Source organism: Variovorax sp. LARHSF232 (assembly GCF_052871435.1).
The window spans coordinates 168677-278735 of sequence record NZ_JBIXJS010000007.1 but is presented as its reverse complement, the minus strand read 5'-3'; the positions used below and the strand labels follow the sequence as shown (position 1 = coordinate 278735).

Annotated in this window: 111 protein-coding genes and 2 tRNA genes (2 of these 113 cut by a window edge); 44 read left to right on the top strand and 69 right to left on the bottom strand. The window is 66.9% G+C overall.

Features of this window, described 5'->3' with window-relative positions; all coding sequences use genetic code 11:
- Together ACIPRI_RS19025 and ACIPRI_RS19020 are read right to left on the bottom strand one after the other, a co-directional pair.
- Positions 1–179, bottom strand: the 5' portion of a protein-coding gene (locus tag ACIPRI_RS19025) for a hypothetical protein (protein WP_446623027.1). 55 nt of this gene lie to the left of the window's left edge; the window shows 179 of its 234 coding nt (coding positions 1–179); it begins with the start codon at positions 177–179; the stop codon falls past the left edge of the window.
- A 174-nt stretch (positions 180–353) separates the two neighbouring features.
- Entirely contained in the window at positions 354–2066 is a 1713-nt protein-coding gene (locus ACIPRI_RS19020; protein WP_446623026.1) for a hydrogenase maturation protein, read from the bottom strand.
- 354 nt (positions 2067–2420) lie between these two features.
- Here ACIPRI_RS19020 and ACIPRI_RS19015 point away from each other — a divergent pair, with 354 nt between their 5' ends.
- Complete coding sequence (locus tag ACIPRI_RS19015) at positions 2421–4349, top strand: 3'-5' exonuclease (protein ID WP_446623025.1); 1929 nt, start codon at positions 2421–2423, stop codon at positions 4347–4349.
- A gap of 171 nt (positions 4350–4520) precedes the next feature.
- Here ACIPRI_RS19015 and ACIPRI_RS19010 read toward each other — a convergent pair.
- A tRNA-Ser gene (locus tag ACIPRI_RS19010) sits at positions 4521–4611 on the bottom strand.
- Between the two features lie 58 nt (positions 4612–4669).
- Positions 4670–6001 carry a serine--tRNA ligase gene (serS, locus tag ACIPRI_RS19005; protein WP_446623024.1) on the bottom strand — a complete coding sequence of 444 codons (1332 nt, stop codon included), beginning with the start codon at positions 5999–6001 and terminating at the stop codon, positions 4670–4672.
- 79 nt (positions 6002–6080) lie between these two features.
- Here serS and ACIPRI_RS19000 point away from each other — a divergent pair, with 79 nt between their 5' ends.
- Positions 6081–6482, top strand: coding sequence for a VOC family protein (locus ACIPRI_RS19000; RefSeq protein WP_446623023.1), 402 nt, complete (start codon positions 6081–6083; stop codon positions 6480–6482).
- A gap of 108 nt (positions 6483–6590) precedes the next feature.
- Here ACIPRI_RS19000 and ACIPRI_RS18995 read toward each other — a convergent pair whose 3' ends face one another.
- From ACIPRI_RS18995 to ACIPRI_RS18985, 3 genes are read right to left on the bottom strand one after another with little or no spacing between them, the layout of a single operon-like run.
- Positions 6591–7547, bottom strand: coding sequence for a threonine/serine dehydratase (locus ACIPRI_RS18995; RefSeq protein ID WP_446623064.1), 957 nt, complete (start codon positions 7545–7547; stop codon positions 6591–6593).
- Entirely contained in the window at positions 7547–8515 is a 969-nt protein-coding gene (gene ispH, locus ACIPRI_RS18990; protein WP_446623022.1) for a 4-hydroxy-3-methylbut-2-enyl diphosphate reductase, read from the bottom strand. Before ispH ends, ACIPRI_RS18995 begins: the two co-directional genes overlap by 1 nt.
- Positions 8512–8970, bottom strand: coding sequence for an FKBP-type peptidyl-prolyl cis-trans isomerase (locus ACIPRI_RS18985; protein WP_446623021.1), 459 nt, complete (start codon positions 8968–8970; stop codon positions 8512–8514). Before ACIPRI_RS18985 ends, ispH begins: the two co-directional genes overlap by 4 nt.
- 66 nt (positions 8971–9036) lie before the next feature.
- Here ACIPRI_RS18985 and radC point away from each other — a divergent pair, with 66 nt between their 5' ends.
- Together radC and ACIPRI_RS18975 are read left to right on the top strand one after the other, a co-directional pair.
- Complete coding sequence (gene radC, locus ACIPRI_RS18980) at positions 9037–9714, top strand: RadC family protein (RefSeq protein WP_446623020.1); 678 nt, start codon at positions 9037–9039, stop codon at positions 9712–9714.
- A 32-nt stretch (positions 9715–9746) separates the two neighbouring features.
- The gene (locus ACIPRI_RS18975) at positions 9747–10430 is read left to right on the top strand and encodes a Smr/MutS family protein (RefSeq protein ID WP_446623019.1); all 684 of its coding nucleotides are present in this window, start codon (positions 9747–9749) and stop codon (positions 10428–10430) included.
- Here the strand turns inward: ACIPRI_RS18975 and ACIPRI_RS18970 are convergent.
- Entirely contained in the window at positions 10411–11637 is a 1227-nt protein-coding gene (locus tag ACIPRI_RS18970; protein WP_446623018.1) for an NAD(P)/FAD-dependent oxidoreductase, read from the bottom strand. The genes ACIPRI_RS18975 and ACIPRI_RS18970 overlap by 20 nt on opposite strands.
- A gap of 127 nt (positions 11638–11764) precedes the next feature.
- Positions 11765–12178, bottom strand: a complete 414-nt coding sequence (locus tag ACIPRI_RS18965; protein ID WP_446623017.1) for a group II truncated hemoglobin — start codon at positions 12176–12178, stop codon at positions 11765–11767.
- A gap of 151 nt (positions 12179–12329) precedes the next feature.
- Between ACIPRI_RS18965 and ACIPRI_RS18960 the strand changes: the two genes are divergently transcribed.
- The gene (locus tag ACIPRI_RS18960) at positions 12330–12761 is read left to right on the top strand and encodes a hypothetical protein (protein ID WP_446623016.1); all 432 of its coding nucleotides are present in this window, start codon (positions 12330–12332) and stop codon (positions 12759–12761) included.
- A gap of 99 nt (positions 12762–12860) precedes the next feature.
- Positions 12861–13730 carry a phosphate/phosphite/phosphonate ABC transporter substrate-binding protein gene (locus ACIPRI_RS18955; protein ID WP_446623015.1) on the top strand — a complete coding sequence of 290 codons (870 nt, stop codon included), beginning with the start codon at positions 12861–12863 and terminating at the stop codon, positions 13728–13730.
- An 18-nt stretch (positions 13731–13748) separates the two neighbouring features.
- On the opposite strand, the gene ACIPRI_RS18950 is transcribed toward ACIPRI_RS18955, so the two are convergent.
- Positions 13749–16274, bottom strand: a complete 2526-nt coding sequence (locus tag ACIPRI_RS18950; RefSeq protein WP_446623063.1) for an ABC transporter permease — start codon at positions 16272–16274, stop codon at positions 13749–13751.
- 61 nt (positions 16275–16335) lie between these two features.
- Here ACIPRI_RS18950 and ACIPRI_RS18945 point away from each other — a divergent pair, with 61 nt between their 5' ends.
- Positions 16336–17298: a crotonase/enoyl-CoA hydratase family protein gene (locus tag ACIPRI_RS18945; protein ID WP_446623062.1), complete on the top strand. Its 963-nt coding sequence runs from the start codon at positions 16336–16338 to the stop codon at positions 17296–17298.
- Positions 17299–17301: 3 nt separating this feature from the next.
- Here the strand turns inward: ACIPRI_RS18945 and ACIPRI_RS18940 are convergent, their stop codons facing one another.
- The 17 genes from ACIPRI_RS18940 to ACIPRI_RS18860 form a co-directional block, all read right to left on the bottom strand.
- A complete protein-coding gene (locus ACIPRI_RS18940; RefSeq protein WP_446623014.1) occupies positions 17302–18189 on the bottom strand; it encodes a formate dehydrogenase accessory sulfurtransferase FdhD in 888 nt (295 codons plus the stop codon).
- Positions 18186–18584: a hypothetical protein gene (locus ACIPRI_RS18935; protein ID WP_446623061.1), complete on the bottom strand. Its 399-nt coding sequence runs from the start codon at positions 18582–18584 to the stop codon at positions 18186–18188. The genes ACIPRI_RS18940 and ACIPRI_RS18935 overlap by 4 nt, the downstream gene beginning before the upstream one ends.
- Positions 18585–18586: 2 nt before the next feature.
- Positions 18587–19822: a formate dehydrogenase subunit gamma gene (locus ACIPRI_RS18930; RefSeq protein ID WP_446623013.1), complete on the bottom strand. Its 1236-nt coding sequence runs from the start codon at positions 19820–19822 to the stop codon at positions 18587–18589.
- A 15-nt stretch (positions 19823–19837) separates the two neighbouring features.
- Positions 19838–20098: a hypothetical protein gene (locus tag ACIPRI_RS18925; RefSeq protein ID WP_446623012.1), complete on the bottom strand. Its 261-nt coding sequence runs from the start codon at positions 20096–20098 to the stop codon at positions 19838–19840.
- Positions 20095–20715, bottom strand: coding sequence for a formate dehydrogenase FDH3 subunit beta (fdh3B, locus tag ACIPRI_RS18920; protein ID WP_446623011.1), 621 nt, complete (start codon positions 20713–20715; stop codon positions 20095–20097). The genes ACIPRI_RS18925 and fdh3B overlap by 4 nt, the downstream gene beginning before the upstream one ends.
- A gap of 9 nt (positions 20716–20724) precedes the next feature.
- A complete protein-coding gene (locus ACIPRI_RS18915; protein ID WP_446623010.1) occupies positions 20725–23712 on the bottom strand; it encodes a formate dehydrogenase subunit alpha in 2988 nt (995 codons plus the stop codon).
- Positions 23713–23726: 14 nt separating this feature from the next.
- The gene (locus ACIPRI_RS18910) at positions 23727–23933 is read right to left on the bottom strand and encodes a formate dehydrogenase (RefSeq protein ID WP_446623009.1); all 207 of its coding nucleotides are present in this window, start codon (positions 23931–23933) and stop codon (positions 23727–23729) included.
- Between the two features lie 150 nt (positions 23934–24083).
- Positions 24084–24701, bottom strand: coding sequence for a TorD/DmsD family molecular chaperone (locus ACIPRI_RS18905; RefSeq protein ID WP_446623008.1), 618 nt, complete (start codon positions 24699–24701; stop codon positions 24084–24086).
- Positions 24698–26824 (bottom strand): 4Fe-4S binding protein, encoded by a 2127-nt coding sequence (locus tag ACIPRI_RS18900; RefSeq protein WP_446623007.1) that lies wholly within the window; start codon positions 26822–26824, stop codon positions 24698–24700. The genes ACIPRI_RS18905 and ACIPRI_RS18900 overlap by 4 nt, the downstream gene beginning before the upstream one ends.
- A complete protein-coding gene (locus tag ACIPRI_RS18895; RefSeq protein WP_446623006.1) occupies positions 26748–27422 on the bottom strand; it encodes a DUF3306 domain-containing protein in 675 nt (224 codons plus the stop codon). Before ACIPRI_RS18895 ends, ACIPRI_RS18900 begins: the two co-directional genes overlap by 77 nt.
- The gene (locus ACIPRI_RS18890; RefSeq protein WP_446623005.1) at positions 27415–28011 is read right to left on the bottom strand and encodes a DUF3305 domain-containing protein; all 597 of its coding nucleotides are present in this window, start codon (positions 28009–28011) and stop codon (positions 27415–27417) included. Before ACIPRI_RS18890 ends, ACIPRI_RS18895 begins: the two co-directional genes overlap by 8 nt.
- Positions 28012–28283: 272 nt before the next feature.
- Entirely contained in the window at positions 28284–31169 is a 2886-nt protein-coding gene (gene fdhF / locus ACIPRI_RS18885) for a formate dehydrogenase subunit alpha (RefSeq protein WP_446623004.1), read from the bottom strand.
- Positions 31170–31185: 16 nt separating this feature from the next.
- Positions 31186–33006 carry an NADH-ubiquinone oxidoreductase-F iron-sulfur binding region domain-containing protein gene (locus tag ACIPRI_RS18880; protein ID WP_446623003.1) on the bottom strand — a complete coding sequence of 607 codons (1821 nt, stop codon included), beginning with the start codon at positions 33004–33006 and terminating at the stop codon, positions 31186–31188.
- 222 nt (positions 33007–33228) lie between these two features.
- Positions 33229–34320: an iron-sulfur cluster carrier protein ApbC gene (apbC, locus tag ACIPRI_RS18875; protein ID WP_446623002.1), complete on the bottom strand. Its 1092-nt coding sequence runs from the start codon at positions 34318–34320 to the stop codon at positions 33229–33231.
- Between the two features lie 95 nt (positions 34321–34415).
- Positions 34416–35579: a M48 family metallopeptidase gene (locus tag ACIPRI_RS18870; RefSeq protein WP_446623001.1), complete on the bottom strand. Its 1164-nt coding sequence runs from the start codon at positions 35577–35579 to the stop codon at positions 34416–34418.
- A gap of 27 nt (positions 35580–35606) precedes the next feature.
- Positions 35607–36908 (bottom strand): YjgN family protein, encoded by a 1302-nt coding sequence (locus tag ACIPRI_RS18865; RefSeq protein WP_446623000.1) that lies wholly within the window; start codon positions 36906–36908, stop codon positions 35607–35609.
- An 80-nt stretch (positions 36909–36988) separates the two neighbouring features.
- Positions 36989–37465: a GNAT family N-acetyltransferase gene (locus tag ACIPRI_RS18860; RefSeq protein WP_446622999.1), complete on the bottom strand. Its 477-nt coding sequence runs from the start codon at positions 37463–37465 to the stop codon at positions 36989–36991.
- 118 nt (positions 37466–37583) lie between these two features.
- On the opposite strand from ACIPRI_RS18860, the gene metG reads away from it, so the two are divergent.
- The 5 genes from metG (at position 37584) to ACIPRI_RS18835 (ending at position 42942) form a co-directional block, all read left to right on the top strand.
- On the top strand, positions 37584–39695 hold the full coding sequence (gene metG / locus ACIPRI_RS18855) for a methionine--tRNA ligase (RefSeq protein ID WP_446622998.1): 2112 nt from the start codon (positions 37584–37586) through the stop codon (positions 39693–39695).
- A gap of 6 nt (positions 39696–39701) precedes the next feature.
- Complete coding sequence (locus ACIPRI_RS18850) at positions 39702–39953, top strand: hypothetical protein (protein ID WP_446622997.1); 252 nt, start codon at positions 39702–39704, stop codon at positions 39951–39953.
- Between the two features lie 194 nt (positions 39954–40147).
- Positions 40148–41839, top strand: coding sequence for a SulP family inorganic anion transporter (locus tag ACIPRI_RS18845; protein WP_446622996.1), 1692 nt, complete (start codon positions 40148–40150; stop codon positions 41837–41839).
- A 31-nt stretch (positions 41840–41870) separates the two neighbouring features.
- Positions 41871–42080: a DUF3460 family protein gene (locus ACIPRI_RS18840; protein ID WP_446622995.1), complete on the top strand. Its 210-nt coding sequence runs from the start codon at positions 41871–41873 to the stop codon at positions 42078–42080.
- 64 nt (positions 42081–42144) lie between these two features.
- Positions 42145–42942, top strand: coding sequence for a segregation and condensation protein A (locus ACIPRI_RS18835; RefSeq protein ID WP_446622994.1), 798 nt, complete (start codon positions 42145–42147; stop codon positions 42940–42942).
- 12 nt (positions 42943–42954) lie between these two features.
- On the opposite strand, the gene ACIPRI_RS18830 is transcribed toward ACIPRI_RS18835, so the two are convergent.
- The 5 genes from ACIPRI_RS18830 to ACIPRI_RS18810 form a co-directional block, all read right to left on the bottom strand.
- Positions 42955–43635 (bottom strand): hypothetical protein, encoded by a 681-nt coding sequence (locus tag ACIPRI_RS18830; RefSeq protein WP_446622993.1) that lies wholly within the window; start codon positions 43633–43635, stop codon positions 42955–42957.
- 97 nt (positions 43636–43732) lie between these two features.
- Entirely contained in the window at positions 43733–44734 is a 1002-nt protein-coding gene (locus tag ACIPRI_RS18825) for an NAD(P)H-dependent glycerol-3-phosphate dehydrogenase (RefSeq protein WP_446622992.1), read from the bottom strand.
- A 39-nt stretch (positions 44735–44773) separates the two neighbouring features.
- Positions 44774–45232 (bottom strand): protein-export chaperone SecB, encoded by a 459-nt coding sequence (gene secB, locus ACIPRI_RS18820; protein WP_446622991.1) that lies wholly within the window; start codon positions 45230–45232, stop codon positions 44774–44776.
- Between the two features lie 104 nt (positions 45233–45336).
- Positions 45337–45597 carry a glutaredoxin 3 gene (gene grxC / locus ACIPRI_RS18815; protein WP_446623060.1) on the bottom strand — a complete coding sequence of 87 codons (261 nt, stop codon included), beginning with the start codon at positions 45595–45597 and terminating at the stop codon, positions 45337–45339.
- 21 nt (positions 45598–45618) lie between these two features.
- Positions 45619–46002 (bottom strand): rhodanese-like domain-containing protein, encoded by a 384-nt coding sequence (locus ACIPRI_RS18810; protein ID WP_446623059.1) that lies wholly within the window; start codon positions 46000–46002, stop codon positions 45619–45621.
- Positions 46003–46120: 118 nt separating this feature from the next.
- Here ACIPRI_RS18810 and gpmA point away from each other — a divergent pair, with 118 nt between their 5' ends.
- From gpmA to ACIPRI_RS18790, 4 genes are all read left to right on the top strand, one after another.
- A complete protein-coding gene (gene gpmA, locus ACIPRI_RS18805) occupies positions 46121–46864 on the top strand; it encodes a 2,3-diphosphoglycerate-dependent phosphoglycerate mutase (RefSeq protein ID WP_446622990.1) in 744 nt (247 codons plus the stop codon).
- A gap of 84 nt (positions 46865–46948) precedes the next feature.
- Positions 46949–48385, top strand: a complete 1437-nt coding sequence (locus ACIPRI_RS18800) for a S41 family peptidase (protein ID WP_446622989.1) — start codon at positions 46949–46951, stop codon at positions 48383–48385.
- Positions 48386–48444: 59 nt separating this feature from the next.
- Positions 48445–49218, top strand: coding sequence for a HesA/MoeB/ThiF family protein (locus tag ACIPRI_RS18795; RefSeq protein WP_446622988.1), 774 nt, complete (start codon positions 48445–48447; stop codon positions 49216–49218).
- Between the two features lie 164 nt (positions 49219–49382).
- The gene (locus tag ACIPRI_RS18790; protein WP_446623058.1) at positions 49383–49784 is read left to right on the top strand and encodes a response regulator; all 402 of its coding nucleotides are present in this window, start codon (positions 49383–49385) and stop codon (positions 49782–49784) included.
- Between the two features lie 17 nt (positions 49785–49801).
- Here ACIPRI_RS18790 and ACIPRI_RS18785 read toward each other — a convergent pair whose 3' ends face one another.
- Complete coding sequence (locus tag ACIPRI_RS18785) at positions 49802–50434, bottom strand: response regulator (protein WP_446622987.1); 633 nt, start codon at positions 50432–50434, stop codon at positions 49802–49804.
- Positions 50435–50565: 131 nt separating this feature from the next.
- On the opposite strand from ACIPRI_RS18785, the gene ACIPRI_RS18780 reads away from it, so the two are divergent.
- From ACIPRI_RS18780 to ACIPRI_RS18760, 5 genes are all read left to right on the top strand, one after another.
- A complete protein-coding gene (locus ACIPRI_RS18780) occupies positions 50566–51963 on the top strand; it encodes a CHASE3 domain-containing protein (protein ID WP_446622986.1) in 1398 nt (465 codons plus the stop codon).
- Positions 51964–52134: 171 nt separating this feature from the next.
- Positions 52135–52509: a hypothetical protein gene (locus ACIPRI_RS18775; RefSeq protein WP_446622985.1), complete on the top strand. Its 375-nt coding sequence runs from the start codon at positions 52135–52137 to the stop codon at positions 52507–52509.
- A gap of 99 nt (positions 52510–52608) precedes the next feature.
- Positions 52609–52989 (top strand): phage holin family protein, encoded by a 381-nt coding sequence (locus ACIPRI_RS18770; RefSeq protein ID WP_446622984.1) that lies wholly within the window; start codon positions 52609–52611, stop codon positions 52987–52989.
- Positions 52979–53404, top strand: a complete 426-nt coding sequence (locus ACIPRI_RS18765; protein ID WP_446622983.1) for a hypothetical protein — start codon at positions 52979–52981, stop codon at positions 53402–53404. The genes ACIPRI_RS18770 and ACIPRI_RS18765 overlap by 11 nt, the downstream gene beginning before the upstream one ends.
- Entirely contained in the window at positions 53401–53952 is a 552-nt protein-coding gene (locus ACIPRI_RS18760; RefSeq protein ID WP_446622982.1) for a ferritin-like domain-containing protein, read from the top strand. Before ACIPRI_RS18765 ends, ACIPRI_RS18760 begins: the two co-directional genes overlap by 4 nt.
- Before the next feature lie 84 nt (positions 53953–54036).
- Here ACIPRI_RS18760 and ACIPRI_RS18755 read toward each other — a convergent pair whose 3' ends face one another.
- From ACIPRI_RS18755 to serA, 18 genes are all read right to left on the bottom strand, one after another.
- Positions 54037–54537 carry a BON domain-containing protein gene (locus tag ACIPRI_RS18755; RefSeq protein ID WP_446622981.1) on the bottom strand — a complete coding sequence of 167 codons (501 nt, stop codon included), beginning with the start codon at positions 54535–54537 and terminating at the stop codon, positions 54037–54039.
- Positions 54538–54634: 97 nt separating this feature from the next.
- Positions 54635–55468: a DUF429 domain-containing protein gene (locus ACIPRI_RS18750; protein ID WP_446622980.1), complete on the bottom strand. Its 834-nt coding sequence runs from the start codon at positions 55466–55468 to the stop codon at positions 54635–54637.
- Positions 55469–55481: 13 nt separating this feature from the next.
- A complete protein-coding gene (locus ACIPRI_RS18745; RefSeq protein WP_446622979.1) occupies positions 55482–55904 on the bottom strand; it encodes a BLUF domain-containing protein in 423 nt (140 codons plus the stop codon).
- Positions 55905–55991: 87 nt separating this feature from the next.
- Positions 55992–56726 carry a GTP cyclohydrolase I gene (folE, locus tag ACIPRI_RS18740; protein WP_446622978.1) on the bottom strand — a complete coding sequence of 245 codons (735 nt, stop codon included), beginning with the start codon at positions 56724–56726 and terminating at the stop codon, positions 55992–55994.
- Positions 56727–56799: 73 nt separating this feature from the next.
- Positions 56800–57552: an endonuclease/exonuclease/phosphatase family protein gene (locus ACIPRI_RS18735; RefSeq protein ID WP_446622977.1), complete on the bottom strand. Its 753-nt coding sequence runs from the start codon at positions 57550–57552 to the stop codon at positions 56800–56802.
- Positions 57549–58019 carry a dihydroneopterin triphosphate diphosphatase gene (gene nudB, locus ACIPRI_RS18730; protein WP_446622976.1) on the bottom strand — a complete coding sequence of 157 codons (471 nt, stop codon included), beginning with the start codon at positions 58017–58019 and terminating at the stop codon, positions 57549–57551. The genes ACIPRI_RS18735 and nudB overlap by 4 nt, the downstream gene beginning before the upstream one ends.
- 59 nt (positions 58020–58078) lie before the next feature.
- Complete coding sequence (gene aspS, locus ACIPRI_RS18725; protein WP_446622975.1) at positions 58079–59890, bottom strand: aspartate--tRNA ligase; 1812 nt, start codon at positions 59888–59890, stop codon at positions 58079–58081.
- Positions 59891–59946: 56 nt separating this feature from the next.
- Positions 59947–60564 carry a DUF502 domain-containing protein gene (locus tag ACIPRI_RS18720; protein WP_446623057.1) on the bottom strand — a complete coding sequence of 206 codons (618 nt, stop codon included), beginning with the start codon at positions 60562–60564 and terminating at the stop codon, positions 59947–59949.
- A 19-nt stretch (positions 60565–60583) separates the two neighbouring features.
- On the bottom strand, positions 60584–60916 hold the full coding sequence (locus ACIPRI_RS18715) for an FmdB family zinc ribbon protein (protein WP_446622974.1): 333 nt from the start codon (positions 60914–60916) through the stop codon (positions 60584–60586).
- A gap of 98 nt (positions 60917–61014) precedes the next feature.
- Positions 61015–62457, bottom strand: a complete 1443-nt coding sequence (locus tag ACIPRI_RS18710) for a sodium:solute symporter family protein (RefSeq protein WP_446622973.1) — start codon at positions 62455–62457, stop codon at positions 61015–61017.
- A gap of 27 nt (positions 62458–62484) precedes the next feature.
- Entirely contained in the window at positions 62485–64050 is a 1566-nt protein-coding gene (gene ubiB, locus ACIPRI_RS18705; protein WP_446622972.1) for a ubiquinone biosynthesis regulatory protein kinase UbiB, read from the bottom strand.
- Positions 64047–64601 (bottom strand): SCP2 sterol-binding domain-containing protein, encoded by a 555-nt coding sequence (locus tag ACIPRI_RS18700; RefSeq protein WP_446622971.1) that lies wholly within the window; start codon positions 64599–64601, stop codon positions 64047–64049. Before ACIPRI_RS18700 ends, ubiB begins: the two co-directional genes overlap by 4 nt.
- An 87-nt stretch (positions 64602–64688) precedes the next feature.
- Positions 64689–65723, bottom strand: a complete 1035-nt coding sequence (locus tag ACIPRI_RS18695) for a TIM44-like domain-containing protein (RefSeq protein ID WP_446622970.1) — start codon at positions 65721–65723, stop codon at positions 64689–64691.
- A 32-nt stretch (positions 65724–65755) separates the two neighbouring features.
- Positions 65756–66487 carry a bifunctional demethylmenaquinone methyltransferase/2-methoxy-6-polyprenyl-1,4-benzoquinol methylase UbiE gene (gene ubiE / locus ACIPRI_RS18690; protein ID WP_446622969.1) on the bottom strand — a complete coding sequence of 244 codons (732 nt, stop codon included), beginning with the start codon at positions 66485–66487 and terminating at the stop codon, positions 65756–65758.
- A 161-nt stretch (positions 66488–66648) separates the two neighbouring features.
- Positions 66649–67065 (bottom strand): gamma-butyrobetaine hydroxylase-like domain-containing protein, encoded by a 417-nt coding sequence (locus ACIPRI_RS18685; RefSeq protein ID WP_446622968.1) that lies wholly within the window; start codon positions 67063–67065, stop codon positions 66649–66651.
- 2 nt (positions 67066–67067) lie between these two features.
- A complete protein-coding gene (locus ACIPRI_RS18680; RefSeq protein WP_446622967.1) occupies positions 67068–67517 on the bottom strand; it encodes an HIT family protein in 450 nt (149 codons plus the stop codon).
- Positions 67514–71404 carry a DUF3683 domain-containing protein gene (locus ACIPRI_RS18675; protein ID WP_446622966.1) on the bottom strand — a complete coding sequence of 1297 codons (3891 nt, stop codon included), beginning with the start codon at positions 71402–71404 and terminating at the stop codon, positions 67514–67516. The genes ACIPRI_RS18680 and ACIPRI_RS18675 overlap by 4 nt, the downstream gene beginning before the upstream one ends.
- Before the next feature lie 86 nt (positions 71405–71490).
- Positions 71491–72729 carry a phosphoglycerate dehydrogenase gene (gene serA, locus ACIPRI_RS18670; RefSeq protein ID WP_446622965.1) on the bottom strand — a complete coding sequence of 413 codons (1239 nt, stop codon included), beginning with the start codon at positions 72727–72729 and terminating at the stop codon, positions 71491–71493.
- Positions 72730–72877: 148 nt separating this feature from the next.
- On the opposite strand from serA, the gene ugpB reads away from it, so the two are divergent.
- The 6 genes from ugpB (at position 72878) to ACIPRI_RS18640 (ending at position 80381) form a co-directional block, all read left to right on the top strand.
- Positions 72878–74188 (top strand): sn-glycerol-3-phosphate ABC transporter substrate-binding protein UgpB, encoded by a 1311-nt coding sequence (ugpB, locus tag ACIPRI_RS18665; protein WP_446622964.1) that lies wholly within the window; start codon positions 72878–72880, stop codon positions 74186–74188.
- A 151-nt stretch (positions 74189–74339) separates the two neighbouring features.
- Complete coding sequence (ugpA, locus tag ACIPRI_RS18660) at positions 74340–75221, top strand: sn-glycerol-3-phosphate ABC transporter permease UgpA (protein ID WP_446622963.1); 882 nt, start codon at positions 74340–74342, stop codon at positions 75219–75221.
- A 10-nt stretch (positions 75222–75231) separates the two neighbouring features.
- Positions 75232–76080, top strand: coding sequence for a sn-glycerol-3-phosphate ABC transporter permease UgpE (gene ugpE / locus ACIPRI_RS18655; protein WP_446622962.1), 849 nt, complete (start codon positions 75232–75234; stop codon positions 76078–76080).
- Between the two features lie 5 nt (positions 76081–76085).
- Positions 76086–77099, top strand: coding sequence for a sn-glycerol-3-phosphate ABC transporter ATP-binding protein UgpC (gene ugpC, locus ACIPRI_RS18650; RefSeq protein ID WP_446622961.1), 1014 nt, complete (start codon positions 76086–76088; stop codon positions 77097–77099).
- A gap of 80 nt (positions 77100–77179) precedes the next feature.
- Positions 77180–77935, top strand: coding sequence for a glycerophosphodiester phosphodiesterase (gene ugpQ / locus ACIPRI_RS18645; protein ID WP_446622960.1), 756 nt, complete (start codon positions 77180–77182; stop codon positions 77933–77935).
- Between the two features lie 43 nt (positions 77936–77978).
- Complete coding sequence (locus tag ACIPRI_RS18640; protein WP_446622959.1) at positions 77979–80381, top strand: DUF3772 domain-containing protein; 2403 nt, start codon at positions 77979–77981, stop codon at positions 80379–80381.
- Here ACIPRI_RS18640 and ACIPRI_RS18635 read toward each other — a convergent pair.
- Complete coding sequence (locus tag ACIPRI_RS18635) at positions 80371–80646, bottom strand: hypothetical protein (RefSeq protein WP_446622958.1); 276 nt, start codon at positions 80644–80646, stop codon at positions 80371–80373. The genes ACIPRI_RS18640 and ACIPRI_RS18635 overlap by 11 nt on opposite strands.
- 72 nt (positions 80647–80718) lie before the next feature.
- Between ACIPRI_RS18635 and hemA the strand changes: the two genes are divergently transcribed.
- The 7 genes from hemA to ACIPRI_RS18600 all read left to right on the top strand — a co-directional run bounded on the left by hemA (position 80719) and on the right by ACIPRI_RS18600 (position 87425).
- On the top strand, positions 80719–81990 hold the full coding sequence (hemA, locus tag ACIPRI_RS18630) for a glutamyl-tRNA reductase (RefSeq protein WP_446622957.1): 1272 nt from the start codon (positions 80719–80721) through the stop codon (positions 81988–81990).
- Positions 81991–82106: 116 nt separating this feature from the next.
- Complete coding sequence (gene prfA, locus ACIPRI_RS18625) at positions 82107–83192, top strand: peptide chain release factor 1 (protein WP_446622956.1); 1086 nt, start codon at positions 82107–82109, stop codon at positions 83190–83192.
- Positions 83189–84031: a peptide chain release factor N(5)-glutamine methyltransferase gene (prmC, locus tag ACIPRI_RS18620; protein ID WP_446622955.1), complete on the top strand. Its 843-nt coding sequence runs from the start codon at positions 83189–83191 to the stop codon at positions 84029–84031. The genes prfA and prmC overlap by 4 nt, the downstream gene beginning before the upstream one ends.
- A gap of 32 nt (positions 84032–84063) precedes the next feature.
- Positions 84064–84393, top strand: coding sequence for a Grx4 family monothiol glutaredoxin (grxD, locus tag ACIPRI_RS18615; RefSeq protein WP_446622954.1), 330 nt, complete (start codon positions 84064–84066; stop codon positions 84391–84393).
- Between the two features lie 13 nt (positions 84394–84406).
- On the top strand, positions 84407–84889 hold the full coding sequence (locus ACIPRI_RS18610) for a cupin domain-containing protein (protein WP_446622953.1): 483 nt from the start codon (positions 84407–84409) through the stop codon (positions 84887–84889).
- Positions 84890–85065: 176 nt separating this feature from the next.
- A complete protein-coding gene (locus ACIPRI_RS18605) occupies positions 85066–86064 on the top strand; it encodes an AAA family ATPase (RefSeq protein WP_446622952.1) in 999 nt (332 codons plus the stop codon).
- Positions 86065–86105: 41 nt separating this feature from the next.
- Positions 86106–87425 carry a hemolysin family protein gene (locus ACIPRI_RS18600; protein ID WP_446622951.1) on the top strand — a complete coding sequence of 440 codons (1320 nt, stop codon included), beginning with the start codon at positions 86106–86108 and terminating at the stop codon, positions 87423–87425.
- Between the two features lie 7 nt (positions 87426–87432).
- Here ACIPRI_RS18600 and ACIPRI_RS18595 read toward each other — a convergent pair whose 3' ends face one another.
- From ACIPRI_RS18595 to ACIPRI_RS18585, 3 genes are all read right to left on the bottom strand, one after another.
- Positions 87433–88626, bottom strand: a complete 1194-nt coding sequence (locus tag ACIPRI_RS18595; RefSeq protein WP_446622950.1) for an MFS transporter — start codon at positions 88624–88626, stop codon at positions 87433–87435.
- A gap of 153 nt (positions 88627–88779) precedes the next feature.
- Complete coding sequence (locus ACIPRI_RS18590) at positions 88780–89418, bottom strand: lytic transglycosylase domain-containing protein (RefSeq protein WP_446622949.1); 639 nt, start codon at positions 89416–89418, stop codon at positions 88780–88782.
- Between the two features lie 82 nt (positions 89419–89500).
- Positions 89501–91246 carry a proline--tRNA ligase gene (locus ACIPRI_RS18585; RefSeq protein ID WP_446622948.1) on the bottom strand — a complete coding sequence of 582 codons (1746 nt, stop codon included), beginning with the start codon at positions 91244–91246 and terminating at the stop codon, positions 89501–89503.
- A 126-nt stretch (positions 91247–91372) separates the two neighbouring features.
- Here ACIPRI_RS18585 and ACIPRI_RS18580 point away from each other — a divergent pair, with 126 nt between their 5' ends.
- Both ACIPRI_RS18580 and ACIPRI_RS18575 read left to right on the top strand, forming a co-directional pair.
- Positions 91373–92035, top strand: a complete 663-nt coding sequence (locus ACIPRI_RS18580; protein WP_446622947.1) for an RNA pyrophosphohydrolase — start codon at positions 91373–91375, stop codon at positions 92033–92035.
- Positions 91992–92528 carry a CNP1-like family protein gene (locus ACIPRI_RS18575; RefSeq protein WP_446622946.1) on the top strand — a complete coding sequence of 179 codons (537 nt, stop codon included), beginning with the start codon at positions 91992–91994 and terminating at the stop codon, positions 92526–92528. The genes ACIPRI_RS18580 and ACIPRI_RS18575 overlap by 44 nt, the downstream gene beginning before the upstream one ends.
- Before the next feature lie 10 nt (positions 92529–92538).
- On the opposite strand, the gene proB is transcribed toward ACIPRI_RS18575, so the two are convergent.
- The 4 genes from proB to rplU form a co-directional block, all read right to left on the bottom strand.
- Positions 92539–93687, bottom strand: a complete 1149-nt coding sequence (proB, locus tag ACIPRI_RS18570) for a glutamate 5-kinase (protein WP_446622945.1) — start codon at positions 93685–93687, stop codon at positions 92539–92541.
- Between the two features lie 43 nt (positions 93688–93730).
- Positions 93731–94795 carry an Obg family GTPase CgtA gene (cgtA, locus tag ACIPRI_RS18565; protein ID WP_446622944.1) on the bottom strand — a complete coding sequence of 355 codons (1065 nt, stop codon included), beginning with the start codon at positions 94793–94795 and terminating at the stop codon, positions 93731–93733.
- Between the two features lie 71 nt (positions 94796–94866).
- Positions 94867–95127: a 50S ribosomal protein L27 gene (gene rpmA / locus ACIPRI_RS18560; RefSeq protein ID WP_446622943.1), complete on the bottom strand. Its 261-nt coding sequence runs from the start codon at positions 95125–95127 to the stop codon at positions 94867–94869.
- A 12-nt stretch (positions 95128–95139) separates the two neighbouring features.
- Positions 95140–95451: a 50S ribosomal protein L21 gene (gene rplU, locus ACIPRI_RS18555; protein WP_130368584.1), complete on the bottom strand. Its 312-nt coding sequence runs from the start codon at positions 95449–95451 to the stop codon at positions 95140–95142.
- Positions 95452–95698: 247 nt separating this feature from the next.
- On the opposite strand from rplU, the gene ACIPRI_RS18550 reads away from it, so the two are divergent.
- Together ACIPRI_RS18550 and ACIPRI_RS18545 are read left to right on the top strand one after the other, a co-directional pair.
- Entirely contained in the window at positions 95699–96685 is a 987-nt protein-coding gene (locus tag ACIPRI_RS18550; RefSeq protein ID WP_446623056.1) for a polyprenyl synthetase family protein, read from the top strand.
- A gap of 39 nt (positions 96686–96724) precedes the next feature.
- Positions 96725–96801: transfer RNA gene (locus ACIPRI_RS18545), tRNA-Pro, on the top strand.
- 92 nt (positions 96802–96893) lie between these two features.
- On the opposite strand, the gene ACIPRI_RS18540 is transcribed toward ACIPRI_RS18545, so the two are convergent.
- Together ACIPRI_RS18540 and orn are read right to left on the bottom strand one after the other, a co-directional pair.
- Positions 96894–98690 (bottom strand): DEAD/DEAH box helicase, encoded by a 1797-nt coding sequence (locus ACIPRI_RS18540; RefSeq protein ID WP_446622942.1) that lies wholly within the window; start codon positions 98688–98690, stop codon positions 96894–96896.
- Between the two features lie 242 nt (positions 98691–98932).
- Positions 98933–99541 carry an oligoribonuclease gene (gene orn, locus ACIPRI_RS18535; RefSeq protein WP_446622941.1) on the bottom strand — a complete coding sequence of 203 codons (609 nt, stop codon included), beginning with the start codon at positions 99539–99541 and terminating at the stop codon, positions 98933–98935.
- A gap of 37 nt (positions 99542–99578) precedes the next feature.
- On the opposite strand from orn, the gene ACIPRI_RS18530 reads away from it, so the two are divergent.
- Genes ACIPRI_RS18530 through ACIPRI_RS18515 form a run of 4 tightly spaced genes read left to right on the top strand, consistent with a single transcriptional unit; the run spans position 99579 to position 103313 of the window.
- Complete coding sequence (locus ACIPRI_RS18530) at positions 99579–100838, top strand: M48 family metallopeptidase (protein WP_446622940.1); 1260 nt, start codon at positions 99579–99581, stop codon at positions 100836–100838.
- A gap of 23 nt (positions 100839–100861) precedes the next feature.
- Positions 100862–101203 (top strand): 4a-hydroxytetrahydrobiopterin dehydratase, encoded by a 342-nt coding sequence (locus tag ACIPRI_RS18525; protein ID WP_446622939.1) that lies wholly within the window; start codon positions 100862–100864, stop codon positions 101201–101203.
- 38 nt (positions 101204–101241) lie between these two features.
- Entirely contained in the window at positions 101242–102189 is a 948-nt protein-coding gene (gene rsgA / locus ACIPRI_RS18520; protein ID WP_446622938.1) for a ribosome small subunit-dependent GTPase A, read from the top strand.
- Entirely contained in the window at positions 102186–103313 is a 1128-nt protein-coding gene (locus tag ACIPRI_RS18515; protein WP_446622937.1) for a glycosyltransferase family 4 protein, read from the top strand. Before rsgA ends, ACIPRI_RS18515 begins: the two co-directional genes overlap by 4 nt.
- 11 nt (positions 103314–103324) lie before the next feature.
- Here ACIPRI_RS18515 and hisC read toward each other — a convergent pair whose 3' ends face one another.
- From hisC to rpsP, 7 genes are all read right to left on the bottom strand, one after another.
- Positions 103325–104413, bottom strand: a complete 1089-nt coding sequence (hisC, locus tag ACIPRI_RS18510; protein ID WP_446622936.1) for a histidinol-phosphate transaminase — start codon at positions 104411–104413, stop codon at positions 103325–103327.
- Positions 104413–105414, bottom strand: coding sequence for a CobD/CbiB family protein (locus tag ACIPRI_RS18505; RefSeq protein ID WP_446622935.1), 1002 nt, complete (start codon positions 105412–105414; stop codon positions 104413–104415). The genes hisC and ACIPRI_RS18505 overlap by 1 nt, the downstream gene beginning before the upstream one ends.
- A gap of 43 nt (positions 105415–105457) precedes the next feature.
- The gene (locus ACIPRI_RS18500) at positions 105458–106186 is read right to left on the bottom strand and encodes a CoA pyrophosphatase (RefSeq protein WP_446622934.1); all 729 of its coding nucleotides are present in this window, start codon (positions 106184–106186) and stop codon (positions 105458–105460) included.
- A gap of 104 nt (positions 106187–106290) precedes the next feature.
- Positions 106291–106668 (bottom strand): 50S ribosomal protein L19, encoded by a 378-nt coding sequence (gene rplS, locus ACIPRI_RS18495; protein WP_446622933.1) that lies wholly within the window; start codon positions 106666–106668, stop codon positions 106291–106293.
- Positions 106669–106760: 92 nt separating this feature from the next.
- Positions 106761–107510: a tRNA (guanosine(37)-N1)-methyltransferase TrmD gene (gene trmD, locus ACIPRI_RS18490; protein ID WP_446622932.1), complete on the bottom strand. Its 750-nt coding sequence runs from the start codon at positions 107508–107510 to the stop codon at positions 106761–106763.
- An 8-nt stretch (positions 107511–107518) separates the two neighbouring features.
- Positions 107519–108088, bottom strand: a complete 570-nt coding sequence (gene rimM, locus ACIPRI_RS18485; protein ID WP_446622931.1) for a ribosome maturation factor RimM — start codon at positions 108086–108088, stop codon at positions 107519–107521.
- A 15-nt stretch (positions 108089–108103) separates the two neighbouring features.
- Entirely contained in the window at positions 108104–108367 is a 264-nt protein-coding gene (gene rpsP, locus ACIPRI_RS18480) for a 30S ribosomal protein S16 (protein WP_446622930.1), read from the bottom strand.
- 134 nt (positions 108368–108501) lie between these two features.
- On the opposite strand from rpsP, the gene ACIPRI_RS18475 reads away from it, so the two are divergent.
- Both ACIPRI_RS18475 and ACIPRI_RS18470 read left to right on the top strand, forming a co-directional pair.
- Complete coding sequence (locus ACIPRI_RS18475; protein ID WP_446622929.1) at positions 108502–109029, top strand: N-acetyltransferase family protein; 528 nt, start codon at positions 108502–108504, stop codon at positions 109027–109029.
- Positions 109026–109472: a hypothetical protein gene (locus tag ACIPRI_RS18470; RefSeq protein WP_446622928.1), complete on the top strand. Its 447-nt coding sequence runs from the start codon at positions 109026–109028 to the stop codon at positions 109470–109472. The genes ACIPRI_RS18475 and ACIPRI_RS18470 overlap by 4 nt, the downstream gene beginning before the upstream one ends.
- Before the next feature lie 18 nt (positions 109473–109490).
- On the opposite strand, the gene ACIPRI_RS18465 is transcribed toward ACIPRI_RS18470, so the two are convergent.
- Positions 109491–110059 carry the 3' portion of an anion permease gene (locus ACIPRI_RS18465; protein ID WP_446622927.1) on the bottom strand. Its footprint extends 442 nt past the window's final position, so 569 of the gene's 1011 nt are visible here — the last part of the coding sequence; its start codon lies off the right edge, out of view; its stop codon occupies positions 109491–109493.

Below are 110059 nucleotides of genomic sequence, written 5' to 3'. Positions count from 1 at the left end.
CACATCACCTGGGCTGCCTTATGGACCTGTGCGCCACCTTCCAGGGTTTCGACGGGAGGAATCAATGCTGCGACCAGGTCCGCAGCGCGCAGCACGCGCAAGCGGTCGATGTCCGCCGGCGCATACAAGGCCAGGGGCAATTCTTTGTCGGCCAACTGCCGTAAAAGCTCCATCGGCATGTCCCAAATCTCCTTTCGCAAATTGAGCGAAGGCAGCCATGTTGGCGCGCCAGCCAGGCTCGGCGCAAGCTTTTCCCCTGATTCGAAGAGTTGATTTGCGAGTAAGAGAAGACAACAACAAGCAACAGGCGCAACAGACGCAACAGGATGCCGCCGCAAGCGCCTCTCGGCGGCTCAGTGGCGCGGGCTCAGCTGCGCGACGTGCTCGGGCGTGGCGAGCGCCTTTTCCTTGCGCACGAAGGCCGAGCGCAGGCCCGCATGCGGCTCGCTCGCATCGAAGAAATTGCGGCGCATGTGCGCCAGTTCCTCGTCACGGTATTGCTGCAGGGGCTTGATCGACTCGTCCCGCTTGCGCGCCGCCTGCTTGCGCGCGATGCGCGCTTGCAGCTTCGGTGCAGCGCCCAGCTGTGCGGCCAGGCGCGCCACTTCGTCGCCGAGTTCTCCCGGCGAGACCTGCAACACACGCTCCGCCATCCCGAGTTCGACCGCGCGCTTCGCGCTCACGGGCAGCGCCGACTGCATGAGCCGTTTCGCCTCGTGCTCGCCCACGCGCTTGGGCAGGATGTAGCTCCAGTACTCGGAGCCGTGCAGGCCCATCAGCTTGTAATGGGGGTTGAGGATGACGCCGTCGCGGCACCACACCTCGTCCGCCGCCAGCGCCAGCATCACGCCGCCGGCCGCGGCGTTGCCACCCAGCGCCGATACGGTCAGCCGGTCGGTGGTGCTGAGAACCGCCTCGACCAGATCGTTCATCGCATGGATGTTGGCCCACGATTCCTCGGAAGGATCGTCCGCGGCCTCGATCACGTTGAGATGGATGCCGTTGGAAAAGAAGTCGCGCATGCCGCCCAGGACCAGCACCTTGGTCGGCCGCGTGCAGGCGAAGCGATAGGCTTCGAGCAGGCGCCGGCATTGGGCGGCGCTCATGGCACCGCCGGGAAAGGAAAAGTTCAGCACGCCAACCTCGCCGCTTTCGCTGTAGCGGATGTCGGTCCAGGTCTGGCGGCCGGCAGGCAGTTGCAGCGGCGCCGGCAATTCGGGCAGCCCGGGCGGCAGCCGTTCGCCCAGCGCCTGTGCCGCAGGCAGCTTGTAGCTGGGCAATGCCGAACCGGGTTCGCGCCAAGGCCGCAGCTGCGCGATCCAGACGGCGCCATCGATGGTGGCGCGGCAGATGGCGCCGGCGCGGGTGGCGAGCAGTTCGCCGGGCTGGCCACGCAACTCGTCTTCCGGGTGACCGCCGTGCAGATACCAGGCGGCGCCCAGCAGATCGTCGAGCACCCCGGGCTGGGAATCGGCCGCACGCAGGGTGCGCAGCACCGAATCGGTCGATTGCGTGGCCCAGTCGATACGCCTTTGGGCCTGCTTCATGAAGGGGCGCCAGCCGGCGGCCAGCGCGGCGGGTTCCTGCCGCTGCGGCCGGTAGGTGCCGCTCGCGAAGCGCTCCACCGCGAGCAGTACCGCGTCGACGGCGGCATCGGCCACCTCGCCGCGGTAAAGGTCGCTCTTGCCAACCAGGGGCGGCACCGCCAGCGGCGACCAGGCCCAGACATCGCCGGCGTCCATCTCCGCGACCGCTTGCAGCACGGTCACCCCCCAGCTTCGCGCGCCGCCCTGCAGCGCCCAGTCGAGCGAGGACGGGCCTCGGTCGCCGGGCGGGCCGGGATGGACGATCAGGCAGGTGTGCTCGGTCCAGACATCTTCGGGGATGGCGCTGGTGAGCATCGGCGCGACGATCAGCTGCGGTGCATGCCGGGCCACCGCGTCACGCAGCGCCTCGTCGTCACCCAGGGCCAGCGTCACTCCGACGCTGTGGCCGCGGTCCTGCAATTCGGTAAGAACACGTTGAGTCAGGCTGTTGAAGGCACTTGCAATCAGCAAAATCTGCACAGGGCACTCCCTCGTTCATGTGTAGAAATTCACAAATGTTTTAGATTTCTGACCAATGTAACCAGCCTTTTGCATTGCACAAGATAGGCCAAAGGTAGTGGAGATGCCGCGCGCCGTGTTGAACGCAGAAAAGAAAAATGGGCCGCGAGGGCCCATTTGGCGAGGCCGAGGGGCCTCAAGCATTGGAGAGAATCATGGGATCAATGAGCATGTGGCACTGGCTGGCGGCCATCTCTTGGATCGCAGTCTTCACTCACAAGCGGCTGATTTCTGCCGGAATGGACAGCGCTCCTGACGCCGTAGCCTTCGGTAACCCGGTCTCTCGTGGATCTAGTAGACAAGGAGGTAGATTTCATGACTTCAAGCCGCGAGCGTTTGAAATGGACGGACGAACAGAAGGACATCCGCGCTTGTGAAAGCGACCGGGTCATCGTTGAGGCCAATGCGGGCGCCGCGAAGACGACAACCGCGGCGTTTACGATTTCGGGCCTCATTGAACGAGGCGCCAATCCCAAGAAGATTCTTTCCTTGAGCTTCACCGAGCCAGGTGTGAAGGCGTTTGAAGCGGCGTTTGCGCGCGTTGATCTGCCCAGGGACGTTGTTCGACAGTTGCGCGTAGGCACGGTCGAAGACTTCTGCGCTGCAAGGCTTGAGCGACTCGAAGGAACCAGGGTCCGACGTGACAAGAGGCCCGAGGGCGTTAGAAATGCGGTCATTGACGCAATCGCGATTGCCAGAGAACTGGCTGAGGCGCGATACCCGGGAGAATTCTCCTTGTACGGCACGGGAGAACTGGCAGTCGAAGGGCTTCTCGAGGAGTTCAGTCAGATCAAGGGATCCATGGCTATCCAGCGCGCCGACGAGTACTTTTCCTTAACGCCTCAGAACGCATGCGACCTGGGATTCAGTTTCACTACCCTTGCTGTATTCAGGGAATACGAGCGCGAGCGAACAACTTTTCTGGACGGAGAAGGCGAGCAGGCAAGATTCCGATATAGGGGCGATGCCACCTATGACCTGGCTCGGCTGCTGATCTCGGACGATCCACCGTTTTCGTGGGAGAACCACCCGCTGTGGGTTGGCGCGGAGGCAGTGGTGCTTGACGAAATGCACGACTGCAACTGGGCCATCTTCACGGTTCTGAAGAAGCTGCTAGAGGTCAACGATGGCTGCGCGTTCCTTGGCGTAGGTGACCGTGATCAGGTAATCCATGCAAGGGACGGCGCCGATTCTTACTTCATGAAGGACGGATTCGACATCGAGATCGGTGAGCCCAAGCGCTTGCCGCTCACGATGACTCACCGCTTTGGCGAGTCGTTGGCGCGGCCGCTCGGCAGTTTCGCGAACAAGGCCTATGCCGCGAACAAGGATCGGGAGTCGGCGGTGGAGGTCAAGGTCGCCAACACGGCAGAAGAGGTGCTCCACGTTGTCGAGGAGGCCGCAAGGAGTCGGCGAGGGCTCGATGAGGATTCTGACCTCCAGGATCTTGCGGTCTTGCTCCGACACCCAGGAAGCGCTGTTGAATTGGAGCACTTCTTGATTGTCAAGAACCTGCCCTACGAAACGGTAGGCTTCAAAAGCTTCCTTGAACGTCCGGAAGTTCTCTTCGTCCGGATGCTGCTCGCCGTCGCGGTCGACCTGCAAGCCAAGTTTGGCACCGAGATGCTGCTGGCTGCAAAGCGCGCGACGTGGCAGTTCGTAGGGGGGACGCTGCCAGGCGCCGGGGACGCAGGTGAGACCGAACGAGTCGTCGACAGCGCAAGCGAGGAGAACTTCCGATCGTTTGTCCTGCAAGGATTGCTTCGCGAGACGGGACGCAGCGTGGCGGAGCGAATCCTTGGAGCAATGGCGTTGGCTAGCAACAACTCTATTGCTGATTTGCCCAGGGTCGTTACAGCTCTTGGGGTGAACGACCTGGCTCGGAAAATTTTTGTGCGAAGTTCAGACGTCGAGGAGGTCGAGTCCTCTATTACTGGTCTTCTCAATGTCGCAAAAGAGTATGCCTCCATCGATTCACTGCTCGACGCTTTGCTTCAGTATGACTACGCTGCAAAGGCAAGAAGCCAGAAAGAGAACCGGATCATTCTCTCCACCATCGAGGCTTCCAAGGGACTTGAGTTCGATCACGCCATTGTTCCGGGTGTAAACGCGGGCAGTTTTGATGGAAACAGCCCAGACGAAAGAAATCTCTTCTACGTTGCCACGTCGAGGGCGCGCAACCTGTTGACTTTCACCCATACAACTGGGCGTGCCAGCAGCTTTCTTGCCAGCTTTCGGCGGTAGGCCCCTCAGATCCCGCCCAGGACCGCGGCCGAGTCCCTGCCAAGGTGCGACGCAAATGGCCAAAAGCCGCCCGCGCAAGGTGCAATAGCGGCAAAAAACCGCAAACTGAATTCAAAAAAAATGGGCCCGTGGGGGCCCATTTGCTCGGAACCCGCATGAATGCTGGGTTCCTGGAGGAGAGGGAGGGATTCGAACCCTCGGTGGGCTATGAACCCACGCCTGATTTCGAGTCAGGTACATTAGACCACTCTGCCACCTCTCCGGTGTGTGTCTGTCGAGCCTACGATTCTAGCAGAGCTTTTGCGGGCTCTTTTTCTTCCTCAGGCCTTCAGCGCGTCCAAGCCACCCAGGTAGGGACGCAGCGCCGCCGGCACGCGGATCGAACCGTCGGCTTGCTGGTGGTTTTCCAGCACCGCCACCAGGGTGCGGCCCACCGCCAGGCCGGAACCGTTGAGGGTGTGCACCAACTCGTTCTTGCCCTGGGCATTCTTGAAGCGCGCCTGCAGGCGCCGCGCCTGGAAGGCTTCGCAGTTGGACACCGAGCTGATCTCGCGGTAGGTGTCCTGCGCCGGCAGCCACACTTCCAGGTCGTAGGTCTTCGATGACCCGAAGCCCATGTCGCCGCTGCACAGCAGCACCACCCGGTAAGGCAGCTCGAGCGCGCGCAGCACCGCCTCGGCGTGGCGGGTCATGTCTTCCAGCGCTTCGTAGCTCTTCTCGGGATGCGTGATCTGCACCATCTCGACCTTGTCGAACTGGTGCTGGCGGATCATGCCGCGCGTGTCGCGGCCGGCGCTGCCCGCTTCGGATCGGAAGCAGGGGCTGTGCGCCGTGAGCTTGATCGGGAGCTGCGCTTCGGGCAGCACCTCGTCGCGCACGAAATTGGTCAGCGGCACTTCGGCCGTGGGGATCAGATAAAGCGCCGAATGGTCGGGCTGGGCCTCGCCCTCCTGCCCCCCCTTCCTGGCGGCGAACAGGTCGCCTTCGAACTTGGGCAACTGGCCGGTGCCGCGCAGCGTGTCGCCGTTGACGATGTAGGGCACGTAGCATTCGGTGTAGCCGTGCTGCTGCGTCTGCACATCGAGCATGAACTGGGCGAGCGCGCGGTGCAGCCGGGCGATCTGGCCCTTCATCACGGTGAAACGCGAGCCGGCCAGCTTGACGCCGGTTTCGAAGTCCAGTCCCAGCGGGCCACCCAGTTCCACATGGTCCTTGGGCGCAAAGGCCAGCGGCGTGGCACCAGCGCCCTCGCCGCCTTGCGGGCTCCAGCGGCGCACTTCGACATTGGCGGTCTCGTCATCGCCCAGCGGCACGCTCGCATGCGGCAGGTTCGGCACGGCGAGCAGCAAGGCCTGCAGCTCGGGCTGGATCTGCTCCAACCGCGCGGCGGAAGATTCCTGTTCGCTCTTGAGCGCATTGACCTCGGCCATCAGGGCGTCGACCGGCTCGCCCTTGGCCTTCAGCGGGCCGATCTGCTTGTTCAGCGCATTGCGCTTGGCCTGGATTTCCTCGGTGCGGGTCTGCAGGCGCTTGCGCTCGGCTTCGAGCGCGCCGAAGGCGGCCACGTCCAGGTAGGGCTGGGGGTTCTTGCGCTTTTCAAGGCCCGCCACGGCGCTGGCGAGGTCTTTGCGTAACAGAGTGATATCGAGCATGCGTCCGATTTTAGGTGGCGGCGTCCGGCGCTAGGATTCGCGACTCGCCATTCACCACCACCCACAAGGAGAGCGCGCAATGGAAGCCTATCTGAGCTTTGACGGCAACGCAGCCGAGGCCCTGGCCTTTTATGCCAAGTGCCTGGACGGCAAGATCCTGTTTTCGATGACCTTTGCCGAAAGCCCCATGGCCGCCGACACCCCGGCCAGCCACAAGAACAAGATCATGCATGCCACGCTGGAGGCGCAGGGCCGCCAGATCATGGCCTCCGACCTGCCGCCCGGCATGGCCTTCGAGGGCTACAAGGGCTTCTCGCTGTCGGTGCAGGGCAAGAACGTCGAGGAAGGCAAGAAGCTGTTCGACGCGCTGTCGGCCGGCGGCAAGATCACCATGCCTTACGGCGAGACCTTCTGGGCCAAGGGCTTCGGGATGCTGCAGGACAAATTCGGCGTGCCCTGGATGGTCAACGTCGAGAAGTGAAGCCCCCCGGCTTTTCACGCCGCTGCGCGGCGTGTAATTCGCCACCCCCCGAGGGGGAGACCCCACCAGCGGACTGGCGAAGCCAGATCCGCGGTGCGTGGCTTGTAGCTAGTTCAGGCTGGCGGGGTCTACGTTGGCGCCGCAGATGATGAGGCAGAGCTTTTCGCCACTGCGCGGCACATAGGCGCCGCTTTGCAGGGCGGCCAGGGGCAGTGCGGCAGCCGGCTCGACGGCAAGTTTGAGTTCGCTCCAGAGCCAGCGCTGCGCGCTGCGGATGGCATCGTCGGAGAGCACCAGCGAATCGCGCACGTGGGCCTGCGTCAGGTCCCAGCCGAAGTGGCCGATGCGGCGTGCGCCGAGCGAATCTGCGGCGATGCCGGAGACGTCGACGTCCACCGGCTCGCCGGCTTCGCGGGCGCGAAACAGCGTGGGTGCCCGTTCAGGCTCGAGCGCCACGACGCGGCTGCGGGACTCGAACCAGGCGGCCAGCCCGCCAATGAGGCCACCGCCGCCCACGCTCACCAGCACGGAGTCGGGCAGGCCGCCCTGGGCCTCGATCTCGCGGCCCAGGGTGCCGGCGCCGGCCACCACTTCTTCCTGGTCGTAGGCATGCGTCAGCAGCGCGCCGCTCTCGCGCTGCCGCGCCAGGCAGGCAGCCAGCGCGTCGGCGTAGGCGGCGCCCTGCACCACCACGCGGGCGTCCAGGGCGCGCAGGCGCGCGCGCTTGGCCTCGGTCGACACTTCCGGCAGGAAGACTTCGCAAGGCACGCCCAGCGCCTTCGCCGCCGCGGCCGTGGCGATGCCGGCGTTGCCGCCCGAAGCCACGATGGCGCCGCTTGGAGGAATGGGGTTGGACAGCAGTCGGTTCATCATGCCGCGCGCCTTGAAGCTGCCGCTGGCCTGCAGGTGCTCCAGCTTGAGCCAGATCTCGGCGCCGGGCTCCCCGATGCCGAACAGCGATGCCGGCAACTTCCACAGCGGCGTCTCGCGCACGAAACCGCGGCCTTGTTCGCGCAGGCGCTGCGCGGCCGCCTCGACGGCGACGCGCCAGTCTTCTCGGCGCATCACGAGATGTGCCCCGGCGTGGCGGCCTGATCGTCCAGCTTCAAGCCCTTGGGCAGCGGAAACTTGATGGTCTCTTCGATGCCGTTCATCTTGCGCACCGACACCGCGCCCAGGGCGCGGATGCGCTCGATCACCTGCGTCACCAGTACCTCGGGCGCCGAGGCGCCGGCAGTCAGGCCCACGCAGGTCTTGCCGTCGAACCACTCGGGCTTCAGTTCATCGGCCGAATCGACCATGTAGCTCTCGGTGCCCAGTCGCTGCGCCAGCTCGCGCAGGCGGTTGCTATTGGAACTGGTCGGGCTGCCCACCACGATCACCAAGTCGACCTGCGGACTGAGGATCTTCACCGCGTCCTGGCGGTTCTGCGTGGCATAGCAGATGTCCTGCTGCTTGGGCTCGCGCACCTTGGGAAAGCGCGCGCGCACGGCGGCGGCGATGTCGGCGGCGTCGTCCACCGACAAGGTGGTCTGCGTCACCACCGCCAGTTTCTCGGTCTGCGACGGCTGCACCCGGGCCACGTCGGCCACGTCTTCCACCAGGTGGATGCCGCTCGACAGCTGGCCCATGGTGCCTTCGACCTCGGGATGCCCCTTGTGGCCGATCATGATGAATTCGAAGCCTTCCTTGGCCAGCTTGGCCACTTCCACGTGCACCTTGGTCACCAGCGGACAGGTGGCATCGAAGATGGAAAAGCCGCGCGCGCGCGCCTCGGCCTGCACTGCCTTGCTCACGCCATGCGCGCTGAACACCAGCGTGGCACCGGCCGGCACTTCGTCCAGCTCCTCGATGAAGATGGCGCCCTTGGCCTTGAGCTCGTTCACCACATAGGTGTTGTGCACGATCTCGTGGCGCACATAGATGGGCGCGCCGAACTTGGCGATGGCGCGCTCCACGATCTCGATGGCGCGGTCGACGCCGGCACAAAAGCCGCGCGGCTCGGCCAGGACGATTTCTTCGACCGTGCTCATAGCACTCCGATCAATCGGACCTCGAAGGTCACGGCCTGCCCGGCCAGCGGATGGTTGAAGTCGAAGCGCACGGCAGTCTCGTTCAGTTCGATCACGGCGCCGGCATAGCTGCCCTGGCCATCCGGCGTGGGGAACTGGACCACGTCGCCGACGGCGTACTTTTCAAGAGGGTCGCCCATCTGCGCCAGCAGCTTGCGCGCCACCCATTGCTGCATCTCGGCGTTGCGTTCGCCAAAGGCCTCGCCCGGCGCCAGCTCGAAGGTGGCGTGGGCGCCTTCGGCCAGGCCCAGCAGGCGCTGCTCGACGGCCGGCGACAGCTCGCCCGTGCCCAGCGACAGGGTGGCCGGCTTGTCGTTGAAGGTGTTGATGACGTCGCCCGCCGGACCGGCCAGGCGGTAGTGCAGCGTGAGAAATGAGCCGGGAATGACGACGGCAGCGGATGTAGACGCGGACAAGGTGGGGAGTCCCTCTTAAACTGAACTGCGTATTTTAGGGAGGGGGGTCAAAGGCCCCGAATGACCATGTCTTTCAAGGATCTGCCCTTGGACGCGCGCCCGCGCGAAAAGCTCATGGCGCGCGGCCCCGCCGCCCTGGGCGATGCCGAGCTGCTGGCGCTGCTGCTGCGCACCGGCCTGGCCGGCAAGAACGTGCTGCAGCTCGCGCAAGAGCTGCTGGACCAGTTCGGCGGCTTGGCCGGCCTGCTGCACGCCAGCCTGGCGGACCTGGGCCGGATCAAGGGCCTGGGCGGCAGCGCCAAGCGGGCCGAACTGGCCGCCGTGCTCGAACTGGCGCGCCGCGCCCTGGCCGAGCGCCTGAAGGAGCGCCCCGCCTTCGATTCGCCCGATGCCGTCAAGAACTATCTGCGCCTGGCCATCGGCGCCCGGGCGCACGAGGTTTTTGCGGTGTTGTTCCTGGACGCCCAGCACCGGCTGATCGCCCTGGAGGAGATGTTTCGCGGCACCCTGACGCAAACCAGCGTCTATCCGCGCGAAGTGGTGGCGCGTGCCCTGCACCTGCATGCCGCGGCGGTGGTGCTGGCCCACAACCATCCCAGCGGCTGCGCGGAGCCCTCCCGCGCGGACGAGCTGCTCACCCAGAACCTGAAGGCTGCCCTGGCGCTGGTCGACGTGCGGGTGCTCGACCACGTGATCGTCGGCCAGGGCGTGTCTCTCTCGATGGCGGAGCGTGGGCTGATCTGAAAAGGGCATCCGCGTCCCGTACGATTCGAAGCATGGCTGCCAAAGGACCCCCTCTCAAGAATCTCGCCGACCTGAAGCGCATCGCCGGCCAGCTGGCCGCGCAGCGCGAACGGGAAGCAGCCGAGGCCGCGGCGCGGGCCGCCGCGCAGAAGAAGCAGCAGGCCGAGCAGAGCCTCTTCGCCCGCGCCATCGGCGCCACCCAGCCGCTGGCCAAGCGCAAGGCCGCGGTGGCGCTGGCGCCCGAGCCGCCGGCGCCGATCCCGGTGCAGCATCAGCTGGACGAGCAGCGCGTGCTGCGTGAATCGCTCTCGGACGAATTCGACGTCAGCACCCTGCTGGATGCCGACGACGCCATGAGCTTTCGCCGGCCCGGCATCGGCACCGACGTCACGCGCAAGCTGCGCGCCGGCGAATGGACGCTGCAGCGCGAGGTTGACCTGCACGGCATGCGCAGCGACGAGGCGCGCGAAGCCCTGTCGCAGTTCATTCGCGGCGCCCACAGGCAGGGCCTGCGCTGCGTGCGCGTGGTACACGGCAAGGGCCTGGGCTCGCCCGGCAAGCAGCCGGTGCTCAAGACCAAGACGCAGCGCTGGCTGATCCAGAAAAGCGAGGTGCTGGCCTTCGTGCAGGCGAAGCCGGCCGAGGGTGGCGCCGGTGCACTCGTGGTGCTGCTAGCCCCAGCTTCGCGCCGAGGTCTCAGGCCAGCAGGCTCTTGAGCGGCACGGCGGCGTCCGCCGCCACCTCGGGCGCCGGGTTGCGGCCGGCTTCCAGCAGTTTGCGGCTCATCATGTGGTCGACCGGGGCGTTGACCGATTCCACGCAGACCAACTGGTCGCCCACGTAGTGCAGCAGCGAGAAGGCCGTGTCGTTCGGCCCCGGCCGGCGCACGGTCTTGTGGCCCGGCGTGCTCTCGGCCGGTACCAGCCCGGCCATCTGCAGGCGCAGGCTGCCCTGGTCCGACCAGAACCATGGCACGGCATCGTGCGCACGCGGCGCGCCGGTGAGGGTCGCCACCGCGGTGCGCGCCTGGTCATTGGCGTTCTGCACCGACTCCAGGCGCAGCGGGCGGCCGGCGCGGCGGTCCGGGAAGCGCGTGCAGTCGCCCACCGCCAGCACGGCCGGGTCGCTGGTCTGCATGTGGGCGTCGACCACGATGCCGTCGGCGCATTCCAGGCCGGCGGCCTGAGCCAGCGCAGTCTCGGGCACGGCGCCGATGCCCAGCAGCAGCAGATCGACCGGCTGGCGCGTGCCGTCGACCTCGACGGACGCCAGGCGCGAACCCTCGACCTGGAAGCCACCGGCGCTCGCACTCAGCACGATCTCCATGCCGGCGGCGCGGTGCGTGGCCAGCACGTGGGCCGACAGCTCGGGCGAGACGGCGCGGCCCAGCAGGCGCGGCGCGCTTTCGATCACCCGCACCTTCTTGCCCAGGGCCAGGGCGGTACAAGCCACTTCCAGCCCAATGAATCCGCCGCCCAGCACCGTCACCTGCTCGGCTTGTGCCAGCCGGTCACGCAGGCGCTGCGCCTCGTCGGCGGCGCGCAGGCTGATCACGTTGTCGAGCGACGCCTCGCCCAGCGCAGGCAGGCGGCGCGCCCGGCTGCCAGTGGCCAGCACCAGCCGCTCCCAGGGCAGCACGGCGCCGGAGCGCAGCCGCACCGTGTGCGCGGCGCGGTCGACGGCCACCACCGGATCGCCCAGATGCAGGTGGATGCCCGCCTCCTGGAACCAGTTGGGCGGCCGATGTGGCTGGGTGGCCTGGTCCGCGCTCTTCAGGAAAGTCTTGGACAGCGGTGGCCGGTGATAGGGCTCGCAAGCCTCTTCGCAGACCAGGTGCACGCGTGCCGCCTGGCCGGCTTCCGCCAGCCCGGCACACAGTTGAGCGGCAGCGTGGCCGCCTCCGATGATGACGATTGGGTTCATGGGTATTGGTTTTCAGGGTTTGTGCCAGCCCCACACCGCGGAACCGGCTTCGCCGGGCCGCAGGTGAGGTCCCCTCCCCGGGAGGTGGCGAATGACACGCAGCGAAGCGAAGTGCAAAGCCGGGAGGTCACCGGTTACGCATCCAGTCGGCAGTCTGGAAAAAACTGTTGCGCAGGCGCTCGCGCAGGGCTTGCGGCACACCGGTCTCGCCCATCGCCTGGTCCATGCAGGCCAGCCATTCGTCGCGCTCCTGGATGCCGATGCTGTGGCCGCCGATGCTTTGCGGCAAGTGGCGCGCCCGCAACATGGGATGGCCGAATCGGTCGGTGTAGTGCTGCGGGCCACCCAGCCAGCCGCACAGGAACCAGAACAGCCGCTGCCGGGCATTGTCCAGCGATGCGCCGTGCACGGCCCGCAGCCGCGCATAGGCGGGCTCGAGGTCCATCAGGTCGTAGAAACGGTCGACCAGTGCCTGCACCTTGGACTCGCCGCCGATCCACTCGAAGGGCGTGTCAAAGGGCGCTTTCTCTTCAATCTGCATGGGCTCGAGTATGGCGTGCGCCGCAAAGCCTCCAGGCGCGCAACGGTGTTTCGTGCATTTGTTGGCAAGTTGCGCCACTTGGCGTGTGGGGCCAAGTGACGTTTAATAAAGCATCCATTAACAATTAGTAAAACTTTGGGGCAGCTACGCCATGGATGCATCGCAACTGTTCGGAACCATCATCAGAATCCTGAACCAGCCGGTCTTTCCGCCGCGCGGCCATGCAGCCCATGCCCCAGTGCGCCAAGCCCACACCCGCGCTCGACCGGCGGCAGCCCTGACGAACCTGGCACCGCTCACGGTGACGCCCATGCCGGCGCCCGCTCGCGCTCCCACCCCGACAAACACGCTGGCCATGCGCACCCTGGAAGAGGTCCGGACCGACCTGGCGCGCCTGCGCGAACAGGCCAAGCAGCGGCAAGCGGCCAGTGCCCAAGCCCGGCGCGACCAGGCGTTTGCGCCCACCGATTTCATGGATTTCGGCGGCGCCAGGCCGGCGGGTGGCCGTCCGGCAACCCCCGCGGCCGGCTCCGGCTTCGCACCCACCGATTTTCAGGAGATGGGCACCGCCAAACCGTCCTGAACCGCCGCTTTCGTACCCTTTGCAAGAATCGCGGCCGGCAATGCCCGGCCCACGGCAACTGCCAGCTGATTCACAGAACACAATAAATCCGGAGACAAGATGCAAGACAGCCACGGGGGCGCGCTTCGCCCATTCATTTCCCGCAAGACGCGCCTGGCCGCCGCCGGCGCGCCGGTGCTTGCCGCCCTGCTGCTGGGCAGTGCCGCCAGCTCGGCCCAGGCCCTGGTGATCGGCGTGACCGAAGGCGTGACCTACCGCGCCACCGACAACGAGATCGAAGCCAAGTTCGCGCCCATTGCCGAAGCACTGAGCAAGTCGCTCAAGCAGCCGGTCACCATCAAGGTGCTGAGCACTTACAGCGGCTCGCGCGCCGCCATGCAGCAGCAGCAGGTCGACCTGGTTTTCGTGCACCCGGCCCACCTGGCTTTCGAGTCGACCAAGAGCGGCCGCTACCAAACCGTCGCCTGGACGGCCGGCTATACCGAATACAAGGTGTCCTTCCTGTGCAAGGATGCGCAGCCGATCTCCAACTGGAAGGAAGTGGCGGGCAAGAGCCTGGTGACGCCCGACCCCGATTCGATCACCGCCGTCATCACCCGCGCCATGTTGCGCGAACAGGGCCTGCAGGACGGCAGCGTGAAGCTGTCCACCACGCGCTACCAGGATGCAGTGCCCTTCTACGTGCAGAACGGCTTCACCGCCTATGGCGCCACCGCCTCCTCGGGCGTGATCAAGGCCTGGAAGGGCGGCGGCGGCAAGACCTGCGCCGAGTCGCGCCCGGTGCCAATCAAGCAATGGCTGACCTCCACCAAGCTGGACGCTGCCACCACCAGCGCCGTGCGCGAAGCCTTGCTCGACCTGTCCAACAGCGACGCCGGCAAGCGCGCGCTGACGGTGTCGGGCTACTCGGCCTTCATCGCCTCCTCGGCCGAACTGGAAAAGTCGCTGACCACCTGGCTCGGGATCTGACCCACCCCCGAATCTCGCTCACTCCGCGGCGCGCCGCAGGGTGTCCACCACCGGCCGGCGCAGCACCTCGCGCAGCCCCCACCAGCCGGCGCCGAGCGCCAGCAGCGCGCCGGCCAGCGCCCCGCCCAGCGGCACCAGCGGCGAGGCGGTCCAGGTGAACTCGAAGACATAGCGGGCCAACGCCCAGCCGATCACCGAGGCCACGATGCTGGCCAGCAGGCCCGCCAGCAGGCCCACGCCGATCAGCTCGGCGCGCTGCACCTGGCGCAGCAGGCTGGCGCGCGCACCCACCGCCCGCATGATGGCGAATTCGCGGGCCCGCTCCTCGCGCGTGGCGCTCACGGCCGCGAACAACACCACCAGGCCGGCTGCCAGCGTGAAGCCGAACAGGAACTCCACCGCGCGGATCACCTGGTCCAGCACCCGCTGCACCTGGCCGATGGTGGCGCTCATGTCGACATTGGTGATGTTGGGGAAGGCGCGCACCAGGGCGTTGTCGAAGCCGCTCTTTTCGGGCGCCCGGAAGGCCCCCATGTAGGTCAGCGGCACGCCGGGCAAGGACCCCACCGTGTACATCACGAAGAAGTTGGCGTGCAGCGAGCCCCAGTCCACCTTGCGCAGCGACGTGATGCGCGAATCGTTCTGCTGGCCGCCGATGTCGAAGCGCAGCGTGTCGCCCAGCTTCAGGCCCAGCGTGTCGGCCAGGCCCTCTTCCACGCTCATCTCGCCTGGCGCGTCGGGTGTCCAGCGGCCGGCGATCACGCTGTTGTGCGGCGGTGCTTCCTGGCTGTTGCTGAGGTTGAACTCGCGGTCCACCAGGCGGCGCGCGCGGTCGTCGGCGTAGTCGTCGGGCGAGACCGGCTTGTCGTTGATGGCCACCAGCCGGCCGCGGATCATGGGATACCAGTCGTACTTGCGCACGCCGGCGACCTGGAGGGCCTTCTGGAATGCCTCGCTCTGCTCGGGCATGACGTTGATGACGAAGCGGTTCGGCGCGTCCGGCGGCGTGGCGCGGCGCCAGCTGGCCACCAGGTCGGTGCGCAGCAGCACCAGCAGGATCAGCGCCAGCAGGCCCACGGCCAGTGCGCTGACCTGCACGACCGCGTACACCGGCCGCGCCGAGATCTGCCGCGTGGCCAGCACCAGCCAGCGCGGTGCCGTCGTCTCCTTGACGCTGCGGCGCAGCAGCTTCACGGCCAGCCAGCTGAGCAGCGCGAACACCGCCACCGCACCCATGAAGCCGCCAACGGCGATCAGGCCCAGCTTCAGGTCGCTGCTGGCAGCCAGCAGCAGGGTGGCGAAGCCGGCCACGCCCACCGCCAGCACGGCCAGCGAGGCCGGCTTCAGATTGCCGACGTCGCGCCGGATCACGCGCAGCGGCGGCACCTGGGCCAACTGCAGCACCGGCGGCAGGCCGAAGGCGAACAGCAGGGTCAGGCCCATGCCCAGTCCGAAGGCCACTGGCCACAGGGTGGGCGCGGGCAAGGCGCTTTCCACCAGCCCGGCCAGGAGCAGCACGAAGACGTAGTGCACCACGAAGCCCACCAGCACGCCCAGGGCACTGGCCGCGAGGCCGATCAGCGCGAACTCGACGGCATAGGCGCCCGCGATGGTGCGCTGGCTCTGGCCCAGCACCCGCAGCATGGCGCAATCGTCCAGGTGGTTGGTGGCAAAGCCGCGCGCGGCCAGGGCCACCGCCACGGCGGACAACAAGGCCGCCAGCAGGGCGACCAGGTTGAGGAATTTCTCGGCACGGTCCAGCGTCTGTCGCATTTCGGGCCGGCCGCTCTCGACGGACTCCAGCCGCGCGCCGCGCAACTCGCCCTTCTTCAGGAGCGCGTCGGCCCAGTCGTTGAAGCTGCGCACCGCGCGCTCGTCGCCGGCAATGGCGAAGCGGTAGCGCACCCGGCTGGCCGGCTGCACCAGGCCGGTGGCAGCCACGTCGGCCTGGTTCAGCATCACCCGCGGCGCAAAGCTCATGAAGCCGGCGCCACGGTCGGGTTCCAGCACGATGATGCGGGCGATGCGCAGCGCGGCGTCGCCCAGCAGCAGCGGGTCACCCAGCTTCAGCCCCAAGGACTCGAGCAGCGGCGCGTCGACCCAGACATCGCCCGGCGCCGGTACGTCCTGCGTGGCCTCGCCCGGCTCACCCGCCTGGGTCGTGGTCTGCAGCTTGCCGCGCAGGGGGTAGCCGGCCGCCACTGCCTTGAGCGCGACCAGCTTGCTGGCGCCGCCCTGTGCGTCGTCGGCGCGGGCCATGGTCGGAAAGCCGTAGTTGATGGTGCTCTGCAGGCCCAAGGCCTTGGCGCGCGCAATGAAGATGTCCGGCGTCGGGTTGTCGCTGGCGAGCACGGAGTCGCCGCCCAGCAGCTGGCGCGCATCGCGCTGCAGGCCACCCTTGAGCCGGTCGGCGAAGAAGCCCACCGCGGTGAGCGCCGCCACGGCCAGCAGCACCGCCACGATCAGAAGCCGCAGCTCGCCCGCGCGCAGGTCGCGCCAGAGGGTGCGCCAGCCCAGGCGCCATGCAGAGGAAGTCGGGGTCATCATGGGCGGGCACGTTAACCCAAATGCGGCGGGCCGGCCGCCCCTCTAGAATTTTTCGTGGATAGCCCTACGAACATCCAGGAGACAACAAGCCATGCCCGAGTTCAATACCCTGCGCATCAGCCAGGACAGCGGCAACCCGCGCATTGCGCGTCTGTTGCTCAACCGGCCGGAACGCCTCAACGCCATCAACGAGGACATGCCGCGCGAGATCCGTGCCGCGGTGGACTGGGCCAACGGCGTGGACGAGGTGCACGTGATCGTGGTGGAAGGCGCGGGCAAGGGCTTTTGCGGCGGCTACGACCTTTCCATGTTCGGCGAAGGCCGCATCGACCACCCCTGCCAGCAGGAACAGAACCCCTGGGACCCAATGCTCGACTACGCCTACATGAAGCGCAACACCGAGGACTTCATGAGCTTGTGGAAGAGCCCCAAACCGACCATCGCCAAGGTGCATGGCTACGCCGCTGCCGGCGGCAGCGACATCGCGCTGTGCTGCGATCTGCTGGTGATGGCCGAAGACGCGCGCATCGGCTACATGCCGACCCGCGTGTGGGGCTGCCCCACCACCGCCATGTGGACCTACCGCCTGGGGCCGACGCGGGCCAAGCAACTCATGTTCACCGGCGACACCATCGATGGCCGCACCGCCGCCGAATGGGGCCTGGCCAACGAGGCGGTACCTCTGGATCGCTTGGAGGAAGCGACCTTGCGCCTGGCCGGCCGCATTGCCGGCGTGCCGCGCAGCCACCTGGCCATGCACAAGATGGTGGTGAATCAGGTCATGCTCAACATGGGACTGGAGCAATCGCAGAGCCTGGCGACGATCTTCGACGGCATCACCCGCCACAACCCCGAGGGCCTGTGGTTCCGCCGCCATGCGCAAGCCGAGGGCTTCAAGTCGGCGGTGCAATGGCGCGACAGCGGGCGGCCGATCCCGGAGGGCGACGAGGCGCGCGCCCTGATCGCGCAGATGGAAGCGCAGGAAGCAGCGCGCCGGCGCGGCACGCCCGGCGACGTGTGAAGCTCAGGCGACGCGAGAGTGCGCGTCCGCCAACTCGGGCTGGAGGATCAAGCGATCGGCGCCCGCGTAGCAGATGAAGCGCCGGTTGGTCGCCCGCCCAATCGCACACAGGCCCACGCGCTGGGCCACGTCGTAGCCCATCTGCGTCATGCCGCTGCGCGAGACCACGATGGGCACGCCCATCTGCGCCGACTTGATCACCATCTCGCTGGTCAGCCGGCCCGTCGTGTAGAAGACCCGCGCCGGGCCCAGCGCGCCAGCGCCGTCGGCGGGCTGCATGGCCATCCAGCCGGCGATGGTGTCGATGGCGTTGTGGCGGCCCACGTCCTCCACGAAGATCTTCATCTGCGCCTCGCTGCCGCCTTGCGCGTCCAGCGTGAACAGCGCGCAGCCATGCACCGAGCCAGCCGACTTGTAGGTGCTCTCCTGGAGGCGGATGGCGTTGACCAGCGCGTAGAGCTGCGCCTGGGTCATGCGGGTGTCCGGCAGCTTCACCTTGTCGATGTCGCTCATCAGCTCGCCGAACACGCTGCCCTGGCCGCAGCCGGTGGTCACCACCTTCTTGGCGGTGCGCTCCTCGATGCGATCGATGCCGGCGTGCGTCTTGACGGCCGCGGAGGCCACCTCCCAATCGACCGTGATCGACTCGATGTCGAAAGCGCTGTTGACCAGCCGCTGGTTCAGCAGATAGCCCAGCACCAGCAGCTCGGGCTGGGCGCCCAGGGTCATGAGGGTGACGAGCTCGCGCCGGTCGACGTAGATCGTCAGGTCGCGTTCGGCGGGAATGGACACGCGCTCGCGCGCGCCGTGTTCATCGACGACTTCGACTTCTCGCGTGAGCGGCGCGCGTGCGCAGGTGAGGCGAGGCAGTGCCTGGCTGGGCCGTGTCACTGCTGCTTGGGTGCCGCCGCCGCTGGCTGTGCGGAATTGGGCGGCGAGCTCGCGGTCGGGCTGGGCGAATGCGCACCAGCCGCTTCCAGGGGCTTGGCGGCTTCCGGCGGCACATAGGCAAAGGGACCGGGGTCGGCGCAGGCCGGCGTGGCAATGGCGGCAGGCGCCTGCTTGCCCGCGGCTGAAGCACTGGCGCGGTACTTCCCGACCACCTTGTCCTGGGCCAGGCACAGCTTGTAGGCATCGACCTTGCCGGTCCACGCGGTCTTGGCAGTCGCTTCGGCCGCCTTGGCCTTGGCTTCGGGCGTCGGGTTGGGCGGCGGCAGCTTGGCAGACGCCAGCAGCGGCGCGCCGGCCAGCAGCACCAGGGTCAGGATCGATGCGGGGGTCTTCATCATCATGTGGAGCTTCCTTCTGCCGCCATGCCGCTCGCCGCTTTCGGGGCGCCCTGGCCGCTGCGCTGCACCGGGATCTTGCCGGCTTCGACGTCCTGGTACCAGTACTCGTGGTGTTCGCGCGCCCAGGTCTCGTCGACATAGCCTTCGCGCATGGCCTTGAACGCGCCCTTCATGCCCAGCGTGCCGATGTAGATGTGGCCCATGATCAGCGCGATCATGAGCAGCGTCGCCACCGCGTGGACCATGTGGGCAACCTGCATTTCGCCGCGGGTGTAGACGAAGCCCGGCAGCAGCTTGTCGAGGAACAGGCCCGAGCCGATCACGATGCTGCCCAGGAACAGCACGCCGCCCCAGAACACCAGCTTCTCGCCCGCATTGAACCGGTTCGATGGCGGCTCGCTCTTGCCGCCGAACAGGCCGCCGCCCTTGGCCAGCCAATGGAGGTCGCCCTTTTGCGGGAAATTGTCGCGGATGAAGGTGATGATCATCAGGATGATGGTCACCACGAACAGCGGTCCGACAAAGTTGTGGATGGTCTTGAGCGCGTAGGTCAGCCAGCCGAACAGCGCGCCGCCGATGATCGGCAGCAGGAAGAACTGGCCGAAGGCCATCACCAGGCCGCTGATGGCCAGCGTGACGAAGGCGGTCGCGTTCGACCAGTGAGTGGCGCGCTCGAAGGGCGTGAAGCGCTCGATCTTGCGGCCGGTTTCCTGCCCGTGCAGACCGATGGTGCCGCGCGTGAAGTAGTAGATGGCCAGCGCCAGCAGCACCACGAAGAGCAGCGCGGCGCCGTAGGGAATGATCCAGTTGTTGCGCACCTGGCGCCAGGCCTCGCCGGCATTGGTGACGCGCGAGCCCGGGTACTGGACCATGGGCTGGATCAGGTTGCCGGCCTCCGGCGCCTCATGCGCGGGCAGGCTGCTGTAGCCCGTCACGCCATTGCCCACCTGCCGCCACATCGGCGCGTTGTTGCCCGGCTGCACCTTCATGCGCTCGCCATTGCTCTGCTCCATGTAGCCTGGCTGGGCACTGGCCTCGGGCTTCACCTCGAAGATGTTCTGGCTGCGGATGCCACCCGCACTGCCCGCGGCGCCGGGCGCCGGCACGGCGGCCGGTGCTGGCGTGACGGTGCCCGACACCGACGGCGGCTGCGACTGCTGCGCGTAGGCACTGCCCACCAACGCGGCGCCCAAGGTTGCGGCGGCCAGGACGAAGCCGCTCAGCGTTCTATTCATGCCGGGGCCTCCCAGTCATTGGGTGCGGGTGTACTCGTTCTGCCCGTTCTGGGCGCGGGTCTTGAGCTCCTGCTCCCAGGACGCCTTGTCGCCTACCTTCCAGCCGGGCGCGGTGAAGACGGTGCCGCCGCCTTCATGCTTGATGCCGCTGGAAGTGCCAGTCCAGGGCGCGGCGTCATGCTTGACGCCGGCGGTATTGGTCTGCGGCTTCTCGCCGCAGGCTGCCAGCACAACTGCCGCGACGGCAGCCGCGAGCGCCAGGCGTGCCGGCTTCATTGCTTGACTCCGTTGTTCGGCTTGCCGGCCTGCTGCGAACCGTAGGCGGTGCCCCAGCCCCAGACCTCGGCACCCTTGCCGCGATGCAGCACGCGGGTACGGAAGATGTCGGCCACCACGTCGCCGTCGCCGGCCAGAAGGGCCTTGGTCGAGCACATCTCGGCGCAGGCCGGAAGCTTGCCTTCGGCCAGGCGGTTGCGGCCGTACTTCTCGAACTCGGCCTGCGAGCCGTGCTCTTCCGGGCCGCCGGCGCAGAAGGTGCACTTGTCCATCTTGCCGCGCGCACCGAAAGTGCCCTGGGCCGGAAACTGCGGCGCGCCGAAGGGGCAGGCGTAGGAGCAGTAGCCGCAGCCGATGCAGACGTCCTTGTCGTGCAGCACCACGCCCTCTTCGGTGCGGTAGAAGCATTGCACCGGGCACACCGCCATGCAGGGCGCGTCCGAGCAGTGCATGCAGGCCACCGAGATCGACTTCTCGCCCGGCACCCCGTCATTGAGCGTGACGACGCGCCGGCGGTTCACGCCCCACGGCACCTCGTTCTCGTTCTTGCAGGCCGTGACGCAGCCGTTGCACTCGATGCAGCGTTCCGCGTCGCAGACAAATTTCATTCGTGCCATTGCGCTTCCTTATGCTTTCTCGACGTTGCAGATGGTGGACTTCGTTTCCTGCATCATGGTCACGCTGTCGTAGCCGTAGGTGGTGGCGGTGTTGATGGCCTCGCCGCGCACCACGGGGTGCGCGCCAGCCGGGTAGTAAGGCAGCATGTCCATGCCCTGCCAACGGCCGGAGAAGTGGAAAGGCATGAACACCGTGTCGGGCGCCACGCGCTCGGTCACCAGTGCCTGCACGTTGAGCTTGGCGCCGGTGGGCGTGTGGACCCAGGCGCGTTCACCATTGCGGATGTTCTTCTCGGCCGCCACCTTGGGGTTGATCTCGATGAACATCTCCTGCTGCAGCTCGGCCAGCCAGGGGTTGGAACGGGTCTCTTCGCCGCCGCCTTCGTATTCCGTGAGGCGCCCGGAGGTGAGGATCAGCGGGAACTTCTCCGCCACCTTGTCCGCCACGTTCTTGTCCTGCACGCTCTTGTAGAGAGTGGGCAGGCGCCAGAAGGTAGCGATGTCCTTGTGCGTGGGGTACTTGGCCACCAGGTCCGGCCGGTTGCCATACAGCGGCTCGCGGTGCACAGGCACCGGATCGGGGAAGTTCCACACCAGCGCGCGCGCCTTGGCATTGCCGAAGGGGTGGCAGCCGTGGTTTTTCATGAACACGCGGATCATGCCGCCCGAGGAATCGGTCTTCCAGTTCTTGCCCTCGGCCTTGGCCTTCTCGGCGTCGCTGAGCTCGTTCCACCAGCCCAGCTTCTTGAGCAGCACGTGGTCGAGCTCGGGGTAGCCGGTGGTGATGTCGGCGCCCAGCGAATACGAGCCGTCTTCGGCCAGCAGGTTCTGGCCGTCGCGCTCCACGCCGAAGTTGGCGCGGAAGTTGCCGCCGCCATCCATCACGTGCTTGGAGGTGTCGTACAGGTTGGCGCTGCCCGGGTGCTTGAATTCCGGCGTGCCGTAGCAAGGCCAGGGCAGGCCGAAGTAGTCGCCGGCGATGTCGTAGCCGTTGACCTTGTCCTTGAGCGAGCCCTTGGCCTTCAGCGTGGTGACGTCGAAGGCGCCCATGTTGCGCATGTGGGCCTGCAACCGCTCAGGGCTCTGGCCGGTGTAGCCGATGGTCCAGACGCTCTTGTTGATCTCGCGCAGGATGTCGTCCGGCAGGGGCTCGTCCATGCCCTTGATCTTCTGCATCTTGTAGTTCTTGGACAGCTCCTTGCCAAAGCCCAGGCGGTCCGCGAACTGCTGCATGATCATGTGGTCGCTGCGGCTTTCCCACAGCGGATCGATCACCTTCTCGCGCCACTGCAGCGAGCGGTTCGATGCCGTGACGGAACCGCTGGTCTCGAACTGCGTGCAGGCCGGCAGCAGGTACACGGCGCGGTTCGGGTTCTGGTCTTCGGGACGGCCCGGCATGGCGGCCATGGCAGCTGTGGCCGAAGGGTACGGGTCGACCACCACCAGCAAGTCGAGTTTATCCATGGCCCGCTTCATCTCCAGGCCGCGGGTCTGCGAGTTGGGTGCGTGGCCCCAGAAGAAGACGCCGCGCAGGTTCGAGTCCTGGTCGATCAGCTCGTTCTTCTCGAGCACGCCGTCGATCCAGCGCGACACCGTCATGCCCGGCTTGGTCATCATGGCCGGCGAGGCGTATCGGCTCTTGATCCATTCGAAGTCCACGCCCCAGGCGGCGGCGAAGTGCTTCCAGGAGCCTTCGACGATGCCGTAGTAGCCGGGCAGCGAATCGGGGTTGGGGCCCACGTCGGTGGCGCCCTGCACGTTGTCGTGGCCGCGGAAGATGTTGGTGCCGCCGCCCGACACGCCCACATTGCCCAGCGCCAGCTGCAGGATGCACGAGGCGCGCACGATGGCGTTGCCAATGGTGTGCTGGGTCTGGCCCATGCACCAGACGACGGTGCTGGGGCGGTTCTGCGACATCCAGGTGGCCACCTTGAGCACCTGCGCCTCGGGCACGCCGCATACCTCTTCGACCTTGTCGGGCGTCCACTTGGTCATCACCTCTTCGCGCACCTTGTCCATGCCGAAGACGCGGTCGTTGATGTACTTCTTGTCTTCCCAGCCGTTCTTGAAGATGTGGTGGAGCATTCCAAACAGGAAGGCGATGTCCGAGCCCGAGCGGATGCGCACGTACTCGTCGGCCTTGGCCGCGGTGCGGGTGAAGCGCGGATCCACCACGATGACCTTGCAGCCGTTCTCCTTGGCATGCAGCAGGTGCAGCATGCTCACCGGATGCGCCTCGGCCGCATTGGAGCCGATGTACATCGCCACCTTGGCGTTGCGCATGTCGTTGTAGGAGTTGGTCATGGCGCCGTAGCCCCATGTGTTGGCCACGCCGGCCACCGTGGTCGAGTGGCAGATGCGCGCCTGGTGGTCGCAGTTGTTGGTGCCCCAGAAACTGACGAACTTGCGCAGCAGGTAGGACTGCTCGTTGCTGTGCTTGGACGAGCCGATCCAGTAGACCGAATCGGGCCCGCTGGCCTTGCGCAGATCCTGCAGCCGCGCCGTGATCTCGGTCAGCGCCGCATCCCAGCTGATGCGTTCGTACTTGCCGTTGACCAGCTTCATCGGATAGCGCAGCCGGTATTCGCCGTGGCCGTGCTCGCGCAACGCGGCGCCCTTGGCGCAATGCGCGCCCAGGTTGAGGGGCGAATCGAAGACCGGCTCCTGGCGCACCCAGACGCCGTTCTCGACCACCGCGTCGGAGGCGCAGCCCACCGAGCAGTGCGAGCACACGGTGCGCTTGATCTCGACCTTGCCGGCGCCAATGGCCGGGCCATGGCCCTCGGCCGCCTGCGCCTTGCGCACCAGGCTCAGCTGGCCGGCCGCCAGACCAACACCCACGCCCAGGCCCGAGCGCCGCAGGAAGGCGCGCCGGTCCATGGTCGGCAGGGCATTGGCCAAGCCGCGCCGCAGGCTGTGGACGAAGGGGGAGTTGTTGTTGGCGGAAGTGGAAGCTTGGATGGCGGAGGCGCCATTCGATTTGCGGGTGAGCAGCATCGTCGGTCCCGTCCTCAGGCAGAAGTGGTTCTGTAGTAGTGCTTCACGTGCTCGGAAAGCTGGTAGCCGCCGCCTTTTTCCGGCGCCGGCCTGGCAGCCGGCTGGGGGGCTGCGCTCACGGCGTCGACCTTGGGCAAGACCGCCACTGCGGCGGCTGCGGCGGTGACGCCGGCTGCGCCGGCAAAGAAGCTGCGGCGCGACGATTTCTGCTTTTCATTCATGTGGCTGTCCTGCATGTCAACTCCAGGATTGGCTCAAATCGAAAGAAGATATGAACGCATTTACATAGGTTTGCATAGTAGACAAGACCCTAGCCCAAACAGCAACCAATGCCCCACTGCTTTGGTCAGGCCGCCAGACCAATCCGCCCATCACGCCAGGATGTCAAAAGCCTGTGCCTCGACCTGCAGGAAGGCCTGGGTGAAGCGCGCCAGTGCGGCATAGAAGCGCGCCTTGGGGTGTGTCGCCACCGCCTCGCACATCTCGGGCATCCAGGGCTGAATCTGCGCGGCAAAAAACGTCTGCTGCTGTGTCAAGTTTGCAACTTCCACGTCCTCGCCGGCGATCAGGTAGCGCATCACTTCGAACAGGCAGGCCACGTGGTCTTCGGTCTCGGACACCGTCTCGTCGCGCGCCAGGCCCAGGCGGGCCAGTTCGGTGCGCAGCTTGGCCAGCGGCTTGTCGTTCAGGAAGCCGCTCAGGTAGTGAGAACCAAAGAGGTAAACCTCCGGCTTGCCAATGCCGCCGAACAGCGCGTCGTACTCGCGGTGTGCCTGCGCTTCGCTGGTCTCGCGCGCCGCGCCGACCAGTTGGCGCCAGGGCTCTTCCAGGAAGGCGCCGGCGGCAGGCGCCTCGGTGGTCGCCACCTGAAACGCGGACAGCAGTTCGGCGTCCGGCGCCGCATACCAGAGCCGCGCCAACAGGCCGTACAGCTCGGCGCGGGCGATTTCCTCGTCGAGGGCGGTGGATGAAGCGACGGGCATGTTCATAGCTCGGTGATCTTCAGTTCGTTCGGCGCGGTGTACAGGTCGATGACGCGGCAGTCGCTGCACATCTTCAGGCGCTCCAGCGCCTCGCCCTGGAACATGGCGTGGCCGGCCAGCTTGCCCAGCATGGCTTCGATGGCCTTCTGCGTGCCGAAGGGCTTGCCGCAGCGCACGCACGACCAGGGCTTGGCCTCGTTCAGCACCACCGGCTGCGCCCGCTCGGGCGAGGTCAGCAGGCGCGGCACCAGCGAGATGGCGTCTTCCGGGCAGGTGGTGGCGCACAGGCCGCACTGCACGCAGTTCTTTTCGATGAAGCGCAGCTGCGGCGCATTGGGGTTGTCCTGCAGGGCGCTGGCCGGGCAGGCGCTGACGCAAGCCAGGCACAGGGTGCACTTGTCCTTGTCCACCGTGATGGCGCCCAAGGGCGAACCGGCCGGCAGCGGAATCGGCGCCGCAGGGGCCGGCTGCTTCAAGGCAGGCGCACTTTCGACCAGATGGTCCAGCGCCATTTCCAGCGTGCTGCGCTTTTCGGACGCGACGGCGTAGCGTGCGGCGCTGGCCGGCAGCTGCTGGCGCGTTGCGCGCAGGGTGGCCAGGGCGGCATCCAGTTCGGCCGGCGTGCCCGCGTCGATGGCGACGAAATGCGTGCCGGCATAGCCCAGTCCGGAGAGCAGCGCCTGGGCAATCTCCATCTGCTTTTGAAGCGCGGCGCGGTAGGGTGGCGCCTCTTCGCCGGTGAACAGCAACGCGACCTGGCTGGCACCAAAGGCCACGGCCGACAGCCACAGGTCGATGCCGGTGCTGGCGCTGTGAAAGAGCCCCACCGGAATCACCTGCGCCGGCACGCCGTGCGCCTTGCCCAGCTGGGCCTGCCGCCCCAGTTGCTCGACCAAGGCGCGGCCGCCCTCCTCGCTGTGCAGCAGCAGCGCCGCATCGCGTCCGCCGGCCTGTGCGTAGGTCGCCAGCAGGGTGCGCAGCTTGCGCCCCTGCTCCGGCGCGCGCGGATAGCTGTAGGCCAGCGCGCCGGTCGGGCAGACCGTGGTGCAGGCACCGCAACCCACGCAAAGGTTGGGGTTGACGACGATGCGTTGGCGCGCCTTGTCGCTGCTGATGGCGTGGGCCGAGCAGACCTCGACGCAGGCATTGCAGCCCACCACTTCGTTGCGGCTGTGAGCGCACAGCTTCTGCTTGTAGTCGAAGAACTTCGGCTTCTCGAACTCGCCCACCATCTCACGCAGGCGCAGCACGGTGGCCAGCGCCTCGGGCCGGCCAGCCAGGCCGCCGGCCTCGTGGAAGTAGCCCTGCGGCGGCGCGTGCCAATCGATCAGCGGGGCTGCGCCCAGGTCCAGCACCAGGTCGAAGTCGGCGCTCATGGATCGGGCTTCGCGCTGCAAGTCGATGGCGCCGGCCACGCCGCAGGCTTTCACGCACTCGCCGTGAGAGGTGCAGCGCGCCGCATCGATCTGGTAGTCGAAGCCGATGGCCTGTTCCGGGCAGACGGCGATGCAGGCATTGCAGCGGGTGCACAGGTCCAGGTCGATGCCGTTGTCCTGCGTCCAGGCCAGCTTGAAGGCACCGAGCCAGCCGGCCAGCGATGCGATGCGCCCGGCCATCACCGGAAAGCGACGCTCCTGCGCCCCGCCCTGCTCGCCCGGGCCGGTGGAAAAGATGCTGATGTCCAGGTTGTCGGCCAGCAGCGCCGCAGCCTGCTCGGCCTGGTCCAGCGGTCCGATGACCAGCAGGCGCCCCTGGCTCTTGTAGCTGACCGTGGGCACAGGCTCCGGTTCCGGCAGGCTGGCGGCCGCCAGCAGCGCGGCGATCTTCGGCATGGCTTGGCGCGCATCGCGGCTCCAGCCACCGGTCTCGCGGATGTTGACGAAGCGGATCGGCGAGGTGGCGTTTGGCGTCTGCTCGGCCAGTTCGGTGAACAGCCGCTTTTCCTGGGTACAGGCCACCACCACCTCGTCGCCCCCACTGCCGGTGATGGCACGCTGGAAGGCCGGGGCCTCGCGCCGGCACAGGGTGGTGTGGAGGGGAAGCTCTTTGTTGTCAGCCAGCGCCGCGCCGAGGGTCGTCGGCGTCAGGGGCATCGTCTTGTTGCAATCGCAGATCAGCGTGGTCGTCATCGGTCTCTTGGCTGGCCGGCCGCGCTTGGGCTTCGTGCTGCTGCGCGGTCGGCGGGCTGGGAATATCCCCGCGGGAATGCTGCGACTTTGCCACGTCCTGGACGGATGACATGGGAGGGGTTTCTTGGAGCGCCTTCTTCTTTCGCGCTTCTTCTTCGTCGTCGTCCACCAGCTTCAGGAAGACGGCGCTGGCCATCTTGCGCAGGCTGGACGCGGGCAGCGGCGCCGGGTTGGAGTAGTCGTCGATGTAGACGTCCATCCGGTCCATCACATTGAAGTGCGGGTCGGCAAAGAGCTTCTTCATCGCCGCGTTGCGCACCTCCGGCGCAACGTTGCGGGCGACGAAGGGCTTGAAGTCGGATTCGGGCGTGAGCGACTCGGCGTCGGCAAGGGTGGGCGGCGCGGCTTCGGCTTCCGGCTTTTCTCCTCCCCCCTCCGGGGGAAGGTCGGGATGGGGGCCAGCAGCGCCCGCTGCAGGCGCCGTCGCGCCCCCACCCCTGCCCTCCCCCGGAGGGGGAGGGAGTTTGACTTCCTCCGCAGGCGCAGCTTCGCCTTGCTGCTTGCGGCGCGACCAGCGCTCGAAGAAATTCTCAGACATCGCCGGCCCCCCGCTTCTTTTCGGTCGTCACGCTGGCGGCGTTGCCGAATCGGTCCACCAAGGGCTTGAAGCTCTCCGGCCGCTTGCGGCGCTTGGGCTCGGCGGCGTAGTGCGTATCGACGAACTCGCGCAGCCACTGCACCACCTCCGGCTGGGCCGGCACCTGCTCCACCATCTCCTGCGCGTCCAGCCAGCGGCCGGCGTCGTGATAGCTCAGGGTGACGATCACCGGCCGCGCGATGGGCTCGGGGGCGACGCTCGCCTCGTCTTCCATCCGCCACAGCACGAACCAGCAGGGCGCCGCCGTGCTGGTGTTGAGGTAGTAGCCCTCGGCGTCGTCGTTGAACAGCTCGACCTGAAAGCCCGGATGCAACCAGCGCTGCTCGCCTTCGGCGCTTTCATGCAAAAGATGCGGCGCGGCACCGAAGCCGGGCGCATCGGGCAGCACGCTGTCGAGCACCCAGCGCCACGTCTGCCAGCGCGCTGCCGGGCCCTGCACGCGCTCGCGGCGCATCACCACCGCGGCGTCGAGGGTGGGACGGGATTCCTTGTCCTGGCTGGGATCGTTGCGCGCCGTTTCGTCGGGCATGGATTTAGGGCCTGTTCACACTATTTACGGGGATCGCGTTGGCTCGCATTGGGGCTGGATGCAAGGCGCCCGCGCGCAGCAATGCTGAAGCATTGCAAGCGCGGGCAACGCCGCAGACGGCCCCAATGCGGGCCAACCCGAAGGGAAGGCATGCCAAAGCGGCCAACTCCGCGTTGCTCTCCTTGCGTGTGCCAATGCACACGCGGCGTCGTGCGCCTTGATCTGTCCGCTTTGGCATGCCTTCGCGACCCCGCAAATAGTATGAACAGGCCCTAGGTGGTGATTTCTTGCACCTCCCGAGAATAGCCCGCAACGGCGGCCGGCGTGCCGCCGCGTGTCAATCGCACCGCGCAGTACTTGAATTCAGGGATTTTCCCGAAGGGGTCCAGCGCCGCGTTGGTCATCAGGTTGGCCGCCGCCTCGTAGTAGGCGAATGGCACGAACACCGCGCCTTGCGGCGTACCGTCGTCGCGCCGCACGTGGATCGCCACCTCGCCGCGGCGCGACTGGATGGTGAGGACATCGCCCGGCGCCAGGCCCAGCTTGTCCAGGTCGGCCTGGTTCATGGAGGCGGTCGCGATCGGTTCCAGCGCATCCAGCACGGTGGCGCGGCGCGTCATGCTGCCGGTGTGCCAGTGCTCGAGCTGGCGGCCGGTGATGAGCACAAAGGGATACTCGACATCGGGCCGCTCGGCCGCCGGAATGATGTCGGCCGGCACCAGCTTGACGCGGCCGTCCGTGGTCGGGAAGTCCTCCACGAAGACAATGGGCTGGCCCGGGTCGTCTGCGCTCAGGCAGGGGTAGGTCACGCTGGACTCGCGCTGCAGCCGGTCCCAGGTGATGCCGCTGATGGCCGCATGCATGGCCTGGCGCATCTCGTCATACACCTCGGCCACGCCGCACTCTTCGCCCTGGTAGTTCCATGCGAGGCCCAGGCGCTGGGCCAGCTGCTGGATGATCCACAGGTCGGGCTTGGCATCGCCGGGGGGTTGAAGCGCGCGCTTGCCCAGCTGCACCATGCGGTCGGTGTTGCTCACCGTGCCGGTCTTCTCCGGCCAGGCGCTGGCAGGCAGCACCACGTCGGCCAGCCAGGCAGTCTCGGTCATGAAGATGTCCTGCACCACCAGGTGCTCCAGCGCGCCGAGCGCATGGCGGGCATGGTTCAGATCCGGGTCGCTCATGGCGGGGTTCTCGCCCATCACGTACATGCCGCGGATCTTGTGCGGGTCGCTGTCCTCGGCCAGCGCCTTGTGCATGATCTCCACCACCGTGTAGCCGGGCGTGGCATCCAGCGGCTGGCCCCAGAACTTCTCGAACCAGGCGTGGGCGCCCGGGTTGTCCACCCGCTGGTAGTTGGGGAACATCATCGGGATCAGGCCCGCATCGCTGGCGCCCTGCACGTTGTTCTGGCCACGCAGCGGATGCAGGCCGGAGCCGGGCTTGCCGATCTGGCCGGTGACCGAGACCAGCGCGATCAGGCAGCGCGAGTTGTCGGTGCCGTGCACGTGCTGGCTGATGCCCATGCCCCACAGGATCATCGCGCCCTTGGCGGTGGCGAAAGCGCGCGCCACTTCGCGCAAGGTCTGCGCCGGAATGCCGCAGATCGGCGCCATGGCCTCGGGGCTGTAGCCCTTCACGTTCTCCTTCAGCGCCTCGAAGTTGCTGGCGCGCTCGCGGATGAAGGCTTCGTCGACCAGGCCCTCGTCGATCACCGCATGGATCAGCGCATTGAGCATGGCCACGTCGGTGTCGGCCTTGAACTGCAGGGTGCGCCAGGCGTGCTTGCTGATGTCGGTGCGGCGCGGGTCGGCCAGCACGATCTTGGCGCCGCGCTTGGCGGCGTTCTTCATCCAGGTGGCGGCCACCGGATGGTTGGCCGTGGGGTTGGAGCCGATGATGAAAATCAGGTCGGCGTTCTCCACGTCGTTCACCTGGTTGCTCACCGCGCCCGAACCCACGCCCTCCAGCAGCGCCGCCACGCTGGAGGCATGGCACAGGCGCGTGCAGTGGTCGACGTTGTTGCTCTTGAAGCCGGTGCGCACCAGCTTCTGGAACAGGTAAGCCTCCTCGTTGCTGCCCTTGGCCGAGCCGAAGCCGGCCAGGCTCTTGGCGCCATGGGTATCACGCAGCTGCGCCAGCTTGCCGCCGGCCAGTTCCAGCGCCTCTTCCCACGTCGCTTCGCGGAACACGTCGCTCCAGTTGAGCGGCTGGCCGTCGTCGATGGTCTTGGGGACGCCGGGCTTGCGGATCAGGGGCTTGGTCAGGCGCTGCGGGTGGTGCGCGTAGTCGAAGCCGAAGCGCCCCTTGACGCACAGGCGCCCATGGTTGGCCGGGCCGTCGCGGCCATCGACGCTGACGATCTTCTCGTCCTTGACGTTGTAGGTGATCAGGCAGCCGACGCCGCAGAAGGGGCAGACCGAATCGACCTTGCGGTCGACCACCTGCGTGCCGATCTGCGTCTTGGGCATGAGGGCGCCAGTGGGGCAGGCCTGCACGCATTCGCCGCAGGCCACGCAGGTGCTGTCGCCCATCGGGTCGTCCAGGTCGAACACGATCTTGGAATCGGCCCCGCGCATGGCATAGCCGATCACGTCGTTGACCTGCTCCTCGCGGCACGCACGCACGCAGCGGTTGCACTGGATGCAGGCGTCGAGATTGACGGCCATCGCGGGATGCGAGATGTCGGCCTTCGGCTGCTCGCGGCGCAGGGCCTTGAGCTCGGGGCGCACCACCAGGCCCAGCTTGTCGGCCCAGGCGCTCAATTCACCATGCTGGCCGGCCTCGGATTGCGCCTTGCCCGCTTCATCGGCGTCGTTCCACTTGTAGCCCTGCTCCGGCATATCAGACAGCAGCATCTCGACCACCATCTTCTGGCTCTTCACCGCGCGGTCGCTGCAGGCCTGCACTTCCATGCCGGGCGTGGCGGCGCGGCAGCAGCTGGGGGCCAGCACCCGCTCGCCCTTGACCTCGACCACGCAGGCGCGGCAGTTGCCGTCGGGCCGCAGGCCTTCCTTGTAGCAAAGGTGCGGGATGTCGACGCCGGCGCGCTTGGCTGCCGTCAGGATGGATTCGCCTTCGAAGGCCTCGACGGTGCGGCCGTCGAGCTGGAACTCGATGGTCTGCGGCATCAGTTCGTTGAGCTTGGTGGGGGCGTTCATTTTTCTTCTCGTCCTCTCAAGCGATTTCCTGCGGGAAGTACTTCTGGATGCTGCGGATCGGGTTGGGCGCAGCCTGCCCCAGCCCGCAGATGGACGCATCGCCCATCACCTGGGCCAGGTCCTCGAGCGTGGTGTTGTCCCAGACCCTGGCCTGCATCAGCGCCGCCGCCTTGCCGGTGCCGACCCGGCACGGCGTGCACTGGCCGCAGCTTTCATGCTCGAAGAAGCGCATCACGTTGAGCGCCGCGTCGCGCGCCCGGTCGTGGTTGCTGAGCACCATCACCGCGGCGGAGCCGATGAAGCAGCCGTAGGGCTGCAGGGTGTCGAAGTCCAGCGGGATATCACCCAGGCTGGCCGGCAGGATGCCGCCCGAGGCGCCGCCCGGCAGGTAGGCGTAAAGCGCGTGGCCGTCCAGCATGCCGCCGCAGTATTCGTCGATGAGTTCCTTCACCGTGATGCCGGCCGGCGCCAGCTTGACGCCGGGCAGCTTCACCCGTCCGCTCACGCTGAAGCTGCGCAGCCCCTTGCGGCCGTTGCGGCCGAAGCTGCTGAACCACTGCGGCCCCTTTTGCACGATGTCGCGCACCCAGTAGAGAGTCTCGAAGTTGTGCTCCAGCGTGGGCCGGCCGAACAGGCCGACCTGCGCGATGTAGGGCGGGCGCATGCGCGGCTCGCCACGCTTGCCTTCGATGCTCTCGATCATCGCGGACTCTTCGCCGCAGATGTAGGCACCGGCGCCGCGCCGCAGCTCGATCTTCGGCAGCGGGCATGGCGGGTCGGCCTGCAGCTTGGCGAGCTCCGCTTCCAGCAGCGCACGGCAGTCGTGATATTCGTCGCGCAGGTAGACGTAGCAAGCGTCGATGCCCACGCATTGGGCGGCAATCACCAGGCCTTCGAGGAAGCGGTGCGGATCGCGTTCCAGGTAGGTGCGGTCCTTGAAAGTGCCGGGCTCGCCCTCGTCGATGTTCACCGCCATCAGCTTGGGGGCCGGCTGCTCGCGCACGATGCGCCACTTGCGCCCGGCTGGAAAGCCGGCGCCGCCCAGGCCGCGCAGGCCGGAGTCTTCCATCGCCTTGATGACCGACTCGACATCCTGCTCGCCCTGCACCAGCGCTGCGGCCAGCGCGTAGCCGCCGTGGGCGCGGTAGGTGGCGTAGTCGGTATGGGCGGGAATCGCCTCGGCCGCATCGGAGGGCAAGGTGACGCTCTGCTCGGCCAAGTCGGCCGGCGTGAAATTGGCCGTGCGGCGCGGTGCTGCGGGCCGCGCCTGCAGCGCCTCGAAGATCTTGTTGTCGTCGGCCAGCGCAATGGCACGCTGGTCCAGCGCCACCGCGGGCGCCTGCTCGCAGCGGCCGATGCAGGGCGCGGCGATCACGCGCACGTCATCGCGGCCGGCCAGGCCCAGCAGCTTGGGCAGCCGCGCCAGCAGGTCCCGCGCGCCGGCCAACTCGCAAGCCAGGCCGTCGCATACGCGCACCGTGACGCCGGGCGCGGCCTCGTCGCCGCGCAGGATTTCGAAGTGGTGATAGAAGGTCGCGACCTCGTAGACCTCCGCCATCGGGATGTTCATGAGGGCGGCCAGGGCCACCAAGTGCCGATCGTGCAGGCCGCGGTGTGCATCGTTGACCTTGTGCAGGTATTCGATCAGCAGGTCGCGCCGAAAGCCGCCTTCGGGCTTCTCGCCGATGAGCTCGCCCACCTGCGCCATCGCATCGCCCTCGGGCTGGCGGCCCTTGAGCTTGCTCTTCTTGCGGATGCGCTCGCGCATGTCGTCGACAGTGCCGAGCGGGATCGTCTGAACGCTGTCTTTTCCTGCCGTGCCTGGGTGGTTTTGCATCTGCCTTGGCCTTCGGCGCCGACCCGCGTGGGACCGATCGGCGCTTGTCTCGATTACCGGATCATCGTCTTTGCCAAGGCCCTTGTCCCTGTGGTGAAAAGGGACCTGTGCAAATCAATTCCAGTGTCGGCGCAGCTGCAGCGGAGCGTCAAATTGAATCGGCGAACCGATTGATTAGAGAAATGAATGGAAAAGGCGGACGCGTTCGCGCCGCCTCCTTCTTCATGTGGTCTTGCTGACCGTGATGGTCGGGAACTTGGCCGAGAAGTCCTTGGCCTTTTCGGCGATCCCAACGGCCACCTGGCGTGCCACCGCCTTGTACAGGCCGGCCACTTCGCCGTCCGGGTCGGCGACCACGGTGGGCTTGCCGCTGTCGGCTTGCAGGCGAATGTTGATGTCCAGCGGCAGCGCGCCCAGGTAGGGCATCTGGTATTGCTCGGCCATCTTCTTGCCGCCTTCGGCGCCGAAGATGTGCTCGACATGGCCGCAGTTGGAGCACACGTGCACCGCCATGTTTTCCACGATGCCCAGGATCGGCACGCCGACCTTCTCGAACATCTTGATGCCCTTGCGCGCATCCAGAAGGGCGATGTCCTGCGGCGTCGTGACGATCACCGCGCCGGTCATGGGCACGCGCTGGCTCAGGGTGAGCTGGATGTCGCCGGTGCCGGGCGGCATGTCGACGATGAGGTAGTCGAGGTCTTTCCAGTTGGTCTGGCGCAACAGTTGCTCCAGCGCCTGGGTCGCCATCGGGCCGCGCCAGATCATGGCTTCGTCCTGGTCGACCAGAAAGCCGATGGACATCACCTGCACGCCGTGGTTTTCCAGCGGCTCCATGGTCTTGCCGTCTTCGCTTTCGGGACGGCGGCTGATGCCCAGCATCATGGGCTGGCTGGGCCCGTAGATGTCGGCGTCCAAGAGGCCGACGGCAGCGCCTTCGGCCGCCAGCGCCAGTGCCAGGTTGGCGGCGGTGGTGCTCTTGCCCACCCCGCCCTTGCCCGAGGCCACGGCGATGATGTTCTTCACGTTGGGCATCAGTTGCACGCCGCGCTGCACCGCGTGGCTGATGACCCGGGTTGTGATGTTGACCGAGACGTTCTCCACCCCCGGCACCGTCTTGGCCGCGGCCACCAGCGCCTTGCGCATGGCCGGCACCTGGCTCTTGGCCGGATAGCCCAGCTCGATGTCGAAGGACACGTCGCCCTCGTGGATCTGCACGTTTTTCAGCGCCTTGGCGCTGACGAAATCCTTGCCGGTGTTGGGATCGAGGACGGACTTGAGCGCTTGGGCCAGCGCTTCTTGGGTAGCTGCCATGGTGGGTAATAACTCCTAGTGCGGCTAGTCTAGGGCTTGTTGCTCCGTGAATTCGGCGCCGTGGGGTGCAAGCCGCACTGGGCAGGGGTCATTCCCTAGCGGTCGGTGTCACAGCCCAGGCCCATCTTCATCCGCCGGGCGCGCTCCGGCGTGCCGGGGTGGCTGTCGAGCAGGCTGGACCAGGCGAAGGACGCGTCTTCCCCCTCCTTGTTTCCCATGTTCTGCGAACCGTCTTTCTCCTTGGCGCCGTCGTCGATGCGCAGCAGCAGCTCGGCCATCGGCGCCAGCGGCCGGCCGGCCTGCTGCATCAAGGCGACGGCAAAGCAATCGGCGTCGGCCTCGTGGCCACGCTGGTAGGCCAGGCCGGTGAGCAGCGCGCTGCCGGTCGAGATCAGGCTCGACACATCGCCCATCGCCAGGCCCAGCCCGATGTTGAGCACACCCTGCTCCACCACCATGCGCGTGCCGTGGCGGTACAGCACGTGGCCCATTTCGTGGGCCAGCACGCCCATCAGCGCGTCATCGTCCAACTGGGCGCGGCTGGCGGCTTCGACCAGGGCATCGGTCATGACCACCGTGCCGCCCGGCAGCGCCAGGGCGTTGGGACCCAGGCCCGATCGAAATTCGAGCCGGAAGCGCGGCTTGTAGTTCGGGTACGGCAGTCGCCGCGCATCGACCTGCGCCGCCAGCGCGTCGAAGGCTGCGCGCAATTGCGCCTGGCGCTCGGGCGCCAGCTTGCTGGGCTTGAGCCACTGGCCGTCGAGCTGCGCAAGCGCACGGGTGCTCACGCTCGTCTCCCAGTCGAGCGGCACGTGGCGCGTGAGCTGCACCGCGGCCCAGGGCGTGCCATAGCGGTAGAAGGCCCACAGGCCGACTGCCGCCACCAGCAGCACGACGATGAAGACACGCCAACGGGTCTGCATGCGTTGCGCCAGGCTGGGCCTGCCGCCTGCGGCCGCCAGTGCCGCGTGCCAGCGCGCGCCGTCGTCGATCTGCAGGCTGCCGGCATCGCGCAGGTCCACCGCCACGGTCTTTTGCGCGCGCTGCGCGCTCCACACTTCGGGCCACTCGACTTCATGCGGCGCGAACACGCGCGGCGGCGCCGCGGCAGCCTCCGCCGACGCCAGCGGATGCAGGTGCAGCGAAGGCCCCTTGGCACCGGGCTGCAGGCTCACCAGCACGGGCTTGGGCTGGCTGCTGCGGCCGTCGAACCAGCGCGCGCGCAGGAGCGCAGCGTCGGTGGCGCGAGAGGAGTCCATGACTGAAAAAACGCAGGAAACTGGACGCTAGCCGACCAGATCCAGGCCAAGCGCATCGGCCACCGCATCGCCGAAGCCGCCCTGCTCCTGCCGGCGCGTGAGCTGGCTAACCAGCGGCTCGACCCCGCCCTTGAGATAGAGCATGGTCGACTCGGCCTTCATGCGGTATTCGTTCACCCGCGCGAAGGGCCGGTAGAAGCCGAGTGTGATCACCGTCAGCAGCACGTTCTTGATGCGCAGCCAGACAAAGGCCGAGGTGCCCAGGCTGGTACGAAAACGGGCGATGCGGCTCACGCCGACGCCGTTCCACAAGAGCTGGAACATGCGCGCCTCGCGATAAGCCAGGGCCGGCGAGATGGAAAGGAAAAAGCCCGCCAGGCCGATCACCGTGCCGATCAGGATGGCCTTGATCACCATGGCCGCGCGCGAGCCGCCGGTGCCCCCCATCAGGACCTGCACGCCGCCGAACAGGGCGCCCAGCAGCATCATCGCCAGTGTCACGAGCACGGCCGACAGCAGGAACACGCCCAGCGACGCCAACGCGATGCGCAGGAAGGCCCCGAAGCCCGGATGCCAGCGCCCCGCCTGGTCGCCGATGAGCGTGCGCCGAACCAGCAGCACCTTGTAGTTGTAGTCCAGCCGGGTCAGCAGCACGAAGCTGGTCGCGAGGCCCAGGAAGAGGAGGATGCCCATGGGCGCCGTGATCTCGGGCGTCGGAACCTTGCCCTCGGCAGCCCCGGTCGCGGCGCCGCCCGCCAGGTCCGCCACCTCGGGTGCCAGCAGAGCCAGCAGGAAGCCCAGCACCACCCACAGCCCCACCAGCGCAAACACCGGCCAGCTGGCCCGATAGACCTCGGCCCAACTGGCGCCGAACTGCAGCCGAAGCCCGCGCCAGCGCGTATTGCCAAGGCGAAAGCGCATCGCCTTGCCCCACAGCCAGGGCGCAAGCGCTACGCCGCCCAGCATCGCCAGCCCCACGACGACGTCGTGCCCGGTTTCGGAAGCGACGTTGATCGCCGCGTAGATGACCGCCAGCAGCAGGAAGCCAACCACCATGCTGCGCGTCTTGGCGGTGAACTCCAGCGGCCCGTCAGCCACCTCGGTGTGGCTATAGAAGTACTTGACGGTGCGCCGCCGCGCCCACGGCGTGTAGATCCCCAAGGTGACGATGCTGAGCAGCACGTTCACGATCCAGACCCGGAAGTACTCGCCGCCGTCGCCGGTGAAGTTGATCGGGTGGTGCCCGATGGTGTCGGTGGTGCTCTCGACCTGGCCGGACAATGGGGCCGCGCGATCCGGCGCACTGCTGCTGCTGATGCTGTCATCCATGGAAGTCGCTTCTCCTCTTGTTGTGATGAGTCGCGGCCAGTCTAGCAGTGGCGCTGCTGGCGCCGGTGGCAGCGCGCGCCTCAGCCGGCGTCGGAAGGCGACAGCCGCTTGACCATGCGCACCGCATCCTCCACGCCTTCGTAGTAGCCGACCGACACGCCGACTTCCTCGAAGCCATGGTGGCGGTAGAAGGCCAGCCCCGCCAGGTTGGTGATGCGCACTTCGAGCCGGATGGCCGTGAGGCCCGCCGCGCGCACCGTGGCTTCCAGCCAGGCCAGCAGGGCCGAGCCCAGGCCGCTGCGGCGCCGGACGGCGCGCACCGCGAGCAGGGCGATGTGCGCCTCTTCCTCGCCGTACTGCATGATGGCAAAGGCCGGCACGCCGGTGCTGCCGCTGCGGATCACTACCACGTTGGTATCGACGTCGTGGATGCAGCGCATCACGCGGCGCGCGGTCCAGCGCCAGCTGAGGCCGTACTCGATGGCATCGCGCGACAGTTCGGCAATGGACAGCGCGTCGGTGGTGCGCGCAAGGGAGATTTCGTGTTCGGAGATCACGAGTTGGCCCGCATGGACGTTGACTATAGCCCGCCAACTAAAATACCGGTCCCCTGCTGGCGCCGCACCATGGCCGTCCAGCGGCCCTCCCCCAAGCTCCACCAGAAGCGCCCGCTCGATGAACCAGCGCAAACTCTTCGTCACCACCGCCCTGCCCTACGCCAATGGCAAGTTCCATATCGGCCACATCATGGAGTACATCCAGGCCGACATCTGGGTGCGCTTCCAGCGCATGCAGGGGCACATGGTGCATTTCGTGGGGGCGGATGACGCGCACGGCGCGCCGATCATGATCGCGGCCGAAAAGGCCGGCAAGACACCGCAGGCGTTCGTCGGCGAGATCGCGGCCGGCCGCAAGGAATACCTGGACGGCTTCCACATCCGCTTCGACAACTGGCATTCGACCGACAGCCCGGAGAACACCGAGCTGGCGCAGGGCATCTACAAGCGCCTGCGCGCGGACGGCATGATCGCCAACCGCACCATCGAGCAGTTCTACGACCCGGTCAAGGGCATGTTCCTGCCCGACCGCTACATCAAGGGCGAATGCCCCGTCTGCCACACCAAGGACCAATACGGCGATTCGTGCGAGGTGTGCAGCAGCGTCTATTCGCCCACCGAGCTGATCAGCCCCTACTCCACCCTGACCGGCGCCACGCCCGAGCTGCGCAGCTCGGAGCACTTCTTCTTCAAGCTGTCCGACCCCAAGGTGGTCGACTTCCTGAAGGGCTGGACACAGGACAAGAATGCCGACGGCACTGGCGTGCCGAGGCTGCAGGCGGAGATGGCCAAGAAGGCCAGCGAATGGTTCGAAGCCGGCATGGCCGACTGGGACATCTCGCGCGAGGCACCCTACTTCGGCATCGAGATCCCGGATGCGCCGGGCAAGTACTTCTACGTCTGGCTCGATGCCCCGGTGGGCTACCTGGCCAGCCTGAAGAACCACTTTGACAAGGGGCAGGCCAAGGACCACTGGCACCCGGCTTCGCGCACCGCGCAAAGCTTCGACGCGTTCGTGGCCGACCCGGCCGTGGAGCAGGTGCACTTCATCGGCAAGGACATCGTCTACTTCCACACCCTGTTCTGGCCCGCCATGCTGCAGTTCAGCGGCCGCAAGACGCCCAGCCAGGTGAACGTGCACGGCTTCATCACCGTCTCGGGCGAGAAGATGAGCAAGAGCCGCGGCACCGGCATCGATCCGCTCAAGTACCTCGGCATCGGCATGAACCCCGAATGGCTGCGCTACTACATCGCCGCCAAGCTCAACGCCAAGGTGGAAGACGTCGACTTCAATCCCGACGACTTCATGGCACGCGTCAACGCCGACCTGGTGGGCAAATACATCAACATCGCCAGCCGCGCCGCCGGCTTCATCGCCAAGCGCTTTGGCGGCAAGCTGGGCGAGGTCACGTCCGACGGCGCTGCCTTGCTCAAGACCTTGCAGTCGGAGTCGCCATCGATCGAAGGGCTCTACGACAGCCGCGACTTTGCCCGCGTGCTGCGCGAGATCATGGGCCTGGCCGACAAGGTCAACGAGTACGTCGACCAGAACAAGCCCTGGGAGCTGGCCAAGAAGGAAGGCCAGGAAGCGCGCCTGCACGACGTGTGCACCGCCTGCATCGAGGCCTTCCGTCTGCTCACGATCTACCTCAAGCCGGTGCTGCCCACCCTGGCCGAACAGGTGGAAGCCTTCCTTGGCTGCGCACCGCTGGAATCGCAGGACGCCCGGCGCCTGCTGGGCAAGGGCCATGCGATCAACGACTACAAGCACCTGATGCAGCGCGTCGATGCCAAACAGCTCGACGCCCTGTTCGAAGCGCCGGCGCCCGCGCCGGCCGCCTCCGAGGACGATGCCGGCGACTTGCTGCCCGGCGGCGAGGGCATCGCGCCCACCATCAGCATCGACGACTTCGCCAAGATCGACCTGCGCATTGCAAGAATCGTGGCCTGCCAGAAGGTGGAAGGCTCGACCAAGCTCTTGCACCTGACCCTGGACGTGGGCGAAGGCAAGACGCGCAACGTCTTCTCCGGCATCGCGTCCTGCTATGAGCCCGAACAGCTGGTGGGCAAGCTCACCGTGATGGTGGCCAACCTGGCGCCGCGCAAGATGAAGTTCGGCGTGTCCGAGGGCATGGTGTTGGCCGCCAGCCATGCCAACGAAAAGGCCAACCCCGGCATCCACGTGCTGGAACCCTGGCCTGGCGCCACGCCGGGCATGCGGGTACGCTGAGGGCCCATGTCCCTTCTTCGCACCACCTTCCTGCTGTCGGGCCTCGCCTTGGCGGCCGCCGTGCTCCCGGGCTGCGCCGTCGTCAGCGTGGCGAGCGCCACCGTCAGCGTGGCCAGCACCGCCGTGAGCGTGGGCGCGGGCGCCGTCGGCCTGGCCGCCGATGCCGCCATCGGCACGGCCAAGATCACCGGCAAGGCGGTGGGCGCCGCGGCCGACGCCGTGTTGCCGGATTCGAACAGCGGCGCTGTCGAAAAGTAGCCGTCGCACGGCGCGATCGGCACGCGGGCGCGCGCCGGGCGCATACTCGGCGCATGGCCATCCAGCCCGCCCCGCACCTGTCGCGCCGACGGCGCTTCATCATGCGGCTGCGCCATTGCGGGCCGCCACCGAATCTGAACTGAACCACGCCTTGCCGCTGCGCTTGCGGCCGTTCGTTCACTTCGGGAGGCTTCGTGTCATTCCAATTTCAGTTCCGGCCCCGGCTGCTGGATGCCCTGCACGGCTATGACCGTGCGCGCTTTCTCAAGGACCTGGGCGCCGGCGCCACCGTCGGCATCGTGGCGCTGCCGCTGGCCATGGCCTTTGCCATCGCCTCGGGCCTGAAGCCCGAGGCGGGCATCTGGACGGCCATCATCGCCGGCTTCCTGATCTCGCTGCTGGGCGGCTCGGCCGTGCAGATCGGCGGGCCGGCGGGCGCCTTCATCGTGATCGTCTACGGCATCGTGGAGCGCTATGGCCTGGCCAACCTGCTGATCTCCACCGCCTGCGCCGGGCTGATCCTCATGCTGCTGGGCATGTTCCGGCTGGGCACGCTGGTGCGCTACGTGCCGGTATCGATCGTGGTGGGCTTCACCAACGGCATCGCGGTGCTGATCCTCTTGTCGCAGCTGCGCGACTGGCTCGGCCTGTCGATCGACAAGATGCCGGCCGACATGTTCTCGCAGCTGCACACGCTGGCGCTGCACATCGGCAGCTTCAACCCCTACGCCTTCGGGCTCGGCACGATCTGCATCGCGGGGCTCTTTGCCTGGCCGCTGCTGCTGCACGACAAGTCGCGCTTTGGCTACGCGGTGCACCTGATGTTCGCGCGCGTGACCGAGCTGCGGGCGGTGCAGATGGCCTCGCGTGTGCCGGGACCGATCGTTGCCCTGGTCAGCCTGACGGCACTGGCCTGGGCGCTCGAGCTGCCGGTGGAGACCATCGGCACCCGCTTCGGCGGCATTCCGCAGGGGCTGCCGGCCTTCGCCCTGCCCGAGTTCAGCTGGGAGACGGTCAAGCAGCTGGTGACGCCCACCCTCACCATCGCCCTCCTGGGCGCGATCGAATCGCTCTTGTGCGCCCGCGTGGCGGACCAGGTCAGCGGGCTGCCCCGCCACGATCCCAACCAGGAGCTGATGGCGCAAGGCGTCGCCAACCTGGTGGTGCCCTTCTTCGGCGGCATGCCGGCCACCGGCACCATCGCCCGCACCGTCACCAACGTGCGCGCCGGCGCCAGCTCGCCCATCGCCGGCATCGTCCACGCCCTCACGCTGCTGGTGGTCGTGCTGCTGGCAGCGCCGCTGGCCCGGCTGGTGCCGCTGTCGGTGCTGGCCGGCATTCTGGTCTTTGTGGCCTGGAACATGGGCGAATGGCGCGAGTTGGCGCCCTACATGCTGCGCCGCTTTTCGCACCACTATCGCCTGCTGATGCTGGGCACCTTCTTCCTGACGGTGGTGTTCGACCTCACGGTGGCGGTGGAGGCCGGCATCGTGCTGGCCTGCGCGCTCTTCATCCGGCGCATGAACACCCTGTTCCGGGTCGAGCTGGTGTCGCTGCAGCCGCCCGTGCTCACCTACCGGCTGTACGGCGCCTTCTTCTTCGGCGCGGCCAACAAGCTCGATCCGGCCATCCAGGCGGTGGAACGCGCGCCGCGCGGCATGACGGTGGTGCTGGACGCCATGCACATGATCCAGCTGGACACCACCGGCCTGGATGCGCTGCGCCAGCTGCACAAGGCGGTGCTGGCGCGGGGCGGCCTGCTGCGGCTCGAGTCCCTGCAGCCGCAGCCGCGCGACCTGATCGAGCGCTCCGGCTTCGCGGACGATCTGGCGGCGGCTTCCGCCAGCGCCGACGCCAGCCCCGACGCCGGCGGCGCGCACCGGTAAAATCGGCGAAGCAGTCAAAGGTCCCCTACCCATGTTTTCCCTCTTCCGTCGCCCCCACTACAGCTCCGAAATCACCAATTTCATCGAGGAAATGCGGCAAAAAAAGCCCACCCTCGAAGCCGAGCAGCGCGCCGGCCGGGCCCTCCTGTGGGACAAGCACCTGGACCGCGAGACGCTGGAAGAATTCGACCAGGCGCGGGTGCCGCAGCAGCCCTACGTCTACCAGACCCAGGCCAAGTAAGCGGCCGATGGTTGGCGTGGCCTCCCCGGCACAGGACGAAGACGGACAACCGATCGTCGCCGCCATGCCCGAAGTCGTCGACCAGGTCGCGCTTGCCCGGCTCTATGGCGAGCCACTGTTCGCGCTGCCGAACGACCTGTACATCCCGCCCGAGGCGCTGCAGGTCTTCCTGGAAGCCTTCGAGGGCCCGCTCGACCTGCTGCTCTACCTGATCCGCAAGCAGAACTTCAACATCCTCGACATCCCCATGGCGGGGCTGACGCGCCAGTACCTGGCCTACGTCGACGAGATCCGCCAGACCAACCTGGAGCTGGCCGCCGAATACCTCTTGATGGCGGCCATGCTGATCGAGATCAAGTCGCGCATGCTCCTGCCGCCCAAGAAGACGGCCGAGGGCGAAGAGGCGGAAGACCCGCGCGCCGAGCTGGCGCGCCGGCTGATCGAGTACGAGCAGACCAAGATGCAGGCGGCCGCCATCGGTGCCCTGCCCACCTTCGGGCGCGACTTCTGGAAGGCGCAGGTCTACATCGAGCAGTCGCTCAAGCCGCGCTTTCCCGACGTGAACGTGGTCGACCTGCGCGACGCCTGGGCCGACATCCTCAAGCGGGCCAAGCTGGTGCAACACCACAAGATCTCGCGCGAGGAGCTTTCCGTGCGCGAGCACATGAGCATCGTGCTGCGCCATCTGCAAGGCCGGCGCTTTGTCGAGTTCGAGAACCTGTTCGACCCGACGCGCGGCTCGGCGGTGATGGTGGTGACCTTCATCGCCATGCTGGAGCTGGCCAAGGAATGCCTGATCGAGATCACGCAGGCCGAGGCCTTCGCCCCGATCTACGTGCGTCTGGCGTACTCCCCCGCCTGAGCGCTGCCAGAGCTACTGGGCGAAACAATAGAGCAGGCCGTTGCCGCCTGTCTTTTTCAGCGCATCGAGGCTGCAGCCCTGGCTGGCGTGCGAGGAATTCCAGGACTTGGCCGGCGGGCTGTCGTTGAGGCCCATACGGTCGTGATGGCCGACGATGGCCGAGCCCTCGTCGCTTTTTGTCCAGTTGCCGCAGGTGGTGTCCTTGCCAGGGTCGCTCACCGCGCGGCCTTCCGGCGATGAGCCGGTCAGGATGTCATGCATGTTGACCGGGTCGCCGCGGCCGCTGATCACTGCGCCCTTTTCGGTCAAGGCGCTCTGCTTGGTGAGCTTGTTGCTGCCGTGCAGTTCGTCGACGCTGCCGGCAACCAGTTCGCCCTTGGCGTTGTACCAGGGCCCGGTGCCGATGCGATCACGCGCATTGACCGCCGCCGAGCCGCCCGCCGCCGTGGTGCTTAGGTAGGCGCGCCAGGTACGGCTGCCGGCGCCGGCGCCGGTGGCCAGCGACTGACAATACTTGTCGGCGCCGGCCAGGCCGCCGAAATCCGCGCCCTTGCCGGGATTGGCGCTGGTGACGAAGAAGCTCATCGACTTGCCTGCGCTCATGCCGCCGCCGCCCATGGCGCAGGCGCCCAGCAACGTGGCGCCGAGCACGGACGCGATCAGGCAGAGTGATTTTTTCCGGTAGCTGCGCATGGACGGCTCCTTGTTCTTGAGGGAGCGCCACGCTAACCGAAGCGCCGGGCGCCTTCAAGAAGGAAATCACGGACCGGACCGGCCCGGGGCCGATCGATCAGCCCGGCTCGGCCGTTGGCTCCCGCCCCATGAGCGCAGCCACCACCTCGGCCGGCTTGGCACTGCCGTCCAGCAATGCCACCACGCCTTGCGCAATGGGCATTTCCACGCCGAGGTGCAATGCGCGCTGCAGCACGGTGCGGGCGCAGTAGACGCCCTCGGCGACGTGGCCCAGCGACTGCACGGCCTCGGCCAGGCTGCGGCCCTGGGCCAGCAGCAGGCCCACCTTGCGGTTGCGCGACAGGTCGCCGGTGGCGGTGAGCACCAGGTCGCCAAGGCCGGACAGGCCCATGAAGGTGTCGGCTCGCGCGCCCAGCGCCAAGCCCAGCCGCGTCATTTCGGCCAAGCCTCGTGTGATGAGCGCGGCGCGGGCGTTGAGCCCCAGCGCCAGGCCATCGGCCAGGCCGGTGGCGATGGCCAGCACGTTCTTCACGGCACCCCCCACTTCCACGCCGACGATGTCGTCGTTCGCATAGACGCGCAGCGAAGGCCCGTGAAAAGCGTCGACCAGCGCCTGCCGAACCTCGCCATGCGCGCTGGCGGCCACCAGGGCGGTGGGCTGCCCGTGTGCCACTTCCTGCGCAAAGCTGGGGCCGCTGAGCACGCCGGCGGGCAGATCGGGCGCCACCTGAGCCTGGATTTCATGCGCCAGCAAGCCGTAGCCGGCACCCCCGCCCTGCGCCGGCTCCACGCCCTTGCACAGCCAGGCCACCGGCACGCGCAGATCGCGCAGGGCCAGCAGTTGCTCGCGCAGCGCCGCCATCGGCGTGGCGATGATCACCAGCTGCGCCGCGCGCGCGGCATCGACCGCGGCAGCGCCGACGAGCTGGAGCGAAGGAGGCAGCGCGATGCCTGGCAGATAGCGCCGGTTTTCGCGCTGGGCCTGAAAGGCGGCCAGTTGGGCCGCATCGCGCGCCCACAGGCTCACTTCATGCCGGGGCGCCGCGTTGATGGCCAGCGCCGTACCCCAGGCACCGGCGCCGAGCACGCAGATCTTCATGTCGGGGGCCACATGCCGCGCAGCCGCGCGGCCATTCGATTACTGGGCGTTGGCAGCGGGCGGCTGGCCGGCGGCCTGCGCCTGCTGCTGCTCGAACATGGCCTGGAAGTTGATCTCGGCCAGGTGCACCGGCGGGAAGCCGCCGCGCTGGATCACGTCGGCCACGTTGCCGCGCAGGTAGGGGTAGACGATCTGCGGGCAGGCGATACCCAGGATCGGCGCCATCTGGTCTTGCGGCAGGTTGCGGATTTCAAAGATGCCGGCTTGCTTGGCCTCGACCAGGAACACGGTCTTGTCGCCGATCTTGGTCTGCACGGTGGCCGACACGGTGACTTCGAAGATGCCCTCGTTCACCGGCTGCGCGTCCACGCCCAGCTGGATGTCGACCGTGGGCGCTTCCTGCTCGAGCAGGATGGCCGGCGAGTTGGGCTGCTCCAGCGACAGGTCCTTCAGGTAGACGCGTTGGATCTGGAAAACGGGATCTTGGTTGTCGGCCATGCAATTCTTTCGGGTATCAAGACAAGGCCCGCCGGAGAAGCTCTCCGCAGCGGGCCAGAAGTAGAAGCGGGATTATCGCCGCTGGATGCAGCGGGATGCCGCGGTCAGGCGCCCTGCAGCAGGGGCACGAGGCCGCCGCGGCTGTCGAGCGCCATCAGCTCGTCGCAGCCGCCCACGTGGGTCTGGCCGATGAAGATCTGCGGCACGGTGCGGCGCTGCGTGGTTTCCATCATGGCGGCGCGGGCCACCGGGTCGGCGTCGACGCGGATTTCCTCGATGTGCTCGACGCCCTTGGCCTTGAGGATCTGCTTGGCGCGGATGCAATAGGGGCAGACCGCGGTGGTGTACATCTTGACGGGTTGCATCTGGGTCATCTGGCGCGCCCTTCAGGCTTTTTCAAGCGGCAGGTTGGCGTCTTTCCACGATTTGAGGCCGCCAGCCAGGGCCTGGGCCTGCTCGTAGCCCAGCTTGCGGGCCACCGCCACGGCGCGCTGGGCGCGGGCGCCGGAGGCGCAGACGATCAACAGGGGCAGCGACTTGTTCTTGACGGTGCCGGCCAGCTTGGCCTCGAGCTGATCGAGCGGCACGTTGCGGGCGCCGGTCACATGGCCGGCGGCGAATTCCTCCGGGGGGCGGATGTCGACCACCACCGCACGCTGGCGGTTGATCAGTTGCACAGCGCCTTCGGCGCTCAGAGCGCCCTGGCCGGCCTTTCGCAGCATGGGTACCAGCAGCATGGCGCCGGAACTGATCACGATCAGGAACAGCATCCAGTTGGCGATGACGAAGTCGAAGAAGAATTTCACGGGGGTCCTTGGATGACGAACCCCGGATTTTAGAATGTCGAGTTTTGCAGCCCTGCCAACCCAGTCCAAAAGGCCCTCACACATGTACAAGCTGGTGCTGATTCGCCACGGCGAATCGACCTGGAATCTCGAGAACCGCTTCACCGGTTGGACCGACGTCGACCTCACGCCCCTGGGCGTGGAACAGGCCAAGCAGGCCGGGCGCCTGCTGAAGGCGGAGGGCTACGACTTCGATGTGGCCTACACCAGCGTGCTCAAGCGCGCCACCCGCACCCTGTGGCACACCCTGGACGAGCTGGACCGCACCTGGCTGCCGGTGGTGCATTCGTGGCGCCTGAACGAGCGCCACTACGGCGCCCTGCAGGGCCTGAACAAGGCCGAAACCGCCAAGAAGTACGGCGACGACCAAGTGCTGGTCTGGCGCCGCAGCTACGACACGCCGCCGCCGGCGCTCGAGCCCGGAGATCCGCGCAGCGAACGCGCCGACCTGCGCTACGGCAAGCTCTCGCCCGAGCAGATCCCGCTCACCGAATGCCTCAAGGACACGGTGGCCCGGGTGCTGCCCTTCTGGAACGAATCGATGGCGCCGGCCATCCGCGCCGGCCGCCGGCTGGTGGTGGCGGCGCACGGCAATTCGATCCGCGCCCTGGTGAAGTACCTGGACGGCATCTCGGATGCCGACATCGTGGGCCTGAACATCCCCAACGGCATCCCGCTGGTGTACGAACTCGACAGCGAACTCAAGCCGCTGCGCCACTACTACCTGGGCGACGCCGAGGCCGCCGAGAAGGCCGCCGCCGCCATCGCTCGCCAGGGAAAAGCCTGACGTCGTGCACAGGCTTGGAACTGTTGCAATAAGTTAGCTTCCAAGCTGTGTATATTGCTTCGGTTCGCTGATAGGACTTCCCCCATGGGCCAGAAACTCAAGATTACAGGCTGGGTCGCCGCAGGCGCCTTCGCCGGCGCGCTGACCACCGTCTCGCTGCAAACCGTCGCACGAGGCTCGCTGGCCCCGCTTCCGCTGGAAGAACTGCAGCAGCTCGCTGCCGTATTCGGCATGGTCAAGAGCGACTATGTCGAGTCGGTGGACGAGAAAAAGCTCATCTCCGACGCCATCTCCGGCATGGTCGCCGGGCTCGACCCCCATTCCCAGTACTTCGACAAGAAGTCCTTCAAGGAATTCAAGGAAGGCACCACCGGCCGCTTCGTCGGCGTGGGCATCGAGATCTCACAGGAAGACGGCTTGGTCAAGGTGGTGTCGCCCATCGAAGGCTCGCCGGCCTTTCGCGCCGGCCTGAAGCCCAATGACCTGATCACCAAGATCGATGACACGGCGGTGCGCGGCCTGACCCTCAACGAGGCCGTGAAGCGCATGCGCGGCGAGGCCAGCACCAAGGTGATGCTGACGATCTTCCGCAAGGACGAGAACCGCACCTTCCCGGTCACGATCACGCGCGAGGAAATTCGCACGCAGTCGGTGCGCGGCAAGATGCTGGATTCGGGCTACGGCTGGATCCGCCTGTCGCAATTCCAGGAACGCACGGTGGAGGACTTCGTCAAGAAGGTCGAAGAACTCTACAAGGCCTCCCCCAACATGAAGGGCCTGGTGCTCGACCTGCGCAACGACCCGGGCGGCCTGCTGGATGCGGCGGTGGCGGTGTCTGCCGCCTTCCTGCCGGAAAACGTCACGGTGGTGTCCACCGACGGCCAGCTGCCCGAGAGCAAGTCGGTCTACAAGGCCTCGCCCGAGTATTACCAGCGCCGCGCCGGCAGCGACCCGCTGCGCGGCCTGCCGCCCGCCCTGAAGTCGGTGCCCTTGGTGGTGCTGGTCAACGAAGGCTCGGCTTCGGCCAGCGAGATCGTGGCCGGCGCCCTGCAGGACCACAAGCGCGCCACCGTCATGGGCAGCCAGACCTTCGGCAAGGGCTCGGTGCAGACGGTGCGCCCGCTCGGCCCCGACACCGGCCTGAAGATCACCACGGCGCGCTACTACACCCCCAGCGGCGCCTCGATCCAGGCGCGCGGCATCGTGCCGAACGTGCTGGTCGACGAGACCGCCGAGGGCAGCCCCTACGCCATCCTGCGCATGCGCGAAGCCGACCTGGACAAGCATCTGACCAGCGGCCAGGGTCCGGAAGACAAGAGTCCGGACCGCGAGAAGGCCCGCGATGAAGCCCGCAAGCGCCTGGAGGCCGAGGCCCTGAAGCCGCCGCAAGACCGCAAGGTGCCCGAATTTGGTTCCGACAAGGACTTCCCGCTGATGCAGGCCCTGGCCCAACTCAGGGGCCAGCCGGTGCTGGTGAGCAAGACCCAGGTCGAGCGCAAGGAAGAAAAGAAGGAAAACTAAGGCGCGATCGGCGCCAGCCTGCGGGCTGCGCCGGGCTCGCCGCTTTTTCCGCGAAGCGCATGGACGACGACGATCTGCTGCGCTATTCGCGCCACATCCTCCTGGAAGAGTTCGGAATCGACGGCCAGGCCAAGGTCTCGGCCGGCCACGCCCTGGTGATCGGTGCCGGCGGGCTGGGCTCGCCCGTCGCGCTGTACCTGGCCGGCGCCGGGGTCGGGCAGATCACGCTGGTCGACGACGACGAGGTCGACCTCACCAACCTGCAGCGCCAGATCGCCCACACGGCGGCGCGGGTCGGCCAGGCCAAGGTGCGCTCGGCCGCCGAGGCCATGGGCGAGCTCAACCCGACAATCCAGGTGCATGCCCATGTGCGGCGCGCCGACGAGCAACTGCTCGAAGAACTGGTGCCACGTGCCGACGTGGTGATCGACTGCTCGGACAACTTCGCCACCCGCCAGGCGGTGAACCGCGCCTGCGTGCGCCATGGCCGGCCGCTGGTGGCCGGCGCCGCCATTCGCTTCGATGGCCAACTGAGCGTCTACGACAGCCGCGATGCCGCCTCGCCCTGCTACGCCTGCCTGTTTCCGCCGGACGCCCAGTTCGAGGAAACACGCTGCGCCGTGCTGGGCGTGTTTGCGCCGGTGGTGGGCACCATCGGCGTGCTGCAGGCCGGCGAGGCGCTCAAGCTCCTGGCAGGCATCGGCGAGCCGCTGGCCGGGCGCCTGCTGATGTTCGACGGCCGCTCGGCCAGCTTCGACACCCTGCGCGTGGCGCGCGATCCGCACTGCGCGGTCTGCGCCAGCCGACCCGGCCACACTGCCAAACCCGCCTGAAGAGGCCGTCCACCCCGGGGCCGCTGTGTCGGCGCCGTCCTACAGCGCGTCGCCCTGCCAACTTGCACCGCGGACGCAAGGCGCTCGATACGATGGCAGACGAAGGCCTTCGTTGCTGCAGACTCCTGATGGCAGGTGGGGCCGCGAAGGGGATGTCTTTCGACATGACAAGCACGCTCAAGACATACATCGTCGAAGACAACGCCACGATTCGGGAGAATCTTGTCGGAACCTTGGAGGAACTGACTCGAGTCGCCGCCATCGGTCATTCCGAAACCGAAGTCGATGCACGCCGCTGGCTCATTGAACATGCAGACGATTGGGACTTGGCCATCGTCGATCTCTTTCTCAAGCAGGGCAGTGGCCTGGGCGTGCTGCAGGAATGCATGCAGCGGCGTAGCAGCCAGAAGGTCGTGGTGCTGAGCAACTACGCCACGCCCGATATCCGCAAGCGCTGCGCACAGCTGGGCGCCGATGCCGTCTTCGACAAATCCAACGAGATCGATGCACTGGTGGATTTTTGCGCGCTCCTGTCCAACCAGGGCGCGCCGGCCAGCCCGGCGTGATGACCCTGCGCAGCGCTTCAATCAATGAGCTTGTTCTTCAGGGCGTAGTAGGTCAGGTCGCTGTTGGAGGACAGGTTCATCTTCTCCATCAGGCGCGTGCGGTAGGTGCTCACCGTCTTGACCGAGAGCGACAACGCCTTGGCAATGTCGCCCGCGGTTTCACCCTTGGCGAGCTTCAGGAACACCTGAAACTCGCGTTCCGAAAGCTGCTCGTGTGGTGCACTGTCGCTCTTGCGGTCCAATTGGCGCGCCAACAGGTCGGCCACCGCCGGCGTGATGTGACGGCGCCCCAGCGCAACGGTGCGGATGGCATTCACGATCTCCATCGGATCGCATTCCTTGTTCAGGTAGCCGCTCGCGCCCTGGCGGATCAGGTTCAGCGCGTAGTGCTCCTCGGGGTAGGCGCTGAGGATGAGGATGCCCACGTCGGGCGCCTTGGCACGGATCATCGCCAGTGCGTCGATGCCGCTCTGGCCCGGCATGGACAGGTCCATGACGAGCACGTCCATCTCGGTGCTGCGAACCAGATCGATCGCCTCGCGCCCGCTGGCCGCTTCTCCCACCACGCGCAGGTCGACATGCTCCGAGAAAAACTGGCGCAAACCGGAGCGCACGATGGCGTGGTCGTCCACAATTCCGATCCTGATCATCTGTTGCCTTTGTCGCCTGGCGGCGTTTTGATGCGCGCTTACCTGTCCATCCCCGCTTCATGATGATTATTCACAGTTTGACTCCGCGGCTTGTCGGACAGCGCCTTCAGCGCTGGTTGGCATTTCGCCCAATGTCGCTGGGCTTGGGCTTGGCCATGCTGGCCGCAATGGTACTCGTGGGCATCAATGAAGCGGGCTATCGCCAGTCGAGCCGCGCGCTCGTGGAGATCGGCGAAGCCCAGGGCGAGCGCCTGGTGCTCAATTCGCTGGTGCAGAACATCGTGGATGCCGAGACCGGCCAGCGCGGCTTCCTTTTGACCGGCGAGGCGCGCTACCGCGAGCCCTACGATGCCGCAGTCAAGCAGATCGGCAACCAGTTCGCTGCCTTGCGCAAGCTCTACGAGGGCAAGCCGGCGGAAAGCGCGCGCCTGGCCACCCTCACCGACCACGTGATGCGCAAGCTGGCCGAAATGGACATGAGCGTGCGTCTGCGCGAATCCGGTGACGACGACGCCTGGAAGTTCGTGCTGACCACCGACGTGGGCCGCGAGGAAATGGCGGCCATCCGCGCCGAAGCCGCCGGCCTGCTGGCCCTGAGCAACCAGTCGCTGATGGCCGGCCAGGCGCAGATCGCCCGTTCGCTGGCCATGGCGCGGCTGGGCATCGGCCTGGTGGCGTTGGCTGGCCTGTTTGCCTTTTTCCTGTACTTGCACCAGACGCACCAGCTGCGCGAGGCCGGCGAGCGCCAGCAGAAGGCGCTGGAGCGCGAACGCAACGCGCTGGAACACGAAGTGCGCGAGCGCACCGCCACCCTGGCCGAGCTGGCCACCCACCTGCAGGAGGTGCGCGAAAACGAGCGCGGCTTCCTGGCGCGCGAGCTGCACGACGAACTGGGCGCCCTGCTCACCGCCGCCAAGCTGGATGCTGCGCGGCTCAAGTCGAGGCTGGCCGCTTCGCCGGAAGCCATCGATCGGCTGCAGCACCTGACGGAACTGCTCAACAGCGGCATCGCGCTGAAGCGCCGCATCATCGAGGACCTGCGTCCCTCCTCGCTGGCCAACCTGGGCCTGGTGGCTTCGCTGGAGATCCTGGGCCGCGAATTCGCCGAGCGCTCGGGTCTGGAGATCGACATGGCGCTGGAGCCCGTCGAGCTCGACGAGGGTCGCCAGTTGACCGTGTACCGCATGGTCCAGGAAAGCCTCACCAACATCGGCAAGTACGCCAAGGCCAGCGAAGCGACCATCGTGCTCAAGAACCATGGCAACCGCGTGCACGTGGAGGTGGCCGACAACGGCCAGGGCTTCGACACGCGCAAGATGAAGCCCGCCACGCACGGCCTGGCGGGCATGCGCCACCGGGTGGAGGCGGCGCACGGCAAGCTGAGCATTTCATCGACGCCCGGCAAAGGCACCACGGTGCGCGCCGTGCTGCCGGTCAACCCGCCTGCCGAGGCCGAGCCCGAGGCCGCGGGGCCGACCGCGCCACCCGCGTATCGCACACTTCCTACGCCCCCCGCGCCCGGCGGCTGACAGTGGAACAGCCAGGCTGCTCTTATGGTCGTCTCATGCCGCCATTGCGGGCGGCATCGCGGCCTGCCGACAAACACCAAGAGGCCGGGTTTTCTCGCAAGCTTGCTTCGGCGCGGCTACGATGACCCACCGAGCATTTTTGACACACCTTCATCGAAAGGGAAGAAAGCAATGAACGCAAGCACCCCCAAGACCGCCGCCGAACTGGCGGACGAGTTCCGCCAGACCGCCCACGACGCAGTCGAAACCTCCCGGGCCTATGCGCAGAACGCGGTGAACGCCGCCGGCGAAAAGGTGCGCGACATCCGCCGCGAGGCCGAGCCCACCATGGAGCAGATCGCGGCCCGCGTGCAGCACGCCGTGCAGCGCGGCCTGGATTCGGCAACAAAGACCAGCGCCCGTGCCCAGCGTCGCATCGAGGAAGCCGCCGACGTGACGGGCCGCTACATCGCCGACCAACCCGTGCGCTCGGTACTGCTGGCCGCTGCCGCCGGCGCGGCCATCACGGCCCTGATCGTGCTGGCCACGCGCCGCCACGACGACTGAGCACAAAGCAAGGGGCAGCGCCTCTTGCCTGGCGGCCGCGCCCTCGCGCGCGGCCGACGCTTTTCACCTCTTACGGGCCCTGGCCCGCACGCACGCACCATGCTCCATCCCATCTACACCACGATGCTCGGGCACCCCGAGCTCGTCGCCGACCACCTCGCCAACTACCTGGCCCTGGTGCGGGAAGAAGCCGGCGAGGCGGGGCGACGGCTGGTGTCGCGCATCGTTGCCGGCGTGCTGGCGGTCATCAGCGCGATGATGGCACTGGGGCTGATCGGCATCGCGGTGATGATGGGCGTGATGCACGGCAACTTCCACTGGGTGCTGGTGGCGGTGCCCGCGGTGGCGGTGGTGGTAGCCCTGGTTGGCGGCTATATCGCCTCGCGTCCGGCGAACTTCGAAGGCTTCGAAGACATCCGCGCACAGCTCGAGGCCGACGTGCGCGCGCTGCACATCGCAGGAGACGCCCATGCCCAATGAGCAACCCGGCCCCAGCCCGCAGGAGCGGCTGGCGATCTCGCGCCGTGCGCTGGTCAATCAGCTGCAAGGTGAAGCGGCGCCTGGCGCGGCGGAGCGCCCGCGCGCCTCGCTGTTGGACGGCATCGCCTGGGCGCCGGTGGCGCGCGGGATGGCGCGCCATTGGTGGCAGCGCCACCCGCTGCATGCCGCCGGCGAGCTGGCGCGGCCGGTGCTGGAGCGCTACGCGCGCGAGCAGCCGCTCAAGCTGGTGGCGGTGGCCGCCGCGACCGGCGCACTGGTCGTGCTGGCCAAGCCCTGGCGTGTGCTCACTGCCACCGGCGTGGCCGCAACCTTGTTCAAGACCTCCGACGTTGCCGGCGTGGTCACCGCCCTGATGCAGCGCCGGCCCTCCGCACGAAAGAAGGATCCACCATGACGAATCGCAATTCCCCTGCGCCGTCGACGCGGCGCCTGCAACTCGACCAGGCCGCCATCGATGCGGCCGCCAAAAGCCTCGACGAAGGCGCCGTGACACCGGGCTACGGCCCCTGGCGCGAGGACATCGTGAAGCTGCTCAACGATGCGCTGGCCACCGAGCTGGTTTGCATCCTGCGCTACAAGCGCCACTACTTCACCGCCAATGGCGTGCAGTCGCCCGCCATCGCCGACGAGTTCCTGGTGCATGCCAACGAGGAGTCGGTGCATGCCGACAAGATCGCCGAGCGCATCGTGCAGCTGGGGGGCGAGCCCGACTTTTCCCCCGACACCCTGCTCGAGCGCAGCCACGCCGACTACGACGAATCGACCGAACTGCAAGCCATGGTGCGCGCCAACCTGGTGGCCGAGCGCATCGCGGTGGAAAGCTATCGGCAGATGATCGGCCTGATCGGCGACAAGGACCCGACCACCCGGCGCATCCTGGAGGAGATCCTCACCGACGAGGAAGAGCATGCCGACGAGCTGAAGAACTGGCTGGGCCACTGATGCAAGAGAAGAGCAGCCCAAAAGCAAAAAAAGCCCTGGTCTCCAGGGCTTTTCCTTTCAGGCGGGCGCGAACCGATGAACGCGCTACATCGTCTTCACTTCGAGCTTGTTGTCGACCGAGCTCACCCCCTTGACGTCCTTGGCGATCTGCTCGGCGCGCGACTTGGCGGTGGGGCTGGGTGCCGGACCGCTCAGGGTCACCTTGCCGCCTTGCGTATCGACGTCAATCTTGACGGCGCTCAGGTCCGGATCCTTGGCCAGGCCGGCGTTGACTGCGGCCGTGATGCTTGCATCTTCCGCCGCGGCGGTGACGGCGGTGCCGGCGTTCTTGGCGGCATCCGACATCCTGGAGGCCGCGTCGGAAGACTCGACCTTGGCCTTGGCATCGCCGGCCATCTGCTCGGTCTTGGCCTTGGCATCCTGCGCGGCACGCTCGGTCTTGGCGACGGCGGCGTCGACCTTCTCGCCGGCGGTGCGGTTGTCCGCCTGGTCGCAACCCGTCAGTCCGATCGCTGCAGCCACGAGGACGAATGCCCACCAACTGCCGCGCGAAGCCGCGGCATGGATAGCTTTGATCTCGTTCATGGCAATCTCCTTCTACTGGATAGGACCAATCTAGCCAGTGTCTGCCGGCCCGCATGTCTGGCGCAAGCCGCGTATCACTGTAGGACAAGCGTGCGCGTCAGGCCGTGACAATCCAGCCTTCCAGGCGGTCCATGTCCGCCGGCAGGCCATAAGCCTGCCGCGGCCAGGCCCAGGCGGCTTGCAAGAGGCACAGCAGCGCGTCGACCGCATCGCCGCTGGCGTCGTCCAGCAGGGCTTCGCGCTGCGCCGGCGTCACGATCAGCGACAGCGCCAGCCGGGTGGCACCGTGCTCCAACTGCTGCAGCAGCTCGGCGCGGACCCGCCGGCGCTCGGGCGTCCGGCGGGCGGCATCGTCGCTCTTGTAGCTGCGCCGGCCGATCAACTCGCGCGCCAGCAGACCGGGATAGCCCTCCAGCGCCACCCGCGACGGCGCCTGCGGCATTGGGAACTGCAGGCCGGGAAAAAAGGCGCCGGCGGCGATCAGCCGCGGCACCCCGGCATGCAGCATGAAGGCGACCGGCGGGTTGACCCATTTCATTGAGGGGCTGGAACCGGCCGGACCGTCGGTGGCCCGGTGTGCGAACTTGGCGCCGGCCGGTCGCGCTGCGCAGAAGGCGGCAAAGATGCGGCGGATTTCGGGACGCGGCAGCGCCGCATAGTGGGCGATCAGCTCGGGCCAGGTGCCAGGCCAGCCCAGGTGCTCGACCAACTCGCGCGGCAGGCCGAAGGGAAAGTCGAAGGCGCCGACCCAGGCCGGCTGCGCCGCCAGCCACTCACCCCAGGCGTCCAGCGAGTTGAATCGAAGCAGCGCATCCAGCTCGACCGCAGCGCCCGAAGGTGAAAGCGATCCGGTTGCCACCACGATGGTCTTGCGCGCGCTTGGCGCGCTGGAGAAATCGCAGCCGAGCAGCACCGGCCTGGCCGCGCCCAAAGGCTCTTGCGCGTTAGGCGCGACCGACTATGGAGGCCGTGGCCATCAGCTCTTCGAGCAGGGCCAGCGAGACCTTGCCGGACACCGAATACGGGTCGAGCTCGGGCCGCTCCGAATAGCGCAGGAGGATCGATGAATGCACCTTGGTCAGGTTCACCTGGCCCATGGTCCAGCCGCCGAAGCGGCGCTCGGTGATCTCCTCGAAGTGCAGCAGCTCCACGTCCTTGTGGCGGGGGTCCTTCTGGATATGGCCGTACAGATCGCTCACCGCGGTGCGCCCGCCTTCGATGGCCTGCAGGAAAACGCCGCCGCCGTGGCAAAGAATTCCGGTGATGCCGCAGGCGGTGTTGTGGGCACGCGCCTGGGCCAGGATGGCCTCGATCGCCTGCGGATTGCAATCGACCGCACGGCTGGCGTAGAGCAGACGAACCAGCATGTCAGTGCCCGCCCGGCCGCCCGAAGGGCACTGAGCGCCCCCTCGGGGGGCAGCGATACACGAAGTGAAGAGCGTGGGGGCTCATGTTCAACCTTTGCGAGGCAGCAGGGACAGGAATTCGCGGCGCAGCGACGCATCCTTGAGGAAGGCGCCGCGCATGACGGAATTGATCATCTTGCTATCCATTTCCTTGACGCCACGCCACTGCATGCAGAAGTGCTCGGCCTCGACCACCAGCGCCAGGCCGTCGGGGCTGGTCTTTTCCTGGATCAGGTCGGCCAGTTGCACCACGGCCTCTTCCTGGATCTGCGGGCGGCCCATCACCCACTCGGCCAGCCGCGCGTACTTGGACAGGCCGATCACGTTGGTGTGCTCGTTGGGCATGACGCCGATCCACAGCTTGCCGATGATCGGACAGAAGTGGTGCGAACAGGCGCTGCGGATGGTGATCGGGCCGACGATCATCAACTCGTTCAGCCGCTCGGCATTGGGGAACTCGGTGAGCGAAGGCGGCGGCACGTAGCGGCCCTTGAACACCTCGTTGAGGTACATCTTGGCCACGCGGCGCGCAGTGTTGCCGGTGTTGTGGTCGCCCTCGATGTCGATGACCAGGCTTTCCAGCACGCCCTTCATCTTGTCCTCGACCTCGTCGAGCAGGGCCTCGAGCTCGCCCGGCTGGACGAATTCGGCGATGTTGTCGTTGGCGTAGAAACGCTTTCGCGCGGCCTGCAGGCGCTCGCGGATCTTCACGGAGACGGGGGTGCCCTCGTCCTCGGCCTGCGCTTCCACGGGGCGCAGCTTGGTGTCGATCTTGGTCAGCATGGGCGCATCCTATCAGTGAATGAATTCCCGGCCTTGCAGGCTGGAATGTAGGCGAGCACTTGCTCTGTTGCTATCAATCTTGTAGCGAAAAGTCGGTCACCAGGGGCAGGTGGTCCGACATGCGCGACCACACCGGGCCGCGCGGCACGGAGCATTCCACCGGCTTGAGGTGGCGTGCGTAGATGAAGTCCAGCTGGGTCAGCGGCAGGCGCGAAGGGTAGGTCAGCGTGCGCGGGCCGCGCAGGTCGCTGGAGTCGCGCAGGCCCATGGCGTTCATGGCATAGCGCATGCGCGCGCCCCAGTCGTTGAAGTCGCCGGCCACCACGAGACGCTCGCCGGCCGGAATCTCCCGCTCGATGAAGTCGCCCAGCTGCGCCACCTGGCGCACGCGGCTGCCCTTGATCAGGCCCAGGTGCACGACGATGGCATGCAGCGGCGCGCCGTCCACGTCGATCACTGCATGCAGGAGGCCGCGCTGCTCGAAGCGATGGTCGGAGATGTCGCGATGCGTCTTCTTGAGCACCGGCCAGCGGGTCAGCAAGGCGTTGCCGTGCTCGCCATGCCGCGTGTAGGCATTGGTCTCATAGACCGCGGTATAGCCTTCGGGCGCCAGGAAATCGGCCTGCGGCATTTCCGGCCAGCGCGCAAAGCGCTGGGCTGCCTTGCGGTTTGTCTTGCGCACTTCCTGCAGGCAGACGATGTCGGCATCGAGCTGCTCGACCGCGTGGCCCAGGTTGTGGATCTCCAGCCGGCTCGCCAGGCCGAGGCCCTGCACACCCTTGTGGATGTTGTACGTGGCGACGCGCAAATTGCCTTCAGGGCTCATTTCAGAAATTGTGGCAGTAGAAGGATGGCTTCGGCATTGGAGGGCGAAAAACAGGCGTCGGCGGCCTGCCGGAAAGGCAGCCATTGCCAGGCGTCGTGTTCACGCGCATCCAGCACCGGCTGGATGGGTTCAGGTACGCACAACCCGAACAGATGCTCCGTGTTGCGAAGCACGCCCGGCGCATAGCGCCAACGCCATTGCGGATAGATGGCGTACACGTTGGCAAGTTTCCAGTCCGCGAGATTCGCGGCCAGCGGCGTTCCGGGCCTGCAGTCGATGCCGGTCTCCTCGTGCACTTCGCGTGCCGCCGTTTGCGCCAGCGGCTCATCCGGCGTGTCCTTGCTGCCGGTGACCGATTGCCAGAAGTCCTGGGCATCGGCGCGGCGGATCAGCAGCACGTCCAGCGCCGGCGTGTGGATCACGACCAGCACCGACTCGGGGATCTTGTGGGGCTTTGCGGCTTCCATGGCAGCGCGGCCCCCATCCGCATGGGATGAGGGCCGCGATCTAGTACAAGGACAGATCCTCAGGCCGCCGTGGCGCTCGTATTGCGCAGGCGGATGTGCAGCTCGCGCAGCTGCTTCTCGTCGACCGGGCTGGGCGCCTGGGTGAGCAGGTCCTGTGCGCGCTGGGTCTTGGGGAAGGCGATCACGTCGCGGATCGACTCGGCGCCGGTCATCAGCATGACCAGGCGGTCCAGGCCGATGGCAATGCCACCGTGCGGCGGCGCTCCGTACTGCAGCGCGTCCAGCAGGAAGCCGAACTTGGCCTGCGCGTCTTCGGCGTTGATCTTCAGGGCGCGGAACACTTTGCTCTGCACTTCCTCGCGGTGGATACGCACCGAACCGCCGCCCATCTCGATGCCGTTGAGCACCATGTCGTAGGCCTTGGCGATGCACTTCTCGGGGGCCGTGTCCATCAGGTCTTCATGGCCATCCTTGGGCGCGGTGAAGGGATGGTGCACGGCCGACCAGCGCTGGCCTTCCTCGTCGTATTCGAACATCGGGAAGTCGACCACCCACAGCGGCGCCCAGCGGTCGTCGACCAGGCTGTTCTTCTTGCCGAAGGCGCTGTGGCCGATCTTCACGCGCAGCGCGCCGATGGCATCGTTGACCACCTTGGCCTTGTCGGCGCCGAAGAACAGGATGTCGCCGTTGCGCGCGCCGGTGCGGGCCATGATCTCGGCCAGCGCAGCGTCGTCCAGGTTCTTCACGATCGGGCTTTGCAGGCCTTCGCGGCCGGCCGTCACGTCGTTCACCTTGATGTAGGCCAGGCCCTTGGCGCCGTAGATCTTGACGAACTCGGTATAGGCATCGATCTCGCTGCGCGGCATGCCGCCCTCGGCTGCGCCGCCACCGGGCACGCGCAGGGCCACCACACGGCCGCCCTGCATGTTGGCCGCGCCGGCAAACACCTTGAATTCGACATTGCGCATGACTTCGGTGAGCTCGGTGAACTCGAGCTTGACGCGCAGGTCCGGCTTGTCCGAGCCGTACTTGAACATGGCGTCGCCATAGGTCATGGTCGGGAACTCCGGCAGCTCGATGTCCGCCGCGGCGCGGAACACCTTGCGGATCATGCCTTCGAACATCTCGCGGATCTCTTCCTCGGCCAGGAAGGAGGTCTCGATATCGATCTGGGTGAATTCGGGCTGGCGGTCGGCGCGCAGGTCCTCGTCGCGGAAGCACTTGACGATCTGGTAGTAGCGATCGAAGCCTGAGACCATCAAGAGTTGCTTGAACAGCTGCGGCGACTGCGGCAGCGCGAAGAAGCTGCCGTCGTGCACCCGGCTGGGCACCAGGTAGTCGCGCGCGCCTTCGGGCGTGGACTTGCCCAGCATGGGCGTCTCGATGTCGACAAAGCCGTTGGCATCGAGGAACTTGCGCACTTCCATCGTCACCTTGTAGCGCGTCATCAGGTTGCGCTGCATCACCGGGCGGCGCAGGTCCAGCACGCGGTGCGTGAGGCGGGTGGTTTCGCTCAGGTTGTCGTCGTCCAGCAGGAAGGGCGGCGTGACCGAGGGGTTGAGCACCTTCAGCTCGTGGCACAGCACTTCGATCTTGCCGCTCTTGAGCTGCTCGTTGACCGTGCCTTCGGGGCGCGCGCGCACCAGGCCGGTGATCTGGATGCAGAACTCGTTGCGCAGGCTTTCGGCCGCGGCGAAGGTGGCGGCGCGATCCGGGTCGCACACCACCTGCACGTAGCCTTCGCGGTCGCGCAGGTCGATGAAGATGACGCCGCCGTGATCGCGCCGGCGGTTGACCCAGCCGCACAGGGTGACGGTTTGGCCCAGCAGGGCATCGGTCACGAGACCGCAGTAGTGTGAACGCATGGCCATGGCTGATTGCCGGCGCCTTTGTGCGGCGCCTACTCCTCTATCTGATGTTCTGTCGGTTAAGCGGTGGCGATCGAGGCGGGGCCGCCTGGCACGACCACCCCCATCGACACGATGTACTTGAGCGCCTCGTCGACGCTCATCTTGAGTTCGATGCAGTCGCTGCGCTTGAGCATCACGAAATAGCCGCCGGTGGGGTTCGGCGTGGTCGGCACGTAGACGCCCAGGTAGTCATCGTGCAGGTAGTTGAGCACGTCGCCACCCGGCGTGCCGGTGACGAAGGCGATGGTCCAGGCGCCGGGGCGCGGCCATTCGACCAGCACCGCCGTGCGAAAGGCGTTGCCGCTCTCGGAGAAAAGGGTGTCGGAAACCTGCTTGACGCTGGAATAGATGGAGCGCACGACCGGGATGCGCCGCACCACCGCGTCGCCCCAGCCCAGGAGGCGCTTGCCGATGAAATTGCTGGCGACGGCACCCACGATCAGCAGGATCGCCAGCGTGAACAGCACGCCCAGGCCGCGCACGCGATGTTGAACCAGCCACAGTTGCCACTGCGAAGGCAGCAGCCAAAGGGTCTGGTCCAGCGTGCCGATGATCCAGTCGAGCACCCACAGCGTGATCGCCAGGGGCACGATGACCAGCAGGCCGGAGAACAGCCATTTGCGCAGCGCGAGCATGGTGCCGTGCATTTCCTTCTCAGCTGGCCGCGGCAGGCGCCGGGGGAGCGGCAGGCGCAGCAGCCGGAGCTGGCGCCGGAGCCGGCGCGGCGGCGCCGGCGGCGGAGGCCGCAGGCGCGTCGGCGGAGGTCGGAGCACTCTTGCTGTCGCTGCTGGCCTTGCTGCCGCCACCGTCGCGGAAATCGGTGACGTACCAGCCCGAACCCTTCAACTGGAAGCCGGCCGCCGTCAGCTGCTTGCTGAACGCGGCGGCGCCGCACGCCGGGCAAACGCTCAGGGGCGCATCGGACATTTTCTGCAGCACGTCCTTGGCGTGGCCACAGGCGCTGCACTTGTAGGCGTAGATAGGCATGGAATTGGGGGCAAGAAGGCGCTGGCGAGAAAGGCCAGCAAAGCCTTCAATTATAAGGGCGGCCTCCCCTGTCCGCCCTGCTCTTGGGCGGACAGCCTCTAGCTGGCGGCGATGGGGCGGTGGGCGGTGCGCACGTTGACCACCCACTGCGGGGCCAGCGAGCCCCCCACCATGCCGACCATGGAGGCCAGCAATCCGGCCAGCTGCGCCGGGAAGGCCTCGCCCCAGGGCATGGCCAGCCCGGCGACCCAGGTGCCGATGCCCAGCACGATGGCGGCGATGGCGCCCTGGGTGGTGGCGCGCTGCCAATAAAGGCCGAACACCAGTGGCACGAAGGCGCCCACGAGCGGCACCTGGTAGGCGCCGGACACCAGTTCGTAGATCGGCGTGCCCTGCATGCGGATGGCGTAGGCCAGCACCGCCGCACTGAACACCAGCACCGTGATGCGCATGGTGCGCAGGTTCGACTTGTCGGAGCCGGCCGGGCGGAACTGGCGCCAGATGTTCTCGGTGAAGGTCACGCTGGGTGCCAGCAAGGTGGCCGATGCGGTCGACTTGATGGCCGACAGCAGCGCGCCGAAGAACAGCACCTGCATCACGAAGGGCATCTTCTCCAGCACCAGGGTGGGCAGCACGCGCTGGGGGTCGTCCTTGAGCAGCTCGGCCGTCTGCTCCGGCATGATGAGCAAGGCACTGGCCACCAGGAACATCGGCACGGAAGCGAACAGGATGTAGGCCACGCCGCCGATCACCGGCCCGCGGGTCGAGGACTTGACGCTGTCGGCCGACATCACGCGCTGGAACACGTCCTGCTGCGGAATGGAGCCCAGCATCATCGTGACCGCCGCCGCCAGGAAGAAGATCATGTCCTTGAAGTTGGGCTCGGGCCAGAAGCGGAACAGGTCCTTGCTGGCGGCGAAGGCGATCACCTTGTCGGCGCCGCCGGCCATGTTGCCGGCGAACACGGCAATCACCGCCAGGCCCACAACCAGGATGATCATCTGGATGAAGTCGGTGACGGCCACCGACCACATGCCGCCGAACAGGGTGTAGGCCAGGATCGAGACCACGCCGATGACCATGCCCACGGGAATGCTCACCACGCCGCCCGACAGCACGTTGAACACCAGGCCGAGGGCCGTGACCTGGGCCGAGACCCAGCCCAGATAGCTCAGCATGATGATCAGCGAGCAGGCCACTTCCACGGCGCGGCCGTAGCGCTCGCGGTAGTAGTCGCTGATGGTCAGCAGGGTCATGCGATAGAGCTTGCCGGCGAAGAACAGGCCCACCAGGATCAGGCAGGTGCCGGCACCGAAGGGGTCTTCCACCACGCTGCCCAGCCCGCCCTCGATGAACTTGGCCGGAATGCCCAGCACCGTCTCCGAGCCGAACCACGTCGCGAAGGTGGTGGTGACGATCATGTACAGCGGCAGATGCCGGCCGGCAATGGCGAAGTCGGACGTGTTCTTCACCCTGCGCGCGGCCCAGAGACCGATCGCGATGGTGAACAGCAAATAGACGATGACCAGGCTCAGCAGCACGAATATCTCCTCGATTCCCTCTTGTGGTCAGAACAGTCGCACGCGCATCAGCACCTGCATCGCGATCAAACCCAATACAAATCCCATGCCACCGTAAATGATGGCCTGCAGCAGTTTGTTGGTTCGCTTTTGAGCCGCCAGCAACTCCATCAGTTCACGTCGGTGATCGGCCGGCGGGCGCTCCAGGTAGTCGTGCATCAGGCGCGGCAGTTGCGGCAGCAGCTTGGCCAGGCGCGGCGCTTCGGCCCGCAGCTGCTGCAGGAGCTTTTTCGGACCCAGCTGGTCCAGCATCCACTTCTCGAGGAAGGGCTTGGCGGTGGCCCAGAGGTCGAGGTCCGGGTCGAGCTGGCGGCCCAGACCTTCGATGTTGAGCAGTGTCTTTTGCAACAACACCAACTGCGGCTGGATCTCGACATGAAAGCGCCGCGAGGTCTGGAACAGGCGCATCAGCACCATGCCCAGCGAGATCTCTTTCAACGGCCGGTCGAAGTAGGGCTCGCACACCGTTCGGATCGCCGCCTCCAGCTCGTCGACGCGCGTGCCCGAAGGCACCCAGCCGCTTTCCAGGTGCAGTTCGGCCACCCGCTTGTAGTCGCGCCGGAAGAAGGCGGCGAAGTTCTGCGCCAGGTATTCCTTGTCGACCTCGGTGAGCGTGCCGATGATGCCGAAGTCCAGCGCGATGTAGCGCCCGAAGGTGGCCGGGTCCAGGCTCACCTGGATGTTGCCCGGGTGCATGTCGGCATGGAAGAAGCCGTCGCGAAACACCTGGGTGAAGAAGATGGTGACGCCGTCGCGCGCCAGCTTGGGAATGTCGACGCCGGTCGCACGCAGGCGGTCGAGCTGGGCGATGGGCACGCCGTTCATGCGCTCCATCACGATCACCTCGGGATGGCAGAAGTCCCAGATCATCTCGGGGATCAGCACCAGCTCGAGCTTGTGCATGTTGCGGCGCAGCTGCGCGGCGTTGGCCGCCTCGCGCACCAGGTCGAGCTCATCGTGCAGGTACTTGTCGAACTCGGCCACCACCTCGCGCGGCTTCAGGCGCTTGCCGTCGGGCGACAGCTTTTCGACCCAGCCAGCCATCAGGGCCATCAGCGCCAGGTCCTTGTCGATCACCGTGCGCATGCCGGGGCGCAGCACCTTCACCGCCACCTCGCGCACCCTGCCCTCGGCCGTGCGCAAGGTGGCGAAGTGCACCTGCGCGATGGAGGCGCTGGCGATCGGCACCTCGTCGAACTGCTCGAAGATCTCGGCCACCGGCCGATGGAAGGCGCGCTCGATGGTGGCCATGGCCACCTTGGAATCGAAAGGCGGCACCCGGTCCTGCAGCCAGGCCAGTTCGTCGGCGATGTCGGCCGGCAGCAGGTCGCGCCGGGTGGACAGCACCTGGCCGAACTTGACGAAGATGGGGCCCAGGCGCTCGAGCGCCTCGCGCAGGCGCTGGCCGCGCGGCGCATCGAGCTTGCGGCCGAAGGAAACGACGCGCGCCAGCGCGTGCAGCCAGGGCTTCTGGAAGCTGGTGAGGACGAGCTCGTCCAGGCCGTAGCGCAGCGCAATCAGCACGATGAACGCGCCGCGGTAAAAACGGCTCATTCGGCGTTTGACTTTGCAGCAGGGCCGGTGCGGGCCTTGTCGATGAACTGGCGCAAGGCGCCCACCACCTTGCGCGCGGCGTTGCCGACGGCATTTGCCGGCACGTCGCCGATCAGGCGGGCGAGGTCGTCTTCCACGTCCCAGCGCACATGGTCGACCAGCCAGTTGACCTCGGCCGCCAGTTGCACGTCGCCCACGATGCGCACGGCCGGCTTGTCGCCCAGCAGCGCCGACTGCGCCAGCTCGAGCGGGTTTTCCTGGCTGACGCTGAGCGTGAGGTCGGGCATCGCGCCTTCGGGGGCCAGGTCCAGCAGGCCGGCCGGCGTGGCCACCAGGCGAACCTGGATGGAGCGCCAGCGCACCTCCACCACCTGCCCCTGCTGGCGCTTCAGGCGCGCCTGGGCCTCGGGCTCCTGCTGCAGGACGTGGTTGAGAAAGAGCACCGCGCGGTGCTGGATTTCATGGATGGCCCAGGCCGGGGGCTGGAGCCGGCTCGACGCCTTGTCGAAGAGCTCGCCAAGAAAAGCAAATGGGGACGATGGTGTGGCCATGGTCCCCATTATCCCGCGTACACAGGCCTGCTCGGCCCGTGCATGCTGGTTTCGAGTCGGTCCGTTGCAGGCCGGCCGCGTCTCGTTTTACTGCAGCGCCTGCACGCCCGCCACCAGCCAGCCGCTGCTGCCGTTGACCGGCTTGGTCATGTTCCAGACCTCGCGGAAGGGGCTCGGACCGGCCGAGGCGTCTTCACGGATCATGCCGGAGAACTCCACGCTGGCCATGTAGGCATCGGGCAGCTCCTCGATGCCCAGCAGCTTGGCGTCGAGCATCACCACCTCGGTCTTGTTGGGCTGGCCACCGGTATGCGTCTCGCGCTCAGCCAATTGGCTGCGGATCTCGCCGACCATGCTGTCGGTCATCATCGAACGCAGCGTGGGGATGTCGCTCTTGTCCCATGCATCCTGCAGCGCGACGAAGTTGCGCTTGGCTGCGCCGAGGAAGCCGTCGACATCGAAGCCGGCCGGGATGCCCCAGGACTGCGAACCTGCCAGGGCCGCACCGATCATGCTGCCCCCCGAAGACAGGGCGGCCGAGCCGTGCTGGCCATGGGCCGGTTCCGCAGGCGTGGCATCGAAGGCGGCATGCTGGCGCTCCCAGGGGCGCGCCGAAGCATCGTTGCCGACGTTGTTGGGGCTGTACTGCAGCGGCGCCGTGGCGGTGGCCGGGCCACCCGCGCCCTGGAAGGCATAGCCGCCCTGGCGCGCCGAGCCCTTGGCCTTGGAGCGGGCGCTGAACATGCGCCACGCGACGAACGCGGCCATTGCCACCAGCAGGATCAAGAGGAAGTTGCCGAAAGCCGCGCCGAGGCCCAGCGAATTCGCCAGCCAGGCCAAGCCCAGGCCGGCAGCCAGGCCGCCGAGCATCGCGCCCCAAGGACGCTTGGGCGCCGTAGCCGGTGCCGCGGTGCCCGGCTTGGCAGCCGTTGCCGGGGCTGCCGACTGCGTGGGTGCGCTGTTCGTCGCCGTGTTGCCGGGTGCGGCCGGCGCAGCATCACGCTGCGTCACGTTGCTGGACTGGCGCCCCATCGACTTGCCGCCGCCCATGCGCGCGGCATCCGCGTGGATACTCGTCAGGGCGAAGGCACAAGCCATCAGGATCGGCAGGATCTTCTTCATGGGCGTCTCCTCGAACGTCACTACAAAAACACTCAACACTTGATTCCAACATGCAGGGCAGCGACGCCCCCCGTCATGTTGTGATAGTCCACATGCCCGAAACCGCCCTCTTTCATGAGGGTCTTGAGTTCTTCCTGGGCGGGATGCATACGGATCGATTCGGCCAGGTAGCGGTAGCTGGCGTCGTCGCCGGCCACCAGCTTGCCCAGGCGCGGCAGTACTTGGAACGAATACCAGTCGTAGGCCTTGGCCAGCGGCTTGGCCACCTTGGAAAACTCGAGCACCAGGAGCTTGCCGCCGGGCTTGAGCACGCGGTTCATTTCCTTGAGCGCCAGGTCCTTGTGCGTCATGTTGCGCAGGCCGAAGGCCACGCTCACCACGTCGAAATGGTCGTCGGGAAAAGGCAGCTGCTCGGCGTCGCAGACCAGCGTGGGCAGCGCCACGCCGGCATCGAGCAGGCGGTCGCGGCCGGTGCGCAGCATGGCTTCGTTGATGTCGGTGTGGACCACCTGGCCCGACTCGCCCACCTTGCGCGCGAAGGCCAGCGACAAGTCACCCGTGCCGCCCGCGATGTCGAGCACACGCGCGCCTTCGCGCAGGTTGGCCACCATCACGGTGTAGGCCTTCCAGGCGCGATGCATGCCAGCCGACATCAGGTCGTTCATGACGTCGTAGCGCGAGGCCACGGAATCGAAGACGCCGCGCACGCGGCGCGCCTTGTCCTTTTCGTCGACCTGCTCGAAACCGAAATGCGTGCTGCTCATGCACGCCATGTTAGGCCGGAAGCCTTCATTGCAAGTCGACGACCCCGCACTCTCGGCGGGCATTTGTCGTTTTCCAGTGCCTGCCCGGCCGCCCGAAGGGCACTGAGCGCCCCCTCGGGGGGCAGCGATACACGAAGTGATGAGCGTGGGGGCAGTTCATTTCAGTGGCTTGCGCAGGCGTGCCCGCCGCCCTTTTCGGGCATGGGAGCATCGCGCTCAACGCCGGCGGCGGCCAGGCGCGCCTCGTACTCGGCCCACAGTTCCTGCTCCTTGGCACCCAGTTCGTAGAGCAGGTCCCAGGAGTAGATGCCGGTGTCGTGGCCGTCACTGAAGGTGGGCTGCACCGCGTAGTTGCCCACCGGCTGCAGGTCGACGATCTGCACCTCACGCTTGCCGGTCTGCAGCACCTCCTGGCCCGGCCCGTGGCCCTGCACTTCGGCCGAGGGCGAATAGATGCGCATCAGCTCGAACGGGATCCGAAAGCTGGCGCCGTCGGAAAAGCCGATCTCGAGCACGCGCGACTGGCCATGCAGGGTGATCGATTGGGGCGTCGGTGCGCCGGATTGCAGTCCTGCCATCTTTAGAAACTCCTGAGTCCCTCGATCATGCGCGCTTCCAGCGCCGGCAGCTTGCCGGCCACCTCAGCCTCGCGCGCCGGGTCGCGCTCGCGCTGCGCGCCGGCCCACACGGGGCTGGGGAAATGGCTGTCCCAGTCGAAACGGGCGATCACGTGCCAATGCAGATGCGGCACCACGTTGCCGAGCGTCGCCAGGTTGATCTTGGTCGGCGCGAGCACGTCGCGCAGGCTTTGCTCGATGGCCGTCACGGCTTCCATGCAGATTGCGCGGTCGTCTCTCGAAAGCTCGGAGAACTCGCGCACATGCTCGCGCCACACCAGCCGGTAGAAGGCCGGGAAGCCCACCTCTGCAGCGCAGATCACGCGAAACTGCCTGGCCTCGTAGACCAGCCGCCCGCCCGCGTCTTCGCACAGCGGGCAGCCCGCGACCCGCTGTGGCAGCGCGGGCGTCATACCAGCACCCGCTCGATGCCGCCCTGGTTGGCTGCCGCCACGTACTGCGGCATCCATTCCTCGCCCAGGAGTTGGCGCGCCATCTCGACCACGATGTAGTCGGCTTCCAGAAGGCCGTTGTTCAGATCATTGCCATAGCGCGACAGGCCCTGCAGGCAGCTCGGGCAGCTGGTGAGGATCTTGACGTTGTCGCTGGCACCCACGGCGCCCGCCGCCCGCAGCGCCGCCTCACCCTTCTTCAGCTCCTCTTCCTTGCGGAAGCGAATCTGGGTCGAGATGTCGGGCCGGCTCACCCCCAGCGTGCCCGATTCGCCGCAGCAGCGATCGCTCTTGAGCACATTGCCGCCCACCAGCGCCTTCACCGTCTTCATCGGATCCTGCTGCTTCATCGGGCTGTGGCAGGGGTCGTGATAGAGGTAGCCGGCGCCGGCGGCCCCATTTGCCGATTGCGCCAGGGTGATGCCCTTCTCGAGCAGGTACTCGTGGATGTCGACGATGCGGCAGCCCGGGAAGATCTTGTCGAACTGGTAGCCCTGCAATTGGTCGTAGCAGGTGCCGCAGCTCACCACCACGGTCTTGATGTCCAGGTAGTTCAGCGTGTTGGCCACGCGGTGGAACAGCACCCGGTTGTCGGTGATCATCTTCTCGGCCTTGTCGAACTGGCCGCTGCCGCGCTGCGGGTAGCCACAGCACAGGTAGCCCGGCGGCAGCACGGTCTGCACGCCGGCATGCCACAGCATGGCCTGCGTGGCCAGTCCCACTTGCGAGAAGAGGCGCTCCGAGCCGCAACCGGGGAAATAGAACACCGCCTCGGTCTCCGAACTGGTGGCCTTGGGGTCGCGGATGATCGGAACGTAGTCGGCGTCCTCGATGTCCAACAGCGCCCGCGCCGTCTTCTTGGGCAGGCCACCGGGCATCTTCTTGTTGATGAAGTGGATGACCTGTTCCTTCAACGGCGCCGGCCCCAGCGTGGCCGGCGGGGCCGAGGTCTGCTTCTTCGCCAGCCCGCGCAGCAGGTCATTGGCCAGGCGCTGCGCCTTGAAGCCGACATCCACCATGCCGGTGCGCATGGCCTTGATGGTCTGCGGGTTGGTCGCGTTGAGGAAGAACATGGCAGCCGCATTGCCGGGCCGGAAGCTCTTTTGCCCCATCTTGCGCAAGAGGTTGCGCATGTTCATCGACACGTCGCCGAAGTCGATCTTCACCGGGCAGGGGCTCAGGCACTTGTGGCACACGGTGCAGTGGTCCGCCACGTCCTCGAACTCTTCCCAGTGCTTGATGCTGATGCCGCGGCGCGTCTGCTCTTCGTACAAAAAGGCCTCGACCAGCAGCGAGGTCGCCAGGATCTTGTTGCGCGGGCTATAGAGCAGGTTGGCACGCGGCACGTGGGTGGCGCACACGGGCTTGCACTTGCCGCAGCGCAGGCAGTCCTTGACGCTGTCGGCAATGGCGCCGATGTCGCTCTGCTGCATGATCAGCGACTCGTGCCCCATCAACCCGAAGCTGGGCGTGTAGGCGTTGGTCAGGTCGGCATGCAGCGCCTGGGCGCCTTGACCCGGCATGCGCAAGAGCTTGCCCTTGTTGAAGCGGCCTTCAGGGTCGACGCGGCGCTTGTAATCGGTGAAAGGCGCGAGCTCCTCGTCCGACAAAAATTCCAGCTTGGTGATGCCGATGCCGTGCTCGCCCGAGATCACGCCGTCCAGGCTGCGCGCCAGCACCATGATGCGGACCACCGCGGCATGCGCGGTCTGCAGCATCTCGTAGTTGTCGCTGTTGACCGGAATGTTGGTGTGCACATTGCCGTCGCCGGCATGCATGTGCAGCGCCACCCAGACACGGCCCTTGAGAACGCGCTGGTGGATCGCGTTGCACTCGGTCAGGATCGGCGCGAACTCGGCGCCGGAGAAAATCTGCTGCAGCGGGGCGCGGATCTGCGTCTTCCAGCTCGCGCGCAAGGAATGGTCCTGCAGGTGCGGGAACAGCGCGTCGATGTCGCGCAGCCAGCCGGCCCAGCGCGCCCGCACTTCCTGCACCAGCGCCACCGCCTGCGCCACCCGGTCTTCCAGCAGTTCGGCCGAGGGGATGTCGTTGGCGTCGTCGCTCTTGCCCAGCGGCAGGTTGCCGCGGGTAAAGAAGGCCTCCAGCTCATCGGCCAGGGCCAGCTTGTTCGCCAGGCTCAGCTCGATGTTGATGCGCTCGATGCCGTCCGAATACTCTGCCATGCGCGGCAGCGGGATCACCACGTCCTCGTTGATCTTGAAGGCGTTGGTGTGGCGGCTGATGGCGGCGGTGCGCTTGCGGTCCAGCCAGAACTTCTTGCGCGCTTCCGGGCTGATGGCGATGAAGCCCTCGCCGCTGCGCGAATTGGCGATGCGCACCACCTCGGAGGTGGCGCGCGCCACTGCGTCGGCATCGTCGCCGGCGATGTCGCCGAACAGCACCATCTTGGGCAGGCCGCCGTGCTTCTTGGACTTGGTGGCATAGCCCACCGCCTTCAGGTAGCGGTCGTCCAGGTGCTCCAGGCCCGCCAAGAGAACGCCGGAGCGCTTCTGCTCGGCGAACATGAAATCCTTGATCTCGACGATGCTGGGCACTGCGTCCTTGGCATTGCCGAAGAACTCCAGGCAGACGGTGCGCGTGTGCCCCGGCATGCGGTGCACCACCCAGCGGCAGCTGGTGATGAGGCCGTCGCAGCCTTCCTTCTGGATGCCCGGCAGGCCCGACAGGAACTTGTCGGTCACGTCCTTGCCCAGGCCCTCCTTGCGGAAGGTGCGGCCGGGGATCTCCAGGCGCTCGCTGCGCAGCCGGGTCTTGCCGTCGGCAGCGAAATACTGCAGGTCGAACACCGCGCTTTCGGCGTCGTGGATCTTGCCGAGGTTGTGGCCGACGCGGGTGACTTCCAGCCACTCGGCCTGCGGCGTCACCATGCGCCAGGAGGCCAGGTTGTCCAGCGCCGTGCCCCACAGCACGGCCTTCTTGCCGCCCGCGTTCATGGCCACATTGCCGCCCACGCAGGAGGCTTCGGCCGAGGTCGGGTCGACCGCGAAGACGAAGCCGGCACGCTCGGCTGCATCGGCCACGCGCTGGGTGACCACGCCCGCCTCGGTGTGGATGGTCGGCACCGGTGCCTCGAGGCCCGGCAACGAGACCAGCTCGACCTCGGTCATCGCCTCCAGCTTCTCGGTATTGATGACCGCGCTGTTCCAGGTCAGCGGAATGGCGCCGCCGGTATAGCCGGTGCCGCCTCCTCGCGGAATGATGGTCAGGCCCAGCTCGATGCAGGTCCTGACCAGCTGCGCCATCTCGGCCTCGGTGTCGGGCGTGAGCACGACAAAGGGGTATTCGACCCGCCAGTCGGTGGCGTCGGTGACGTGCGAGACGCGCGAGAGCCCGTCGAACTTGATGTTGTCCTTGGCCGTGACCTTGCGCAGCGCCCGCGTGGCCTTGCGGCGCAAGGCGGCAACGTCGCGGAACATGGCGTCGAAGGCGTCGATGGCCTGCGACACCAGGCCGCTGAGCTCGCCCACCAGCGCATCGCGTTGCGGGTCGACGTCCGGCGTGCGGCGCTTCTGCACCTCGCTCATGCGGTGATGCAGGGCATCCACCAGCTGGCCGCGCCGGCGGGGGTTGTCGAGCAGGTCGTCGACCAGGTAGGGATTGCGCTGCACCACCCAGATGTCGCCCAGCACCTCGTAGAGCATGCGCGCCGATCGGCCGGTGCGGCGCTCGGCGCGCAGGACTTGCAACAGGGACCAGCCACGGTCGCCGAGCAGGCGGATGACGATCTCGCGATCGGAGAAGCTGGTGTAGTTGTACGGGATCTCGCGAAGTCGCACGGGCTCTTCGGCCTGCGACAACAACGCGGTCAACGCGGTCGGAGCATTCATCGGGATGGGGCCTCGGCTGGGCGCTGCGCGCCCATGAACCAGGGCCGGTGATTTTAAGGCAGCGCCCTCAGGGTCTGCCCGGAGACTCAAAAGAGCACGCGGCTGCGGATGGTGCCGGGCACCTGCGCCAGCTTCTGCTGGGCCAGTTCGGAGTATTCGGCGTCGATGTCGGTCACCACGTAGCCGATCTTCTCGTTGGTCTGCAGGTACTGCGAGCAGATGTTGATGTTGTTCTCGGCAAAGACCCGGTTGATGTCCGACAGAACGCCCGGCACGTTGCGGTGGATGTGCAGCAATCGATGCTTGCCCGGGTGCGCCGGCAGCGCCACCTCGGGGAAGTTGACCGAGGAGGTCGAGGTGCCGTTGTCGCTGTACTTCACCAGCTTCTGCGCCACCTCCAGCCCGATGTTGGCCTGCGCCTCCATGGTGGAGCCGCCGATGTGCGGCGTCAGGATCACGTTGTCCAGCCCGCGCAGCGACGACTGGAATTCGTCCTTGTTGCTGCGCGGCTCGACCGGGAAGACGTCGATGGCGGCGCCCAGCAGCTTCTTGTCCCTGAGCGCCTGGGCCAGAGGATCGATCTCCACCACCGTGCCGCGCGAGGCGTTGATGAGGATGGCGCCCGGCTTCATGGCTGCGATTTCCTTGGCGCCGATCATCCACTGGGTGGCCTGGGTCTCGGGCACATGCAGGCTGACGATGTCGCTTTGGCCCAGCAAGTCGTGCAGTTCACGCACCTGGCGCGCATTGCCCAAGGGCAGCTTGGTCACCACGTCGTAGAACGCGACCTGCATGCCAAGCGCCTCGGCCAGCACCGACAGCTGGGCGCCGATCGAGCCGTAGCCCACGATGCCCAGGGTCTTGCCCCGGATCTCGAAGGCGTTCTCGGCCGACTTGAGCCAGCCGCCGCGATGCGCCACCGCGCTCTTCTCGGGCACGCCGCGCAAGAGCAGGATGGCCTCGGCCAGCACCAGTTCGGCCACCGAGCGCGTGTTGGAGTACGGCGCGTTGAACACCGCCACACCGTGCTCGCGCGCCGCATCCAGATCGATCTGGTTGGTGCCGATGCAAAAGGCGCCCACCGCCACCAGCTTGCCGGCGGCCGCGAACACATCGGCCGTGAGCTGGGTGCGCGAGCGGATGCCCAGGAAGTGCACGTCGGCGATCTTCTTCTTGAGCTCCTCTTCCGGCAGGGCGCCAGGCAGGGCCTCGACCTGGGTGTAGCCCTGCTCGTGCAGCAGCGCCACCGCCGAGGGATGGATGCCTTCCAGCAGCAGGATTCGGATCTTGGATTTATCCAGCGAAGTGCGTGCCGTCGTCGTCATGGCCGATCCACCTTTTCAACGCCGTTGCGAAAAAGGGTTTCCCCGCTTTCTTGGATATGACAGAAATGTGACAAACGCTGACTCCGCTATGTAACAAGAGCGTCATAGCCTAGTTGATTCACTATTTACCCTGTGAGGAGAGTTCTTTATGCGTTTGAAGACCCTTGCGTCGTGCGCCGCACTTGCCGCCACGCTGGTCACGCCCGTCCATGCCCAGACCGAGATCCAGTGGTGGCACGCCATGAGCGGCCCGTTGGGCGAATGGGTCAACGACCTGGCCAAGCAGTACAACGAAAGCCAGAAGGAATACAAGGTCGTGCCCACGTACAAGGGCAGCTATGACGAGTCGATGACCGCCGCGATCGCCGCCTTCCGGGCCGGCAACGCCCCCGACATCCTGCAGGTGTTCGAAGTGGGCACCGCCACCATGATGGCCTCCAAGGGCGCCATCAAGCCGGTGGGCGAGGTCATGACCACGGGCGGCGCCAAGTTCGACCCAAGCGTCTACATCCCCGCCGTGGCCGGCTACTACACCGCGCCCAACGGCCAGATGCTGAGCTTTCCCTTCAACAGCTCGACGACCATCTTCTATTACAACAAGGACGCCTTCAAGGCGGCTGGCCTCGATCCGAACAAGGCGCCTGCCACCTGGCCCGAGGTGATGGCGGCCGCCGACAAGCTCAAGGCCAGCGGCCACAAGTGCCCCTTCACCACCAGCTGGATCAGCTGGACGCAGCTGGAGAGCTTCTCGACCTGGCACAACACCCTGTTCGCCACCGAGAACAACGGCTTCGGCGGCACCAAGGCGCGCCTGGCGGTCGACTCGCCGCTGCACCTGCGCCACTTCGAGAACCTGGCCAAGATGGCCAAGGACGGCACCTTCGTCTACAAGGGCCGCGCCAACAAGGCCGACGCCTCCTTCCCGGCCGGCGAGTGCGCCATGATGACCGGCTCGTCCGGCCTGTATGCGCGCGTGGCCAAGGACGCCAAGTTCGCCTACGGCATCTCGGCCCTGCCCTACTACCCCGACGTGAAGGGCGCGCCGCAGAACACCGTGATCGGCGGCGCCAGCCTGTGGGTGATGGCCGGCAAACCGGCCGAGCACTACAAGGGCGTGGCCAGCTTCTTCAATTTCCTGTCCGACACGAAGGTGCAGTCCGAGAGCCACAAGCGCACCGGCTACCTGCCCATCACGATGGCGGCCTACAAGCTGACCGAGGCCTCGGGCTTCTACCAGAAGAACCCGGGCACCGACGTCGCGGTGACGCAGATGATCCGCAAGACCACCGACAAGTCGCGTGGCATCCGCCTGGGCAATTTCGTGCAGGTGCGCACCATCGTCGACGAGGAGACCGAGGAAATCTGGTCGGGCAAGAAGACCGCCAAGCAGGCGCTGGACGCAGCGGTCAAGCGCAGCAACGAGCAGTTGGAGCGCTTCCAGAAAGCCAACAAGAGCTGAAGCCCTTGCTCGCTTTCAGCGTCATGTGGCACCCCTCCCCGCCAGGCGGGGTGGGTGCCTGCCGATGAGGGTGGCGCCGCAGTAGACTCGCACGCCCGCCTGATCTGATGTCGAGGCGGGCGTTTCGTTTTTTGAGAAGTTCTGAGGGGATATGGAGAAACGCGTTCTTTTTCGGTCGGCCTGGCTGCCCTGGCTGCTGATCGCACCGCAGATGGCGGTGATCGTGGTGTTCTTCTTCTGGCCGGCCAGCCAGGCCCTGCTGCAATCGGTGCAACAGGAGGACGCGTTCGGTATCGCCACCGTCTTCGTCGGGCTGGAGAACTTCAAGACGCTGTTCGAGGACGATGCCTACCTCGACAGCTTCAAGGTCACGGCATTCTTCTCGGCCCTGGTGGCCGTCACGGGCATCGCGATCTCGCTGATGCTGGCGGTGTTCGCCGACCGCGTGCTGCGCGGCGACCTCTTCTACAAAACCTTCCTGATCATTCCCTATGCGGTGGCACCGGCCATCGTGGGCGTGCTGTGGCTGTTCATGCTGTCGCCGGGCATCGGCGTGCTGGCCTGGTGGCTCGGCGAAGCCGGCATCGACTGGAACCACCGCATCAACTCCGGCCAGGCGCTAACGTTGATCGTGGTGGCCGCGATCTGGAAGCAAATCTCCTACAACTTCCTGTTCTTCCTGGCCGGCCTGCAGGCCATTCCCAAGGCCTTGATCGAGGCCGCCGCCATCGACGGCGCGGGGCCGCTGCGGCGCTTCTTCTCGATACAGTTTCCCCTGCTGTCGCCCACCACCTTCTTCCTCTTGGTGATGAATATGGTGTACGCCTTCTTCGACACCTTCGCCATCGTGCACGCCACCACCGAGGGCGGCCCGGGACGGGACACGTCCATCCTGGTCTACAAGGTGTGGCACGACGGCTTCGTGGGGCTCGACCTGGGCGGCTCGGCCGCACAGTCGGTGGTGCTGATGGCGATCGTCATCGGCCTCACCGTGGTCCAGTTCCGCTACGTCGAGAAGAAGGTCCAGTACTAAAGAGAAAAGAATGGTTGAACGACGCCCCGGACTCACCTTCCTCACCCATGCCGTGCTGCTGTTCGGCATCGTGCTGGTGGTCTTTCCCCTCTACCTGGCCTTCGTGGCCTCCACCCACACGCGCGACGCCATCCTCGAGGTGCCGATGCCGCTGCTGCCGGGCTCGCAGCTGGTCGAGAACTACACCGGCGCGCTGATGGGCACCCAGACCCAGGGCGCGCAGGTGGCGGTGGGCCGCATGATGTGGGTCAGCCTGGTCACGGCGCTGGTGATCGCCATCGGCAAGATCGCCATCTCGCTCTTGTCGGCCTTCGCCATCGTCTACTTCCGCTTCCCGTTCAAGAAGCTCGTGTTCTGGATGATCTTCGTCACGCTGATGCTGCCGGTGGAGGTGCGCATCCTGCCCACCTACAAGGTGCTGTCCAACCTGAACATGCTCAACACCTATGCCGGGCTGACGGTGCCGCTGATCGCCTCGGCCACCGCCACCTTCCTGTTCCGGCAGTTCTTCCTGTCCGTGCCGGACGAATTGGTGGAGGCCGCGCGCATCGACGGCGCCGGGCCGATGCGCTTTTTCAAGGACATCCTGGTGCCGCTGTCGCAGACATCGATCGCGGCGCTGTTCGTGATCCAGTTCATCTACGGCTGGAACCAGTACCTGTGGCCCCTGCTGGCCACCACCACCGAGGACATGTACCCGGTGGTGATCGGCATCAAGCGCATGATCGCCAGCGGCGACGCTGCGGTGGACTGGAACATCGTCATGGCCACCGCGGTGCTGGCGTTGATTCCGCCGGCCATCGTGGTGATGCTGATGCAAAAGTGGTTCGTCAAGGGCCTCGTGGACACCGAAAAATAAAGAACATGGCAGCCATCTCCTTTCGCAACGTCATCAAGCGCTACGGCAAAGGCGCAAAAGCCAACCAGGTGATCCACGGCGTCTCGGCCGAGATCGAAACGGGCGAGTTCGTCGTCATCGTCGGGCCCTCGGGCTGCGGCAAGTCCACCCTGCTGCGCATGGTGGCCGGGCTGGAAGAAATCAGCGCCGGCGAAATCTCCATCGGCGATCGCGTGGTGAACGATATCGAGCCGGCGCAGCGCGACATCGCCATGGTGTTCCAGAACTACGCGCTGTATCCGCACATGCGGGTGTTCGACAACATGGCCTACGGCCTCAAGATTGCCGGGCTGCCCAGGGACGAGATCAAGAAGCGGGTGGACAACGCCGCCCGCATCCTGGAGTTGGGCCATCTGCTGGACAGAAAGCCACGCGAGCTGTCGGGCGGGCAGCGCCAGCGCGTGGCCATGGGCCGCGCCATCGTGCGCCAGCCGCTAGTCTTCCTGTTCGACGAGCCGCTGTCCAACCTGGACGCCAAGCTGCGCGCCCAGACCCGCCTGGAAATCCAGAAGCTGCACCGCGAGCTGGGCATCACCTCGCTCTTCGTCACCCACGACCAGGTCGAGGCGATGACGCTGGCGCAGCGCATCATCGTGATGAATGCCGGCGTGATGGACCAGTTCGGCACGCCCGAAGAGGTGTATTTGCGCCCCGCCACCACCTTCGTCGCCAGCTTCATGGGCTCGCCGCCGATGAACCTCTTGCGCCATGCGCCGGGCGTGCGTCCCGGCGCGGTGCTGGGCATCCGGCCCGAGCACCTGAGCTTCTCCGACGATGGCTGGCTGGTGCGCATCGAGCAGATCGAGATGCTGGGCGCCGAGCGCCTGATCCACGCCCGCATCGGCGACGAGCAGTTGGTGATGCGCGCAGACGAAGGCGTTGCCGTGCCGGAGCTCGGCAGCTCGGTGCGCGTGGCAGCGCGGCAGGACCGCCTCCATTGGTTCGACGCCGGCTCCGGCAAGCGCCTTTCGGACGCATGAACAACACCCGCCCGTCCGGAGGGACGAAAGCCCCCTCGGGGGGCAGCGAGCCACACGCAGTGGGCGAGCGTGGGGGCGGCATGTCGGCGAAGCCCAGGGCGCAGCCCTGGGCCTACCCGCGCTGGATCGCCCACCGCGGCGCCGGCAAGCTGGCACCCGAGAACACGCTGGCCGCCTTCCGCCTGGGCGCGCAGCACGGCTATCGCATGTTCGAATGCGATGCCAAGCTGAGTGCCGACGGCGTGCCCTTCCTGCTGCACGACGCGACACTTCAGCGCACCACCAGCGGCCAAGGTGTGGCCGGCGATCTGGCCTGGTCCGTCCTGTCGCAGCTCGACGCGGGCGCCTGGCATTCGCGCTCGCATGCCGGCGAAGCGCTGCCGACGCTGGAAAATCTCGCGCGCTTCTGCCTGGCCAACGACTACTTCCTCAACATCGAGATCAAGCCCACGCCAGGTGCCGAGCGCCGCACCGGCGAAGTGGTGGCACATGAAGCCGCCCGCCTGTGGGCAGGCCGTGCGGTTCCGCCTTTGCTCACTTCCTTTCAGCCCGATGCGCTGGCCGGTGCCATGCATGCCGCACCGGCGCTGCCCCGTGGCCTGCTGCTCGACAGCCTGCGCGAGGGCTGGTTCGAAACCGCGCAAGCGCTGGGTTGCGCCGCCATCGTCTGCAACTTTTCCCTGTGGAACGAAGAGCTGGTGCGCCGCGTGCACGCCGCCGGCATGCGTGCCCTGAGCTATACCGTCAACGACGAATGGGCCGCGCAATGGCTTTTTGCGCTGGGCACCGACGGCATCATCACCGACCGGGTCGACCTGTTCAGCCCGGCGAACTAGGGTAGTGCGCCCGCGCCGGGCGCTCCTGCCTATGATTGGCCCGATGACCTGGATCACCCGATTCGCGCTCGCGCTGTGGGCCGCGCTGTTGTTCACCGGCGCGGCGCTGGCGCAAGACGCATCGAGCCCCGCGCCGCCGCCGGAAGTCACGATGGCAACCCTGCGCGCTCAGCTCGAGCAGATGCCCGCCAGCGCCGACACCGAAGACGACGTCCAGCGCCTGAACGAACTGACCAGCCAGATCACCACGCAGGCCGAACGCTTCGTCGCCTCGCGCACCACGCAACTGAGCGATCTCAACGCGCGGCTGGGCGAACTGGGGCCGGAGCCCACCTCCGGCAGCGAGGCGACCGACGTCACGCGCCAGCGGACCAGCCTGCAGAAGGAGCGCAACGCCATCGATGCGGACATCCGGCTGGCCAAGCTGCTGGCGGTCAATGCGCAGCAGCAGCGCAGCGAATTGCTGGCGCAGCGCCGCGCGGTGTTCGAGGCGCAGCTGTTCGAGCGCTCGGACTCGCCGCTGTCCGCCGCCTTCTGGCACAAGGCCCGGGCGCGCTGGGAAGCCGATCAGATCCGGCTGGGTGACCTGTACGACGACATCCGGCAGGGGCTGGACACCGGCCTCACCAGCACCTCCTTCTACCGCGCCGCGCTTGGCGCCTTGGGCGGCCTGGCGATCATCATCGTCGGCCTCTGGCTCGGCGAAAGCGGCCTGGCCGCGCTGGCCGCGCGCACCTTCCCGGTCGGCCGCTTGCGGCGTTCTCTGCTGGCGCTGCTGACGGTGCTGGGCTACGTGTTCATCGTCGGCCTGGCGGCGACCGTCGCCTGGCAATCGGTGGAAGACGCCCGCAACTGGAGCACCCAGAGCGTGCGCCTGGCCGAAGCGACGGTGCGCTTCGCCATGTTCCTGGCATTCGTCATCGGACTGGGGCGCGCCCTGCTGGCCAACCGGCGCTCCTCCTGGCGCCTGCCGCCGATCTCGGACGCAATGGCCAGGCAGCTGACGCCGATGCCCTGGCTGGTGGCGGTGGTGGCCATGGTGGCCTGGCTCCCCATCACGCTCAACGACGTGATGGGCGAGCCGCTCAACAGCGTGCTGTCCAACCTGGTGCCCACCGCCACCTTCTTCGTGGCGGCCCTGGTCGGCATGTACCTGCTGCGCCCCCCTTCACGCGGCGCGCCGGCGGCCGAAGGCGCGCCGCCCGACGCCGCAGCTGAACGGCCGATGTGGGTCGGCCTGCTCATCGGGCTGGTCGTGGTGCTGCTGGTTGCACTGGTGCTGCTGGTGCTCGTCGGCTACCTGGCTTTTGCCCGGGTGCTGGCGGCTCAGGCCACCTGGGCCGGCATCGTGATCACTGCGGCCTATCTGCTGTTCAAGTTCGCCAACGACCTCTGGATGGCCCTTTTGTCTTCGCGCAGCGCCTTCGGCCAGCGCCTGCAAAAGGCCTTGGGTATCGCCCCGCAGGTGCTGGATCAGCTGGCGGTGCTGCTGTCGGCGGTGAGCCGGGTGGCCGTTTTCTTCTACATGCTGATCGCCTTCGTGGCGCCGCTGGGCAGCAGCCCCGGCCAGCTGCTGCAGCGCAGCGGCAAGATCGGCACCAGCCTGAAGGTGGGCGAGTTCGAGATCGTGCCGGGCGCCATCTTCAGCGCGATCGCGGTGCTGGTGATCGGCCTGATCGTGCTGCGCCTGCTCAAGCGCTGGCTGGAGAACAGCTACCTGCCCAACACCAAGCTGGAGACGGGCATGCGCAGCTCGCTCACCACGCTGCTGGGCTACGTGGGCGTGATCGTGGTGGTGGCTTTCACCCTGTCGGCCCTGGGCATCGGCGTCAACCGCATTGCCTGGGTGGCCAGCGCGCTGTCGGTGGGCATCGGCTTCGGCCTGCAGGCGATCGTGCAAAACTTCATCTCCGGCCTGATCCTGCTGGCCGAGCGGCCGGTGAAGGTGGGCGACTGGGTGGTGCTGGGCACCTCCGAAGGCGACGTGCGGCGCATCAACGTGCGCGCTACCGAAATCCAGCTGTGGGACCGTTCCACCCTGATAGTGCCCAACTCCGAGTTCATCACCAAGACGGTTCGCAACATGACCCTGGCCAATGCCGAGGGCCGGGTGCTGATCCGCCTGCCGATGCCGCTCACCACCAACGCGCAGCAGGTACGCGACCTGATGCTCGCCGCCTGCGACGAACACGAGGCGGTATTGGAAACACCGGCACCCAGCGTGACCCTGGACGCGGTGGAAAACGGCCTGCTGATGTTCCTGGCGATTGCCTATGTGCCCAATCCGCGCATGGCGGGCGGGGTGCGCAGCGACCTGCTCTTCACCATCCTGGACCGCCTGCAGGCAGCCCAGCTGCCGATGGTGGCCGTCTACGCACCGCCACCGGGCACGGCGGGTGCCGTGCTGGCGCCGCCCGCGCCGCCACCCGCTCCGCTCACTTCCTGAGGCCGCCGCCCACGAGCCACTGCACGGTGCCGCAGACCACGACCAGGGCGACATAGGTGGCCATCATGGCGTCGCGGCCGAAGTAGATGAGGCCGCCGGCCAGCACCGCCAGACCAGCTGCGAAGTTGACGGCGAACTGCACCCACAGGGACATGGCGGCAGACTTGCCCAGCATCAGCCGCCCGCCCAGCGCCAGCATCAGCGCCAGGAAGAAGGCGGGCGCGGCGAAGTTGGCCAGATGGTCGATCAGGGCGAGCGGGGACATGGGAGAAAGCGGAAATTCAGGGCCATTGACGGGGTGCAAGTCCCCCAGGGCGCCAAATTTTATAATCCAGGAATGGCAGTCTGGGCCCTGGGCTTGAATCACACGACCGCGCCGCTCGATCTGCGCGGTCGTTTTGCGTTCGCCCTCGATCAACTGACCCCCACCCTGCACAGCCTGCGCAGCTCCTTCGGGGCCAGCCGCCATCCGGATGTGGAGGCGGCCATCATCTCCACCTGCAACCGCACCGAGATCTACTGCGCGGCCGACCACGCCGCTCTCGACCACACGGTAGGCTGGCTGGCCGAGAGCGGCGGCGTCGCCCCGGCCCTGCTGCGCTCGCACGCCTACACGCTGGAAAACGACCAGGCCGCGCGCCACGCCTTCCGGGTGGCCAGCGGGCTCGACTCGATGGTGCTGGGCGAGGCCCAGATCCTGGGCCAGATGAAGGACGCGGTGCGCGCCGCCGAGAGCGCCGGCGCGCTGGGCAGCACGCTCAACCAGCTGTTCCAGCGCTCCTTCGCGGTGGCCAAGGAAGTTCGCACCGCCACCGAGATCGGCGCCCATTCCATCAGCATGGCCGCCGCCTCGGTGCGCTTGGCCAGCCAGCTCTTCGAAGACCTCCAGCAGACGCGCGTGCTCTTCGTGGGTGCCGGCGAAATGATCGACCTGGCGGCCACCCACTTTGCCGCCCGCAGTCCCAAGTCGATGGTGATCGCCAACCGCACCCTGGAGCGCGGCGAGAAGCTGGCCTCGCGCTTTGGCGGCGAGGCCATGCGCCTGGCCGACCTGCCGGGCCGGCTGGCCGAATTCGACATCGTCATCAGCTGCACCGCCAGCACGCTGCCGCTGATCGGCCTGGGCGCGGTGGAACGGGCGCTCAAGCAGCGCAAGCACCGCCCGATGTTCATGGTCGACCTGGCGGTGCCGCGCGACATCGAGCCCGAGGTGAAGGCGCTGTCGGACGTGTATCTCTACACCGTGGACGACCTGGCCCAGGTCGTGCAGCAGGGCCAGGCCCAGCGCCAGGCCGCGGTGGCGCAGGCCGAGGTCATCATCGACGCCGGCGTGCAAAGCTTCATGCACTGGCTGGGCCAGCGCGGCACGGTGCCGCTGATCCAGCAGCTCAACGCCCAGACCGACGCCTGGCGCGCCGCCGAGATGGCCCGTGCGAAAAAGCTCCTGGCCAAGGGCGAGGACGTCGACGCCGTGCTGGAAGCCATGTCGCGCGGCCTGACGCAGAAGATGCTGCACGGCGCCATGGCCGAGCTGCATGCCGGCGATGCCGCCGCGCGCGAGCAGACGGCGCAGACCATCGCGCGCCTGTTCCTGCGCAAAGAGCGTTAGCGACGCTCTCCCCAGAGCGGGGCCACCGGGCCATTCCATTCGCCAGCCCGAACGCTCCGCCGCTCTGGTCTCTTGCCAAACAAGGACCGCCTCCTCCCATTCGCCGCTTCGCTCCCGTGAAAACCTTTCTCCGCCAACAACTCGACCGCTACCTGCAACGCCTGGAAGAGCTGGACTTCCTGCTCTCGCGCGAGGACATCATGGCCGACATGAGCCAGTACCGCGTGCTGTCGCGCGAGCATGCGCAGGTGACGCAGGTGGCCGGTCGCTACCAGCGCTACAAGCAGCTCGAGTCCGACCTGGCCGGCGCCCGCGAGATGCTGGAAGACCCTGACATGGCCGAGATGGCGCGCGAGGAAATCGCCAGCGGCGAAGCCGAAGTGCGCAAGCTCGAGGACGAGCTGCAGCGCCTGTTGCTGCCCCAGGACCCGGACAACGCGCGCAACGCCTTCCTGGAAATTCGCGCCGGCACCGGCGGCGACGAGTCGGCCCTGTTCGCCGGCGATCTGTTTCGCATGTACACCCGCTACGCCGAGCGTGCCGGCTGGCGCTGCGAAATCGTCAGCGAGAGCGAAGGCGAGCTGGGCGGCTACAAGGAAGTGGTGCTGCGCATCGTGGGCGACAACGTGTTCGGGGCTCTGCGTTTCGAATCGGGCGGCCACCGCGTGCAGCGCGTGCCGGCCACCGAGACCCAGGGCCGCATCCACACCAGCGCCTGCACGGTGGCGGTGCTGGCCGAACCGGACGAAGCCCAGGCGGTGCAGATCAACCCGGCCGACCTGCGCATCGACACCTACCGCGCCAGCGGCGCCGGCGGCCAGCACATCAACAAGACCGATTCGGCGGTGCGCATCACCCACATTCCGACCGGCATCGTGGCCGAATGCCAGGACGACCGCAGCCAGCACCGCAACAAGGCCAAGGCGCTGCAGGTGCTGTCGGCCCGCATCCAGGAAAAGGAGCGCAGCGAGCGCGCCGCCAAGGACGCCGCCCTGCGCAAGGGCCTGATCGGCAGCGGCGATCGCTCCGACCGCATCCGCACCTACAACTTCCCGCAGGGGCGTCTGACCGACCACCGGATCAACCTCACCCTCTACAAGCTGCAGTTCATCATGGACGGCGATCTGGACGAAGTGCTGGGCGCTTTGAAGGCGGCGCACGAGGCCGAGCAGCTGGCGGAATTGGAAGCGGCGGGGGCATGACCGTGGAAGCCGGCACCATCGCCCAGGCGCTCTCGGCCGCCGCGGCATTGGGCGCCTCGCGGCTGGATGCGCAGTTGCTGCTCCTGCACGCGCTGGGCCGCGGCGGCGACGAGCGCGCCTGGCTGCTGGCCCACGACAGCGACCCGCTGGCGCCCGAGGCGGCGGCCGCTTTCGAGCGCCATCTCGTGCGGCGGCTGGCCGGCGAGCCGGTGGCCTACCTGACCGGCGAGAAGGAATTCCACGGCCTGTCGCTCCAGGTGGACGCCCGCGTGCTGGTGCCGCGCCCGGACACAGAGACGCTGGTCGACTGGGCCATCGAGCGCTTGGCCGGCCTGCACGAAGTGCGGGTGATCGACCTGGGCACCGGCAGCGGCGCCATCGCACTGGCGCTGCAGAAGGCGCGACCGGACCTGCAGATCCATGCCGTCGATGCGAGCCAGGACGCCCTGGAAGTGGCCCGCGCCAACGCCGAGCGGCTTGGGCTGCCAGTGCGCTTTGCCCATGGCGACTGGCTGGAAGGCGCCGGTACCGGCTACGGCCTGATCGTCTCCAACCCGCCCTACATTCCCACGCAGGATCCGCACCTGCCGGCCCTGGCGCACGAACCCCTGGCGGCCCTGGCCGCCGGCGCCGACGGCCTGGACGACATCCGCCGCATCATCGAGGCCGCCCCGGCGCACCTGGATGACGACGGCTGGCTGCTGCTGGAGCACGGCCACGACCAGGCGGTGCAAGTGCGCGGGCTGCTGGCCGCGCGTGGATTTGCGCAGGTACAAAGCCGCAAGGACCTTGCCGGCATCGAGCGCTGTTCCGGCGGCCTTTGGCGTGCGGTGAAATAATCAACTCAACGAGTACTTTGTCAGGAGCCCCCATGAGCGACGCCCAACAACGCATTGACGACCTGGTCAAGCAGAACGAAATCCTTCTCTTCATGAAGGGAAGCGCCAGCTTCCCGATGTGCGGCTTTTCCGGCCGCGCCATCCAGATCCTGAAGGCCTGCGGCGTCGACCCCAAGTCGCTGAAGACCGTGAACGTGCTGGAAGACGACGGCATCCGCCAGGGCATCAAGGACTACAGCAACTGGCCCACCATTCCGCAGCTGTACGTGCGCGGCGAATTCGTCGGCGGCTCGGACATCATGATGGAGATGTATGAGTCGGGCGAGCTGCAGCAGGTGCTGTCCGCCCCCCCGGCCCACTGACGGACGCCCCGCCATGGCGCACCACCATCCGCACCCCACCGACTGGAAACACGACGGCGTGCGGGTGGTCCCCGCCAATCAGTTGGATAGCAACACGGCGCAGACCCCAGGCATGAACCGGGCTGCCGCCATCAACTTCGCGCGCGTCGGGGCGCAGAAGCTCTGGGCCGGCACGGTCACCATCCATGCCGACGCCAAGACCGGCGCCCATCACCACGGGCACCTGGAGTCGGTGATTTACGTGGTGCGCGGGCGCGCCCGCATGCGCTGGGGCGACAAGCTCGAGTACACCGCCGAGGCCGGGCCGGGTGACTTCATCTACGTGCCGCCCTATGTGCCGCACCAGGAAATCAACGCCAGCAGCACCGAAGCCCTGGAGTGCGTGCTGTGCCGCAGCGATGGCGAAGCGGTGGCCATCAACCTGGACATCGAGCCGGCGGAGAAGCCTGACACCGTGCTCTGGGTCGACCCCACGCATCCCACCGGCGGGGTTTGAGGAGCCTCCCGGCGCTTCGCTCCGTGTAATTCGCCACCTCCCGAGGAGGGGACCTCACCTGCGGCCCGGCAAAGCCGGTTCCGCGGTGTGGGGCTGACGCTACAAGCCGAAGTTTGCGCGCATGGCATCTGGGCACGGCTTATGCTGTGCTCGAAGCGTTCGAAACGGAGGTATCCATGGATTCCCGCAGTCTCGTTCCCTCGGTTCCCAGCCTGGCCCTGCCCATCGCCCACATGCGCAGCGTGTTCCAGCCGCAGGACGTCGAGCGCCGCCTCGCCAAGTTGCCCGAACGCGAGCACGAACACTTGCGCAGCACCTACGAACGCATGCTGGAGCGCGGCCCGGAGCGCTTCCAGGTCAAGCCCAGCGGCATTCCGGAAATGGCCTCGCTCTACGCCCAGTTGCCCAATTTCAGCGAGGTGCTCGACGACGTGCGGCGCCACGTCGCCCTGGCGCAGGACAGCCGCGACGGCCTGGAGGTGACGCCCATGCTGCTGCTGGGCCCGCCCGGCATCGGCAAGACCCACTTCGCACGCAAGCTGGCCGAGCTCTTGGGCACCGGCATGTCGCTGGTGCCGATGAACTCCATGACCGCCGGCTGGCTGCTGTCCGGTGCCTCTTCGCAATGGAAGGGCTCCAAGCCGGGCAAGGTATTCGAGGCCCTGGTCGACGGCCAGTACGCCAACCCGGTGATCGTGGTCGACGAGATCGACAAGGCCGGCGCCGATGCCCAGTACGACCCGCTGGGCGCTCTGTACAACCTGCTGGAGCACGACACCGCCCAGTCCTTCGTCGACGAATTCGCCGAGGTGGCGATCGACGCCAGCCAGGTGATCTGGATCACCACCGCCAACGACGAGCGCGCCATTCCCGAGCCGATCCGCAACCGCATGAACGTGTTCGAGATCGACGCGCCCTCGCCCGAGGCGGCGCGCCAGATCGCGCGCAACCTCTACGCCTCGATCCGCGCCGAGCACGACTGGGGCCGGCTGCTGGCGCCCGAGCTGGCGGACGACGTGATCGAGCTGTTGTCCGGCCTGGCGCCGCGCGACATGCGGCGCGCCCTGATGACCGGCTTCGGCAATGCAAGGCTGGCCCAGCGCGACCAGGTGCGGGTGGAAGACCTGCCGCGCGTCGGCGCGACGGGGCGAGGCAAGATCGGCTTCGTCCAGTAGCGCCACCGGGCCATGGCACCATGTGGGTCTGAAGACCCGACATGACCCTGACCGAGAGCCTGCTGATCATTGCCACGCTGATTGCCATCAGCGCCTTTTTCTCCCTTGCCGAAATCTGCCTGGCGGCCTCGCGCCGCCTGCGTTTGCGACAGTTGGCGGATGACGGCGACGCCCGCGCCGAGAAGGTGCTGCAGCTGCAGGAACAACCCGGCCACTACTTCACGGTGGTGCAGATCGGGCTCAACGCGGTCGCCATCCTGGGCGGCGTGGTGGGCGAAGGCGCCTTCAGCCCCTTCTTCGCCGGCCTGTACGAGAACTGGCTCAGCCCCGAGGGGGCGCAGCGGGCCGCCTTCCTGAGCTCTTTCATCATCATCATCTCGGTCTTCCTGATCTTTGCCGACCTCTTTCCCAAGCGCCTGGGAATGAACGAGCCGGAGCAGCTGGCGATGCGCCTGGTGGGGCCGATGCAGTTCCTCATCACCACCTTCAAGCCGCTGGTGTGGCTGTTCACGCGTGGCACCGACCTCTTGTTCAAGCTCTTGGGCATGCCGACCCGGCGCGAGGAGACCATCACCTCAGCCGACATCCTGGCCATGACCGAAGCCGGCCTGCGCGCCGGCGTGCTGGCCGAGCGCGAGCAGCAGGTGATCGCCAACGTGTTCGAGCTGGACACGCGGCAGGTCAGCAGCGTGATGACGCCGCGCGAGCGCGTGATCTGGTTCAACAAGGACGAGCCCGAGACCGTGCTGCGCGCACGCATCGTGGCCGAGCCCTTCTCGGCCTACCCGGTGTGCGACCGCGACATCGACCACGTGCTGGGCTATGTGGACGCCAAGGACATGTTCCAGCGTGTGCTGAGCGGCCAGCCGCTGTCCTTCGACCAGGGCCTGGCGCTCAACAAGGCGCTGGTGGTGCCCGACCGCATCTCGCTGACCGAGGTGCTGGAACAGTTCCGCCAGGCGCTCGAAGACTTTGCCATCGTGGTCAACGAATACAGCCTGGTGGTGGGCGTCATCACCCTCAACGACGTGATGAGCACGGTGATGGGCGACCTGGTGCCGCCTTCGGACGAGGAGCAGCAGATCGTGCGGCGCGACGAGAACTCGTGGCTGATCGACGGTGTCACGCCGATCCAGGACGTGCAGCGCGCCCTCGACATCGGCGAGCTGCCGCACGAGGACGAATACGAGACCCTGGCCGGCTTTCTCATGACCATGCTGCGCCGCGTGCCCAAGCGCACCGACAGCGTCAGCTGGGCCGGCTTCAAGTTCGAGGTGATGGACGTGGACAGCCACCGCATCGACCAGGTCATGGTCACGCGCGACGCCGCACGGGCGCCGGAGGCCAGCGCAGCCGGCTGAGCCTTGTTCAGGCCGAGCGCTTGGCAGGCACCACGCGGGCGCAGGCGTCGTCTGCCACCGCGCCGCGCCGTGCCATGCGCGCAGCCCAGGCGCTCACCGCCATGGCGGCCAGCAGCATCACGAAGCCAGCCAGATGGAGGCTGCTCATGCCATCGTGCGCGATCATCCAGCCGCCGATCGCGGTGCCGATGGCCTGGCCGGCATACATGGCCGACGTGTTGAGAGCTACCGAGCCCCCCGCCAGTGCCGGCGCCAGCGACACCAGCCGTGCCTGCTGCGCCGAGTTGGCCGAGAAGCAGCCGAGCGCCCAGGGCACCATCACCATGGCGGCCAGCAGCAGCGTCACGCCCAGCGGCCAGGCCAGCAGGCTGAGTGCGATCGCGCCCATGGCGATCATCACACCCCGCGGCGCGCCCAGGCGGTCGACATAGCGCGACATGAGCACGTTGCCCAAAAGGCCGAAGGCGCCGAAGCACATGAACAGTGCGCTGAGCTCATGCACGCTCGCGCCCAACGTGTAGCGGAAGAAGGGGGCGAAGTAGGCAAATACCACGAACTGCCCAGCCGAGTAGAGCAGCGTCACCCCGACGCACAGCATCAGGGCCGGCATGCGAAAGGCCGTGCCCCAGCTGGCCAGCGAGAATCGCGGCGGCCGCACGTCGTGCGGCATGGCCAGCCACACCCACGCCGCGCTCGCCAGCGACAGGAGTGCCACCAGGCCGTAGGCGCCCTGCCAGCCCAGCATGCCGCTCAGCCATGCGTTCAAAGGCATGCCCATCACCGAGGCCAGCGACCAGCCGAGGAAGACAAAGGTGATGGCGCGGCCGCGCAGCTGTGCCGGCATCAGGTGGCCCGCGCAAGCGGCCGCCTGCGGCGTGAACACGGCAGCGGGAATCACTGCCAGCACCCGAAGCGCGAGCAGCCAGCCAAAGTCAGTGACGAACGCGCAGGCGGCATGCAGCAGGCCATACCAGACCATGGACAGCGCCAGCAGCTTGCGCCGGTCGAAAGGCGCGACCACGGCGGCCAGGGAAGGCGCGCCCAGACACACGACCAGCGCCGCCACCGAGATCAGGTAGCCGGCTACCGGCACCGGCACCTGGAAGAAGGTGCTGATCTCGTTGAGCGTGGCACTGGCCACCATCACGCCGGTACCAATGGCGAAGTTGCCGGCCAGCAAGGCCCAGAGCATGGAAGGCATCAAGACTTGGGATTGGAGGGAGGAATGCGGCCGGCCGCATGTGTGCGGCGTCGCGGAGCCATTCAATATAGCGAGGCCGGCCCCTGCCCGACAAACGATGTTTTGGAATGTCTTTCATGCATGACGCGCATGCGAACGCCACGCCGTGCCCTGTCAATCCGGCCGGTCGACGAAGGTCCAGTTGCGCTGGTTGGCGAACACCGCGTTCGGATAGGGCGACTGCCCGCGGCTGCCGTTGTAGCGGCCCAAGGTCAGGAACAGGTCGCCGCGCTCGCGGTCCAGGTAGTGGCGCAGGATCACGCAGCCGAAGCGCAGGTTGGTCTGCATGTGAAACAGCTTGGACGGATCACTATCGCCGATCACGCGGGTCCAGAAGGGCATCACCTGCATGTAGCCGCGCGCCCCGGCGCTGGACACGGCGAACTTGCGGAAGTTGCTTTCCACTTGCACCAGACCCAGCACCAGGCTCACGTCCAGCCCGGAACGCCGGCTCTCATACCAGATGGTCTGCAGGAATTCCTTGCGCGTGCTCCAGTCGGGTATGCGCTTCTTCAGGCGCTCGCTCATGTTGCCGAGCCAGCGTAGGTAGGCCAGGCGCGAGTCGGTGTTCTTGAACTCGGGGATCGGCGGCGCGCTGTTGTGGATGGCCGAGCTCAGCGCGGTGCGCACCGAGTCGATCAACGGCTCTTCGATCTGCGCACCGGCCAGGGCAACGCGCGGCAAGCCCAGCAATAGCGCACCGGCCGCGACGCCGGTGGCGCCGCCCAGGCATTGGCGGCGCGACAGTGTCATTGGTCCCCCACGCTTGCCACTGCGTGTGCTGCGCTGCCCCCCGAGGGGGCCCGAGCTTGCTTGGGGCGGCCCGGCGCGGCGCTCATGCCGCCAGTTTGCCCTGCAGGAAGGCGCCGACTTCATTCACCGGCACCTTGCTGGCCGCCGTGTCACGGCGGTGCTGGTATTCGAATTGGCCTTCCTTGATGCCGCGGTCGGAGATCACCACGCGATGCGGCACGCCGATCAGCTCCCAGTCGGCAAACATGGCGCCGGGGCGCTCGCCGCGGTCGTCCAGGATGACGTCGACCCCGGCGGCCAGCAGCTCGTCATAGAGCTTTCCAGCGGCCGCCTTCACGTCTTCGCTGCGGTCCATGCCGATCGGGCACAGCACCACGGTGAAGGGCGCGATGGCGTCCGGCCAGATGATGCCGCGCTCGTCATTGTTCTGCTCGATGGCCGCGGCCGGCAGGCGGGTGATGCCGATGCCGTAGCAACCCATTTCCAGGAACTGCGGCTTGCCGGCTTCGTCCAGGAAGGTGGCGTTCATGGCCCTGCTGTACTTGGTGCCCAGCACGAACACGTGACCCACTTCGATGCCGCGCTCGATGGCCAGCTGGCCCTTGCCGTCGGGCGAGGCGTCGCCCGCCACCACATTGCGGATGTCGGCCACCAAGTCGGGCTCGGGCAGGTCGCGGCTCCAGTTGATGCCGGTGGTGTGGAAGTCCACCTCGTTGGAGCCGCTGATCCAGTCGGCCATCACCGCCACATCGCGGTCGACCACCAGCTTGACCGGCTTCTTCAGACCCAACGGGCCCAGGTAGCCGGGCTTGCAGCCGAAGTGCTCCTCGATCTCGGGCAGGGTGGCAAAGCGGAAGCCCGCATCCAGGCCCGGCAGCTTGCCGACCTTGATCTCGTTCATGTCGTGGTCGCCGCGCAGCATCAGCAGCCAGACCTGGGAGCCGATGACATCGCCGGCCTCGTTGGTCTTGTCGGTGGCCAGCACCAGCGACTTGACCGTGGTCGACAACGGCACGCCCAGCAGCTCTGCCACCTCTTCGCAGGTGGCCTTGCCGGGTGTCGGCGTCTTGGTCGCGGTCTGGCTCGGGGCCGGACGGGGGCCGGTCGGGGCCAGCGCCTCGGCCTTCTCCATGTTGGCGGCGTAATCGCTTTCCGGACAGTAGACGATGGCGTCTTCGCCGGTGGCGGCGATCACCTGGAATTCTTCGCTCAGGTCGCCACCAATGGCGCCGCTGTCTGCGCGCACGGCACGGTAGCGCAGGCCGAAGCGGTCGAAGATGCGGCGGTAGGCCTGCGACATCGCGTCGTAGCTGAGCTTGGCGGCTTCCAGGTCGCGGTCGAAGCTGTAGGCGTCCTTCATGGTGAACTCGCGCCCGCGCATCAGGCCGAAGCGGGGACGCCGCTCATCGCGGAACTTGGTCTGGATCTGATAGAAGTTGCGCGGCAGCTGCTTGTAGCTGCGGATTTCCTGGCGCGCGATGTCGGTCACCACCTCTTCGCTGGTGGGCTGCACCACGTAGTCGCGCTCATGCCGGTCCTGGATACGCAGGAGCTCGGGGCCCATCTTGTCGAAGCGGCCGCTCTCTTGCCACAGCTCGGCCGGCTGCACGACCGGCATGGCGAGCTCCACCGCGCCGGCACGGTTCATCTCTTCGCGCACGATGGCCTCGACCTTGCGAATGACGCGCAGGCCCATGGGCATGTAGGTGTAGATACCGGCGCCCAGCTTCTTGATCATGCCGGCGCGCATCATGAGCCGGTGGCTTGCCACCTCCGCGTCGGCCGGAGCTTCCTTCAGGGTGGAGACAAAGAAACGGGAAGCTTTCATCGATGGGCGCTCAGCAAAAATACGGGAAAACTAGGATGCCCCAAGGCCGGGGCCCGAGAACCGGTCCACTTGCCGAGCGCAACCCGGCATGCATAATCGACTCAGTTCAAAAATTGGGGTTCGATTATGCTCGACCGAGACGGCTTCAGGCCCAACGTCGGCATCATCCTGCTCAACCAGCGCAATCAGGTTTTCTGGGGCAAGCGCATCCGCACCCATTCATGGCAGTTCCCGCAAGGCGGCATCGACCGCGGCGAAAGTCCCGAGCAGGCCATGTTCCGGGAGCTGCATGAAGAAATCGGCCTTCAGCCGGAGCATGTGCGCATCGTGGCCCGTACCCGCGACTGGTTGCGCTACGAGGTGCCGGATCGGTTCATTCGCCGCGACGCACGCGGCCACTACAAAGGCCAAAAGCAGATCTGGTATCTGCTCCAACTCACTGGCCACGACTGGGACCTCAACCTTCGCGCGACCGACCATCCGGAGTTCGACGCTTGGCGTTGGCACGACTACTGGGTGCCGCTGGACGTCGTCGTCGAGTTCAAGCGCGGCGTCTATGAGATGGCGCTGACTGAACTCGCCCGCTACCTGCCCCGGCAGGATTTCCGCAACCGCTTTCTGCGTGGCAACGTGCGCGGCCGCGAGTTCGATCGTCATCCCACCGGCGGTGGCCACGAGCCGATCTTCGAGCTGCCGCCCGGCGCCACCTTCGACCCCGATCCCAATGTTCCTCCTCCTCCGACCGATGGTGCAGCAATCGCGCCCAATCAGCTTCACGCGCCGCGCTAGCCGGCGCCTGTCGGCGCCACTGCTCGTCCTGGCCCTGGGCTGGGTCTCGCAAGTCGCATCAGCCCAGGTCTTCGCCAGTCCAGACTGGAAGGAATCGCCCGTTCCGCCGGCGCCGGCGTTCGACGCCCGCCGCATGATCGAGATCGACATGCCGCGCATGCTCGACCTGAAATACGGCGTCGACCCCAAGACCATCGCCACCACGGGCGACGGCGTGGTGCGCTTCGTGATCATCGCCAAGAGCACCGGCCCCGGTGCCGCCATGAACGCCTCTTACGACGGCGTGCGTTGCGCGACCGGCGAGACCAAGACCTACGCGCGCCACAGCGGCGATGCCTGGCACGAGGTCGAGAATCCGGAGTGGAAGTCGCTGGAACAGGCGAGGACGCGCTACAACCTGGCGCTGGCCCGGCAGGCGATCTGCCGCAGCGGCGCGCCGCGCGCCACGGTCGACGAAATGGTGCGCGAGCTGCGCAAGCCGCAGTACTACTGAACCCTCGGGCTCAGCCTGCGGCAACCATCAGGATCATGTTGTCGCGGTGCACCATCTCCGGCTCCGCCACGTAGCCGAGCAGGCGCTCGAATTCGCTGGAGGGCTTGCGGCACAAGAGGCGCGCCTCGGCGCTCGAGTAGTTGGCCAGCCCGCGCGCCAGCTCGATGCCGTCGGGGTCGCGCACCGCGATCACGTCGCCGCGCGAGAACTCGCCCTCCACCGCCGTCATGCCGATCGGCAGCAGGCTCTTGCCCTCGCCGCGCAGCTTGGCCGCCGCGCCGGCGTCCACGCCGACGGCACCGCGCAATTGCAGGTGGTCGGCCATCCAACGCTTGCGCGCCTGGTGCTTGGGTGTCTGCGCCACCAGCAGGGTGCCAATGGCCTCGCCCTTGGACAGGCGCACCAGCGCGTCCGGCTCACGCCCCCAGGCGATCACGGTGGAGGCACCTGAGCCTGCCGCCCGCTTGGCCGCCAGGATCTTGGTGATCATGCCGCCACGCCCGAGGCTGCTGCCGGCGCCGCCGGCCATGGTTTCCAGCGCCGGATCGCCGGCAATGGCCTCATGCACGAACTGCGCGGCCGGATCCTTGCGCGGATCGGCGGTGTACAGACCCTTCTGGTCGGTGAGGATCACCAGCGCATCGGCTTCCACCAGGTTGGCCACCAGCGCGCCCAGCGTGTCGTTGTCGCCGAACTTGATCTCGTCGTTGACGACCGTGTCGTTCTCGTTGATCACCGACACCACGTTCAGGCTCAGCAAGGTCAGCAAGGTGGAGCGGGCATTGAGATAGCGCTCGCGGTCGGCCAGGTCGGCGTGGGTGAGCAGCACCTGGGCGCTGCCCAGGCCGTTCTCGCGCAGCTTGGTCTCGTACATCTGAGCCAGGCCCATCTGGCCGACGGCGGCGGCGGCCTGCAGCTCATGTACCTCGTGCGGACGGGTGCGCCAGCCCAGGCGCTTCATGCCTTCGGCAATCGCGCCGCTGGACACCATCACCACCTCGCGGCCGTCGCGCGCCAGCATCGCCAGTTGGCGGCACCATTCGCCGATCGCCGCTTCATCCAGCCCGCGGCCCTCGTTGGTGACCAGGCTGGAGCCAACCTTGACGACGATGCGACGCGCGTCGCGCAACACGGTGGAACCAGGCTTGGCAGCGGTCATCTTCGACAGGAAGAAAAAAAGAGGCGGACGGTTGAGACGAAATTCAGGTCGGATCCACGAAGCGCGGATCGATCTCGACGGGCGGCTGCTCGGCGATCTGCTGCGCCTTGACCTGCAGGTAGACGGCCTGGACCAGGTGCTCGCAGCCCTCGCGCGTCAGGGCGGAGATCTCGAACACCGGCCCCTTGAACTTGAGGCGCTTCACGAAATCCTTGACGCGCGCGGCACGTTCGTCGACCGGAATCATGTCCAGCTTGTTGAGCACCAGCCAGCGCGGCTTTTCGTAGAGCTGGGCGTCGTACTTCTTGAGTTCGCCCACGATGGCCTTGGCCTGCGCAACCGGATCGACGCCCTCGTCGAAGGGCGCGAGGTCGACCACGTGCAGCAACAGCCGCGTGCGCTGAAGGTGGCGCAGGAACAGGTGGCCCAGGCCGGCGCCTTCGGCGGCGCCTTCGATCAGCCCCGGCAGGTCGGCCACCACGAAGCTCTGCTCCGGTCCGACGCGCACCACGCCGAGGTTGGGATGCAAGGTGGTGAAGGGATAGTCGGCGATGCGCGGGCGCGCATTCGAGATGGCGGAGATCAAGGTGGACTTGCCCGCGTTGGGCATGCCCAGCAGACCGACATCGGCCAGCACCTTGAGCTCGAGCTTGAGGCTGCGCTTTTCGCCAGGCCAGCCGGGCGTCTTCTGCCGCGGCGCGCGGTTGATGGCGCTCTTGAAGCGCATGTTGCCGAAGCCCCCGTCGCCACCCTTGGCGATGGTGATCACCTCGCCGGGCACGAGCAGTTCGAACAGCACCTCGCCGGTCTCGGCGTCCGCGATGATGGTGCCCACCGGCATTTTCAGCGTGATGTCGTCGCCGGCGGCGCCGAACATGTCGGAACCCATGCCGTGCTCGCCGCGCTTGGCTTCGTGCCGGCGCGAGTAGCGGAAGTCGACCAGCGTGTTGAGGTTTGGGTCGGCCACGGCAAACACATGGCCGCCGCGTCCGCCGTCTCCCCCGTTGGGGCCGCCGAATTCCTTGTACTTCTCATGACGGAACGACACGCAGCCGTTGCCGCCATCGCCGGCGGCGATGTCGATGAAGGCTTCGTCAACGAACTTCATGGGTTATCCAGTTTACAAATAAGAAAGCCCCGCCAGGCGGGGCTTCATGAGCAGGTCGAAGTGACCGGCTTTTAGGCCGCCGGCGTCACGGTGACCGTGTGCTTGTTCAGCGAACCCTTGGTGCTGAACGACACGTGGCCCTCGACCAGCGCGAACAGGGTGTGGTCCTTGCCCACGCCGACATTGGTGCCGGGGTGGAACTGCGTGCCACGCTGGCGCACGATGATCGAGCCTGCGCTGATCAGTTCGCCGCCGAAGCGCTTCACGCCAAGCATCTTGGGCTTGGAATCGCGCCCATTTCGCGTAGAGCCGCCGCCTTTTTTCTGTGCCATGGAATCCGCTCCTTAGCCGGCGATCGCGCCGATTTGCAGCTCGGTGAACTGCTGGCGATGGCCTTGACGTTTCTGATAGTGCTTACGACGGCGCATCTTGAAGATGCGAACCTTGTCGTGCTTGCCATGCGACAGCACCGTGGCCGTCACCGTTGCGCCGGACACCAGGGGCGTGCCGACCTTGATTTCACTGCCGTTGCCGACAGCCAGAACCTGGTCGATCACGATTTCCTGGCCAACGTCCGCAGCAATCTGTTCTACTTTAATTTTTTCGCCGGAAGCAACGCGATACTGCTTGCCACCGGTTTTTATGACCGCGTACATGTTTAACCTCTAGGAATGCGGGCCCTGTATTTGCCATGCCGGCAAAGCGGACCCAATCGCAGCTTCGCGGACGGATTTCCACGAAGCCCAATATTCTAGCACGCCACGCGATCAAGTGCACCACCCAGAAGGGGATGGACGGCCCGTGCCGTCCGGGGGCACAGGCCCGCTCCCTATAATCGCGGGCTTTGGCGGGCACCGTCCGCCCTCGCCATCCCACCTTCTCCTGGCGTCCGGCCCCTCCGATTTGTCAGTCTCCGCTGCTAACACCACCGCGTCCGTGCTCGGCCTCATTGCCGATGACATGGTCGAAGTCGACCGAGTCATCGCCGATCGCCTGAACACAGGCGTGCCGCTCGTCAGCGAGGTCTCGCGCTACATCATCTCGGCCGGCGGCAAACGCCTGCGGCCCGCCCTGCTGCTGCTCATGAGCGGCGCGCTGCAATACAAGGGCACGCAGCACTACAACCTGGCGGCGGTGATCGAGTTCATCCACACCGCAACCTTGTTGCACGACGACGTGGTGGACGAATCCACCCTGCGCCGCGGCCGCCCCACTGCCAACGAATCCTTCGGCAATCCGGCCAGCGTGCTGGTGGGCGATTTCTTGTATTCGCGCTCCTTCCAGATGATGCTGGACGCGCACGACATGCGGGTGATGGAGATCCTGGCGGAGGCCACCAACATCATCGCGGAAGGCGAAGTACTGCAGCTCATGAACATGCACGACGCCAGCCTCGACGAGGCCGCGTACCTGCGCGTCATCCGCTCCAAGACTGCCAAGCTCTTCGAGGCCAGCACACGGCTCGCCGCGGTGCTCGCGAAGGCGCCGCCCGAACTCGAGGAGGCCTGCGCCACCTATGGCCAGGCCCTGGGCACCGCGTTCCAGGTGATCGACGACGTGCTCGACTACGCCGGCGACGCGAACGAGACCGGCAAGAACCTGGGCGACGACCTGCGCGAAGGCAAGACCACCTTGCCGCTGATCCTGGCAATGCAGCGCGGTACGCCGGAACAACGCGCACTGATCAAGACGGCCATCGAGGCCGGCGATACCGAGCAGCTGCCGCAGATCGTGGCGATCGTGCGGCAGACCGGCGCACTGGATGCAACGCGCGCGGCCGCAGCGGTCGAGGCGCAACGCGCAATTGATGCACTTCATGCGCTTCCGCGCAATCCGCACGCTGAAGGTTTGCTACAATTGGCGGCTCAGCTAACTGAGCGACGCGCCTGAAGTCAAAAGCGATAGGGCGCTTTCTCAATTTCTGCACTTCGGGGTGTAGCTTAGCCTGGTAGAGCGCTACGTTCGGGACGTAGAGGCCGGAGGTTCGAATCCTCTCACCCCGACCACACAAGTAAAAAAGCCCGACTCCTTGCGGAGTCGGGCTTTTTCTTTTGTCGCTTCGCTTTATCGGCCTGTCGCGCAGGCCGATTCATGGTGCTTAGCGGCTGGGCTTGAAAGCGCGCTTGGGTGCGTGGCCATCGCGCGGCGCAAAGCTGCGGGCGCCATTGCCGCCGCCGCCGTTACCACCGCCGTTGCCGCGCTGGTTGTTGCTGTCGCCCCAGCCCGACTTGCGTCCGTAGCCGCCCTCTTCGCGCGCGCCGCCGCCGAAGCCGCCGCCACCGCTACGCGCAGGAGCACCGCCGCCGAAGCCGCCGCCAAAGCTGCGCGCGGGACGGTCGCCCTGTCCGCCGCCAAAGCCGCCACCGTTGCCGCCGCCATTGCCAAAGCGCTGGCCACCGCCGCCGCCACCGAACTTGCGGTCACGCGAGGGATGCTCACGGCCTTCGCGGCCGCGGCCACCGCCGAAGTCGCCCTGCGGACGTGCGCTCGGGAAGCGCTGCTGCGGCTCCAGGCCGGGAATGACTTCCGACTTGAACTGCTGGCGGCTGTAGGCCTCGATGTCGAAGATCTTGCGGCGGTCGCGGATCTCGGCAAAGGTCACGGCGATGCCGTCGCGGCCGGCACGGCCGGTGCGGCCGATGCGGTGCGTGTAGTCCTCGGCCTTCATCGGCAGGCCGAAGTTGAAGACGTGGGTGATGGTGGGCACGTCGATGCCGCGCGCCGCCACGTCGGTGGCCACCAGGATCTGCACCTGGCCCTGGCGCAGCGCCATCAGGCGGCGATTGCGCAGGCCCTGGCTCAGGGCGCCGTGCAGCGCGACGGCGCTGAAGCCGTCCTGCTGCAGGTCATTGGCCAAGCCGTCGCATTCGACCTGCGTGCTGGCGAACACGATCGCCTGGTTGATGGTGGTGTCGCGCAGCCAGTGGTCGAGCATCTTGCGCTTGTGCTGCGTGTTGTCGGCCCAGAACAGCACCTGCTTGATGTTGGCGTGCTTCTCTTGCGGCGAGTCGATCTGCAGCCGCTGGGGCTGGCGCATCACGCGCGCGGCCAGTTGCTGGATGCGCGGCGCGAAGGTGGCGCTGAACATCATGGTCTGCTTGCGCTGAATGGTCAGCTGGTTGACTTCGGCCAGGTCGTCGGAAAAGCCCAGGTCGAGCATGCGGTCGGCTTCGTCGACCACCAGGAATTGCACTTCGTCGAGCTTGATCTGCATCGAACGCTGCAGGTCGAGCAGACGGCCCGGGGTGGCAACCACCAGATTGGCATTTTGCAGGCGTGCGATCTGCAGCTGGTAGGGCATGCCGCCCACCACGCTGGCGATGCGCAGGCCGCGGCAATGCTGCACCAGGCCGATGGCGTCGTGCGCCACCTGCTGGGCCAGCTCGCGCGTGGGGCACAGGATCAGGGCGCCGGGAACGGCGGCCTTGAAATTGCGCGTGTTGGTCGGATCCTTGCGCTTGGCCTTCTTGGGCGCGGCTTCGCCACGCGCCTCAGCTTCGGCAGCCAGGCGCTGGAATTCGGCGCGCTCGGCCTCCTCGGCAGCGGCCTGCTGCTGGATCAGCGTGTGCAGCACGGGCAGCAGGAAGGCCGCGGTCTTGCCGCTGCCGGTCTGGCTCGAGACCATCAGGTCGACGAAGCCGGCGCCTTCGGTGCCCATGGCCAGCGGAATGGCCTTTTCCTGCACGGCGGTGGGCTGGCTGAAGCCGAGTTCTTCGACGGCGGACACCAGTTGCGGTGCCAGGCCCAGGCGCACGAAGCCGTTGGGCAGCTTGGGTGCGGGCGCGGCGTCGAGCGCCTCCAGCACGGGCGCGTCGGTGCCGGGCGTGGCGATGAATTCGGAAGAAGAAGATTGCGCGGGCACGAAATCGCCCTGCGCTTCAAAAGCGTCGGTCATGAAAAGCTAACTTTCTTGCACGCAAAGCAAGGGCCGTGGGCACTTGCCGCGTGGGATGGTTAAAAACATCAACCATCCAACGACATTCAGCCCGGCTGTGCACCCTTTCGAGAAGGTGCTCGGGCTGCGGCCCATTCAAAGGGGCACGCTGTGCAAGATAGGGAGATGCGAGAAATTCGCGGTTGCCAGCCACCTGGTGAAATGCGAAGCCCGCAATTATCGCATGGCCTGGGGGTTTTTACCTAATCCTGGAGCCGCAGGAAGGTTTCCCGGTAGTGCGCCAGTTCTTCGATGGACTCGTGCACGTCGGCCAGCGCCGTGTGCGCCTGCTGCTTCTTAAAGGCGTTGTAGGCCGCCGGCTTCCAGCGCTTGGCGAGTTCCTTGAGCGTGCTGACGTCCAGGTTGCGATAGTGAAAGTAAGCCTCCAGCTTGGGCATGTACTTCACCAGAAAGCGCCGGTCCTGCCCGATGGTGTTGCCGCACATGGGCGAGCCGTTCTTCGGGATGTAGCGGGCGATGAACTCGAGCAGTTGCCGCTCGGCAGCAGCCTCGTCCAGCGTGGAGGCCTTGACCTTCTCGATCAGGCCGCTGCGGCCGTGGGTGCCCTTGTTCCAGGCGTCCATGCCGTCGAGCACGGCGTCGCTCTGGTGGATGACCAGTACCGGGCCGTCGATGCGCGGCGTGAGGTCGGGGCCGGTGACGACCACGGCAATCTCCAGCAGCCGCTCCTTTTCGGGGTCGAGCCCGCTCATTTCGCAGTCCAGCCAGACCAGGTTCTGGTCGCTCTTCTTCAGCGTGGCGGGAGGCTGTTCCGTGGGCGCGGCGACGGTCGGGTCAATGAATTCTGGCATCGGTCGATTGTCACCGATGGCCTAAACTGCGCGCCGCATGTCCGCATCCTTGATCCTTACCTACGCCTTCGCCACCGCCCTGGTGGCCGGCCTCCTGCTGAAGTTCTGGCTGGCCACGCGCCAGGTGCGCCACGTGGCCCGGCATCGCGATGCGGTGCCGGCCGCCTTCGCCCAGACCATCGCCTTGGCCGCGCACCAGAAGGCGGCCGACTACACGATCGCCAAGAGCCGCTTCGGCATCGTCGAGATGGCCTGGTCGACCGCCCTGCTGCTGGGCTGGACCCTGCTGGGCGGCCTGGATCTGCTCAACCGGCAGCTCGCCGGCTGGCTCGGCGGCGGCATGGTGCAGCAACTGGCGTTGTTGGCGGCTTTCAGCGTTATTGGCGGCCTGCTCGAGCTGCCCTTCTCGCTCTGGCAAACCTTCCGCCTGGAAGAGCGCTTCGGCTTCAACAAGATGAGCTTGCGTCTGTGGATCGCCGACGCGATCAAGGGCGCTGCGCTGGGCGCGCTGATTGGCCTGCCCCTGGCGGCACTGATCCTCTGGCTGATGGGCGCGGCCGGCACGCGCTGGTGGCTTTGGGCCTGGGCCGTGTGGGTCGGCTTCAATCTCACGCTGATGCTGATCTACCCGACCTTCATCGCGCCGCTGTTCAACAAATTCAAGCCGCTCGACGACGCCACCCTGAAGGCGCGCGTCACCGCGCTGATGAAGCGCTGCGGCTTTGCCGCCAAAGGCCTGTTCGTGATGGACGGCAGCCGGCGCAGCGCCCATGCAAACGCCTACTTCACCGGCTTTGGCTCGAGCAAGCGCGTGGTGTTCTACGACACGCTGCTGCGCCAGCTCAGCGCCGGCGAGGTCGAGGCCGTGCTGGCCCACGAGCTCGGCCATTTCAAGCACCGCCACGTGCTAAAGCGCATGGTCGCCATGTTCGCGATGAGCCTCGCTGGCTTCGCCCTGCTGGGCTGGCTGTCGTCGCAAGCCTGGTTCTACACCGGGCTGGGCGTGCAGCCGAACATGAGCGCGCCCAACGACGCGCTCGCCCTGCTCCTGTTCATGCTGGCGGTGCCGGTGTTCGGCGTGTTCATCGCGCCGGTGGCGGCCATGCTGTCGCGCAAGCACGAGTTCGAAGCCGATGCCTACGCGGTTGCGCAGACCAGCGGCACCGACCTGTCAAATGCGCTGCTCAAGCTCTACCAGGACAACGCGTCCACGCTCACGCCGGACCCGGTCTTCGTCAAGTTCTACTACTCCCACCCACCCGCCTCCGAGCGCCTCGCGCGCATGGCGGTGGCATGAATTTTTCCCTGCAAGAGACAGCCATGAGCACCAGCATGTTCCAACCCAAGGTGTGGCAAGGCCAGGCCCGCCGAGCCCTCAGCGGCACCGAAACCGTCTCCGCACTGGCCCGGCTCGACGGCTGGCAGTTGGCGGGCGACGGCGCCAATGTGGCGATCGAGAAGACCTTCCGCTTCGCCAACTACTTCGAAACCATCGCATTCATGAATGCGGTGGCCATGGTGGCGCACGTGCAAGACCACCACCCCGACCTGTCGGTGCACTACAACCGCTGCGTGGTGCGCTTCAACACGCACGACGTGGGCGGCATCTCCGCCACCGACATCGACTGCGCCGCGCGCGTCGACGCCGTCCTGGCCTCCTGAGGCCGGCGGACATATGCATCCAAACAAGGCACGTGCGCATGGCGCGGCCCGCTAAGGCCGGCAACGCCAGGGCGGCGGCCTTGCAGCCGGGCCTGGTCGTGGCCAGCCACGGGCGCCATTGCCTGGTCGAGAAGTCCGACGGCAAGCGGCTGATCTGCCACCCGCGCGGCAAGAAGAGCCAGGCCGTGGTGGGCGACCGCGTCTTGTGGCAGGCGAGCGAGGACGAAGGCACGGTCGAGCAGGTCGAGCCCAGGCGCAACCTGTTCTACCGGCAGGACGAGATCCGCACCAAGTCCTTTGCGGCCAACCTCGACCATGTGCTGATCCTGATCGCCGCCGAGCCCGAGTTCTCCGAGCACCAGCTGGCGCGCGCGCTCATCGCGGCGCAGGCCGAGGGCATCACGCCCATCATCGCCCTGAACAAGAGTGACCTGGTCGCGCCCTTCGAGCGCGCCTGGGCCCGGCTTGCGCCCTATCGGCGCATGCACCACGGGGTGCTGCCGCTGTCGCTCACCGCGTCGGGCGAAATCGACAAGGCCACGCTGCAAAAGCGCCTCGCCGGCAAGACGACGCTGGTGCTGGGTCCTTCGGGCGCCGGCAAGAGCACCCTGATCAACCTGCTGGTGCCCGGCGCCGCGGCGCAAACCGGCGAAATCTCGCAGGCGCTCAACTCGGGCCGCCACACCACCACCAGCACCACTTGGTACTGGGTCGACCGCGATGCCGGCACCGCCTTGATCGATTCGCCCGGCTTCCAGGAATTCGGCCTTCACCATATCGAGCCCATGCAACTGGCCCGGCTGATGCCGGACATTGCCGAACACGCGAACGACTGCAAGTTCTATAACTGCACCCATCTGCATGAACCCGGGTGCGGCGTGATCGCCCATGTACAAACAGCGGCGCAGCCGGGCGCCATCGAAGCCTCGCGCTACCGCATCTACGGAGAATTGTTCGACGAGCTGAGCCAACGGCGCTACCCATGAAGGTGCTGCTCTACTCCCACGTCTTCCTGCCTTCGACCGGCGGCGTCGAGACCGTTTCACGAACGCTGGCGGAAGGGCTCGTCCAGCGCGGTGTCGAATGCGTCCTGGTGACGAGCACGCCAAAAGGTACCGAAGGCGTCGAATTTCCCTTCGAGGTCGTCCGCCGACCCACGGCGGCGCGCGTGCGCGCGTTGATCAACTGGGCCGATGTGGTGCTGTTCAACGGCGCCAGCCTCGCGCTTCAGCCCTGGCTGATCCTCTCGCGCAAGCCCTTCATCTGGGTGCACGTGGGCTACCAGGTCTCCTGCATCGACGGACTGGGCTGGGTCGACGGCCAGGCGGCGCCAGTGACGCCCTGGGCATCCCTGCGCTTCCATGCGCGCCAGGACGGTGTGGTGCGCGGATCGCTGCGCGGGCTCAAGCTGATGGTCCGGCGCGCGGTGGCCCGCCACCTGGTAGATCGGCATGTCGCCATCACGCAGTGGATGGCCAAGGCACAGCCGCTGCCGCGCCAGGTCCAGATCTACAACCCTTTTCCCATCGATCGATTTCGCGACGCGGCGCCGGCGAACCAGGCGGAATTCGACTTCGTCTATCTTGGCCGCATGGTGTCCGAGAAAGGCGTGGACACGCTGATCCAGGCCTTTGCCCGCGTCGTCGCGCAAGCGCCCAAGAGACCCCGCCTGCTCCTCATCGGCGACGGCGACCGCCTGCCGCAGATGCAGCAGCTGGCCCGATCGCTTGGCTTGGATGGCGACGTCCATTTCGCCGGCCGCCAAAGCGGCAGCTCGCTGGTGGAATGGGTGGGCAAGGGCGCCGTCGGCATCGTGCCCTCCGCCTGGCAGGAGCCGATGGGCGGCGTGGCGGTCGAACTGATGGCCGCCGGCCGCGGCCTCATCGTGTCCGAGCAAGGAGGGCTGGCGGAATGCGCCGGCGATGCCGGACTGCGCTTTCCCAACGGCGATGCGCAGGGGCTGGCCAATTGCATGCTGCGCCTGCTGGCAGAGCCGCAGCTGCGCCAAATGCTGGGGCAGCGTGCCTTGCAGCGCGCGGCCCTGTTCGCGCCCGAGCGCTTTGTCGATCAGTACATCGACTTGCTGCGCGCGACGGTCGGCTGCGTCTAGGCTGCGTCTAGTCAGGCGGCCCGCAGCGCGTCGGCCAGCGCGGCAAGCAGCGCCGCGCACTGGTCGCGCGTGCCCACGCTGATGCGCAGGAACTGCTCGATGCGGGGCTGCCGGAAATAGCGCACCAGCACTGCGCGCTGGCGCAGCAAGGCCGCCAACTCCCCGGCGTCGCGCTTGGGATGGCGCGCGAACACGAAGTTGGCCTGCGACGGCAGCACCTCGAAGCCCAGGTCTTCCAGCGCCAGCACCATGCCTTCGCGGGTGTCGATCACGGCAGCGCGGGTCTTGGCGAACCAGGCTTCGTCGTCCAATGCGGCGATGGCACCGGCCTGCGCCAGGCGGCCAAGTGGGTAGGAGTTGAAGCTGTTCTTGACCCGCGTGAGCGCCTCGATCAGATGCGCCTGCCCGCAGGCGAAGCCGACGCGCAGGCCGGCCAGCGATCGCGATTTGGACAGCGTCTGCACCACCAGCAGATTCGGAAAGCGCGCGATCAGCGGCAAGGCGCTGTGGCCACCGAAATCGACGTAGGCCTCGTCGACCAACACCACGCGGTGCGGACAGGCCAGCAACAGTTGCTCGATATCGGACAAGGGCAGGCCGATGCCCGTGGGCGCATTCGGATTGGCCAGCACGATGCCGCCGCAGCCTTCGCCTGCCCGGGCGGCCAGGGCAGCCACATCGATACGCAAGCCCTCGTCGACCGGGTGCAAGACCGTTTGGATGTCGTAGAGCTGCGCGTAGACGCGATAGAAGCTGTAGGTGATGTCCGGCATCAGCAGCGGCTCGCGCTGCTGGAAGAAGGCGAAGAAGGCGTGCGCCAGCACCTCGTCCGAGCCATTGCCGGCGAAGACCTGTTCCGGCGTCAGGCCATGCCGGCGCGCAACGGCCTCGCGCAGCGCCAGCGACTCCGGATCGGGATACAAGGCCAGCGAGTCGCCAGCGGCTTGCAGGATCGCGTCCAGCACAGCCGGCGACGGCGGATAGGGGTTCTCGTTGGTGTTGAGCTTGACCAGGCCGGCGATGCGCGGCTGCTCCCCGGGCACATAGGGCTGCAGCGCGCGGACGCGCGGGCTCCAGAACTCTTCGGGTCGCAGCGGCATCAGCCCAGCAGGCGCGCCAGGGTCAGCAGCGCCAGCAACACCAGCCACATCACGACCGAGCGCCAGACCAGCCCCACCACGCTGCGCAGATGGGCCGGCTCGGGCTCGCGGCCCGGCGTGCTGCCGCTGTCGGGCGGCAGGCCACCGATCACCGACTCACCGGCCTGCGCGCTTTGCAGGGGATCGAGCACGGCCTCGCTGCGCAGCGCACCGCCGCCCAGGCGCACGTTCACCGCGCCCGAGGTCGCGGCCAGGATCACGCCGTCGTTCTGGTTGGGAAAGCGGTCGGCGTCGTTGCGCCAGCAGTCGATGGCTTCCTCGAAGCTGCCCACCACGGCAAAGCCCAGCGCCGTGATGCGTGCCGGCAGCCAGTCGATGGCTGCCCAGGCACGCTGCGAAGCGGCCTGCACGTGGCTGCTGGCCGGCTGCAGGGTGTTGGCGCTCTTGTGGGCCCAGTAGCGCGCCACGAATTCGCTCATGCGGTAGAAGACCGCGCCCGCCGGCCCCAGGCCGATGGCCGCCAGGATGGAGAACCAGGCCAGCACGCCAAAGACATGCCGATGCGCGGCGATCACCGAATGCTCGATCACATGCCGCACGATCTCGCTGCGCGGCAGGTTGGCCGCATCGATATGTTGCCAGTGCGCCAGCAGCGAGCGCGCCAGCGGCTCGTCGCCCTCTTCCAGCGCGTCGCGGATGCCGGTGAAGTGGTGGCTGAACTGGCGAAAGCCCAGGGTGACGTACAAGAGCGCGATGTTCCAGAGCACTGCAAAAGGCAGTCCCAGGGTCAGCACCAGCAGCCAGTGCACGCCCAGCGCGGCGAAGGTCGGCACCAGCACCGCCAGGCTCCAGGCGACCCAGCCGTGCTGCGGCTTGCCAGCGTCGAAGTTGCGGCTGATCCAGCGCGTCCAATCGAGCACGCCTGCGTACACCGGGTTGTGATAACCCAGCGGACGCACCTGTTCGATCAGCAAGGCGCACAGGATGGCAAAAAAGCTCATGCGCTCAATGATAGCGACAGGCATGAAGTGCCCTCGGTCCGCGCTAAGCGCTCAAGTAGCGATAGAAATTGCGCAGCATGCCCGCCGTGGCACCCCAGACGAAGCGCTCGTGCAGTCCGTCCTGGTAGGGCATGGAAAACCACTGGCGCGCGTTCAAGCCCTCGCCCACCATGGCATGGCGGCGGTGGTGCGCCGGGTTCATGAGGAAATCGAGCGGAACTTCGAAGGCATCGGCCACTTCGTAGGGATTGAGCGTGAGCTCGAAGCCGGGCCGCACCAGCGCCACCACCGGCGTCACGACGAAGGAAGTGATGGTGGTGTAGGTGGGCAGGCTGCCAAGCACCTCGATGTAGTCGGCCGACAGGCCCACCTCTTCCCAAGCCTCGCGCAGGGCAGCAGCGGCGATGTTGGGATCGGTCGGGTCCACGCGCCCGCCCGGGAAGGCCACCTGGCCCGAGTGCGTGCTCATTTTGGACGAGCGCTCGGTCAGCAACACCGTGGGCCGCTCGCGCTGCACGATGGGAACCAGCACCGCGGCCTGCGCCGGCACGCGCCCGTCCAGCTTGGGCTCCCGCCGCACTTCGGGCGTCCACTTCGGGGGATTGGCAAAGCGCGCGCGCAGCGCCTGCGCCGTCAGGCGGTCCGCCGCCACCGCGGGCAAGTCGCTGTCGATCGCGACCACGGGCACGCCATGCGGATCGAAGGCGCGCAGCGAGACCGCGTTGATCGGTTCGACCGGGCTGGCGGAGGCGGGAGGAAGGGGAACGCTCAAGTTGTGGTTCTTGTCGATGAAGGATTGATTAAGGCAGAAAAGCAAAAAGCCGCCATGTCGGCGGCTTTTTTCGTGCGAGGGCTGTGCCTGCTGCGAAGCGGAAATTACTTCGCGGCGGTCGGCGCCTTGCCCGGCAGCTTTTCCTTGATGCGGGCCGAACGGCCGCTGCGATCGCGCAGGTAGTAAAGCTTGGCGCGGCGCACATCGCCGCGGCGCTTGACTTCGATGCCGGCGATCAGAGGGCTGTAGGTCTGGAAGGTACGCTCCACGCCTTCGCCACTGGAGATCTTGCGCACCGTGAAGCCGCTGTTCAGGCCGCGATTGCGCTTGGCAATCACCACGCCTTCGTAGGCCTGCACGCGCTTGCGGTTGCCTTCGACGACGTTGACGCTGACGATGACCGTGTCACCGGGGGCAAATTCAGGGATCTTGCGGCCAAGGCGCGCAATTTCTTCCTGCTCGAGAGTCTGGATGAGGTTCATTCTTTCCTGCCGTTCGATCGTGACCGCGCTGCGCTAAAGGCGGCATTGCATCTGCGTTGCCGCGGCCGGCCAGAGGATCGGGGAGCCAAAGATTATAGCTTTTTTTTGAGCGCCGCTTCATCCAGCTTGGACAGGCGGCCTGCGGCGCGCGCGACGACCACCAGTTCGGGGCGCCTGGCCTGCGAGATGGCCAGCCGCTGGTCGCGCCGCCAACGTTCGATCTGAGCATGGTTGCCGGACATCAGCGGCGCCGGCACCACCTGGCCGTTCCACACTTCGGGGCGGGTGTAGTGCGGGCAATCGAGCAGGCCGTCCAGGGCCGGGTTGAAGCTGTCCTGCACATGGCTGGCCTCGTCGCCCAGCACGCCGGGCTGCAGGCGCGCAACGGCATCGAGCAGCGCCATGGCGGCAATCTCGCCCCCGGAGAGCACGAAGTCGCCCAGGCTCAGCTGGTGCGTGACCCGCGTGTCGATGAAGCGCTGGTCGATGCCCTCGTAGCGACCGCACACCAGCACGGCGCCGCTGCTGACGGACCATTGCTCGATCACTTCATGGCGCAAGGTCTCGCCGATAGGCGAAAACAGCAGCACCGGCGCCGCATCGCCGCCGCGGGCGGCTTGCGCCGCATCGAGGCAAGCCGATAGCGGCTCGGCCATCATCACCATGCCGGGGCCGCCGCCAAAGGGCCGGTCGTCCACGCGGCGGTAGTTGCCTTCGGCAAAGTCGCGCGGGTTCCACAGCACCACCTCGACCTGCCTGGACTCGAAGGCACGGCGGGTCACACCGATTTCGAAGAAGGGCTTGAAGAGCTCGGGAAAGAGCGTCAGGACGTCGAAGCGCATGGCGGCGCTTAGTAGTCCGCCTGCCAGTCGACCAGGATGGTGCGGCCGGCCAGGTCGACCTTGTCGACGAAGGCGCTGACGAAGGGAATCATCCGCTCGACCGGCTTGGCGCCCTCGCCTTCCTGCGGCTGCTCGAGCACCAGCGTGGTCTGCGGGCCGGTGGCCAGCAGTTCGCGCACGGCGCCCAGGACCACGCCCTCGCGGTTGACGACCGAAAGGCCGATCAGGTCGACCCAGTAGTACTCGTCATCACCGACGGAAGGAAAGCTCGAACGCGGCACGAACACGCGGGCGCCGCGCAGCGCCTCGGCGGCGTTACGGTCGGGCACCTCGGGCGACGAGGCGACGATGCAGTCGGAATGTTCCTTGGCCTCGCTGATCGGGAGGCGGAACGCAGCGCTGGCATCGGCAGCCGCACCGGGCGGCTTCAAGAACCAGCGCTTGGAAGAAAAAAGCGCCTCGGGTTGGGCGCTGTGGGGCAAGACCTTGAACCAGCCCTTGATGCCCCATGCATCGGCGATGCGCCCGACTTCGATCGCATCCGCCGGCAGTTCGGCGACTTCGAGCGCGGGCAGCATGGCCGTGGCCAAAGCTTAGGCGGCGGCCTTAGGGGCTGCAGCGGCGGCTTGCTTGATCAGGCGAACGACCGTGGGCGAAGCTTGGGCGCCAACGCTCTTCCAGTAGGCCAGGCGGTCCTGGGCAATGCGGATGCTTTCTTCGTTTTCCTTGGCGGCGGGGTTGTAGAAACCCAGACGCTCGATGAAGCGGCCGTCGCGACGCACGCGCTTGTCGGCAACGACGATGTTGAAGAACGGACGGCCCTTGGAGCCGCCGCGGGAGAGTCGAATGACGACCATGATTTATCCTTCGGGTGGAGCTGGCGGTGCAAAAGTCCGCCGGCTTTTTTCCTTCAGCGTTGAGACACGCGACATGGCCACCCGGCCAGCGACACGCTGAAAAGCCTACGATTATAGCCCGAGCGCGCAATTTCATGCCCCCTTTCACCATCCGAGCCAGTCGCGACGCTGACGTCGACGCCATTTCCGCCATCTACGCCCACCATGTGCTGCACGGCACCGGCACCTTCGAGACCGAGCCGCCCAGCGCCGCGGACATGGCCGCGCGCCGTGCCGACGTGCTGGCCAAGAACCTGCCCTACCTGGTGGCCGAACGCGACGACGAGCTCTTGGGTTTTGCCTACTGCAACTGGTTCAAGCCGCGTCCGGCCTACCGCTTCTCGGCAGAAGATTCGATCTACATCGCCGACGCGGCACGCGGCCAGGGCGTGGGTGCCCAGTTGCTGGCCGCCCTCGAGCAGGCCGCCGAAGCTGTCGGCGTGCGCAAGCTGATCGCCGTGATCGGCGACTCGGCCAACGTCGGCTCGGTCAGCGTGCACCGCAAGCAGGGCTTCAGCCACGTGGGCGTCATCAAGGACTGCGGCTGGAAGTTCGGCGAGTGGCGCGACATCGTGCTGATGGAAAAAGTCATCGGCGCCGGCAGCACCACCCGCCCCGAATGAAGAGCAAGACCGTCGCGGCCTGGCTGGCCTTCCTGGGCGGCCCGCTGGGCCTGCACCGCTTCTACCTGCGCGGTTTCGGCGACATGCTGGGCTGGCTGCTGCCGGTCCCCACGGCCCTCGGGCTATACGGCATCGAACGCGCCCGCCAGCTCGGCCTGGACGACGGCCTGAGCTGGCTGCTGATCCCGATGCTGGGCTTCACCATCGCCGGATGCGCCCTCACGGCCATCGTCTACGGCCTGATGGCGCCGGAAAAATGGAATGCCCGCTACAACCCGCAGGCGCCGGCCGATGCACCGGCCGGCCGCACCGGCTGGCTGACCGTCGGCGCGGTGGTGATCTCGCTCTTCGTGGGCGCCAGCGTGTTGATGGCCAGCATCGCCTTCAGCTTCCAGCGCTACTTCGAGCACCAGGTCGAGGAAGGCCGCAGGATTTCGCAGTGAGGGCCCGGCGGGCTTCCCTCAGAACAACTGCAAGCTGACCCAGTACGCAACCGCCGCCACGAAGGCCGAGGCAGGAATGGTGAAGATCCAGGCCCAGACGATGTTGCCCGCCACGCCCCAGCGCACCGCGCTCGCGCGCTGAGCGGCGCCCACACCGACGATGGCGCCGGTGATGGTGTGGGTTGTCGATACCGGAATGCCCAGCGCGGTGGCCAGGAACAGGGTCAGCGCTCCGCCGGTCTCGGCGCAAAAGCCCCCCACCGGCTTGAGCTTGGTGATCTTCTGGCCCATCGTTTTGACGATACGCCAGCCGCCGAACATGGTGCCCAGGGCAATCGCCGTATAGCAGCTCACGATGGTCCAGGCGGGCGGCGCCGCCTCGCCGGCCGCGGCATGACCGGTGGCGATCAGCAGCATCCAGATGATGCCGATGGTCTTTTGCGCGTCGTTGCCGCCGTGGCCCAGGCTGTAGGCGCCGGCCGAAACCAGCTGAAGGCGGCGAAACCACCGGTCCACGCGCGACGGGGTGGAAAGGCGGAACACCCAGGCAACCGCCACCATCATCAGCGCGCCCAGCAGAAAGCCCA

Excerpts from the sequence above, each read along its gene's own strand:
- ACIPRI_RS19015 (WP_446623025.1), top strand. The coding sequence starts at position 2,421 with ATGACTTCAAGCCGCGAGCGTTTGAAATGGACGGACGAACAGAAGGAC.
- serS (WP_446623024.1), bottom strand. The coding sequence starts at position 6,001 with ATGCTCGATATCACTCTGTTACGCAAAGACCTCGCCAGCGCCGTGGCG.
- ACIPRI_RS19000 (WP_446623023.1), top strand. The coding sequence starts at position 6,081 with ATGGAAGCCTATCTGAGCTTTGACGGCAACGCAGCCGAGGCCCTGGCC.
- ACIPRI_RS18995 (WP_446623064.1), bottom strand. The coding sequence starts at position 7,547 with ATGCGCCGAGAAGACTGGCGCGTCGCCGTCGAGGCGGCCGCGCAGCGC.
- ispH (WP_446623022.1), bottom strand. The coding sequence starts at position 8,515 with ATGAGCACGGTCGAAGAAATCGTCCTGGCCGAGCCGCGCGGCTTTTGT.
- radC (WP_446623020.1), top strand. The coding sequence starts at position 9,037 with ATGTCTTTCAAGGATCTGCCCTTGGACGCGCGCCCGCGCGAAAAGCTC.
- ACIPRI_RS18975 (WP_446623019.1), top strand. The coding sequence starts at position 9,747 with ATGGCTGCCAAAGGACCCCCTCTCAAGAATCTCGCCGACCTGAAGCGC.
- ACIPRI_RS18970 (WP_446623018.1), bottom strand. The coding sequence starts at position 11,637 with ATGAACCCAATCGTCATCATCGGAGGCGGCCACGCTGCCGCTCAACTG.
- ACIPRI_RS18965 (WP_446623017.1), bottom strand. The coding sequence starts at position 12,178 with ATGCAGATTGAAGAGAAAGCGCCCTTTGACACGCCCTTCGAGTGGATC.
- ACIPRI_RS18960 (WP_446623016.1), top strand. The coding sequence starts at position 12,330 with ATGGATGCATCGCAACTGTTCGGAACCATCATCAGAATCCTGAACCAG.
- ACIPRI_RS18955 (WP_446623015.1), top strand. The coding sequence starts at position 12,861 with ATGCAAGACAGCCACGGGGGCGCGCTTCGCCCATTCATTTCCCGCAAG.
- ACIPRI_RS18950 (WP_446623063.1), bottom strand. The coding sequence starts at position 16,274 with ATGACCCCGACTTCCTCTGCATGGCGCCTGGGCTGGCGCACCCTCTGG.
- ACIPRI_RS18935 (WP_446623061.1), bottom strand. The coding sequence starts at position 18,584 with ATGAAGACCCCCGCATCGATCCTGACCCTGGTGCTGCTGGCCGGCGCG.
- ACIPRI_RS18930 (WP_446623013.1), bottom strand. The coding sequence starts at position 19,822 with ATGAATAGAACGCTGAGCGGCTTCGTCCTGGCCGCCGCAACCTTGGGC.
- ACIPRI_RS18925 (WP_446623012.1), bottom strand. The coding sequence starts at position 20,098 with ATGAAGCCGGCACGCCTGGCGCTCGCGGCTGCCGTCGCGGCAGTTGTG.
- fdh3B (WP_446623011.1), bottom strand. The coding sequence starts at position 20,715 with ATGGCACGAATGAAATTTGTCTGCGACGCGGAACGCTGCATCGAGTGC.
- ACIPRI_RS18915 (WP_446623010.1), bottom strand. The coding sequence starts at position 23,712 with ATGCTGCTCACCCGCAAATCGAATGGCGCCTCCGCCATCCAAGCTTCC.
- ACIPRI_RS18910 (WP_446623009.1), bottom strand. The coding sequence starts at position 23,933 with ATGAATGAAAAGCAGAAATCGTCGCGCCGCAGCTTCTTTGCCGGCGCA.
- ACIPRI_RS18905 (WP_446623008.1), bottom strand. The coding sequence starts at position 24,701 with ATGAACATGCCCGTCGCTTCATCCACCGCCCTCGACGAGGAAATCGCC.
- ACIPRI_RS18900 (WP_446623007.1), bottom strand. The coding sequence starts at position 26,824 with ATGACGACCACGCTGATCTGCGATTGCAACAAGACGATGCCCCTGACG.
- ACIPRI_RS18895 (WP_446623006.1), bottom strand. The coding sequence starts at position 27,422 with ATGTCTGAGAATTTCTTCGAGCGCTGGTCGCGCCGCAAGCAGCAAGGC.
- ACIPRI_RS18890 (WP_446623005.1), bottom strand. The coding sequence starts at position 28,011 with ATGCCCGACGAAACGGCGCGCAACGATCCCAGCCAGGACAAGGAATCC.
- fdhF (WP_446623004.1), bottom strand. The coding sequence starts at position 31,169 with ATGAACGCCCCCACCAAGCTCAACGAACTGATGCCGCAGACCATCGAG.
- ACIPRI_RS18880 (WP_446623003.1), bottom strand. The coding sequence starts at position 33,006 with ATGCAAAACCACCCAGGCACGGCAGGAAAAGACAGCGTTCAGACGATC.
- apbC (WP_446623002.1), bottom strand. The coding sequence starts at position 34,320 with ATGGCAGCTACCCAAGAAGCGCTGGCCCAAGCGCTCAAGTCCGTCCTC.
- ACIPRI_RS18870 (WP_446623001.1), bottom strand. The coding sequence starts at position 35,579 with ATGGACTCCTCTCGCGCCACCGACGCTGCGCTCCTGCGCGCGCGCTGG.
- ACIPRI_RS18865 (WP_446623000.1), bottom strand. The coding sequence starts at position 36,908 with ATGGATGACAGCATCAGCAGCAGCAGTGCGCCGGATCGCGCGGCCCCA.
- metG (WP_446622998.1), top strand. The coding sequence starts at position 37,584 with ATGAACCAGCGCAAACTCTTCGTCACCACCGCCCTGCCCTACGCCAAT.
- ACIPRI_RS18850 (WP_446622997.1), top strand. The coding sequence starts at position 39,702 with ATGTCCCTTCTTCGCACCACCTTCCTGCTGTCGGGCCTCGCCTTGGCG.
- ACIPRI_RS18840 (WP_446622995.1), top strand. The coding sequence starts at position 41,871 with ATGTTTTCCCTCTTCCGTCGCCCCCACTACAGCTCCGAAATCACCAAT.
- ACIPRI_RS18835 (WP_446622994.1), top strand. The coding sequence starts at position 42,145 with ATGCCCGAAGTCGTCGACCAGGTCGCGCTTGCCCGGCTCTATGGCGAG.
- ACIPRI_RS18830 (WP_446622993.1), bottom strand. The coding sequence starts at position 43,635 with ATGCGCAGCTACCGGAAAAAATCACTCTGCCTGATCGCGTCCGTGCTC.
- ACIPRI_RS18825 (WP_446622992.1), bottom strand. The coding sequence starts at position 44,734 with ATGAAGATCTGCGTGCTCGGCGCCGGTGCCTGGGGTACGGCGCTGGCC.
- secB (WP_446622991.1), bottom strand. The coding sequence starts at position 45,232 with ATGGCCGACAACCAAGATCCCGTTTTCCAGATCCAACGCGTCTACCTG.
- grxC (WP_446623060.1), bottom strand. The coding sequence starts at position 45,597 with ATGCAACCCGTCAAGATGTACACCACCGCGGTCTGCCCCTATTGCATC.
- ACIPRI_RS18810 (WP_446623059.1), bottom strand. The coding sequence starts at position 46,002 with ATGCTGTTCCTGATCGTGATCAGTTCCGGCGCCATGCTGCTGGTACCC.
- gpmA (WP_446622990.1), top strand. The coding sequence starts at position 46,121 with ATGTACAAGCTGGTGCTGATTCGCCACGGCGAATCGACCTGGAATCTC.
- ACIPRI_RS18800 (WP_446622989.1), top strand. The coding sequence starts at position 46,949 with ATGGGCCAGAAACTCAAGATTACAGGCTGGGTCGCCGCAGGCGCCTTC.
- ACIPRI_RS18795 (WP_446622988.1), top strand. The coding sequence starts at position 48,445 with ATGGACGACGACGATCTGCTGCGCTATTCGCGCCACATCCTCCTGGAA.
- ACIPRI_RS18790 (WP_446623058.1), top strand. The coding sequence starts at position 49,383 with ATGACAAGCACGCTCAAGACATACATCGTCGAAGACAACGCCACGATT.
- ACIPRI_RS18785 (WP_446622987.1), bottom strand. The coding sequence starts at position 50,434 with ATGATCAGGATCGGAATTGTGGACGACCACGCCATCGTGCGCTCCGGT.
- ACIPRI_RS18780 (WP_446622986.1), top strand. The coding sequence starts at position 50,566 with ATGTCGCTGGGCTTGGGCTTGGCCATGCTGGCCGCAATGGTACTCGTG.
- ACIPRI_RS18775 (WP_446622985.1), top strand. The coding sequence starts at position 52,135 with ATGAACGCAAGCACCCCCAAGACCGCCGCCGAACTGGCGGACGAGTTC.
- ACIPRI_RS18770 (WP_446622984.1), top strand. The coding sequence starts at position 52,609 with ATGCTCCATCCCATCTACACCACGATGCTCGGGCACCCCGAGCTCGTC.
- ACIPRI_RS18765 (WP_446622983.1), top strand. The coding sequence starts at position 52,979 with ATGCCCAATGAGCAACCCGGCCCCAGCCCGCAGGAGCGGCTGGCGATC.
- ACIPRI_RS18760 (WP_446622982.1), top strand. The coding sequence starts at position 53,401 with ATGACGAATCGCAATTCCCCTGCGCCGTCGACGCGGCGCCTGCAACTC.
- ACIPRI_RS18755 (WP_446622981.1), bottom strand. The coding sequence starts at position 54,537 with ATGAACGAGATCAAAGCTATCCATGCCGCGGCTTCGCGCGGCAGTTGG.
- ACIPRI_RS18745 (WP_446622979.1), bottom strand. The coding sequence starts at position 55,904 with ATGCTGGTTCGTCTGCTCTACGCCAGCCGTGCGGTCGATTGCAATCCG.
- folE (WP_446622978.1), bottom strand. The coding sequence starts at position 56,726 with ATGCTGACCAAGATCGACACCAAGCTGCGCCCCGTGGAAGCGCAGGCC.
- ACIPRI_RS18735 (WP_446622977.1), bottom strand. The coding sequence starts at position 57,552 with ATGAGCCCTGAAGGCAATTTGCGCGTCGCCACGTACAACATCCACAAG.
- nudB (WP_446622976.1), bottom strand. The coding sequence starts at position 58,019 with ATGGAAGCCGCAAAGCCCCACAAGATCCCCGAGTCGGTGCTGGTCGTG.
- aspS (WP_446622975.1), bottom strand. The coding sequence starts at position 59,890 with ATGGCCATGCGTTCACACTACTGCGGTCTCGTGACCGATGCCCTGCTG.
- ACIPRI_RS18720 (WP_446623057.1), bottom strand. The coding sequence starts at position 60,564 with ATGCTCGCGCTGCGCAAATGGCTGTTCTCCGGCCTGCTGGTCATCGTG.
- ACIPRI_RS18715 (WP_446622974.1), bottom strand. The coding sequence starts at position 60,916 with ATGCCTATCTACGCCTACAAGTGCAGCGCCTGTGGCCACGCCAAGGAC.
- ubiB (WP_446622972.1), bottom strand. The coding sequence starts at position 64,050 with ATGAGCCGTTTTTACCGCGGCGCGTTCATCGTGCTGATTGCGCTGCGC.
- ACIPRI_RS18700 (WP_446622971.1), bottom strand. The coding sequence starts at position 64,601 with ATGGCCACACCATCGTCCCCATTTGCTTTTCTTGGCGAGCTCTTCGAC.
- ACIPRI_RS18695 (WP_446622970.1), bottom strand. The coding sequence starts at position 65,723 with ATGAAGAAGATCCTGCCGATCCTGATGGCTTGTGCCTTCGCCCTGACG.
- ubiE (WP_446622969.1), bottom strand. The coding sequence starts at position 66,487 with ATGAGCAGCACGCATTTCGGTTTCGAGCAGGTCGACGAAAAGGACAAG.
- ACIPRI_RS18685 (WP_446622968.1), bottom strand. The coding sequence starts at position 67,065 with ATGGCAGGACTGCAATCCGGCGCACCGACGCCCCAATCGATCACCCTG.
- ACIPRI_RS18680 (WP_446622967.1), bottom strand. The coding sequence starts at position 67,517 with ATGACGCCCGCGCTGCCACAGCGGGTCGCGGGCTGCCCGCTGTGCGAA.
- ACIPRI_RS18675 (WP_446622966.1), bottom strand. The coding sequence starts at position 71,404 with ATGAATGCTCCGACCGCGTTGACCGCGTTGTTGTCGCAGGCCGAAGAG.
- serA (WP_446622965.1), bottom strand. The coding sequence starts at position 72,729 with ATGACGACGACGGCACGCACTTCGCTGGATAAATCCAAGATCCGAATC.
- ugpB (WP_446622964.1), top strand. The coding sequence starts at position 72,878 with ATGCGTTTGAAGACCCTTGCGTCGTGCGCCGCACTTGCCGCCACGCTG.
- ugpA (WP_446622963.1), top strand. The coding sequence starts at position 74,340 with ATGGAGAAACGCGTTCTTTTTCGGTCGGCCTGGCTGCCCTGGCTGCTG.
- ugpE (WP_446622962.1), top strand. The coding sequence starts at position 75,232 with ATGGTTGAACGACGCCCCGGACTCACCTTCCTCACCCATGCCGTGCTG.
- ugpC (WP_446622961.1), top strand. The coding sequence starts at position 76,086 with ATGGCAGCCATCTCCTTTCGCAACGTCATCAAGCGCTACGGCAAAGGC.
- ugpQ (WP_446622960.1), top strand. The coding sequence starts at position 77,180 with ATGTCGGCGAAGCCCAGGGCGCAGCCCTGGGCCTACCCGCGCTGGATC.
- ACIPRI_RS18640 (WP_446622959.1), top strand. The coding sequence starts at position 77,979 with ATGACCTGGATCACCCGATTCGCGCTCGCGCTGTGGGCCGCGCTGTTG.
- ACIPRI_RS18635 (WP_446622958.1), bottom strand. The coding sequence starts at position 80,646 with ATGTCCCCGCTCGCCCTGATCGACCATCTGGCCAACTTCGCCGCGCCC.
- hemA (WP_446622957.1), top strand. The coding sequence starts at position 80,719 with ATGGCAGTCTGGGCCCTGGGCTTGAATCACACGACCGCGCCGCTCGAT.
- prmC (WP_446622955.1), top strand. The coding sequence starts at position 83,189 with ATGACCGTGGAAGCCGGCACCATCGCCCAGGCGCTCTCGGCCGCCGCG.
- grxD (WP_446622954.1), top strand. The coding sequence starts at position 84,064 with ATGAGCGACGCCCAACAACGCATTGACGACCTGGTCAAGCAGAACGAA.
- ACIPRI_RS18610 (WP_446622953.1), top strand. The coding sequence starts at position 84,407 with ATGGCGCACCACCATCCGCACCCCACCGACTGGAAACACGACGGCGTG.
- ACIPRI_RS18605 (WP_446622952.1), top strand. The coding sequence starts at position 85,066 with ATGGATTCCCGCAGTCTCGTTCCCTCGGTTCCCAGCCTGGCCCTGCCC.
- ACIPRI_RS18600 (WP_446622951.1), top strand. The coding sequence starts at position 86,106 with ATGACCCTGACCGAGAGCCTGCTGATCATTGCCACGCTGATTGCCATC.
- ACIPRI_RS18595 (WP_446622950.1), bottom strand. The coding sequence starts at position 88,626 with ATGCCTTCCATGCTCTGGGCCTTGCTGGCCGGCAACTTCGCCATTGGT.
- ACIPRI_RS18590 (WP_446622949.1), bottom strand. The coding sequence starts at position 89,418 with ATGACACTGTCGCGCCGCCAATGCCTGGGCGGCGCCACCGGCGTCGCG.
- ACIPRI_RS18585 (WP_446622948.1), bottom strand. The coding sequence starts at position 91,246 with ATGAAAGCTTCCCGTTTCTTTGTCTCCACCCTGAAGGAAGCTCCGGCC.
- ACIPRI_RS18580 (WP_446622947.1), top strand. The coding sequence starts at position 91,373 with ATGCTCGACCGAGACGGCTTCAGGCCCAACGTCGGCATCATCCTGCTC.
- ACIPRI_RS18575 (WP_446622946.1), top strand. The coding sequence starts at position 91,992 with ATGGTGCAGCAATCGCGCCCAATCAGCTTCACGCGCCGCGCTAGCCGG.
- proB (WP_446622945.1), bottom strand. The coding sequence starts at position 93,687 with ATGACCGCTGCCAAGCCTGGTTCCACCGTGTTGCGCGACGCGCGTCGC.
- cgtA (WP_446622944.1), bottom strand. The coding sequence starts at position 94,795 with ATGAAGTTCGTTGACGAAGCCTTCATCGACATCGCCGCCGGCGATGGC.
- rpmA (WP_446622943.1), bottom strand. The coding sequence starts at position 95,127 with ATGGCACAGAAAAAAGGCGGCGGCTCTACGCGAAATGGGCGCGATTCC.
- rplU (WP_130368584.1), bottom strand. The coding sequence starts at position 95,451 with ATGTACGCGGTCATAAAAACCGGTGGCAAGCAGTATCGCGTTGCTTCC.
- ACIPRI_RS18540 (WP_446622942.1), bottom strand. The coding sequence starts at position 98,690 with ATGACCGACGCTTTTGAAGCGCAGGGCGATTTCGTGCCCGCGCAATCT.
- orn (WP_446622941.1), bottom strand. The coding sequence starts at position 99,541 with ATGCCAGAATTCATTGACCCGACCGTCGCCGCGCCCACGGAACAGCCT.
- ACIPRI_RS18530 (WP_446622940.1), top strand. The coding sequence starts at position 99,579 with ATGTCCGCATCCTTGATCCTTACCTACGCCTTCGCCACCGCCCTGGTG.
- ACIPRI_RS18525 (WP_446622939.1), top strand. The coding sequence starts at position 100,862 with ATGAGCACCAGCATGTTCCAACCCAAGGTGTGGCAAGGCCAGGCCCGC.
- rsgA (WP_446622938.1), top strand. The coding sequence starts at position 101,242 with ATGGCGCGGCCCGCTAAGGCCGGCAACGCCAGGGCGGCGGCCTTGCAG.
- ACIPRI_RS18515 (WP_446622937.1), top strand. The coding sequence starts at position 102,186 with ATGAAGGTGCTGCTCTACTCCCACGTCTTCCTGCCTTCGACCGGCGGC.
- hisC (WP_446622936.1), bottom strand. The coding sequence starts at position 104,413 with ATGCCGCTGCGACCCGAAGAGTTCTGGAGCCCGCGCGTCCGCGCGCTG.
- ACIPRI_RS18505 (WP_446622935.1), bottom strand. The coding sequence starts at position 105,414 with ATGAGCTTTTTTGCCATCCTGTGCGCCTTGCTGATCGAACAGGTGCGT.
- rplS (WP_446622933.1), bottom strand. The coding sequence starts at position 106,668 with ATGAACCTCATCCAGACTCTCGAGCAGGAAGAAATTGCGCGCCTTGGC.
- trmD (WP_446622932.1), bottom strand. The coding sequence starts at position 107,510 with ATGCGCTTCGACGTCCTGACGCTCTTTCCCGAGCTCTTCAAGCCCTTC.
- rimM (WP_446622931.1), bottom strand. The coding sequence starts at position 108,088 with ATGCTGCCCGCGCTCGAAGTCGCCGAACTGCCGGCGGATGCGATCGAA.
- rpsP (WP_446622930.1), bottom strand. The coding sequence starts at position 108,367 with ATGGTCGTCATTCGACTCTCCCGCGGCGGCTCCAAGGGCCGTCCGTTC.
- ACIPRI_RS18475 (WP_446622929.1), top strand. The coding sequence starts at position 108,502 with ATGCCCCCTTTCACCATCCGAGCCAGTCGCGACGCTGACGTCGACGCC.
- ACIPRI_RS18470 (WP_446622928.1), top strand. The coding sequence starts at position 109,026 with ATGAAGAGCAAGACCGTCGCGGCCTGGCTGGCCTTCCTGGGCGGCCCG.